Genomic DNA, 112,076 nt, shown 5'->3' with positions numbered 1-112,076 from the left:
CTCGAGCTTGGGGAAGACGCCGCCGAGCTCGGCATATTGCGTCGGCGTCAGCTTCAACCCGGCCCTCGCAACGAGGGTGCGGAAGGCCTCCTGGGAAACGGCTTCGTCACTCATGTCATGACTCCTTCGAAGCGTCGGACGCTCCCTGCGCCCGAAACCCACTATGCAAGCATCGCGCCAAATTGTATCCATTTCAGATATAGACGCCCGTTAATACGCAGCCATACCGGGCTCAAATTACGACAACTGCATAAATTGTATCCATTGGCACGCTCCTTGTAGGGAATGCATGCGGCTGGTCCGCTTGGCCCAGTGCTAACCGACGGGGACAATGACGATGCGCAGATCAACGGCAATTGCCGCCGCATTCATCGCGGCGTTGGCACTCGGAACGACCAGCGCCCAGGCGCAGGGCACGCTCAGGATCGGCATGACCTCGGTCGACGTGCCGACCACGGGCGGCATCCCGAATAATGGCGGCGAGGGTTACCGCTTCCTCGGCTTCCCCGCCTATGACGCGCTGGTGAACTGGGAGCTGAAGGAGAAGCAGGACGACATCGCCAATGTCCGGCCCGGCCTCGCCGAGAGCTGGTCCTCGGACCCGAAGGACCGCACCAAATGGGTGTTCAAACTGCGCTCGGGCGTAAAATTCCATGACGGCTCGGCCTTCACCGCCGACGCGGTGATGTTCAACATGCGCCGCGTCTTCGACGAGAAGGCGCCGGAATACGACGCTCCCGCCGCGCCGATCGTGAAGTCGCAGCTCTCGATGGTCGACCGCTGGGAGAAGATCGACGACATGACCATCGCGATCTACACCAAGACGCCCTTCGCCTATTTCCCCTACATGATCACGCGGCTGCTGATGGTCAGCCCGACGCAATACGAGAAGGTCGGCAAGAACTGGGTCGAGTTCGGCAAGGCGCCGAGCGGCACCGGGCCGTTCAAGATCACCAAGGTGACGCCGCGGGTCAGCGCCGAACTGGCCAAGAACGCCGATTACTGGGACAAGGACCGCATCCCCAAGCTCGACAGGATGATCCTCTACCCGATGCCGGAGCCGACGACGCGGCTCGCGGCGCTGCGTTCAGGCCAGGTCGACTGGATCGAGGTGCCGCCGCCGGACGCGATCCAGAGCCTGAAGCAGGCCGGGTTCGAGATCAACCTCAAGCCCTATCCGCATACCTGGCCCTATGTCTTCAACACGGTGAGCCCGAAATCGCCCTTCACTGACAAGCGCGTGCGCCAGGCGATGAACTACGCGGTCGACCGGCAGGCGCTGGTCCAGCTCTTGAACGGCACGGCCAAGCCGGCGGCCGGGCTCTACCCGCCGGAGAGCACCTATTTCGGCAAGCCGGAAAACCGCTACAGCTACGATCCCGAGAAGGCCAAGGCGCTGCTGAAGGAAGCCGGCTATGGACCCGGCAAGCCGGTCAAGGCCAAGATCATGGTCTCGACCGCCGGCTCCGGCCAGATGCTACCGCTGCCGATGAACGAGCTGATCCAGCAGATGCTGAAGCCGATCGGCATCGAGCTCGATTTCGAGGTGGTGGAATGGGGCACGATGCTGGTCGCGGTACGCAGCGCGCCGGATTCAGCCCCCTCGATGGGCGTCGACGCGATCAATATCAGCCTCGGCTTCGCCGATCCCTCGACCATGTACCGCTACTACCACTCGGATTCGAAATCGCCGACCAACTGGAACTGGGCGCATTTCAGCAATCCGAAGGCCGACGCGCTGCTGATGGCGGCACAGACCGAGTTCGACGAGGAGAAGCAGCTCGACCTGCTCGCCAAGGCGCATGCGATCATCGTCGACGAGGCGCCCTGGCTCTTCATCGTCCACGACCTCAACCCGCGGGCGCTGTCGAAGAAGGTCGTGGGCTTCAGCCCGGCGCAGAGCTGGTCGCAGGATTTCACGACGATCTCGATGGCGAAGTAATTGCAACGCGACAGCTGAAAATCGGGCGCGGGGAACCCTCTCCTGTAAGGAGAGGGCAGGGTGAGGTGTAGGCCCGAAGACCAGCGAAGCTGAGCGAAGGCCTCAGGTCACAGCAACAGTGTCAAAGGGCCGACACCTCACCCCTGCCCTCTCCTTACAGGAGAGGGGTTCGCCGCGCCTCACCTGCCAGCTGGAGCTCACGTGGCTTTCGATTGAACGGAGGACCCCATGTCGATGGATATCAAGGCACTGGTGAGGGAGCAGGCCGAGGCCTGGTCCGGCGTGATACCGCCCAACGCGGTGAGCGAGGAATTGGCCGCCGGCTTCTCCAGCCTGATGGCGGGCTTGAGCGCGCTGCGCGGCCAACTCGCGTTCGAGGACGAGCCCTCGAGCTTCGAGGCGGCGCTGCAGGCGACGAAGGAGCCGAACCCATGAACATCGCAGTCAAGCATGCGAGCGCGCTGACCGCGCTCAGCCTCACCGAGGCAGCCGAAGCCGTCGCCAAGGGCGAGACGACGGCCGTCGAGCTGGCCAAGGCCGCGCTCGACGCGATCGTGGCCGGCGACGAGCGGGTCAACGCCTTCATCTGGCTCGACGCCGAGACGGCGTTGGAGACGGCGGCGGCGCTCGACAAGGTGCCGATGGCCGAGCGCGGCAAGCTGCATGGCGTGCCGCTGGCGCACAAGGACATGTACTACAAGGCCGGCAAGCTCTCGACCTGCGGCTCAAAAATCCGTGCCGAGTTCCGGCCGGGCTATACCGCGACGGTGATCGAGCGGTTGGAGGCTCAGGGCTCGTTCGCGCTCGGCGGGCTCAACATGGCCGAGTTCGCGCAAAACGCCACCGGCCATAACCAGCATTACGGCCATTGCCATAATCCCTGGGGCCTCGACTATTGCCCGGGCGGCTCCTCCTCCGGCTCGGGCGCGGCGGTCGCGGCGCGCTTCGTCTATGCGGCGCTCGGCTCCGATACCGGCGGCTCGATCCGCCTGCCGGCCTCGCTCTGCGGCGTCACCGGCATCAAGGGCACGCAGACCCGCGTCTCGCGCCATGGCGTGATGCCGCTCTCCTTCTCCGCCGACAATGTCGGCCCGCTGGCGCGGACGGCGAAGGATTGCGCGCGGATCATGGCGGTGATCGCCGGGCACGATCCGAAGGACCCGACCTCGGCCAAGGAGCCTGTGCCGGACTACGAGGCGTCGCTCGACGGCGACCTCAAGGGCCTCAAGGTCGGCGTGCCCAAGAACTACTTCCTCGACGATGTCGACCCGGAGGTGATGGCCGCCTTCGAGGCGATGCTGGAGGTGCTGAAGGGGCGCGGCGCCACGCTGGTTCCGGTCACGATCCCGCATATCGAGGCGGTCGCGACCTATGGCGGCGTCGTCTCGCGCGTCGAGGGCGCAACGATCCATGCCGAATGGATGCGCCAGCGGCCGCAGGACTACGCGGTCCATCTCAACTCGCGGCTCTATGCCAGCATGGGCATCCCGGCCGTGGTCTATGCCGAGGCGCTGGCGCGGCGCGGGCCGATCCTGAAGGAGATCGCGGCGGTGGTGTTCAGCCAAGTCGACGTCTTCGTGGCGCCGACGATCCGCTGCAAGGCGCCGACGCTGCTTTCGACCGACGTCGATGCCGGCACGCCGGGCGCGCTCGACGCCTTCAACAGGCTCTCGCTGAACACGCGGCCGATCAACTACATGGGCCTGCCCTCGGTGAGCGCGCCGTGCGGATTGGATTCAAACGGCATGCCGATCGGCTTCCAGGTCCAGGCCCGGCCCTTCGGCGAGGGCAAGGCGCTGAAAGTGGCCGATGCCTTCCAGCGGGACACCAGCTACCACCGCGAACGGCCGCCCGGGTTTGCAGTTTAGGCTACCACTCATCGGTAACGGATAGAGCGCGGGATCCCCTCTCCCACACGGGAGAGGGGATCCCGCGCTTGATGCGCCGACGGTCGTGCTTACGCCGCGTTGCGCGGGCGCTCGCCGCGTTCCGGCCGCTTGGTCTCGTGCTTGCGCCAATGCGTCACGATGCGCCGGCCGGCACGGTAGGAATGCTCGTAGGCCAGCGATTGCGCCCGGTTGCCCTGGCCGTTGACCAGCGCATCGAAGATCTCGGTATGGTCCTGCTGCGATTGCAGCAGATCCTCGCCGTCGAACCAGCGGAAGCGGAGCTGGGCGATCAGCGGGATGTCGCGCGCCTTGCGGATCAGGCCGCCGAGATAGTCGTTATTGGCGGCTTCGGCGATCGTGGCATGGAAGCGCTGGTTGAGTTCCATCCAGCGCTCCCGCACCTCGTCCGACCAGCTCGCAGTCGCGACGAGGTCATCGCCATCGGCAACGATCTTGTGGATGATGCCGCGATGGGCGTCCGAGAGGCCCTGCTCGGCCGCGAGCCGGGCGGCGAGGCCGTCCATGGTGGCGCGGACCTCGTAAATGCCGGCAATGTCCTTGGAGGTGTAGGTGCGCACGACATAGCCGCTGTTCGGCGTGTAATCGAGCAGGCCCTCGGCGCCCAGCGTCGAGAGCGCATTGCGGATCGGCGTGCGCGAGACGCCAAGCGCCGCGGCAAGGTCCGCCTCGTTCATGCGCATGCCGCCGGTATACTCGCCCGTCAGCACGCCTTCGCGCAGCCGTGACAGGATCTGCAAACCCCGTGTCGCCATACCTGCTCTCCCTCCTCGTCGCGCCGCGGGTTCGGTCCCTGAAACGGGATTCCGTCCAGCGGTCTGCGCGTGGAGGCGATGCATGGTGCGCATGACGGAAAAAGTCAATTGCATCCAGACCACAGAAATGGGGATTTATGGATACTAAGTCGGCGCTTTATTGTCGCGCCTTTGCGGTTGCAGGCTTCAACTCAGTGCGCGCGCTGCGCGCTGCATGAAGCAGCACGCCCGTCGCAGCGATGACGACGGCCGAGCCAGCCAGAACCTGCAGCGTCGGCACGTCGCCGAACCAGAGATAGCCGATGATGATGGCCCAGAGCATGTTGGTGTAGTTGATCGGCGCGATCGCGGCGGCGCTGGCATGATAGAGCGCCTGCATCGTCAGCCACTGGCAGAGACCCGAGGCGATGCCCATGGCGACGAGCCCGGCAAGGCCGAGCGCTGACGGCGCGGCCCAGGAGAAGGCGAGCGTCGGCGCCAGCGCGAGCGAGGACAGGCCCATATACCAGGTGGTGACCACCAGTGGGTCCTCACGCGAAGCGAGGCTGCGCTGGAGCAGCATCGAGGTGGCGCTGCACAGCGTGCCAAAGACCGCGGCGACCGCGCCGATGTTGAAGCCGGCACCGCTGGGCTGGACCATCAGCTGCACGCCGGCAAGTCCGCCGAAGACCGCGACCCAGCCGGCCGGCGGAATGCGCTCCTTCAGCAGCAGCGCCGATGCCACCGTGACCAGGATCGGCTGGGTGAAGCCGATCGCCATGACGTCGGCGAGCGGCATGAGATGGAAGGCGGTGAAGCTGAAGAAGATGCCGCCGGTCATCGAGGTCGCCAGCAGGACATGGCGCAGCGGATGGCGCGTGCGGAGTTCGCGCAGGCGCCCGCTCCAGAGCACGATCAGCAGCAGCGGCAGCACGCCGCCGGCATTGCGGAAGAAGACGATCTGGTTGATCGGGAAATGTTGCGCCTGCGCCTTGACCACGCCGTTCAGAATGGAGAACAGCGCCATCCCGACAAGCATGATGAGCGCGCCGCGCAGCGGATCGCGCCGGGGGCCTGCGGTGATGCTGGCCGCGCCGGCCGAAAGCTGGTCGCCGGCCGGCTCGGTACGCATCGTCGTCGACCCTTTTGCTGCGTCGGCTACTCGGCCGCCTGCTTCAGCACCTGATTGCGCTCCAGGCAGCCGATCAGGAAGTCGGTGTCCATCACGTCGCCGAAGATCAGGTACATCGCGATCAGCGAGGCATTGTGCTCTTCGTCGGTCGCGGTGGCGTTGCCGTCGCTGACCATGATCGTCTTGAAGTTCAGCATCATGGCGTCGCGCGCGGTCGATTCGCAGCAGACATTGGTCATGGTGCCGGTGATCAGCACGGTGTCGTAGCCGCCGGCGCGCAGGCGCGCCTCGAGGTCGGACGAACCCTGGATCAGGGCGCTGTAGCGCGTCTTCTGGACGGTCTCGTCGCCGGGCTGGACGTCAAGATCGGCCCAGAGCTGGTGGCCGAGCGTGCCCTCCGACATCGCTTCGACCCGCTTCTGCTGCTGCGCCGGCGAGGACATCGCGTGCATATGCGACCAAGAGGTCAGGCATTCCGCGTCATGGGTGTTCTTGATCCAGAAGACCTTGCCGCCGGTACGGCGCACGGCATCGGCCAGCTTGTTGACGTTGGGCACGATGTCGATGGCCTCCTCGCAGAGCGCATGGGCGACGCCCTTCATCATGAAGCCGTTCTGCAGGTCGACCACGATCAGCGCGGTGCGCTCGGGATCGAGATTGGCATGGGGGTGGGCACTGCCGCGCCGCGCCACGACGCGATCGACGACGGATTGCGGAATCTCGACCTTGTGCATGCGATCCTCCCGGCATGGCTGGAAAACGCCGGGGCAATGCAGCCTTCGTGCCATGGGCCTTGAATTGTACGCAATTCCGTAAGCCGGCCGAGAAAACGAGCAAATTGAGCCTTGGCACGATATTTCTGGGAAAATCCACTTGAAATTGATGGCGCCCGCGATCTCTTGGGGCCGAGTCGACTCGCTCCGCATCAAGGTGATCACGGCTTTGACGTCCCGCTGAGCCCACTGCAAAAAAGTTACACAATCGCTGGCCGACCCTGCTTCAATCGTATGCAAAGTCATTATCTCATTGAAATATCTGGACTATGATCATCACGACACGCGCTACGCGGCGATTGTTGCCTCAATCCCCAAACGGCATTGCACAGAATTTCACAGTGCGCATTGATTGTGCGACGGGCTTCATTGGATACAATTCAGCCGTTCCGACCTATTCGAGGAGTAGAGGCCATGGCGACAATGCCTGACGACACCGCGCTGATGCAGGAATTCGAGGTCTTCGCCGCACGCGCCGGCCTCGACATCCCCGGCGAGCGCAAGGCGACCCTGTTCCTGGGCTTCAAGGACCTGCGCAAGATGCTCGCCTTGCTGCGCCAGCCGCGCACCGCCGCGGCCGAGCCGGCCGGCACCTATTCGATCGCCACCATCACCCGGAGCGTCTGACATGACCGGCAAGCCGCTGCACGACTATTCCATCTCCGAAGCCGGCAAGCTGCTGCGCGAGGGCAAGGTCACCTCGATGGAGCTGACCACGCATGCGCTCGACCGCATCGCGGCGCTCGACGGCGCGATCAACAGCTTCATCCTGGTGACGACCGAGCGGGCGCTGAGCGACGCCGAGACGGCCGATGCCGACTTCGCCAAGGGCATCGACAAGGGCCCGATGCAGGGCATCCCCTACGGGCTCAAGGACATCTACGACACTGCCGGCATTCCCTCGACCTGCCATTCCAAGCTGCGCGTCGACGTGGTGCCGGAGGAGGATTGCGTCGTCGAGCAAGCCTTCAAGGCGCAGGGCGGCGTGATGCTAGGCAAGCTCGCGACCCACGAATTCGCCCTGGGCGGGCCGAGCTTCGACCTGCCCTTCCCGCCGGCGCGCAATCCCTGGAACCCCGAGCATATCCCGGGCGGTTCGTCCTCGGGTTCGGGTGCCGCCGTGGCGGCGGGCTTCATGCGCATGGCGATGGGCTCCGACACCGGCGGCTCGATCCGCGGCCCGGCCGCCTATTGCGGCACGGTCGGCCTGAAGCCGACCTATGGCCTGCTCTCGCGCCGCGGCATCTTCCCGCTCTCCTATACGCTCGACCATGCCGGGCCATTGGCCTGGACGGTCGAGGACTGCGCCATCGCGATGGATACGATCACCTCCTACGACCCGCTCGACCCCGGCAGCGCCGACGTGCCGAAGCCGGATTATCTGGGCGGGCTCGGCAAGGGCGTCGAGGGGATGAAGATCGGCATCCCGCGGCATTGGTACGAGCAGGCCGAGGGCGTCTCGGCGGAGACGGTCGGCGCGATCGACGACGCGGTGCAGGTGCTGGCCAAGCTCGGCGCCGAGGTCGAGACGATCGAGCTGCCGGAATACGACCTGTTCAACGCCTGCGGGCGGGTGATCATGTTCTCGGAGGCCTTCGCCATCCACGAGCAGGACTACCAGACGCAGCCGCTCGACTTCGGCTTCCTGACCTATATGCGCATGACGCTCGGCGCCTTCGTCACCGCCGCCGACCTGACCCAGGCGATGCGGCTGCGGCGCGAGCTGGCGCAGGCGGTCAACGCCAAGCTCAAGACCTATGACGCGATCATCACCGCGTCCTCGCTCGCGCCGGCGCCGCGCTTCGCCGACATGCCGGTCGGCATGCCCGTGAACTGGCCGATCCACACGATGCCATTCAACGTCACCGGCAATCCGGCCATGTCGATCCCGACCGGCTTCTCGGCCTCCGGGCTGCCGCTTTCGATGCAGATCGCCGGCAGGGCCTTCGACGAGCCGACCATCCTGCGCATCGGCGCGGCCTTCGAGGCGGCGGCGCAGATCCAGACCAGGCGGCCCGCGCTCGAAATGGCGCAGGCGGCCTGAGGAGAACGCGATTGCATACGCGGATCGCAGGCGCGATCCGCCTTCACCTCCCTGCCGGGCGCGCTCGCGCTCGGCTAGTTTTTCTCATCCCTTCTCCCGACGCGGCTCGCCGGCATGGCAAGCGTCGCGCCCCCTCCTCCTGAGCCCAGCGGATCGACCATGGCCCATCACTATCTGAAGTCGAGCCCCGAGACCTGCCACTGGGGCTATTTCGACGCGAAGCTGAAGCCCGCGCTGGTGATCAAGAGCGGCGACGAGGTCACGGTGGAGACGCTGAGCGGCGCGCCCGAGGCGATCCCGACCGACCCGCGCTTCGAGATTCCGCCGGAGCTGCACGAGGTCCATGCCAAATGCGAGCGCACCATCCCCGGCCATATCCTGACCGGGCCGATCGCGATCGAGGGCGCGGTGCCGGGCGATGTGCTGGAGGTCAAGATCCTCGACATCGCGCTGCGCCAGAACTGGGGCTATAACCTCATCCGCCCGCTCTCCGGCGCTCTGCCGACCGATTTCGACGAGATGCGGCTGCTGCACATCCCGCTCGACCGTGAAAAGATGGTCGGCACCATGCCCTGGGGCGTCGACCTGCCGCTGAAGCCCTTCTTCGGCGTGATGGGCGTGGCGCCGATACCCGGCTGGGGCCGCATCACCTCGATCGTGCCGCGCAGCATGGGCGGCAATCTCGACAACAAGGAGCTGGTGCCCGGCGCCTCGCTGTTCCTGCCGGTGTTCACCGAGGGCGCGCTGTTCTCCTGCGGCGACGGCCACGGCGTGCAGGGCGATGGCGAGGTCTGCGTCACCGCGATCGAGACCGCTCTCAAAGGGCGCTTTGCCTTCTCGCTGCACAAGGGGCTCGGCCTGACCTATCCGCGGGCGGAGACGCCGACGCACTACATCACCATGGGCATGGACCCCTCGCTCGACCAATGCGCGGTGATGGCTCTGCGCGACATGATCGTGCTGCTCGGCGAGAAGCGCGGCCTGTCGCGCGAGGACGCCTACACGCTGTGTTCGCTGGCGGCCGACCTGCGGGTGACGCAGGCGGTGAACGTCTCGAAGGGCATCCATTGCATGATCGCCAAGTCGGCGGTCCATGGCGCCTGAGATGCTGTTTCACGGAACCACAACGCCGTCATCCCGGACGCAGCGAAGCGGAGCTCCGGGATCCATCATAGGGCTCCGGCGCTTTACGATGGATCCCGGAGCGGCGCCGCTTCGCGGCTTGTCCGGGATGACGGCGAGGGTGGGTTCAAGGCGGAGGGTTTGACTTGGAACTCGGACTGAAGGGCAAGGTCGCGATCGTGACCGGCGGCAGCCGCGGCATCGGCCTCGCCTGCGCCAAGGCGCTGGCGGCTGAGGGCTGCGAGCTGCTGCTGGCCGCGCGCGGCGAGGAGGGCTTGCAGCGCGCCGCCGCCGATCTGGTCGCGGTGGGCGCCAAGGTCGCGACGCTCGCCATTGACGTCACCGAACCGAGCGCGGGCGCAGCCATCGTCGAGGCCGCGCTAAAGGCGTTCGGTCGGCTCGACGTCGTCATCGCCAATGCCGGCGGCGTGGTCGGGGCGCGGAGCTTCGCCGAGGCCGACGACGCCGCCTGGCTCGGCACGTTCCAGCTCAATGTCGGCCATTCCGTCGCGCTCTTGCGCGCCGCCGTGCCGTATCTGGAGAAGAGCGAACAGGGCTCGGCCGTGTTCATCGCCTCGATCTCCGGCCGCAACCCGATGACCGCCGGTGCGCCCTACGCTGCGGCAAAAGCGGGACTCATCCATGCAGCGCGCAGTCTTGCCTGGGAGCTCGGACCGAAGCATATCCGGGTCAACGCGCTCTCCCCCGGCTCGATCCTGTTCGAAGGCGGCGGCTGGGCCAGGCGCAAGGCCGAGATGCCGGATGTGATGGCAGCTTTCGAAACCGCGGAATTTCCCTGGGGCCGGCTCGGTTCGCCGGAGGAGATCGCCAACGTGGCTGTTTTCCTCGCATCGCCGCGCTCGACCTGGATCAACGCCGCGGATATCCCGGTCGATGGTGGCCAGCGCAAGCCCTCGCTTTAGGACACGATTTAAAGCCGGCAGGTGAAAGAAGAAGAACAATGAGCGTCGGTTCGATCGATCTCGCTGAGCGCGAAGAGGCAAGGGCCCCGGCCGGCATCACTTTCCGGGCGCTGTTCTCCTCGATCGCGCTGCCGATGTTCCTGGCCATCGTCGACCAAACGATCGTCGCAGCCGCCCTGCCCTCGATGGCGGCGACGCTCGGCGATGTCGAGAACGTCTCCTGGGTCGTGGTCGGCTATCTCGTGGCGGCGACGATCGCGGCGCCGATCTACGGCCGGCTCGGCGACGCCTTCGGGCGGCGGCGGATGATGTTCATCGCGCTCGCCGTCTTCGCTACCGCCTCGGTGCTCTGCGCCCTCGCCAACAGCATGCTGATGCTGGTCCTCTGCCGCATGCTGCAGGGGCTCGGCGGCGGCGGGCTGATGACGACCTCGCAGGCCTTCATCGGCGAGATCGTGCCCCCACGCGAGCGGCCGCGCTACCAAGGCTACATGGCGACGATCGTGGTGTCGTCGAACATGTTCGGCCCGGTCGCCGGCGGCCTCCTGACCCACGCCTTCGGCTGGCGCTCCGTCTTCCTGATCAACCTGCCGCTGGCCCTGCTTGCCACGCTGCTGGTGCGGCGCCTGCCGTCGCGCAAGATCACGCGCGAGACCAAGTTCCGCTTCGACTTCGCCGGGCTTGCGCTGTTCGTGACGCTGGTCGTCTCGCTGCTGCTGGCGCTGTCGCAGCTGCAGCATATGGGCTTTGCGGTGCCGCTCTGGCTGGTCGGCCTTGGCGGCACGGCCTGGTTTGCGCTGCTGGCGCTGCTGATCCGGCATGAGAGCCGCACGGAGCAGCCGCTGATCCCGGTCAAGCTGCTGCGCCATCCCGCGATCTGGCGGGCGAACACGCTGGCGATCTTCCACGGCGCGGCCCTGGTCTCGCTGGTGACCTACCTGCCGATCTATTTCGTCGTGGCGCGGGGCACGACCCCGGCCGAGACGGGGCTTTTGCTGCTGCCGCTGACCGCCTGCGTCGGCCTCGGCTCGATGCTGACCGGCAAGCTGGTCTCGGCGACCGGGCGCGTCGCCATCTTCCCGACCATCGGCCTGATCCTGACGACGTCGTCGCTGATCGCCCTGACGATCACGGCGCGCTGGCTCAGCCTGGTCGAGCTCAGCCTGCTGCTCGGGCTGATCACGCTGTTCATGGGAACGGTGATGGCGATCGTGCAGCTCACCGTGCAATCCTCGGTGCAGCCTGACTCGATCGGCGCCGCCGCGGCCTCGGTCCAGCTCTTCCGGACGATGGGCTCGGCGCTCGGCACCGCGATCGTCGGCGCGGTGCTCTTCGCCGTGCTGGCGGCGACCGACGTCAAGACCGCCGAGCACTTCACCCGGATCGTCGAGCACGGCCCGGCCGCGTTCGAGACGCTGCTCGAGTTCGAGCGCGTCGTGCTGCGCAATGCCATCGCCAACGCCTTCCAGGTCGCCTTCGGCACGATCGCGGCCTTCACCGCGATCGGCATCCTGCTCGCCGCGAGCAATCCGCTGCGGCGGCTTCAATAGCGTCATTGCGAGGAGCGCAGCGACGAAGCAACCCAGGGGGATTGCGCTCTACGTCCCCCTGGGTTGCTTCGCTGTGATCGCAATGACGGAGTGGTTCAAGCCGCCTCGCCCGCGGTCTGGCCGGCTTCCCAGCCCAGAATGGCGCGCTTGCGCGTCAGGCCCCAATGGTAGCCGGTCAAGGCGCCGGACTTGCCGATGACGCGATGGCAGGGGACCACGAAGGAGATCGGGTTCTTGCCCACGGCGGCGCCGACCGCGCGCGCCGCCGTCGGCTTGCCGATATGGCTGGCGACCTCGCCATAGGTGGTGGCGCAGCCGACCGGGATTCGGAGCAGCGTCTCCCAGACCCGCACCTCGAAATCGGTGCCGATCAGCACGACCCGCAGCGGCGTCTCCGAGGCCCAGGCGTTGGGATCGAAGATGCGGCCGGCGTAAGCGCGGGTCGAGGCCGGGTCGAAGCGGTAATCGGCATGCGGCCAGCGCCGCATCATGTCGGCCAGCGCCTCGGCCCGGCCGCCGACGACCTTGCCGCCGTCGACGCTGGTCGAGACCCAGCCCAAGCCGGCGAGGCCGCGGTCGGTGACCACGATCAGCGCCTCGCCGAAGGGCGATTCATGGAAGCCGTAGGAGAGCCTCAAGCCCTCGCCGCCGGTCTTCCACTCGCCCGGCGACATCGCCTCATGCGTGACGAAGAGATCGTGCAGCCGGCCGGGGCCGGAGAGGCCGACCTCGTAGCTGGTGTCCAAAATGCTGGCCGAGGAGGCGAGCAGGCCCTTGGCATTGTCGAGCGTGATCGCCTGCAGGAAGGCCTTTGGGGTCAGGCCGCACCAGCGCCGGAACAGGTGGTGCACGTCGGTCGGCGTCGCGCCGGCGGCATCGGCGATGGCCTCGATCGTCGGCTGCTCCCGCCAGTTATGGGTGATGTAGGCCAGGATGCGCCTGACAGTGTCGTAGTCGGAGCCGGGCGCCGCGACCGGGAAATCCGCCTCGGCCGGCATGGATTGCGCGGCGCGCGCCAGCACGGCGTTGGAGAAGCGGGTCGGGGTCATGGCCGTTTTCATGGACGCTTGAGCCATCATGGTGGTGAACCTCGTGTCATCAGTCATGACACGAATCTAGAAGTCGCAAGGTGCCGTCACCACCCGAAAGCTGGCAAGGTCGCGGCTAGCGATTCCCGGTGAGGATCTTTGAGGCAGACAATGTCGGACCATGCCGGGCGTATCGTCGGGATCTACCAGCGGCATGCGCTGGCCTTCGACGGCGCGCGCGGGAAATCGCTGTTCGAGCGGCCCTGGCTTGAGCGCTTCAAATCACTCCTGCCGACTGATTCCGCGATCCTCGACATCGGCTGCGGCTCGGGCGAGCCGATCGCGCGCCACTTCATCGAGGCGGGCCGTGCGGTCACCGGCATCGATGCCTCGCCACCGCTGATCGGCCTGTGCACGCAGCGCTTTCCGGAGCAGGACTGGCTCGTCGCCGACATGCGCAGCCTGGCGCTTGGCCGCCGCTTCGGCGGGCTGCTCGCCTGGGACAGCTTCTTCCACCTGACGCCGGAGGATCAGCGCGGCATGTTTGCCGTCTTCGCGGCGCATGCCGCGCCGGGCGCCGCTCTGATGTTCACCAGCGGCCCCTCACATGGCGAGGCGATCGGCTCGTTCGAAGGCGAGCCGCTCTACCATGGCAGCCTCGATCCGCAGGAATATCGCGAGCTGCTCGATCGGAGCGGCTTCGCGGTCGTATCGCATGTCGTGGAAGACCCAGGCTGCGGCGGGCGTACGATCTGGCTGGCGAGAACGCGCTGAGACTGGCCCTTGCGCCACGATCCATGTGAGACTATTTATCGCCTCACGTGGATTGGAGACTTATCGATGCTCACCTTTGCCGCCATCGCTGACGTGCTCGGCCTGCCGGTTAAAGGGCCTGCCGCAGCAACGCCCTTCGGGCTGATCTCGCGTATCGAGGATGGATTGCCGACCGGCGCCCTCGACCGGCTGGCCCGCCTGCTGGCTCCAGACGATGCCCAGTTCAAATACCGGTTCGTGCCCAAGGCGACCTATGAGCGGCGCAAGACTGCGCATCGGCTGTCGGCAGACGAGGGTATCCGGCTGGCGCGCGTCGCGCGGGCCTGGAGCCTCGCGCGGGATGTCTGGCAAACGGATGAGGACGCCCGCGATTTCTTGTTCCGACCGCATGCGATGCTGGAGGACAAGCGGCCGATCGATATCGTCATCCAGAACGAGATCGGCGCCGAGTTGGTGCTCGATATTCTCGGACGCCTGAAGTACGGCACAGCCGCGTGACGGCGCAGTTCCTCGACCGCACCCTGACGGGCTATCGGATCGGGGATCCGAACGGCACTTATCCGATCTTCGACGCCACCGGCTCGACCATCGCTCCGGGCCGGTGGAATACGCCCGGCAGCCCCTTGATCTACACGAGCGAGCACTACTCGACGGCGTTGCTCGAGAAGCTCGTGCATGGCAGCGGCCGGCTGCCTCCGAACCAGCACTTTGTCGAGATCGTCATCCCGCGGGGCGTCAGCTACGAGGTCTTCGTCCCACCGGCGCTGCCCGGCTGGGATTTGATGCCTGCCACGGTCAGCAAGGACCACGGTGAAATCTGGTGGCGAGAGAAGCGCAGCGCGATCCTGATCGTCCCGAGCGTCGTTGCGCGCCTTGACCGAAACATCCTGATCAACCCGGTGCATCCCGAATTCCGCCTCATCCAGGCCAGCCTGCACGAACCAGTGTTTTGGGATCGCCGACTGTTTGGAGCGTAAATCAACGCGATGCCCGTGACGACATAGCGCAAACGCTAGACCGCGCCGTAATCCGGGCCACGCCTCGCGCTCGCCAGCGCCGAGCCGAGTGCATCGGCGAAGCCCGCGCGCTCCTGCGGCGAGAGTTCGGAGGCGACCGGGACGCTGCGACCGCGCGAGACCAGGGTCAGCCGCAGCAGGCCGTAATCCTCGTCATGCTCGCGCTCGAGCTTGGTCCAGGCCGGGTTGGAGCGCCAGATCGCCTCCTTGCCGTGATGCGAGACCTTGCGCAGCAGCACTTCGAGCGGCGTCACGATGATGCGCTCGAAGGCGCGGGCCGAACGGAAATTCAGCTTGAAGGCGATGAAGAGCGCGAGAACGTCGAGCCCGAAGAAGCCGGCGACCGGCCAGGCGCCGAGCACGACGAAGGGTATCGACGAGACCACGCTGGCGAGGCAGACCAGCGTCATCACGATGCGGAAGCCGTTGGCGCCGAGCGAGCGGTGCGGCGTGATCGTCGCGTCGAAGACGGGTCGCTCCGCGTGCGCCGTGCGCTCCGCGTCAGCCTCGCCGGAATCGGGCTTGCCCAGGGACATGCGGCGATTATAACGCCGCTATGAGCGAGAGGAACAGGCCCATGGGCCGCAAGCCCGGGCCGGTGAAGATCACGACGCCGCGACCGCGCAGCGCGGCCGAGGTGCGCGAGATCTTCGAGCGCTTCCAGGCCGCCAATCCCGAGCCCAAGGGCGAGCTCGAACACACCAATTCGTTCACCTTGCTCGTCGCCGTCGTGCTCTCGGCGCAAGCGACCGATGCCGGCGTCAACAAGGCGACGCGCAAGCTCTTCGAACTCGCCGACACGCCTGAGAAGATGCTGCTGCTCGGCGAGGACAGGGTGCGCGAGCTGGTCAAGACGATCGGGCTCTATCGCACCAAGGCCAGGAACGTCGTCCTGCTCAGCGAGAAGCTGATCGCCAAGTTCGGCGGCGAGGTCCCGGCCAGCCGCGAGGCGCTGGAGAGCCTGCCCGGCGTCGGCCGCAAGACCGCGAACGTCGTGCTCAACATCGCCTTCGGCGAGATCACGCATGCGGTCGACACCCATGTCTTCCGCATCGCCAACCGGCTGCGCATCGCGCCGGGCAAGACCGTGCTCGCCGTGGAGCTGGGGCTGGAGAAGGCGGTTCCGCCGGAATTCGGCCGGCACGCGCATCACTGGCTGATCCTGCACGGGCGCTATACCTGCAAGGCGCTGAGGCCCGAATGCGGCCGCTGCCTGCAGAACGACCTTTGCGACTCCCCCGACAAAAGGGCGGCTTGACGCTACTTCCGCGATAGGCTCACCTCTCCCCGCATAGGCGCTCCGGACGCTGAGCAGGCGGTCCCCGAAGAGAGCGCAAGGCCAGAGGAAACGCGGGAGATTGCCATGATCAAACGTATGATTCTTGCTGCCGGCATCGCGCTGGCGGCCGCGGGCGCGTCGTCTGCGGCGCTTGCCCAGGCCAAGGGCCCGGTCGTCGGGGTGAGCTGGTCGAATTTCCAGGAAGAGCGCTGGAAGACCGACGAAGCCGCGATCAAGGCGGCGATCGAGAAGGTTGGCGGCACCTATCTCTCGGCGGACGCGCAGTCATCGCCGGCCAAGCAGCTCACCGACGTCGAGAGCCTGATCGCGCGCGGCGCCAAAGCGATCATCGTGCTGGCGCAGGATGCGCAGGCGATCCGTCCCGCCGTGCAGAAGGCGGTCAACGAGGGCATCGCGGTGGTCGGCTACGACCGGTTGATCGAGATCCCGCAGGCCTTCTACCTGACCTTCGACAATGTCGAGGTCGGCCGGATGATGGCGCGCGAGATCCAGAAGGCGAAGCCGGAGGGCAACTACGTCTTCATCAAGGGCTCCAGCGCCGATCCCAACGCCAACTTCCTCTACCAGGGCTCGGTCGAGGTGCTGAAGCCCGCGATCGACGGCGGCAAGATCAAGAATGTCGGCGAAGCCTTCACCGATGGCTGGCTGCCGGCCAATGCCCAGCGCAACATGGAGCAGATCCTGACGCGCAACGCGAACAAGGTCGATGCGGTGATCGCCGCCAATGACGGCACCGGCGGCGGCGCGATCGCGGCGCTGGCGGCGCAGGGTCTCGCCGGCTCGGTGCCGGTCTCCGGGCAGGACGCCGACCGGGCGGCGCTGAACCGCGTCGCGCTGGGCACGCAGACCGTGACGATCTGGAAGGACGCGCGCGAGCTCGGGCGCAACGCCGCGGAGATCGCGCTCAAGCTCGCCGGCGGCGCCAAGCTGACGGAGGTTCCCGGCGCGATGGCCTGGAACCAGGGCCCGAGCAAGCAGGCGATGACGGCGCTCTTCCTCAAGCCCGTGCCGGTGACGAAAGACAACCTCGGCGTCGTGATCGAGGCCGGCTGGGCGCCGAAGGCCGCGGTCTGCCAGGGCGTCGCGCCCGGCAAGGTCAAGGCCTGTGACTGAGGTCGCCCCCGCGCAGGCTCCGGGACAAAGCACCCGGAGCCTCGCCGACCGGCTGCGCGAGATCGAGTTCGATCCGCGCATGATCGGCATGGTGCTGGCGCTGGCGGTGATCTGGCTCAGCTTCGACTGGCTCTCCGGCGGCGCCTTCCTGACGCCGCGCAACCTCTGGAACCTCTCGGTCCAGACGGCTTCGGTCGCGGTGATGGCCTGCGGCATGGTGCTGGTCATCGTGACCCGCAACATCGACCTCTCGGTCGGCTCCATGCTCGGCTTCGTCGGCATGGTCGTGGGGCTGGTGCAGGCCCGGCTGCTGCCGGAGCTGATCGGCTTCGAGCATCCCGCGACCTGGCTGATCAGCGTCGCCGTTGCGGTCGCGCTCGGCGGCGCAGTCGGCCTGTTCCAGGGCGCGCTGATCGCCTATCTCGCCATCCCCTCCTTCATCGTCACGCTGGGCGGCCTGCTGATCTGGCGCGGCTGCGCTTGGTGGGTCACGCAGGGCCAGACCATCGCGCCGATGGATTCGCGCTTCAAGCCGCTCGGCGGCGGCATCGAGGGCGCGATCGGCACCAGCGCCTCCTGGGCGATCGGGCTGGTCATCTGCGCCCTGATCCTCATCGGCATCGCCTTCGCGCGGCGGCAGCGCCGGCGCTTCGGCTTCAGCCTGCGGCCGCTCTGGGCGGAATGCGCCATCGCCGTCATCAGTTGCGGCGCAGTGCTCGGCGCGGTGCTGATCGCCAACTCCTTTGCGCTTCCGGCCGCGATCGCGCGCCGGCTCGTCGAGGCGAAGGGGCAGGCCTGGCCGGAGGGCGGGCTCACCATCGGCCATGGCCTGGCTGTGCCTGTGCTGCTGGCGCTGACGGTCGGCGTCGCCATGAGCTTCCTGACCAAAAGGCTGCGCTTCGGGCGCTATGTCTTCGCCATCGGCGGCAACCCCGAGGCGGCGCAGCTCTCCGGCGTGAATACGCGCAAGGTGCTGATGCTGGTCTTCGGGCTGATGGGGGCGCTCGTCGGCATCTCCGCCTGCATCTCGACCGCGCGCCTGGACGCCGCGACCAACTCGGCGGGAACGCTCGACGAACTCTACGTGATCGCCGCCGCAGTGATCGGCGGCACCTCGCTTGCCGGCGGCATCGGCTCGGTGACCGGCGCCATGCTGGGCGCGCTGGTGATGCAGTCGCTGCAATCGGGCATGGTGCTGATCGGCCTGGACACGCCCTTGCAGAACATCGTCGTCGGCCTCGTCCTCGTCGTCGCCGTCTGGCTCGACGGGATTTATCGGCGGCGACTGGGGTGAGCGATGCGGAAACATCTCAACACAGCGAAGCCAAGCGCGGGGAACCCTCTCCCGGAGGGAGAGGGCAGGGTGAGGGGTAGGCCGCTTGGCCCGTTCCGCGAGCGCTCAACGCGCGCCTCGGTTCAAGCAAATGATTTCTGGCCGACACCTCACCCTGCCCTCTCCTTACAGGAGAGGGTTCCCCGCGCCCGCCATGCCGGCCGGAGCGAAGCATGATCCAGACCGAACCGGGCCGCTTGCCTGTCCCACTCATAGAGATGCGCGACATCTCGATCGCTTTCGGCGGCATCAAGGCGGTCGACAGCGTCAGCGTCGACCTGCATCCCGGCGAGGTCGTCGGGCTGCTCGGCCATAACGGCGCCGGCAAGTCGACCCTGATCAAGATCCTGTCGGGCGCCTATCGCGCCGATTCCGGCGAGATCCTCATCAGTGGCGAGCCGGTCGCGATCGCCTCGCCGCGCGACGCCAAGCGCCACGGCATCGAGACGATCTACCAGACGCTGGCGCTGGCGGATAACGTCGACGCCGCCGCCAACATCTTCCTCGGCCGGGAATTGCTGACGCCCTGGCGCACGCTCGACGATTCCGCCATGGAGGCCGAGACGCGCAAGGTGATGGGCCGGCTCAACCCGCATTTCCGCCGCTTCAAGGAGCCGGTGAAGGCGCTCTCCGGCGGCCAGCGCCAATCGGTCGCGATTGCCCGCGCCATCTACTTCAACGCCCGCGTGCTGATCATGGACGAGCCGACGGCGGCGCTCGGCCCGGCCGAGACCAAGCAGGTCGCCGACCTGATCCTTGAGCTGAAGAAGCAGGGCATCGGCATCTTCCTGATCAGCCACGACCTGCACGATGTCTTCGACCTCGCCGACCGGGTCAGCGTGATGAAGAACGGCCGCGTCGTCGGCACCGCGCGCACCAGCGACGTGACGCAGGACGAGGTGCTGGGGATGATCATCTCGGGCAAGTGCCCGGCGGGGGCGGTGCCCGGGCCGGGTGCGTTGCGGGGGTAGTCGACGCGCTCGCCGTCATTGCGAGCGTAGCGAAGCAATCCAGGGGCCACCGGGCGCCCCGTCCCCCTGGATTGCTTCGCTACGCTCGCAATGACGGGAGAGGCTCAGGAGAAGCGCGCCTCCGGGTCCGGGATCGTGCCCGGCCTGGCCAGGAAGTCGAGGTCGCAGCCCTCGTCGGCTTGCAGCACGTGCTCGATATGGAGCGAGCCGAAGCCGCGCTCGTAATGCGGCGGCGGGGCGACCCAGGCCTTGCGGCGCTCTTCCAGCTCGGCCTCGTCCACCAGCAGGTCGAGCACGCGGCCCTCGACGTCGAGCGAGATCAGGTCTCCGTCGCGGACGAAGGCGAGCGGGCCGCCGACGCGGCTCTCCGGGCAGACATGCAGGATGCAGGTGCCGTAGCTGGTGCCCGACATGCGGGCGTCGGAGATGCGGACCATGTCGCGCACCCCCTGTTCCAGTAGCTTCTTCGGGATCGGCAGCATGCCCCATTCCGGCATGCCGGGCGCGCCGACCGGGCCGGCATCCTGCAGCACCAGCACGCTGTCCGCGGTCACCGGGAGATCGGGATCGTCGACGCGGGCGAGCATGTCCTTGAAGTTGCGGAAGACCACGGCCGGGCCGGTATGCTTCTGCAGCTTCGGATCGGCGGCGGCGCGCTTGATCACGGCGCCGCGCGGGGCGAGGTTGCCGCGGATGACGACGAGGCCGCCGGCGCCGTAGACCGGGTTCTCCGCGGTGCGTATGACGTCATCATTATAGACTGCGGCGTCGGCGATGTTCTCGCCGAGCGTCTTGCCCGTGACTGTCATGCAGGAGAGGTCGAGATGGCCCTCCAGCCGCTTGAGCAGGGCGAGCAGCCCGCCAGCGTAGAAGAAATCCTCCATCAGGTAGGAGCCGCTCGGCTGCACGTTGCAGATCACCGGCACGGATTCGCTGGCGGCGGCGAAATCGTCGAGCGTCAGTTCCAGGCCGAGCCTTCGCGCCATCGCGATCAGGTGGATCAGCGAATTGGTCGAGCCCGACAGCGCCATGTCGGCGATGACGGCGTTGAGGAAGCTGGCGCGGCTGACGACGTCCTTCGGGCGCAAATCCTCCCAGACCATCTCGACGATGCGGCGGCCGCACAGCGAGGCCATCTGCGAATGGCGCGCGTCGACCGCCGGGATCGAGCTCGCGCCGGGCAGCGTCAGGCCGAGCACGTCGGCGAGGCTCGTCATGGTCGAGGCGGTGCCCATGGTGTTGCAGGTGCCGGGCGAGCGGGCCGTGCCCTCGCCGAAGGCCCGCCAGGTCTTCTCGTCGATCTTGCCGGCGCGGAAATCGGCCAGCGCGCCCCAGGTGCTGGAGCCGGTGCCGAGCATCCACTTCTCGCGGAAATGGCCGCGCAGCATCGCGCCGGCCGGCACGAAGATGGCGGGGATGTTCATCGAGGCCGCGCCCATGATCAGGCCGGGCGTGGTCTTGTCGCAGCCGCCGAGCAGCACGACGCCGTCGATCGGGTGCGAGCGCAGGATCTCCTCGGCGTCCATGGCGAGCAGGTTGCGGTAGATCAGCGTGCTCGGGCGCACATAGGTCTCGCCGACGCTGAGCGTCGGCATCACCACCGGGAAGCCGCCCTCCTGCCAGATGCCGCGCTTGATCTCCTCGATGCGCTGCGGAAAATGCGTGTGGCAGCTATTGAGGTCGGACCAGGTCGAGAGGATGCCAATGACCGGCTTGCCCTGAAAGTCCTCGCTGGTGAAGCCCATCTGCTTGGTGCGGTAGGACTTGTGGTTGCCGGGTTGGCCGGAGGCGCCGAACCATGTCTGGCTCCTGAGGTCCTTGAGCTCGATTTTCCTGGTCATTCCGTGCCGTCGCGAGTGAGGGAGAGCCGATGCGGCAGCGGGTCTTCGTCCCGGCGCGCCTGTTTCCCGCGGCACCGCAATCGCGCTGGCGCAGCCGGACAGCACCACTAAGGGCTCGGCCCCAGACATTGTCAACAAAATAGTTGACTAAGATGGTGCCATCAACGAAGCTGCCGCCAACATAACAGGAGATGGCGCATTGCAACGACCATCGGCTCGGGCGGAACAGGCGGGAGTGGCAGGAGCCGGCGTGGCAGCCGGCACCGCTGCACATGCGCGCGCCGTTCCGCTCCCCTTCGCCAACGTCTGAGGCCGGGCGATGGACGGAAGCTTCGATTTCAACTCGGTCTTTGCCGCGTCCGACCAGCTGCTGCTCGGCGCCGGGCTGACGCTGCAACTGACCGTCGAGGCGGTCGTGCTCGGCATGATCGTCGCGGTGGTCGGCGCCTGGGCCAAGACCAGCGGCCCGAACTGGGCCAAGAGCGTGGTCAACGTCTATGTCGAGGTGATCCGCAACACGCCCTTCCTGCTGCAGCTCTACTTCTTCTTCTTCGGCCTGCCGGCGCTCGGCTTCCGGCTGACGCCGAACCAGGCGGCACTGCTGACCATGGTGATCAATCTCGGCGCCTATGCGACCGAGATCGTGCGGGCCGGCATCGAGGCGATCCCGCATGGCCAGACCGAAGCCGGCAAAGCGCTCGGCTTCCGCCCCCTGCAGATCTTCCGGCTGATCATCCTGCCGCCGGCGCTGCGCATCATCTACCAGCCGCTCGCCGGGCAGTTCACCATGGTGCTGCTGGGCTCCAGCGTGGTCTCCGCGATCTCGGCGAACGAGCTGACCTCGGTCGCGAACTCGATTCAGGCCGCGAACTTCAAGACCTTCGAGACCTACCTCGTGGTCAGCTTCATGTACCTGCTGATGGTGCTCGCCTTCCGGGCTCTGTTCAACGCGATCTACACCCGCAGCTTCGGCAGCGACGGGCAGGTCCAGCGGGTTCCCGGCCTATGATCCGCGACCTCAACGTCAACGACTTCCTCTACATCCTGTCGGCGGCGCGCTGGACGCTGCTGCTCTCGATCCTGGCGATCGCCGGGGGCGGCGTCGTCGGCGCCGCCATCCTGGCCGGCCGGCTGTCGCGGCTGAAGTTCGTCCGCGTCATCGCCTTCGGCTACATCCAGTTCCTGCAGGCCACGCCGCTGCTGATGCAGCTCTTCCTGGTGTTCTTCGGCGGCACCATGATCGGCATCCGCTTCGACCCCTGGACGGCGGCGCTGATCGCCTTCAGCCTGCATGCCTCGGCCTTCCTCGGCGACATCTGGTACGGCAGCGTCGAGGCCGTGCCGCGCAGCCAGTGGGAAGGCGCCTATTCGGTGGCGCTGTCCCGGCCGAAGACCTTTCGGCTGGTGATCGCGCCGCAGGCCCTGCGCATCGCGGTGGCGCCGACCGTCGGCTTCCTGGTGCAGCTGATCAAGGGCACCTCGCTCGCCTCGATCATCGGCTTCGTCGAGCTGGTCCGAGCCGGGCAGTTCATCAACAACTCCACGCTGAAGCCGCTCTTCGTCTACGGTTTCGTCGCCTGCATCTTCTTCGCGATCTGCTGGCCGCTGTCGAAGTGGAGTCAGGGCCTCGAGGCCAGGTTGGCCAGGGGTTACGGCCGATAGGCGAGACACAAGAAACCGCGCCTTGGGAAACGAAAACTACGGGAGGACCACAATGTTCAGAAAAGCATTCATCGCAATCTCGATGGCCGCCACCGCCCTGTTGGCAACCGCGCCGGCCAAGGCGCAGACGGTCGACGAGATCGTCAAGCGCGGCGAGATCGTCATCGGCATCGACCTGACCAACCCGCCCTGGGGCTTCCTCGACGAGAAGCAGGAGCCGACCGGGTTCGACCCGGCCTATGCCAAGCTCGTCGCCGACAAGCTCGGCGTGAAGCTCAAGATCGAGCGGGTGAACAGCCCGGGCCGCATCCCGTTCCTGCAGAGCGGGCGCATCGACCTCGTGCTCTCGACGCTCTCGATCACCGCCGACCGCGCCAAGCAGGTCTGGTTCACCTCGCCCTACGCGCCGAACCCGCTGATCCTGATCGGCGCCAAGGCCACGCCCTTCAAGTCGATGGGCGACCTCAAGGGCCAGCGCATCGCCGTGCCGCGCGGCAGCCCGCAGGACATCACCGTGACCCGCGACGCGGTCGGCGCCACCGTGCTGCGCTTCGAGGACGATGCCAGCGTGCAGCAGGCGCTGCTCACCGGCCAGGCCGACTTCATCGGCGGCGGCCTTTTGACCCCCGCCGCGCTCAACAAGATGGCGCCGGGCAAGGACTACGAGGGCAAGTTCACGCTGAACGCGCTCTACATGGGCATGGCCGTGAAGAAGGGAAATTCCGACCTGCTGCAATACCTGAACACCTTCGTGTTCCTGACCAAGCAGAGCGGCGAGATCGACACGCTGACCCGCAAGTACCTGAACGTGCCGGTCGGCGAACTGCCGGTGTTCTAAGCGGCGGCGCCTGATTTCCACGACGATCGCCCGGCGCGCGCTTCGGCCTGCGCCGGGCTTCCCATGAAAGATCCCATCATGCGCACCATCAAGGGGCCGGGCCTGTTCATCGCCCAGTTCATCGATGCCAACGAGCAGCTCTCGACGCTCGACGGGATGTGCGCCTGGGCGGCCTCGCTCGGCTTCAAGGGATTGCAGGTCCCGACCTGGCAGAGCCATATGCTCGACCTCGCGAAGGCGGCCGAGAGCCAGGCCTATTGCGACGAATTTCTGGGCACGCTGGCCAGGCATGGGCTGGAGCTCACCGAGCTGACCTGCCAGCGCCACGGCCATCTGCTCGCGGTCCATCCGGCCTATGACGCAACGGTGGACGGGTTCGCGCCTGCGGCCGTGCGGGGGAATCCCGAGGCGAGGGCGGAGTGGGCCAAGGGCCAGCTCCTGCTTGCCGCCAAGGCGGCGCGGCAGCTCGGCGTCGACAAGATCGTCAGCTTCAGCGGCTCGCTGCTCTGGCCCTATTTCTATCCCTATCCGCCGGCGCCGGAAGGGCTGGTCGATGCCGGGTTTCGCGAGCTGGCGCGGCGCTGGCGGCCGATCCTCGACGCCTACGACGAAGCGGGCATCGACCTGTGCTTCGAGCTGCACCCGTCAGAGGACCTGCACGATGGCGCGACGTTCGAGCGCTTCCTGGCGCTGGTCGACGGGCACAAGCGCTGCAACCTGCTCTACGACCCCAGCCATTTCCTGCTGCAGCACATGGATTATCTCGGCTTCATCGAAATCTACCATGAGCGGATCAAGGCCTTCCATGTGAAGGATGCCGAGTTCAGGCCTTCGGCCCGCAGCGGCGTCTATGGCGGCTACCAGGACTGGGCCGGCCGGCCCGGCCGCTTCCGCAGCCCCGGCGACGGGCAGATCGACTTCCGCACGATCTTCTCGCTGCTCACCGCCCATGGCTACGATGGCTGGGCCTGCCTGGAATGGGAATGCTACCTGAAGGACCGCTATCGCGGCGCCGCCGAAGGCGCGGCCTTCATCGCCGGCCATATCATCCCGGTGACCGAAGCGGCCTTCGACGCGACGATGCGGCCGGCGATCGACGAGGCGCAGATCGGCGCCGTGCTCGGCCTGGGAAAGCCGGCGCGATGAGCAAGCCGGTCATCCTGCTCGATCCGCATCCGCGCCTGCGCGAGCGCATCTTCGACGCGGGGCAATGGCAGCGCCTGAACGAACTTGCGGATGTCATCGAGGACGCGGCCGCGCCGATACCCGACGCAGTCGTCGAGCGCTGGCTGCCGGAGGCGGTGGCGATCATCGGGCAGACGCCGCTGCCGGCCGAGCGGATCGCGCGGGCGCCCAAGCTTCGGGCGCTGATCAATGTCGAGGGCAATTTCTACCAGAACGTCGACTACCTCGCCTGCTTCGCGCGCGGCATCTCGGTGCTCTCGATCGCGCCGGCCTTCGCCGTTCCGGTGGCTGAGATGTCGCTAGCGCTGGCGCTCGATCTCGCGCGTGGCGTCACGACCGCCGACGCATCGGTGCGGGCCGGCGGCGAGCTCTACGGCTCGGCCGGCAATGCCGGGGCGGTGCTGCTGAGCGGGGCGCGGGTCGGCATCATCGGCTACGGCAATATCGGCCGTGCCTTGCACAAGCTGCTCGCCGGGTTCTCGGCTCAGGTGCAGATCCATGATCCCTGGCTGCCGGACAACGTGCTGCGCGAGGAGCAGGCCGAGCCGGTCTCGCTGGAGACGCTGCTCTTAAGCTCGCAGGTCATCTTCATCCTGGCCGGCGTGACCTCGGAGAACCAGGGCTTCCTCGGCCAGCGCGAGCTGGAGCTGATCGCGCCCGACAGCATCGTCGTGCTGGCCAGCCGGGCCGGCGTGATCGATTTCGACGCCTTTGCGGATCTCGCGGAAGCCGGGCGCTTCAGGGCGGCCACCGACGTGTTTCCGACTGAGCCGCTGCCGGCCGACAGCCCGATCCGCCGGAGTCGGCTGCTGCTCTCGCCGCACCGCGCCGGCGGCATGCCAGCGGCGATGCGGGCGATCGGCGAGATGGTGCTCGACGATCTCGGCCTGATCCTGCGCGGCCTGCCGCCGGTGCGGCTCCAGCCGGCGCGGCGCGAGACCATCCTGAAGCTGCGCAGCCCGCCGGCGCAGAGCTACGCCAAGCCCGTCATCGCCAAGACGGCCTGACGACCAGGCCAGCCCTCTCCCTCCCCAACCAGAGACCATCGCCATGACCAAGACCACGCTTTCCGCCCTGATTGGCAAGGCCGCCCCGCTGATCCCGGTGCTGCATGTCGAGAACGCCGACCATGCCGAGCCGCTGGCCGAGGCGCTGGTCAGCGCCGGCATCGTCACGCTGGAGGTAACCTTGCGCACCGCCGCCGGGCTCGAGGTGATCTCGCGGATGCGCAAGGCGTTCCCGCAGGCGATCGTTGGCGCCGGCACCGTGACCAAGCCGGAACAGCTGGCGCAGGTGCGCGATGCCGGCGCGCTCTTCGCGGTGAGCCCGGCGCTGACCGAGCGCATGGCCGAGGCGGCCGCCAAGATCGCCATCCCCTTCCTGCCCGGCGCGGTGACGCCGACCGAGATCCTGACGGCGCGCGAGCTCGGCCTGCACGAGCTGAAATTCTTCCCGGCCGACATCATGGGCGGCATCGGCGCGCTGAAGCACTACCTGCCGCTCTTCCCGGATGTGAGCTTCTGCCCGACAGGCGGCATCAGCGACGCCAACGTCATGACCTATCTCGACCTCGACAACGTCTTCACCGCCGGCGGCGCCTGGCTGGCGCCGCGCGACCTGATCGAAGCCGCCGACTGGACGCAGCTCCACGCGCGCGCCAAGGCGTCGGTCGCGGTGGTCGCGAAGGGCTGATCGCCTCACCGCTTCTCCCGGACGACCGGCTGCACTTACCGTCATGCTCGCCCTTGTGGCGAGCATCCACGTCTTGACCACGGTCCTCGACCAGCGAAGACGTGGATGGTCGGGACAAGCCCGACCATGACGGGGAGAGCAACCCGTCGACAGGAGGCGAAAAGTCGTCACCTTTATTATCAACGAAATTCTTGACAATCTATTCGACGACCTCTAAGGACTCGGCTCAGAAGATGAGTGCCACCCTGCCGGCCCCCTGGGAGCCGCAGGCCATGCGCCGCAAGCGCCGGCACCGCCCCCGAGGATCGCAGGAGGACATCATGAAAGCATCGCTGTTTCGCACGACCGGCCTGGCGCTCCTCGCCGCCTGTCTCGCGCAGGCTCCCGCCACCGCAGAGCCGCGCCTCACCGTCATCTCGCAATGGAGCGCAGGCTCCGAGGGCGCGGCGATGGACGCCTTCGGCAAGATGGTGACCGAGAAGGGCGTGAAATGGGAGCATAGCCCCGTTTCCGGCTTCACCACCGACATGATGAACAAGCTGCGCGCCGACATCATCGCCGGCAGGCCGCCCGCCGCCTCGCAGCTCAAGGGCCCGGAGATCAAGGCCTGGTCGGCGATCGGCGCGACGATCAACCTGAACGACGTCGTCAAGGCCACGGACTACGAGAAGAACATCTCGGCCGACCTCGCCAAGATCCATAAGCCCAAGGGCGACTGGATCGCGCTGCCGCTGCAGATCTACCGCGTCAACACCCTCTTCGCCTCGAAGAAGGCGATGGACAAGATCGGCGCGACCGAGCTGCCCAAGACCTGGGACGAGTTCAACGCGCTCTCCGCCAAGATGGCGGCCGCCGGCATCACGCCCGTCGCCCATGGCGGCATCGGCTGGGCCGACACGATGTATTTCGAGCTGGCGCTGGCCGGCATCTCCGCCGACGCCTACCGCAAGGCGATCATGGAGCTCGACGACAAGAGCCTGCGCGGGCCGGAAGTCCTCGCCGCCTTCAAGCAGCTGCGCCAGCTCACCAAATGGATGAACCCGGCCAATGCCGGGCAGCACTGGAGCGTCTTCCTGCCGGCGCTGATGAAGGGCGAGTACGGTTTCCTGATGATGGGCGGCTGGGCATCCGGCGTGCTCAAGAAGGGCAACTTCGAAGAGGGCAAGGACTTCCTCTGCGGCGCCACGCCGAACAATACCGGCAAGCCGGTCTTCGACATGAACGCCGACGGCATGATCTTCTGGGACACGAAGAACGCCGATCTCCTCGCCGGCCAGAAGGCGACGGCGCAGGTGGCGATGAGCAAGGAATTCGCCAAGGCCTTCACCCAGATCAACGGCTCGATCCCGGTCCGCACCGATATCGACCTGTCGGATGCCGGCTTCCAGGACTGCCAGCGCGACGCCGCCAAGAACCTGTCTGGCGCCATCGCCGCCAACCAGGCGATCATGAGCCTCGGCCACAACATGGCCCAGACCAGCCCGGTGACGGCCGCCCTGCGCGACGTGCTGACCGAGTACGTCCACAACGACAAGATCACGCCGGAAGAGGCGCAGAAGCGCCTCGCCGACGCCGCCGACACGGTTCGCTGAGCCAACGCTTCCAACCCCGGAGGCCGCGATGAGCGAGACCGCCATCACGATGCCCGGGCAGGCGCGCCCTGCCCGGCCGGTGCCGCGCCGCTCCTGGCTCAGCGAGATCCCGGATCTGCTGACCCGGATCGTCGCGGGCGTGATCGCGACTGCGGCCGTCGGCTACGTCGTCGGCTTCACGCTCTGGACCGTGCTGATCTCGTTCACCGACTCGACGCTGCTGCCCGAATACAACTTCGTCGGCTTCAAGCACTACTGGCAGCTGCTCAACAGCCGGATCTGGCAGGTCGCCTATCTCAACCTGACGATCTACGGGCTCGGCTTCATCCTCGGCGCGACCGGCGTGGGCCTGCTGCTGGCGATCCTGATCGACCAGAAGATCCGCGGCGAAAACGTGCTGCGCACGATCTACCTCTACCCGATGGCGCTCTCCTTCGTGGTGACGGGAACGGTCTGGGCCTGGCTGCTCAACCCGACCATCGGCGTCGAGCAGTTTGTGCGCGGGCTCGGCTGGACGCAGTTCAAGTTCGGCTGGCTGGTCGACCGCGACCTCGCGATCTACTGCGTGGTGATCGCGGCGATCTGGCAGGCCTCGGGCTTCGCCATGGCGCTGTTCCTGGCCGGATTGCGCTCGCTCGACGGCGATCTCTACAAGGCGGCCGCGATCGACGGCGCCAGCCCGGCGCGGATGTACCTGCGCATCATGGTTCCCGCGATCTGGCCGATCGTGGTCTCGGTGCTGGTGATCCTGCTGCAGACCGCGATCAAGACCTATGACCTCGTCAGGGCGCTGACCGCCGGCGGCCCGGGCATCGCGACGACGCTGCCGACCAATGTCGTCTACGACTACATGTTCCAGCGCGGGCTGATGGGCGCCGGCTCGGCCGCGGCGGTGATGCTGCTGCTCTCGCTGCTGATCGTGCTGCTGCCCTACGCGATCTTCCAGCGCCTGCGGCGCGGCAAGGGAGGCGGACATGGTTGAGGCCCGCTCGCTCTCGGCGCTGGGCAGCCGCGCGCTGCTCTACGCCATCCTGATCGCGTTTGCGGCCTTCTACCTGACGCCGCTGATCGTGGTGATCCTGAACTCGTTCCGGAGCTTCCAGGAGATCACGCAGACTTCGGTGCTCGGCTTCCCGCAGCAGTTCCGGTTCGACAACTGGGCCCAGGCCTGGGGCTCCTACTGCATCGCCGGCATCTGCTCGGGCATCAAGCCCTACATGTGGAACTCGCTGATGATCGCGATTCCGGCGACGCTGATCTCGACGCTGCTCGGGGCGATGAACGGCTACCTGCTCTCGCTCTGGCGCTTCAAGGGCGCCAACCTGATCTTCGGCATCATCACCTTCGGCGTCTTCCTGCCGGCGCAGATGAAGCTCGTTCCCTGGGCGATCACGCTGCGCAATCTCGACCTGTCGAACACGGTGACCGGGCTGATCCTGATCCATGTCGTGCAGGGCATGAGCTTCACCACCCTGTTCTGCCGCAACTACTACGTGAACGTGCCGCAGGACCTGATCAAGGCGGCGAAGGTCGACGGCGCCGGCTTCCTGCAGATCTTCCGGCGCATCATCCTGCCGCTCTCGCCGCCGATCCTGATCGTCACCGTGATCTGGCAGTTCACCGGCATCTGGAACGAGTTCCTCTATGGCATCACCTTCTCGGAGGGCTCGGCCCGGCCGGTGACGGCGGCGCTGATGGCGCTGAGCGCCAACATCGCCCAGGCCCGCGAATACGGCATCGAGAGCGCCTCCGTGCTGATCGCCGCCCTGCCGACGCTGCTGGTCTACCTGTTCGGCGGCAAATACTTCGTGCGCGGCCTGACGGCCGGCGCGGTCAAATAAGGCAAAAAGCCATGTCAGCTCTCTCCGTCGAAGGCCTGCGCGTCCGCTTCGGCTCGGTCGAAGTTCTCAAGAGCGTCGACCTCGCCATCGAGAGCGGCGAGTTCATCGTGCTCGTCGGCCCGTCCGGCTGCGGCAAGTCCACGCTGCTCAACGTCATCGCCGGGCTCGAGCAGGCGACCGAGGGCAGGATCGAGATCGGCGGCCGCGAGGTCACCGGCGTTCCACCGAAGGACCGCGACATCGCCATGGTCTTCCAGACCTACGCGCTCTATCCGGCGATGACGGTGCGCGGCAACATCACCTTCGGCATGGAGTGCCGCGGCGTGGCCAAGGCCGAGCAGCAGGCGGCCGTCGCCCGCGTCGCCAAGCTGCTCCAGATCGAGCACCTGCTCGACCGGCGGCCGGCGCAGCTCTCCGGCGGCCAGCGCCAGCGCGTCGCCATGGGCCGGGCGCTGGTGCGCGACCCCGTGCTCTTCCTGTTCGACGAGCCGCTCTCCAACCTCGACGCCAAGCTGCGCGTCGAGATGCGCATGGAGATCAAGCGCCTGCACCAGCGCATCGGCACCACGATGGTCTACGTCACGCACGACCAGGTCGAGGCGATGACGCTGGCGACGCGCATCGCCGTGATGAATGGCGGCCATATCCAGCAATTCGCCGATCCGCAGACGATCTACGACGAGCCGGCCAACCTCTTCGTCGCCCGCTTCATGGGCTCGCCGCCGATGAACGCGCTGCCGGCCAAGCTCGTCGCCTCCGGCAGCGAGATCGCCGCGATGGTCGGGCCCGATGCGGCCACGGCCGTGCCGCTGCCCAACGCCACCGCGGCGATGAAGGGCTGGGTCGGCCGCGAGGTCGTGCTCGGCATCCGGCCGGAATGCATCACGCTGCCCGACGGCAAGCAGGACACCAGGCCGGGCCCGAGCCTTCCCGCCACTGTCGAGATGATCGAGCCCACCGGCGCCGAGACCATGGCGCTGATCCGCGTCGGCCAGAGCGAGGTGATGGCGCGGATGCGGCCCGATGCCCGCCCGGCCGTGGGCTCGACCGCGAGCTTCGCCATCGATACCGCCAAAGCCTGCCTGTTCGACCCCAAGACCGAAAGCCGGATCGCATGACACCCCGCGGACACTATCCCGACCTCGCCGGCCGCGTCGTCCTGATTACGGGCGGCGCCTCCGGCATCGGCGAGACGCATGTCCGCGCCTTCGCGGCGAGCGGGGCCAAAGTCGCCTTCATCGACAAGCAGGACGAGGCCGGCAAGGCGCTGGAAAGAGAATTGCAGGCCGGGGGCGCGACCGTCTCGTTCGTCCAGTGCGACCTGCTCGACATCGACGCGCTCGGCGCGGCCATCGACCGCGTCGGCGAGACGCTCGGGCCGGTGCACGGGCTGATCAACAACGCCGCCGTCGACCAGCGCCACGAGATCGGGACGATCAAGCCTGACGATTTCGACTGGATGATGAACGTCAACCTGCGCCACGCGATCTTCGCGGCGCAGCGCGTGCTGCCGCAGATGCGCACGCTGGGCGGCGGCTCGATCGTCAACACCAGCTCGGTCGCCTGGATGCGCGGCATCGCCAATGTGCCGCTCTACAGCGCCGCCAAGGCGGCGATCATCGGCTTCACCAACTCGCTGGCGCGCGCCGCCGGGCCCGACCGGGTCCGCGTCAACGCGATCGCGCCGGGCTATGTCGCGACGCCCCGGCAGCGCGCGCTCTGGCATGACGCGGAAGCGGAGAAGCGCACCATCGCGCTGCAATGCCTGCCCGACGCGATCGAGCCGCAGGACATCGCCGAGACAGCCCTGTTCCTGTGCTCGGACGCGGCGCGGATGATCACCAAGCAGTGCATCACGATCAACGGCGGCTCGCTCTAGGCATGTCCAAGGCGCAACCGCCCAAGGCCTAAATCTGTTCGCCAATATTGTTGACAAAAAAGTTGATGATGACAGGATCGCCGGAGGTTGAGCGGCTTCATGCCGGACACGCCATCCGCGCCTCCGCCAAAAACGAAGGAAGCCAGCGATGACCAAGATCCGCGCCGTGCGCGCCCGCAGCATCAGCATCCCCCTGGACAAAGTGACCTCGCTCTCCAGCCGCCGTGTCTCCGAGCGGCACTACGGCGTCGTCGAGGTCGAGGGCGATGACGGCCATACGGGTATCGGCTTCTGCTATGTCGGCAGCGCCGGCGGCGGGCTGTTCACCGAGGCCGTGCGCGCGCTGCTGGCGCCGGTGCTGATCGGCGAGGACCCCTATCGCGTCGAGGGCCTCTGGTCGGCGATGTACCAGGAGGCGCTGCTGCAGGGCCGCGCCGGCATCGTGGTGCGCGCGATCAGCGCGCTCGACACCGCGATCTGGGACCGCAACGCGCGTGCCGCCGGCCTGCCGCTCTACAAGTTCCTCGGCGCGGTCAAGGACAGCGTCCCGGCCTATGCCAGCGGCGGCTACTATGTCGACGGCAAGACGCCCGAGCATCTCGCCGACGAGATGGGCGGCTATGTCGACGAGGGCTACAGCGCCGTGAAGATGAAGGTCGGCCGCTTCGGCCTGGCCGAGGAGGAGGAACGCATCGCCGCGGTGCGCGAGCGCATCGGCCCCGACGCGATCCTGATGCTCGACGCCAACAACGCCTGGTCGGACCTGCCGACGGCTTTGCGCTTCGCCCGGATGTACGAGCAGTACGACCCCTATTTCCTCGAAGAGCCGTTCAGCCCGGACGATATCGACAACCACGTCCGGCTGGCGCAGCAGGTCTCGATGCCGATCGCGACCGGCGAGATCGAGGTCGGGCGCTGGCGCTTCATGGAGCTGATGAGCAAGGGCGGCGCCGCGATCCTGCAGACCGACGCCTGCGTCTGCGGCGGCATCAGCGAGTTCCGGCGCATCGCCGCGACCGCCGCGAGTTTCGGCATCACGCTGTGCCCGCACTGGTTCCACGACCTGCACGCCCACCTCGTCGCCTCGACGCCGAACGCACGCTATGTCGAGTTCTTCGCCGACGACCAGGTGCTCAACTTCCGCCGCCTCGTCGACACCCAGCTCACCGTGCGCAAGGGCATGATCGACCTGCCGCAGCGGCCGGGCCTCGGCTTCGACTTCGACGCCAAGGCGCTCGACACATACGCGATGGGCCCCTGGGCCGAGTTGCGCTTCGCCGCCGGCAAGGCCGCCTGACCTCCCCGAACTGACTGGAAGACAGCCCATGTCGAACGCGACCTTGCAGCCGAACCTCTTCAAGCGCGGCCTCGCCGAAGGCAAGCGCCAGCCCGGCCTCTGGCTGACGCTGGAGAGCCCGAACGCAACCGAGATCCTCGCCGGCTCCGGCTATTCCTGGATGCTGCTCGACATGGAGCACACGCCGGTCGACGCCTCGCAGGTCGCCCACCATCTGCGTGCCGCTCGCGGCGGCACGGCCGAACTCGTGGTGCGCATCCCCTGGAACGAGCCGATCATGATGAAGCGCCTGCTCGATGCCGGCGTGCGCTCCTTCATGGTGCCCTTCGTGCAATCGGCCGAGGAGGCCCGCGCCGCCGTCGCCGCGACGCGCTATCCGCCGCATGGCATCCGCGGCGTCAGCGGCAACATGCGCGGCAACAACTACGCGCGCATCAAGGACTATGGCGAGCGCTACCATGAGGAGCAGTGCATCATCGTCCAGATCGAGACGCCGGCGGCGGGCGCCGCGATTCCCGAGATCGGCGCGATCGAGGGCGTCGACGGCATCTTCGTCGGCCCCAACGACCTCGCCGCCAATATGGGCCTGTTCGGCAAGCCGGGCGCGCCCGAGGTCCGGGCCGAGATCGACAAAATGGTCGGCGTCATCAAGAAGACCGGCAAGGCTCCCGGCATCCTGAATTTCAACGTCGCCGAGGCGCGCGAGCTCTTCACGCAGGGCTATAGCTACATCGCCGTCGGTTCTGACACCGCAATCCTGGCCCGCCGCAGCGAAGCTCTGCTCGCCGAGATCAACGCGGCCTGAGCCGCCTTCCCCATCGAGGACCGCACCATGTACGCCGCCAGCCTGTTCATCGACGGGGCCTATATCGAGAAAACCGGCGCCGACCGGATCGAGGTCCTCAACCCCGCGACCGAGGAGACCCTCGGCTCGGTGCCCTCAGCCGGCCCGGCCGAGGTCGAGGCGGCGCTGGCTGCGGCGCAGCGCGGGTTTGAGGTCTGGCGCAAGACCGTGCCGTGGGAGCGCTGCAACGTGCTGCGCAAGGTCGCCTCCCTGCTGCGCGAGCGGCAGGAGCTGATCGCCCGCCTGCTGACCATGGAGATCGGCAAGCCACTGCCGGAGGCGCGCACCGAGGTCGCCGTCTCCGCCGAGTATTTCGACTATTGCGCCGACGAGGCGCGCCGCCTGCACGGCTATACGCTCGATGGGCGCACGCCCGGCGCGCGCTTCGAGATCTCGCATGAGCCCGTCGGCGTCGTGCTGGCGCTGGCGGCCTGGAATTTTCCGATCAGCCTGGCCTCGCGCAAGCTCGCCATGGCGCTCGCCGCCGGCTGCACGGTGATCCTGCGCCCGGCCGAGGAGGCGCCGGCCTGCGTCGCCGAGCTGGTGCGCTGCTGCCATGATGCCGGCCTGCCCAACGGTGCCGTCAACCTGCTCTTCGGCTCGCCGGAGCAGGTCGTAGTGCCGCTGATGGCGGCGCCGGCCGTGCGCAAGCTCAGCTTCACCGGCTCGACCCGCGTCGGCCAGCTGCTGATGCGGCAGGCGGCGGATACGGTGAAGCGCATCACCATGGAGCTCGGCGGCCACGCCCCCTTCATCGTGCTGGGCGATGCCGATGTCGAGAAGGCGGCGACTGCCGCCGTCGGCGGCAAGTACCGCAATGCCGGCCAGGTCTGCACCTCGCCGAGCCGCTTCTTCGTGCACGAGACGATCGCCGACGCCTTCACCGAAAAGATGGCGGCGAAGGCGCAGGCGCTGCGCCTCGGCAACGGGCTCGACGACGGCGTGGTGATGGGGCCGCTCGCGACCGCCCGCCAGCGCGACCGGGCCGAGCGCCTGGTCGAGGACGCCGTGGGCAAGGGCGCGACGGTGGCCAGTGGCGGCAAGCGCCCGGCCAGCCTCAACCGCGGCTTCTTCTTCGAGCCGACCGTGCTGACCGACCTCCCTCCCGATGCTTCGATCCTCTCCGACGAGCCCTTCGCGCCGGTGGCGGCCGTGGTGCGCTGCGCCAGCGCCGACGAGGCGATCACGCGAGCCAACGCAGTCGAGTTCGGCCTTGCCGGCTATCTCTTCGCCAGCTCGAAGAGCGCGATCGACCATGTCACGCGCGAGTTGCAGGTCGGCGTGCTCGGCGTCAACACGACCGTCGTCGCTGTGCCTGAGGCGCCGTTCGGCGGCATCAAGCAGAGCGGCTTCGGCCGCGAGGGCGGCGCTGAGGGCGTGCGCGAATACCTCAACACGAAATTCGTCCATAACGCTCCGGCCTGAGCTATCAGGCCGGACGATAAATGGCTCTAGGGATGGTGCTGCGGCATGAGCGATAACGAACCGAAGCGGCGCGGCATTGCCGGGGGCCTGACCAATTACGGCGATCCCGAATTCGCCGCCTATCTGCGCCGCTCCTTCGCGCGCTCGATGGGCTATTCGAACGAGGCGCTGGCGCGGCCGATCGTCGGCATCGCCAACACCTATAGCGGCTTCAACAATTGCCACCGGCACTTCCCGGAGCTGCTCGAGGCGATAAAGCGCGGCGTGCTGATGGCCGGCGGCCTGCCGGTCGAGTTCCCGACGATCTCGCTCGGCGAGGTCTTCCTCAACCCGACCAGCCTGAAATTCCGCAACCTGATGGCGATGGGCACCGAGGAGATGATCCGGGCTCAGCCGATCGACGCGGTCGTGCTGATGGGCGGCTGCGACAAGACCGTGCCGGCGCAGCTGATGGCGGCGCTCTCGGCCAATGTGCCGACCGTGCAGCTCGTCGCCGGGCCGATGTCGACCGGGCGCTACAAGGGCGAGCGGCTCGGCGCCTGCACCGATTGCCGGCGCTTCTGGGCGCGCTTCCGGGCTGGAGACATCGACCGGGAGGAGATCGAGATGGTCGAGGGCCGGCTGGCCACGACCGCCGGCACCTGCGCCGTGATGGGCACCGCCAGCACCATGGCCTGCATCGCCGAGACGCTCGGCCTGTCGCTGCCGCGCTCGGCGGCGATCCCGGCCGTGCATGCCGACCGGCTGCGCTGCGCCGAGGAGAGCGGCAAACGCGCGGTGGAACTCATCGGCACGACGACGCTGCTGCCGAAGCAGATCGTCACCGAGAAGTCGCTCGAGAACGCCTGGCGCATGCTGCTGGCGATCTCCGGCTCGACCAATGCCGTGGTGCACCTGACCGCGATCGCGCGCCGGGCCGGCGTCAAGGTCGACCTCAACCGGCTGAACCAGCTCTCGGACGAGACGCCGGTTCTGGTGAACCTGAAGCCGGTCGGCGACAACTACATGGAGGATTTCTTCGCCGGCGGCGGCGTGCCCGCCGTGCTGAAGGAGCTCCGCGACCTGATGCACCTGGACTGCATGACCGTCACAGGCAAGACGCTGGGCGAGCTGATCGACGAGCCGCTGGTCGACCAGGTCGACCGCAGCATCGTGCGCCCGCGCGCCGAGCCGGTCGATCCCGATGGCGGGCTCGTCGCCGTGTTCGGCACGCTGGCGCCGCGCGGCGCGATCGTGAAGCGGGCCGCGGCCGAGAAGCGCTTGCTCGAGCATGAGGGCCGGGCCGTGGTGTTCTCCTCGCTGGAGGACCTCGCGGCGCGGATCGACAGCCCCGAGCTCGACGTCACCGCCGACGATATCCTGGTGCTGCAAAATGCCGGCCCGCGCAGCAGCGCGGCGATGCCGGAGGCCGGCTACCTACCGATCCCGCGCAAGCTCGCCTCGAAGGGCGTCAAGGACATGGTCCGCATCTCCGACGCGCGCATGTCCGGCACCGCCTATGGCGCGATCGTGCTGCACGTCGCACCGGAAGCCGCGGTCGGGGGGCCGCTGGCGCTGGTGCGCAACGGCGACCGGATCAGGCTCAGCGTCGCCGAGCGGCGGCTCGACCTGCTGGTCGACGAGACCGAGCTGGAGGTTCGGCGCAAGGCGCTGCCGGCGCCGCCGGTCGTGACGCGCCGCGGCTACGACCGGCTCTACGACGAGCATGTGCTCCAGGCCGACGAGGGTGTCGATTTCGATTTCTGCTAGCTCCTTTCCTTCTCCCCTTGCGGGAGAAGGTGGCGCGCAGCGCCGGATGAGGGGTCGCGCCACCCTTTCCGAATGTCGATGATGCCACCCGCCGACGCTGCCATCGTCGCGCAACCCCTCATCCGTCAGCGCTTCGCGCTGCCACCTTCTCCCGCAGGGGGAGAAGGGGAAGCCGCTTGCCGGCCAACTCTCAATTTCGCATTCGTTCGCAGCGTGGTTTCATGGCAAACCGAAAGCGCAGCGAATGTGAAAGCGAAACTCCATGGACCAGTTCAGCACGCCCCGGCAGGCCGAGATCCTCGACACGGCCCGGGCGCTGGGGCGGGTCAGCGTCGACGATCTCGCGGCGCGCTTCGAGGTCAGCCCGCAGACGATCCGCAAGGATCTCAATGAGTTGTGCGACCGCAAGCTGATGACGCGCGTCCATGGCGGCGCGGTGATCGCCTCAGGCGTCGAGAATGTCGCCTATGAAGCCAGGCGCTTCATCTCGCAGCCGGAAAAGCGCGCGATCGGCGAGGCGGCGGCAAAGCTGATTCCCAACAACGCCTCGCTCTTCATCAATATCGGCACCACGACCGAGGAGGTGGCCCGCGCCCTGATGCAGCATGAAGGGCTGCTCGTCATCACCAACAACCTCAATGTCGCGACGCTGCTCTATCGCCAGCCGAAGATCGAGGTCGTGGTCGCCGGCGGTCCGGTCAGGCGAGCCGATGGCGCGCTGATCGGCTCGGCTACGGTCGATTTCATCACGCAGTTCAAAGTCGATTATGCCGTGATCGGGGCCTCCGCCATCGACGACGACGGGGCGCTGCTCGATTTCGACATCCGCGAAGTGCGCGTCTCGCGCGCGATCATCGACAATGCGCGCCAGGTCATGCTGGTCGCCGACCGGATGAAGCTGGAGCGCGCCGCGCCGATCCGCATCGGGCATCTCGGCGAGGTGGATGTCTTCGTCACCGACGAGTTGCCCTCACAGACCCTGCGTGCGCTCTGCAAGACGGAAGCCGTCCAGCTTGTCGAAGTCGGGCGGCAGGAGTGACGCTTAGAGCATGGCGCGAAAAGGGGGGAACCGGCTTTTCGCGTAAGCCATGCTCTCACTTTTGGTGAAGATCACGTTTTTCTAGCGCGCTTGGACGTTCGCATTGGTTCGCTTGAGTTTCGTTATTTTCGGATTGCTTTCGTTTAATAGTTCACATATGATCGAAGCATCGCCAAAGTGAAAGTCAACCGAACCTGAAAGGTTGGCTCAAGGAGACGTCGTGAACGCCGTTCATCCCAATCCTGGAGCCCCCTTCGATCTCGCCGTCATCGGCGGCGGCGTGAATGGCTGTGGCATTGCCCGCGACGCCGCCGGGCGCGGCGCTTCCGTCGTGCTGTTCGAGCAGAACGACCTCGCCAGCGCGACCTCCTCGGCCTCGACCAAGCTGATCCATGGCGGGCTGCGCTATCTCGAGCATTACGAGTTCCGGCTGGTGCGCGAGGCGCTGATGGAGCGCGAGGTGCTGTGGCGCATGGCGCCGCACATCATCCGTCCCTTGCGCTTCGTGCTGCCGCACCATGAGGGCCTGCGCCCGGCCTGGTTGCTCAGGCTCGGCCTCTTCCTCTACGACCATCTCGGCGGGCGCAAATTGCTGCCGCCGACGCGCACGCTCGACCTCGGCCGCGAGGCCGCCGGCCAGCCGCTGAAGAACGGCCACGCCAAGGCCTTCGAATATTCCGATTGCTGGGTCGAGGATTCGCGCCTCGTCGTGCTGAACGCGGCTGACGCGGCCGCGCGCGGCGCCGATATCCGCACCGGCACCAAGGTGGTCTCGGCCGAGCGCAAGGACGGGCTGTGGCAGATCGTGACCGACCGCGACGGCCGGCGCGAGACCACCCTGGCCAAGGCGCTGGTCAATGCCGCCGGCCCCTGGGTCGGCGAGGTGCTGAACGGCATCGTGCGCTCCGAGACCAAGGCCGCCGTGCGCATGGTCCAGGGCAGCCATATCGTGGTGCGCAAGCTGTTCGACCATGACCGCTGCTACATCTTCCAGAACGGCGACGGGCGCATCGTCTTCGCCATTCCCTATGAGCGCGACTTCACGCTGATCGGCACCACCGACCGCGACTATCGCGGCGATCCGAGCCAGGTCGCGATCACCGCCGAGGAGATCGACTATCTCTGCACCGCCGCGAGCGAGTATTTCCGCGAGCCGGTGACCCGCGACAAGGTGGTCTGGACCTATTCCGGCGTGCGCCCGCTCTACGACGACGGCGCATCAAAAGCCCAGGAGGCGACGCGCGACTACGTGCTGACCCTCGACGCGCCGGAGGAGCAGGCGCCCCTGCTCTCGGTGTTCGGCGGCAAGATCACGACCTACCGCCGCCTGGCGGAAGCGGCCATCGAGAAGTTCGGCCCCCATGCCGATTGGGCGCAGCGGCCGGCCTGGACGAAGCTGGCGAGCCTGCCGGGCGGCGATTTCCCGGTGACCGGCTTCGACGCGCTGGTCGAGACGATCGGCGCCAACCATCCCTGGCTGAAGCGCAGCACGATCGCGCGGCTGGCGCGCGCCTATGGCACCAAGGTCCACGAGCTCCTGGCCGGCGCGCAGGCCTGCTCCGATCTCGGCCGGCATTTCGGCGCCGATCTCTACGAGCTCGAAATCCGCTACCTGATGCGCGCCGAGTTCGCGCGCCGGGCAGCGGATGTGCTCTGGCGCCGCTCTAAGCTGGGCCTGCGCCTCTCCGATACGCAGCGCCAGGCGCTGGACGACTTCATGCGCGTTGCGGCGGCATCGCCGACAGGGATTGCCGCGCAGCCGGTCAAGATGAAGAAGATCGCCTGAGCCAGTGGGGTCAGGCGAGCGGGTCTCTTTCCTTCTTCCGGATGGGAGAAGGTGCCCCGGCAGGGGCGGATGAGGGCCCGGGGGTAAACCAGCTACCACACCGTCATGCTCGGCCTTGTGCCGAGCATCCACGCCTTGCGGCGTCTCAGCCAGCTACAGCGTGGCAAAGACGTGGATGGTCGGCACAAGGCCGACCATGACGGGGAGGTCACAGCCAAAGCGTCTGGCGGCGGGCCCTTACCCCTGCCCCTCTCCCATTCGGGAGAGGGGTTCCCCGCGCTCGACCTTCTTCTGTTCGGCAGCAGCCGGCCCGGCCGCCGGCCCTTGCGTGATCAACCGCGCGCTGCGCTGGTTGCGGGCGTGGATCCAGAGCCAGCTCAGCGCCACGCTGAGCCGGTTGCGCAGGCCGATCAGGAAGTAGATGTGGGCCAGGCCCCAGATCCACCAGGCGACGGCGCCGCGCAGCTTGATCCAGCCGAAATCGATCACCGCCAGCCGCTTGCCGATCGTCGCCAGGCTGCCGGCGTGCTTGTAGCGGAAGGGACGGGACGCTCTGTCGCCGGCGAGCCGCGCCTTGATCGTGGCCGCGACGTGCCAGCCCTGCTGCTTGGCGGCGGGCGCGATGCCGGGCACCGGCTTGCCCTCAGGATCGGCGATCATCACGGTGTCGCCGACCGCAAAAATCTCGGGCCGGCCGGGCACGGTGAGGTCGGGTGCGACCAGGAGCCGCCCGGCGCGATCGGCCTCGACGCCAAGCCATTCGGCGGCGGGCGAGGCGCGCACGCCGGCCGCCCAGATGATGGTCGCGGCCGCCAGCGTGCGATCGCCATAGATCACGCCGGCAGCGCTGCACTCGGAGACCGCCCGTCCAAGCTCGACCTCGACGCCGAGACCTTCGAGCGAGCGCTGGGCGTAGGCCGAGAGGTCCTCGTCATAGCCCGCCAGCACGCGCGGCCCGGCCTCGATCAGGACGACGCGGGCCTTGTCGGTGTCGATGTTGCGGAAGTCGGGCGGCAACGTGTCATGCGCCAGCTCGGCGATGGTGCCGGCGAGCTCGACCCCGGTCGGCCCGGCGCCGACGATGACGAAGGTCAGGAGCGCGGCACGGCTGTCGGGATCGGCCTCGCGCTCGGCCCGCTCGAAGGCGAGCAGGATGCGGCGGCGTACGGTGGTCGCGTCTTCCAGCGTCTTGAGGCCGGGCGCGAAGGGCTCCCACTCGTCATGGCCGAAATAGGCGTGGCGGCAGCCGGTGGCAAGGATGAGCGTGTCGTAGGGCACGGCGCCGCCATCATCGAGCAGGACGGTTCGCGCGGCAGCATCGACGCCGGTCACCGTGGCGAGCAGCGTGGTGACCTCGAGCCGGCCGCGCAGGAGGTAGCGGATCGGCCAGGCGATCTCCGAGGTCGCCAGCGAGGCGGTCGCGACCTGATAGAGCAGCGGCTGGAACAGGTGGTGGTTGCGCCGGTCGATGATGGTGATGTCGGCATCGACGCCGGCGAGCCGGTGCACTGCCTCCAGCCCGCCGAAGCCGGCGCCGACGATGACGATGCGGTGGCGGGCGGGTTTCGCCGAAGGGGAGTCGGGGACTGCGTCGGCGGCCGGCATCGTCATGGCTACAAGCTCTCCGGATCAGCCCGGACGACCGCACGGCGCCGGCGGGCAACTCCCCTCAAGGTGGGCCGTTCATGCGCGGATGTCGACTGCCTCATCTTCCGAGACGGGAGGCTGCAGGCGCCCACCGTCATTGCGAGCGCAGCGAAGCAATCCAGGGGGTCTCGCTCGCCCAGTCCCCCTGGATTGCTTCGCTGCGCTCGCAATGACGGCTCGGAAACGCTCACGTCTCCCTGAACGCCCTCGCCATGCTGTCCTTGATCGGCTGCATCAGGTATTCGAAGAAGGTGCGCTCGGCGGTCTGGATATAGACCTCGGCCGGCATGCCGGGTGTCGGCTCGAAGTCGTGGACCGCGGCGATGCTGCCGCCCTCGAGCCGGACGCGCACCACGTAGAGATCGCTCCCGTTCGGCGTGCGCTGCTTCTCGTCCGGCAGGGCGTCGGCGGAGATGTAGATCACCCGGCCGTTGATCATCGGCGTCGTGCGCTGGTTGAGCGCGGTCAGCCTGACGGTGGCGGTCTGGCTGTGCTTGATCTTGTCGATGTCCTGCGGGCGCACGCGGGCCTCGATGATCAGCTCGTCCTGCAGCGAGACGATCTCCATGATGGCCTTGCCGGCCTCGATGACGCCGCCGGAGGTGTGGTAGCGCAGCTTGACCACCGTGCCCTTGACCGGCGCGACGACGCGGGCGCGGTCGAGGATGCCCTTGGCGGTGTGGATGCGCTCGCGCACGTCGTTCAAATCGGCGCCGATATCCTGCAATTGCTCGGAGGCGAGCTTGATCGCGCTCTTGCGCACGCCGTCGATCTGCTCGACCGAGCGGGCGATGCGCTCGCGGGCGTCGCCGATATCGCCGGTGATGCGCCCGGCCTCGCCCTGGAGGTTGGCGGCGTTGCGCTGGAGCGCGAGCACCTCCGGCTTCCTGATATAGCCGCGCTCGAGCAGGGCCTGCTTGCCGGCGAGCTCCTCCTTGATGAGCTGGCTCTGCTGCTGCATCGCCGCGAGCTGGATCCTGCTGCCGGCGATCTTCTCCTCCAGCGCCTCGATGCTCTTCTGGTAGGTCGCGATCTCGCTGGCATTGTTGTTCTGGCGCGCGGTGAAGGTGGATTTCTGCGTCTGCATCAGGGCGCGGATGTCGGGATCGGACTGGTGGGTGAGCAATTGGGCGGGGAACTCGAACTGCGGCTGCCCGGCTGCCTCGGCGCTGAGCCTGGTCTCGATCGCCTCCAGCCGCAATTGCTTGAGGAGGTGGCGGCGAAGCTCCGCGCGCGAGGAGGTGTCGTCGAGCTGGATCAGCAATTGCCCGGGCGCGACGACATCGCCTTCGCGCACCATGATCTCGCGAATGACGCCGCCTTCGAGATGCTGGATCGTTTTGTTCTGGCCGGTGGTGACGAAGACGCCGGTGGCGATGACCGCGCCCGAGATCGGCGCGGTGTTGCCCCAGACGCCGAAGCCCATGACGGTGACGGCGACGATGACGACGCCGCTGATCGTCGCGGCGCGCGCGCTGCGCGGCACGTCGGAATACCAGGGCTGGGCTTCGGTCATGATCTCTTCCCCCGTTCCAATTTCGCCGCGAACTCTCGTCGTTTTGCCGATTCCGGCCGAGCGGAAAGCGCGCTCAAGCCGGCCGCGGCGTGTTGTCGATGCTGCGCTGGCCGACGATCAGCGGCAGGATCTCGTCGCGGCTGCCGATCGCCTGCACGGCGCCGTCCTTGATCATCATGATCTTGTCGACGCTGCGCAGCAGGGCCGGGCGCTGCGTCACGGCGACCACCGTCATGCCCCGCGCCTTGGCGCGCTCGAAGGCCCGCGCCAGCGCCACCTCGCCGACCGTGTCGAGGTTCGAGTTGGGCTCGTCGAGCACGACGAGGCGGGGATTGCCGAAGAAGGCGCGGGCGAGGCCGAGCCGCTGCTTCTGCCCGCCGGAAAGCGGCGAGCCGTCGATGGCGATCTGCGTCTCGTAGCCATGCGCGAACTGCGCGACCATCTCGTGGATGTCGGCGATCTCGGCGGCCTCGAACACCGCCTCGTCGGTGGCGTCGTCGCGCATGCGGGCGATGTTGGCCTTGATCGAGGCCGGGAAGAGCTGCATGTCCTGCGGCAGATAGCCGACATTCTCGCCGAACTGGCGCGGGTCCCAGTTGCGCTGCTCCATCCTGTCGAGCCTGACCGTGCCGGCGGTCGGGCTGATCGAGCCCACCAACATGCGCGCGAGCGTCGACTTGCCGCTGCCCGATGCGCCGACGATGGCGAGCGACTCGCCGGGATCGAGGCTGAAGCTGATGCCGTTGAGGATGACCTTCTTGTTCGGCGGCGGCACGTAGAGGATGCGCTCGACATCGAGCCGCCCCTTCGGGCTCGGCAGGCGCAGGCGGTCAAGGTTGAGCGGCGAGCTCTGCAGCAGCGCCTGGATGCGCGAATAGGAGGCCCGGGCGTGGATGAAGCTGCGCCAGCCCTCGATCGTGCCCTCCATCGGCGCCAGCGCCCGGCCGGCGACCACGGAGGAGGCGATGACCATGCCGCCGGTCAGCGAGCCCTCGAGCGAAAGCCAGGCGCCCCAGCCGAGCATCGCGATCTGCGTGCCCAGGCGGAAGAACTTCGAGAGCGCGGTCATCATGATGTTGCGGTCCTGGGCGCTGACCTGCGCCTTCAGGGACTCAGCCGTCTCGCGGCCCCAGATCAGCACGCCCTCGGGGATCATGCCCATGGCGTTGATGACCTGCGAATTGCGCGACATCGCCTCCGATTGCAGGTTGGCGCGGGTCGAGAAGGCGCTGGCGCGGGCGAAGGGCACCGCCGTCAGCTGCTGGTTGAGATAGGCGATCGCGACCAGGACCAGCGCGGCGACGGTGACGATGTAGCCGAGATGCGGATGGATCAGGTAGACCGCCAGCAGGTAGATCGGCGCGGTCGGCGCATCCAGCATGGTCAGGATGACCGGCCCGGTCAGGAAGCTGCGGATCTGCTGGAGGTCGGCCAGCGTCTGGAACTCGCGGTTGGAGCCGGTCTGCGCCGCCTTGGCCGCGGCCGAGAGCACCGGGCCGCCGAGCCGGCTTTCGACGTCGACCGCGATCCGCATCAGGATGAAGCGGCGCATCATGTCGAGTAGGACATGGGCGAGGATCGCCAGCATGACGATGAGCGAGAGCATGACCAGCGTGTCGAGGCTGCGGCTGGTCAGCACCCGGTCCGACATCTGGAACAGGTAGATCGGCACCGCCAGCACCAAGGTGTTCACGACGATCGAGAAGATCGCCACGATCAGCATGTTGCGGCGGGCGTCTCCGAGGCCCCTGCCGAGGACCTGCTTGAAGTCGCGGTCGCCGAGGCGCTGCTCGATCGGCGAGCGGCCGGAACCGCCGCCACCGCCGCCGCCCTTGCTGCCCCCACCGCCTCCGCCGCCACCGGGAAGCGGCCGTGCCTCCGACTCGGCGTGCCGGGCCTGCGGGCGCAGCGTGGTGACCTCCTCCGCAGGCGGGGCCGGCTGCTTCGCCTCCGCCCGCGCGGCACCGCCGGGAACGGCGCTCGGCTTGTCGTTCGAATTGGCGACGCCGAGCGCGGCGAGGCCAACGGCGCGCGGCAGCACGGCATTCCCCAGCAAGGGGCCCGCCGACGGCTGGCGCGGTGACGGTGCGGGATTGATCTGGTCGCTCATGCCGGCCCCTCGCTCCGAAAGCTGCTTCAGCACAGCATGTTGGACATCAGGTGATCGTGCTGCGCCGGATCGACCGGCTGCGGCGCGGCGCCCTGCAGCGTGCCGTCCTGCCCGTCATCATGGGCGAAGGCGACGAGTTCGGAGAGCAGGGTCTGCGTGTCGTGGATCGTCACCGTGTCGCTGTCGGTGATCATGTTGGTCTGGATCAGCACGCTCTCCTCGTAGGCCATGCCGCCGAGATAGGTCGCGGCCGAGAGCGTGCCGGGATCGATGATATGCGCTTCGTTGAGGGCGCTGTTGCCGCCGGCCGCGAGGCCCTGCTGCGTGCCGGCCTGGGCGCTGGCCTGCAGGCTCTGGTCGGCATCGGTCAGCAGGTTGACCTGGGTGACGCTGTTGATGTCGAAATAGTCGCCGGAGACGTAGAGCACGTGCAGCGTCTCGCCGGCGCCGTAGAGGTTCCAGTCCGAATTCGGGATCAGGATCGTGACACCGGTGCCCAGCGCGCGCATCAGCTCGTGCTGGGCGTCGTTCATGTCCCGGAAGGCGGGGCTATCATAGGTCTCGATCGTCGCCAGGTTCGTCAGCCGGTTGAAGCCGGTGGTGACCGCCGTGTCGTCCTCGGCGCCGCCCGTCGCGAACAGCCGGGCATGGTCTGAGTCCAGCACGATGTTGTACTGATAGATCCAGTCGGCACGATAGTAGTCGCCTCGGACGATGATGATGTCGTAGCTGTCGATGCCGCGGATCTCGGCGAGATTGATCTGCTGGTTACCGCCGGTACTCAAATCGACATAGGTGCCGGATTCGGCCTGCACGATGCGGTCGCTGTCGTCGAGGTCGTTGATCTGGAAGAGCGAGCGCACGTCGTAGAAGTCGCCCGGCATCACGTCGACGGACCAGAGCGGCGTCGCCGCCGCGCCATGCACCGACGCGCTCATCACATGGGTGACGAACTCCGCGATGTTGTGGACCTCGTTGCCGCCGGTGACCACCAATGGCCTGAGAGCACCGGCGACCGCAATGTCGACATGGTCGTTGTCGGTGAGCACGTTGACCTGGACGATGCCGCGGCTGAAGTAGTGGTTGCCGCCCACCATCAGCGAGCCGGTCGCCTCGTTCGCATCGACGATGGCGGCCGCGTTGATCTGAACGTTCAGGCCGGTCTCGGCCAAGGTTGCGACGCCGCCGGTGGGCTCGGCCCTAGTGATCTGCTTCTCGACCACATCGGCCGGCGCGGCTTCATCGGGCCGCCAGGGCGCGATCTGCAGCACACTCGGCGCGGGAGGCTCGGCAGCGCCCGCCTCACCATCGACGATGCGGCCCACGGGCGCGCTCTGGGTCGGGCTGCCGTCGGGATTGGGACTGCCGGTCTCGGCCCAGCTCGCACCACGGGCCGTGAAGACGTCGATCAGCGTCTCGGTGTCAGCCCCCGACGCTGCTGGCAGATTGTCGGGCACCGCATCGACGGCGCGAGCGATCATCGCATCGCGCACGGCCTCGAGATGCAACTCCGGCTGGATCACCGGCATTCCGTCCGGGCCGATCACGGCATCGGACGTGACGAGGTCGCGGTCGCTGGCATGGTTGACCTGGCGGATGTCTATCAGGTTCTCGGTGCCGCCGGGCTGGTACTCGACATGGATGACGCGTTCGCCGCTGCGGAGCGAGGGACCGCGATCGAGATCCGGCTCAGCCGGCAGCTCCTGCGGCTTCAGCGGCGGCGCATAGAGGTAAAGCTTCGTCCCTACCGGAATCGGGGGCGGCATGACGACTTTGGGAATGGCGGAATGGGGGTCGAACGGCGCCGGATCGCGGATGAGGACCGGCTGCGAGGGCATCTCGTCGAAGCTCGGAGCCCGCTCGGGCTCGCGGCGCAAGGCCGGGTCGTCCACGGGAAGCGGAGCTTGCGGATCGCCGGAATAGAGCGTCGCGGAGCGCGCAACCTCCTCGGCGATGTGCAGATAGCCGGCAAAGTGCCAGATTGCCTCGGTGATGCCGCCGCTGTTCATGGCACGTCCCTCTCCGTCGTCCGGCTCGTCGCCGGTCGTTGAAGGGTTCCGGGCTCTTCGGTGATGGGGGCCAGGAGCCGGAAGCGGTGCGGGGGCTCGCCCCCGCACGCTCGTCGCTATGCTCTGGTGTCAGAGGGCGTCGCTGAGGTCGCCGCCCACGACCTGCAGGTCGATGGAGTTGAACTGGATGTTCGCGCCCATCGCGATGTGCTGGGTGAAGGCTTCCTGGGTGATCGCAGCGTTGGCCGCAGCCGAGCCGAGACCGCTGAAGTCGCCATCGTCGCCGGTGACGCTGCCGATTTCCGAATGCGCCTCGCCGCCCCACGCCTTCGCGGTCATGCTGAAGTCGCTGGAACCCTGCGGATCGGAATGGCCGTAGCCGCGGGCATCGCTGCCCCAGTCGCCGCCGGAGCCGCCACCGCCGTTGCTGTAGCTCACCGTCGGGTCGTAGAGCTTGTCGTTGTCGGTCAGGTTGCTGACTTGGTCGATGTTGAAGTTGTTGCCGTTGGTCGTGGCCTGGTTGACCACGTCCGGCATGATGATCGCCTGCTCGATGTCGTGGATCGAGTCGATGTCGATGACGTCGTTATCGGCCGGCGGCAGCAGAGCGCCGCTGAGGTCCAGATCGACATTCACCTTCACGTTGACGCAATTGTCGACCGTGTTCTCGATGTTGTTGACGTTCTCGTTGAAGTTCAGGTTGCCGTTGGCGTTCAGGTTGCCATTGCCGTTGAGATTGCCGTTGGCGTTCTCATTGACGGCGGTGTTCCACACCGAGGTGTCGACGGCCTGGGCGGCGTATTGCGACTGGCCCTGACCTTGTCCCTGGCCTTGCCCTTGTCCCTGACCCTGCAACTGACCTTGAGCTTCGGCCTGGCCCTGCAGCTGGCCTTGCAATTCGCCTTGGCCCTGGAGCTGGCCCTGCGTCGGATCATCATGCTTCTTGTGATCGTTTCCGGACATGATGCTCTCCCAATGATGATAAAGGAGGCATCCTTCCGCTCATGACTGGCGCATCTCTTCTGTGCTGCGACAATGCATTTGCTTCGGATGCCGAGTGGGTAAGTTTGCGGTGAAAGATGATTGGCGAAGCTTCCCGCTTGTCTACGCAAGGAACTTCTCCGGTGAATTCACGCTAGAAGGCACGCGAAATCACCCGCAGATCTACGTCATGACATCACCTCCGATCTGGTTGCGAATTTCGGGGAAGCTACAATCTCTTGCCCCGACCAACGCGCTGGGTAGAAATTTTAGAACCACTTAAATCGCATTATCACTACCGCATGATAATATAACTTAATAAATCTCAGATTGTATAAGCCTGTATGACATCTATTATCGTACTATTTTGGAGTAATACTTCATATACAACCTTACGTTGTCGAAATACTAAATATTGTTTCGAATATTATGTGACAATACCACTGCCTGATGTATCATTTCGCCAGTAGCAACCATCTCGCGACGCTTGGCTCGCGTCAACGTGTCGAATTATTACCCACGATTAAGGCTCCATTGACTTTCATCGACCCAACTGGAACTACTAATTCGATCGGGGGGTTGGCGATGCCGAACACGATCCGATTGCACAACGAACATGCAGCGCACCTGTCGCTGGAACGGCTGGTCTGGCCGTCCGGGCCGGTCTGCCCACATTGCGGGGAGCTCACGCGGCTCGGCCGGCTCAACGGCCTCAGCACGCCCGTCGGCGCCTGGAAATGCTATGCCTGCCGCAAGCCTTTCACCATCCGCCACGGCACGATCTTCCATAACAGCCATGTACCGCTGCATGTCTGGCTGCAGGCGCTCTACCTGCTGACCGAGACCAGGCTGAAGATGGGGTCGCAGCGGCTGGCGCATGTCCTCGGCGTCTCCGTGCGCACCGCCTGGCACCTGAAGCAGAAGATCATGCATGGGCTCGACGTCGGCGTGCCGGTCGTCCTCCGCTCCTCGCCCTGGCTGGAGGAGGTGGGCGTGATGCGCTGCGCCTCGCTCGCCTGCCAGACGGAGCACGGCCCGGGCAGCGCCATGAGCGAAGCGCGCTACGAGCGCTTCCTGACGGCCGTGGAGGGCGGCGCGAATGCCGAGACCGACAGGCGCTTCATCGAGGCGCTGCAGCGGCTCCTCTCCGTCCGGCACGAGCCGCGGGAGGCTGGGGACGAAGCCCTCATCAGCGAGGTGCAGCTCGAACTCGGCCTGCTCGCAGAGAGCGAGTCCCGGCAGCACGCGGCTGCCATGGCCGCCCCGCAGGCCGGACGGGCATCGTCTCAGATGAAGGGCTGATCTCCCTTGATGTGCCGCTCGACATGCTCGCTCCACAGCTCCTCCAGCACGGCCACATCGCCGCTCGGCGGCGTGCGGACGACGTCCATCGCTTCCAAGAAGGCGACGGCCCCGAACGAGCCGGCCATGAAGGCCGCATCCCGGCGGCTGCTCAGCAGGCAGATCTCCTCGCCGATCAGCTCCGGCCCGATCCCGGTCAGCGCGGTGAGGACGGAGGCCTGGACCGAGGCGAGCGCGTGCGTGCGCAGCTCGCCGCAGGTGCGCTCGGCGATCAGCGTGACCACGGTCGCCAGGAAGCCGATGATCTGGGGCTGCAGCCAGGCGCCGGCCTCCAGCCCGGCCCGTCCGTCGGCGCTCCGGTGAACGAACGGCTCCAGGGCGGAATAGGCCGCCCGGCGCGCCGGCCGCACTTTGAGAAGGTCGAACATGGCGCCTCTGCCGTGTCGGAGCTCTCGGAAGCAGGGGGTGAGATGCGTAGACGCAACCGAGCCGGACAATCCGCGCTGCCGCCCCGGCCTGATTTCGACGCGCTGGAGGCGGCGGCACAGCGTTCGGGCGAGCAGAGACTAGCCTTTCTGGCCCAGATAGGCGATCTCAATTTCGCCTGGTCGAACAACGAGAGCATGTTCATCTACGTGCTGATGCTGCTGCTCGACACCAGCGAGGCCGCCGCCGCGATCGTGTTCTCGACGCTCAACACGACGCGGTCCCGGCTCGACCTGGTGCAGCGGCTCGCCAAGATCACCCTGCGCGACGAGGCGGTGAAAGCCGAGCTGGACGAGATCGTCGCGGCCTTCAGCGCCAGCACGCGGCTGCGCAACGACCTCAGCCACGCCACCTTCGTCATCGGCGCGGCCGGCGATATCACCCATACGCAAAGCATGAAGCTGGAGGAGAGCAAGGGGCAGCTCCGCTTCGGCAGCCGGCGCGCTATCGACCAGCAAAGGCTCGACCAGATCGCGGCGGCGGTGAGCGGGCTCTACGCGCTCAACCGCCGGATCTGGGATGTGCTGCCGAAGCTGGAGCGCAGCATGAGAGCTGATTGGGACCCCGAGCCCTCATCCTGAGGAGCGCCGCAGGTGCGTCTCCTCAGGATGAGGGCTGAGGGTTCCGAGCCTCGGTCAGCGCTCCAGCAGCGCCCGGATCTCGTCGAGATTTCTGATCGTGTGCTGGAGATGGGCGCGCAGCAGCGTCGCCGCATCCTCCTGCCGTCCGGCCTCCAGGCAATCGAGGATCATCAGGTGCTCCTCGCATTGGCGGCGATAGCGGGTGCGGTCGAGCATCGAGCGGTAGGAGAGCAGCCGGCGGATGCGGTTGATCCGCCTGACCGTGTAGAGGAAGAACGGGTTGCCGGAGGCGCCGACGATGGCCTCGTGGAAGCGGACGCCACGCTCGTGCAGGGCGTCGGCGCTGTCGGTCTCGATCGCGCCGGCGAGCAGGCGCTGCTCGGCCGCCCGGCACTGCGCCGCGATCTCGGGCGCCAGCCTGTAGCCGGGTTCGAGCAAGGCGGCGGGCTCGACCGCGAGGCGGAGCCGGTAGGTCTGCGCCAGGCTTTCCGAAGTGGTCAGAACCGGGGTGAAGCTCCAGCCGTAGCCGACCCGGCGCTCGGCCCAGCCTTCCTGCGCTATCCGGTTCAGCACGGAGCCGAGTTCGGCCCGGGTCAGGCCGTAGGTCTCGCGCAAATAGGTCTCCGAAACCTGACCCGGCAGGCGGCCGCGCAAGTGGTCGTCGGCGATGCGGAAATAGCTCTCGGAGGTCTCGTCGCGACCGGAGAGGCCGAGCGCCTCGGCATCCGGCAGCTCGCCCTCGGCGACGAAATAGCCGCGATTGCGCTCGTGCCGGAGCACGCCCTTGTTGGCGAGGAGCCGGAGCGCCTGTCCGATCGGGAAGCGCGAGACGCCGAAGCGGCTGGCGAGCTCCTGCGAGCGGATATGCGCGCCGGCCTGCAAAGCACTGGCATGGACATGGCCGAGGATGCGCACGGCCAGCGGCTCAATGATGTCGCGCCTCTCGCTGCCGGCCATGACCCTTCTACCTCCGAAGACCCAGCGGGCCTGCTGCGGTGTAGGAGAGGTACTCCGTAATGGTCAAACGGCCACCCTGCCCGTTCTCCCGCGCGTCGTTTCGGCGAGGTGGCGCGCCAGGATCAGCGGGATAATGCCGCCTTTGGCCAGCGTCTCGCATTCGAGCGCAGTCTCGACGGCGGCATGCGCTTCGATGCGCTGACGTTCGCCGGAACGGCGCAGGATCGCGACGGGGATGGCGCAGCGCGGCTGTAGTTGCGCCGGCTCAGCGTCGATCTCGATCCGGTCGCCGGATTGAAGCTGCAGGGACACCCAGTCGATACCCCTGCCCAATTGCAGCGGCAGGATGCCCATGCCGACCAAATTGGAGCGGTGGATGCGCTCGAAGCTCACGGCCAGCACGGCGCGCACGCCGAGCAGGCCGAGCCCCTTGGCCGCCCAGTCGCGCGAGGAGCCTGTGCCATAGCGCTCGCCGGCGACGACGACGGTTGATTGGCCGTCTTGTCGGTAACGCTCGGCCGCCTGCCAGAGCGGCAAGACTTGGCCACTCGGCGCATGGATGGTGCGGCCGGGCGGGATGTCCTTGCCCAGTGCATTCACCACGGTGCGATTGGTGAACAGGCCGCGCAGCATCACCTCCCAATTGCCGCGGCGGGAGGCGTAGACGTTGAGGTCGGCGGGGTCCTCGCCATGAGCGACGAGCCATTCGCCGGCCTCGCTGCGCAGGGGCGTCTGGCCGGCGGGCGAAATGTGGTCGGTGGTGATGTCGTCACCCAGCACCAGCAAGGGGTGGGCAAGGTAGCGGCCGAGCCGCGTCTCCTGCCCGGCAGCGGCGAAGGGCGGGCGGCGCAAATAGGTCGAGGCCGGATTCCAGGGGAATTGCGCTGTGGCGGGTGCGTCGAGCTTGGCCCAGATCGCGCTGGCGGCAGCCTCGCCATAGGCCGCGTCATAGTCGGCGGCATCAGCACTCAACGCCAGCGCGGCATCGATCTCGGCGCCATCGGGCCAGAGATCGGCGAGCCGGACCTCGCGCCCATCCGCCAAGGTCGCAAGCGGATCAGTCGCGATGTCGCGGTCGGCATCGCCGGCCAGCGCATAGGCGACGACCAGCGGCGGCGAGGCCAGGAAGCCGGCATCGACCTGCTGGTGCACGCGGCCGGGAAAGTTGCGATTGCCCGAGAGCACGGCGACGGGCAGCACGGACTTGCCCGCAGCCTCGGCCATCTCGGGCACAAGCGGCCCGGCATTGCCGATGCAGGTGGTGCAGCCATAGCCGACGATGCCGAAGCCGAGCGCTTCGAGATCGTCGAGCAGGCCGGCGCGGCCGAGATAGCGCTCGGCCGCCGGCGAGCCGGGCGCGAGCGAGGTCTTGACCCAGGCCGGCGGCTTCAGCCCGAGCGCGCGCGCCTTCCGCGCCAGCAGTCCGGCCGCGATGGTCAGGCGCGGATCGGAGGTGTTGGTGCAACTCGTGATCGCGGCGATGGCGACGGGATAGCGCGGCAGCGTCGCGGAGGGCTGCCCGGGCTGTGGGAACGCAGCGAGCGTGGCCGGGATCTCGGCTGGCGAGACGCGATCCTGCGGGCGGCGCGGGCCGGCGAGGCTGAGTTCGATCTTCGCCAGATCGATCTCGATCACCTCGGTGTAGCGCGGCTCGGTCTCAGGCTCGAACCAGAGTTGCTGCGCCTTGGCGTAGGCTTCGATCAGGGCGATGTGTTCAGGCGTCCGGCCGGTCGCCGCGAGATAGGCGAGGACCTGCCTGTCGACCGGGAAATAGCCGGAGGAGGCGCCGTATTCCGGCGCCATGTTGGCGACGACCGCGCGCTCGCCAGCCGAAAGCGTCGAAACGCCCGGGCCGAAGAACTCGACGAACTCGCCGGCGATGCCGCGCTGGCGCAGGCGCTGGGTGACATTGAGCGCGAGGTCGGTCGCCAGCACGCCGTCGCGCAGGGCATTGCTCAGGCGCACGCCGATGACGTCGGGAATGCGCATCATCACCGGCATGCCGAACATGACGCTCTCGGCCTCCAACCCGCCGACGCCCCAGGCGAGCACGCCGATGCCGTTGATCATCGGCGTATGGCTGTCGGTGCCGATCAGCGTGTCCGGCACGGCCCAGGTCTCGCCATCGTGCTCGACCGTGCCGACCACCGTCGCCAGCCGTTCGAGGTTGATCGTGTGCATGATGCCGCTGCCGGGCGGGTGGACGCGCACGCCCTTCAGGGCGCGGGTCGCCCATTTCAGGAAGCGGTAGCGCTCGCCGTTGCGCTGGTATTCGCGGGCGATGTTGTGGCCGAGCGCGCCGGGCTCGCCGAACCGGTCGACGGCGACGGAATGATCGACGGAGACATCGACGGTTAAGACCGGGCTCAGCGAGGCGGGATCGCCGCCGGCCTCGGCGATGGCGTCGCGCATGCCGGCGACATCGACCAGAGCCGGCGTGCAGGTCGTATCGTGCATCAGCACGCGGCCGGGACGGAAGGCGATCTCGGCCGTGCTGGTTCCGATGGAGAGCCAGGCGCGGAAGGCGGCAAGCGCTTCCTCTAGCTCGCCCTCATTGTCGCAGAGGCGGACCTGGTTCTCGACGAGGATGCGCAGCAGGTAAGGCAGCCGCGTGAAGTCCTCGCCAAAGGCGCGCGCGACCGGAGCGATGCGCAGGCCGTCGCGGAGATAGGTCGGCGGGCGGATCGTGTCGCTGGGTTTTGGCATTGCGGGCTCGTTGAACGTGCGCGTTTATTGCATATTGAAGATGAAAAATGCAATATATGTCCTACACGCCCTCATTTGGCGCGACGCGGCAAAACTCTCGCGTCATCCCGGACAAGCGGCGAAGCCGCGCCGCTCCGGGATCCATCGTAGGGCTCGACGCTTTACGATGGATCCCAGCGCTCCGCTGCGCTGCGGCCGGGATGACGTGGCGGGAATCAGATCCTCAGGCTCCCTCAAAAACTCTCCTTGAACGGCCGCAGGTCGAGTTCCTGGGTCCAGGCCGAGCGGCGCTGCTTGTGGAGGTGCCAATAGCTCTCGGCGATCGCCTCGATGCCGAGCAGGCCATCCTCGCCGCGCGCGGCCTTGGCCTCCGGACGGTTCTTCAGCAGCCGCTCGCCATCGATGCCGCCATCGACCACGACATGGGCAACGTGGAGGCCGAGCGGGCCGTATTCGCGCGCCATGCTCTGGCTGATCATGCGCAGGCCCGCCTTGGCGGCGGCGAATTGGGCGTAGCCCGGTTTGCCGCGCAGGCTGGCCGAGGCGCCGGTGAAGATCAGCGTGCCACGGCCGAGCGGCACCAGCCGACGCGCCGCCTCGCGCCCGACCAAAAAGCCGGCGAAGCAACCGACCCGCCAGAAATCCTCGAACTGCTCGGCCGAGAGCTCGCGGAAATCGAGCTGCCGGTTGTTGCCGGCGTTGAAGACGACGAGATCGGAGGGATCGCGGCCGAAGCCGGGCGACATGGCCTCATCGAACAGCCTGACGACATCGGCCTCGACCGTGGCGTCGGTCAACACGGCCTTGGCGCTGAGGCCGAGATCCTTCAGGCCGCGCGCGACGGCCTCGATCTTCTCGGCGGTGCGGCCGGCGACGAGGACGTGATAGCCCTCGCGGGCGAAATGCCGGCAAAGCGCCGCGCCAAGGCCGCGCTCGGCCCCGACGCCGACGACGACTGCGGTGGGGGTAGCCATGGGGAAATCTCCAAATGGGTCGCCGCGCCAGCCTAGATCGCCGTGCGTCCTTTCGGACGCAAAGTGGCGATCTAGGCCTTTGTTATTGCATCGGATCTTTCCGAAAACCGGATTCCACTTTTCGGTCCGATGCTCTAGCGCCGGAACCACGTCCCGGATTTGACGGCGCCGACCATCATCAGGCCGTAGGCGACGAGGCCGAGCGCGAGCGCGGCGAAGAACCAGTTCAGCGAGCCGGTGAGGCGCAGCGCCACCCAGCCGAGGCCGATGGCAATGAACAACCGGGCGAAGCCGCTGGCAATCGGCCAGAACAGGCGCCCTGCCCCCTGCGAGGCGAAATAGAGCGAGAGGCCCAGACCGAAGAAGCCGTAGACCGGGCCGACGATGCGCAAATAGGCGCTGCCGGTCGCGATCGTCGCCGGCTCGGCGCTGAACAAGGCGAGCCAGGCCTCGGGCCAGAACGCGGCGACGAGGCCGACCGTCTCGGTCAAGGCGAAGGAGATGCCGCCGCCGATCAGCGCGATGCGCAGCGCCCGATCCTGGTGTCCGGCGCCGATATTGGTGCCGACCAACGCGACCAGCGGCGCGCCGAGGCCGAAGACCAGCGGGATCAGCAGATACTCGAGCCGCGCGCCGGTGCCGAAGCCGGCGACCGCGTCGATGCCGGCCGCGCCCGAGACGAGCGCGGTCGCGAGGCCGATCGTGACATTGGTCAGGAGTGAGGTGATGGCGCCGACGGCACCGATGCGCAGGATGTCGCGGAAGATCGGCCAGCGCAGGCTAACCCAGCGAAAGCGCGCGAGATTGCGGCCGGACAGGATGTACCAGCCGAGCACGATGGTGCCGCCGGTATAATACAGCACCAGGGCCGTGCCCCCGCCGGCGACGCCGAGCGCCGGGATCGGCCCGAAGCCGAAGATCAGCAGCGGCGAGAGCGGGACCAAGAAGACGATGCCGGCGCAAATGACCAGCGCGGGCACGAGCATGTTGCCGGTGCCGCGAATGACGCTGGCGAGCCCGTTCATCAGCCAGAGCAGGATATTGCCGGCGAAGACGACGTTGGAATAGGCGAGCGCGGCCTCGAGCGCAGCGCCCTCGCCGCCCATGGCGCGGTAGAGCGGCCGGCCGAAGCTCAGGACCAGCAGGGCGAAGGCAAGGCCGAGCACGATGTTGATGACGACCGCGTGCAGCACCAGCGCGTCGGCATCGTCGCGACGGCCGGCGCCGAGCGCGCGGGCTATCGCCGAGGAGATACCTCCGCCCATCGCGCCAGCCGAGATCATCTGCATCAGCATGACCGGCGGGAAGACCAGCGCCATGCCGGCGAGCGCGTCATTGCCGAGATGCGAGACCCACCAGGTCTCGATCAGCCCGGTCGAGGCCTGGGCCAGCATGATCAGGATATTCGGCCAGGCCATGCGCAGCAGCATCGGCACGACGGGATCGTGCAGGAGCCGGCGGGTATGCGGGCTGAGTTCCGTGGCGACGGGCGGTGGCGGCGCGGCGGTCTCGGCTGCAAGGCCGGTTTCAGCGGCAAGGCTAGTCTCAGTGGCAAGACTCATGGCTGGTCTCCGGCCGCGACGGCGCGATTGTGCTTGGCCCGGGTGCGCTCATTGGCGGCCGGGCCGGCGATCGTGCGGAAGACTGGATCGCTGAGTGGGCGACCGCTGATCTTGTCGACGAGAATGGGTTCGGCCGACTCGCCAGTCTCGGTGTTGACGATCAGGACGCTCGGACCCTCCGGCGCGAAATGGCGGTTACCCCAGGCGAGCAGCGCCTGGTTCACGTCGCGGAAATCGCGGCCGCGCTCGGTGAGCAGGTATTCGTGACGCAGCGGCCGCTCGCTATAGGGGCGCCGTTCCAGCAGCCCGGCCTCGACCAGGGCGTTGAGCCGCCGCGCCAGCATGTTGGTGGCGATGCCCAGGCTGTGCTGGAACTCATCGAAGCGCCTGAGACCGTTGAAGGCGTCGCGCAGGATCAGGATGCTCCACCATTCGCCGACTCGCTCGAGGCTGCGGGCGATGGGGCATTGCGAGGCACTGAGGCTGGTTCGCTTCATCGCAGTCTGGGGCCTTCTGCCGGAAGCATGATGACCGTCATTAATCTAGTGACTTTCATGATGCAAGTCATAGCACGATGGCAGTTGCCAGTAGGACGCGGAATCCCCTCTCCAGTGTGGGAGAGGGGTTCCCCGCGCTCGCCTTCAAGCGGCAGTCGGCAGCAAGGTCGAGAGATAGGCCTGAACCGCCTTGGGATCGGCCGCAAAATCCTTGGCGCTCTTCTTCGTCTGCTCGCCCGGGAAAACCTCGTCGCGGCCCTGCTCGACCGCCTCGAAGGTCTCGTCGACCACCTCCTGCGTCGTCACGCGCGGCGGCGGGAAGAGCTGGCCCATCTCGGTCTCGACCTGGACGGGCATGATGCTGACGACCTTGGTGCCCTGCCCGGCCAATTCGGCGCGCAGGCTGTCGGTGACGGCGAGCGCCGCCGCCTTCGAGGCCGAATAGGTCGCGACGAGCGGAATCGTGACGTGAGACAGGAAGGACAGCAGGTTGACCAGCACGCCGCCGCCATTGGCTTTCAGGATCGGCGCGAAGGCGTTGGACATGGCGAGAAGGCCGAAATAGTTGACCTCCATCTCCTGGCGGGCATTGGCGAGGCTGAAGGTCGCGTGGGCGCTGCTCTCGCCGGCAAAGCCGGCATTGTTGATCAGCAACGTCACATCCTTCGCCACCTTGGCAGCCTCAGCCACCTGCGCCGCGTCGGTGATGTCGAGCTTCAGCGGGACGAGCCTGCTGTCGCCGCCTTTCAGCAGGTCCGCCAGCGAGGCGGGATCGCGCACGCCGAGATAGATCTTGGCGGCGCCGCGCTGCAGCAGCCCGTCGACATAGGCGCGGCCGATGCCGCGATTGGCGCCCGTGACGAGGACGATCGAGCCTTTGATGTTCATGGTCATGTTCCTTCAGGTTTCTGGTCGAATTAAATGTGCATATGCACATTTTGGAACAAGCAAGAGGGCGAGCCGGTGATGGCCGGCCTTCCGGCTCAGGTTGGGGAACTGGTCAATTCGTGGAAGTCGCGGCGCAGGCCAGCGGCGCGCTCAGCCCCGACCAGCGTCTCGTATTCCTGCTGCGCCGCCTGCCAGAGCGGCAAGGTCCGCTCGATCTTGCTCAGGCCCGCAGGCGAAACGGAGAAGGCGAACTGGCGGCTGTCGCCGGGCTTGCGGGCGCTGGCGACCAAGCCATCGCGCTCCAGAGGCTTGATCGCCCGCAGCAGCGTCGTGCGGTCCATCACCATGATGTGGGACAGCTCGCTCATCGCCAGCCCGGGCGTCTGGTGGAGGAAGCTCAGGATCGAGAGCTGCGTGCCGGTGAGGCCGGACGGGGCGAGGTGCCGCTCATAGAGCTTGGTCACGTGCCGCGCCAATTGGCGCGTCGCGAAGCAGTGGCAGGCCAGGGGTCCGGTCATCTCGCTCATGCAGCGCAATTATATGTGCATATGCACAACGTCAAGCACCGCGCTACGATTTTTCTCGAAGCTCAGCTTGCGGGCTGACGCGCCAGGGCCAGCGCGGCGCGGCGGCCAGCTTGGAGCATGGCGTCGGAGGCTGCCGCATCGGGCATGGCGCGGGCGAGCTGCAAGGCACCGACCATCAGGGCGAGGACCATTGAGGCGCTGGCGCGGGCTTCCTCGGCAGAGGCAGCAGGGATCTCGGCGGCGATCACCTGAATGAGCTGGTCGGCATCCTGCGCGAACGTGCCGCGCGTCTCCGCGGAGGAGCGCGCCAGCTCGGCGGCGAGCGTGGCGATGGCGCAGCCGGTCTCGGGATGGTCGCGATGGGTGCGGCTCAGATAGCGCCGGACGATGATCTCCAGCCCGTCGCCCCCCTCCGCCCGCGCAACTGCGGCAGCGGCGGCGTGTTCGGCCGTCGCACTCGTCAACGCCACATCGACCGCTTGGCGCACCAGATCCTCCTTCGAGGGGAAATGCGCGTAGAAGCCGCCATGGGTCAGGCCGGCATCGGCCATCAGCCCGGCGATGCCGGTGGCCGCGATGCCGTCCTTGCGGAAGCGGCGCGCCGCAGTCTCGACGATGCGGCGGCGCGTCTCGTCCTTGTGCCCCTTCTCGTAGCGCATCTGCGACCTCTCCGACTCCGTGGCTTGCAGCGATTATTATACTCATCATATTATATGTCATTCGACATATGAAACGGAGAGCCCCATGTCCACCGCCGATCCCGTCGTCATCGTCTCCGCCGTCCGCACCCCGCTCGGGCGCTTCCAGGGCGAGCTCTCCAGCATCGAGGCGCCGGCGCTCGGCGCGCATGTCATCCGCTCCGCGCTCGAACGGGCCGGGCTCGCGCCCGAGCGCGTCGACGAGGCGCTGTTCGGCTGCGTGCTGCCGGCGGGCCAGGGCCAGGCCCCGGCGCGGCAGGCAGCGCGCGGCGCCGGCCTGCCGGATGCGACCGGCGCGACCACGATCAACAAGGTCTGCGGCTCCGGCATGAAGGCGACCATGCTGGCGCATGACCTGATCCGCGCCGGCTCGGCCGATGTCGTCGTCTCCGGCGGCATGGAGTCGATGTCGAACGCACCCTACCTGCTGGCCAAGGCGCGCGGTGGCTACCGCGTCGGCCATGACCGCATCTTCGACCACATGATGCTGGACGGGCTGGAGGACGCCTATGAGCGCGGCCGCTCGATGGGCGATTTCGGCGAGGCGGCGGCGCAGGCCTATCAGTTCACGCGCGACGACCAGGACGCCTATGCCGTGGAGACGCTGACGCGGGCGCGCAAGGCGGTCGAGAGCGGCGCCTTCAAGGCCGAGATCGCGCCTGTCACGGTCAAGGTGAAGGGCGGCGAGGCGCTGGTCGAAAATGACGAGCACTCGCTGAAAGTCTCGCCGGAGAAGATCCCATCGCTCAAGCCGGCCTTCCGCCCGGACGGCACGATCACCGCGGCGAGCGCCTCGGCCAATGCCGATGGCGCGGCGGCGCTGATCCTGACGCGGCGCTCGCTGGCCGAGCGCGACGGCCTGCCGATCCTGGCCGAGATCAAGGCCCATGCCGGCCATAGCCAGGAGCCAGCCTGGTATACGACCGCGCCGATCCCGGCGATCCGCAAGCTGCTCGACAAGGCCGGCTGGAGCGTTGGCGATGTCGACCTGTTCGAGATCAACGAGGCCTTCGCCGTCGTCGCCATGGCGGCGCAGCGCGACCTCGCCATTCCCCGCGAAAAACTCAACGTCAATGGCGGCGCCTGCGCGCTCGGCCACCCCATTGGCGCGACGGGGGCACGGCTGATCGTGACCTTGCTGCACGCGCTCCAGAATCGCGGGCTGAAGCGCGGCGTCGCCTCGCTCTGCATCGGTGGCGGCGAGGCGACGGCGATCGCGATCGAGCGGGTGCAGTGAGGCGCTGAGCGCTGGCGCGCGGCTTCCCTTTCCGCTATTGCATGCCTACATTATGGTAGATTGCATGGATAGCTGAGAGGGTGCGCCGCAATGGCTGGCGATACGACACCGCAATGGCTCCGGCCGCTCGAAGCGGCTGCCGGGCCGCGCTATCTCCAGATCGTCAACCTGATCGAAGGCGCTGTCGAGGATGGCAGCCTGCGGCCTGGCGACCGGCTACCGCCGCAGCGCAGCCTCGCCGAGCTGCTCGACGTCGACCTCACTACCGTGACCCGGGCCTACGCCGAGGCGCGCCACCGCAACCTGCTCGACGCGGTGACCGGGCGCGGCTCCTTCGTCTCGGCGCGCAAGGAGCAGTTCGGCCCGCCGATCGACCTCAGCATGAACATCCCGCCGGCGCCGAAGGGCGTGCGGCTGGCCGAGCTGATGCAGCGCGGCATCGCCGAGGTGCTGGCGCGCTCCAGCGCCGACCTGCTGATGACCTATCATGTCGGGCCGGGCGCGCTCGCCGACCGGGCGGCCGGCTGCGCCTGGCTGGAGCCGATCCTGGGCAGGATCGAGCCGCAACGGCTGGTGATCTCCCCCGGAGCACAGCCCGCGCTGGTCGCGCTGCTGACCAACCTCGCCGCTCCCGGCGCGACGATCCTGACGGAACCACTGACCTATCCCGGCCTGCTGGCAGCGGCCAGGCAGCGCGGCCTGCATGTCGTGCCGGTCGCGGCCGATGGCGAGGGCATCCTGCCCGAGGCGCTGGAGCGGGCGGCGCGCGAGCATGGCGCAAGGCTGCTCTGCCTGACGCCGACCATCCAGAATCCGACCACGATCACCATGCCGGAGCAGCGGCGGCGCGAGATCGCCCGCATCGCACGGGCGCATGACCTGACGATCATCGAGGATGATCCCTACAGCCTGCTGGCCGGGGATGCGCCGCCGCCCTTCGCGGTACTGGCGCCGGAGCGGACCTACCATGTCTCGACCCTGTCGAAGGGGCTGACGCCCGGGCTGCGCACGGCCTTCGTGGTCATTCCCGCTGGTGCGGAGCCGGATGCTCTCACCTCGGCGCTGCGGGCGCTCACCCTAATGCCGGCGCCGCTGATGACGGCGCTGGCGACGCATTGGATCAGGGTCGGCGCGGCCGGGGACCTGCTCAAGGGCGTGCGCGAGGAGGCGGCGGCGCGGCAGGTGCTGGCGCGCGCGATCCTGCCCGCCTCGGCGCAGGCGCATCCGAACGGGTTGCATGTCTGGCAGCCCTTGCCGGCGCATTGGGACCGCTACCGGCTGATCGAGGCCGTCAGGCAGCAGGGCCTCGGCGTGACACCCTCGGATGCGTTCAGCGTCGAGGGTCGGGCGCCGGATGCGGTGCGGATATCACTGGGCGGCGTGCCGGAGCGGGCGCGGCTGGTCGAGGCTTTGAAGACGCTGGCGGCGACGCTGGGAGACCAGCGCAGCCGGACTCACGTGGTGGTCTGAGGCCGCGCAAAGGCGAATTGCCCGACGAGCACGAGGCTTCGCAGCGCGATCCGGCCGATGATCAGGTTGGCGGCGATGAACAGCGCCAGGGCAAGCTGGACGACCGGCGCACCCGCGCCCTGCTCGACCAGCCGCAGGGCGGCGAGCGGCAGGGCGGAGACGCCGAAGGTGTAGCTCCAGGCACCCGGCCCAAAGCTCTGCTCGCGCAGCCAGGGCAGGAGCCGCAGCACGACCAGCGCCAGGAAGAGGCCGTAGCCGAGCAGCAGCAAGGCGACGTGGTTCGTGGCCCCGGTGACCGGGCTGATCGCGGAATAGGCGACGGAGCCGACCGCGGCCGGGGCGAGATGGATGCCCAGCGTGGCGCGCAGCTCGACCGGCAGCTTCAGCGTGAACAGGCGGGCCAGGACGACCGATTCCAGGCCGAGCCAGGAGAGAAGCCCCATGCCGAAGAACATCCAGCCGGCATCGCCCTGGCCGAAATAGGCCGAGGCGAACGCCGCGACGAAGCCGCCGCCGACGATCGGCAGATAGAGGATCGGCGTGGTGGCGGCGTGCTCGCGCCCGCCCTGCCAGAGGCCGCCAATGCTCCAGACCGCGAAGCCGAGCATGCCGAGCGCACCAGTGAGATAGATCCACCAGCCCAGCACCGGTGCATGCGGCGCGATGGCGAGGCTTGCGATCATGGTCGTGACCGGGATCAGCGCGGCGACCGGCGCCTGCACCGGATGCCGCAACTCCTCCCGTGCGACAGCCGTGTGCCGCAGCCATTTCAGCGCGTAGAGGGCTGTGAGCATGGCCCAGACCGCGAAGGCGAGATAGGCGAGCGTCTCGCCGATCTGCGCCGGGACGCCCCAGAGGCGCGAGGCGACGCGCCAGCCATTGGCAAGGCCGCCAATGCCGAGCACGGCGCCGAACATCACAGGTTTCAGAGTCAGCATGGTCGTGATCAGGCGGACTTGTCCGCCTCCTTCGGCCGGGCGAGGCGCCCTTCCTCAGCCTTGTAGAAGAATTGCGAGGCGACGAGCCAGCCCTTCAGCGGCTGCAGGGGCGGGATGCAGGTCAGCAGGACGAGCGGCAGCGTCGTGACCAGATGGATCCAGAAGGGCGGCTGATAGGCGATCTCGAGCCAGAGCGCGAAGGCGACGGCCGGGATGCAGACGAACATCATCACGAAGAAGGCCGGGCCATCGGCCGGATCAGCGAAGGAATAGTCGAGCCCGCAAACCTCGCATTTCGGCCGCAGCTTGAGGAAGCCGTCGAAGAGATGCCCCTGGCCGCAGCGTGGGCAGCGGCCGCGCAGGCCGGTCTGCATCGGGGAGAGCGGGGGCCATTGGTCGGAGGGCATGATGAACTCCTGCGAAACCGCCGAACCATCGGCGTGCGCTTCACATGATCCCTGATGCAGACAATGTCAATATTGTATGCATACACGACGACAAAACGTCGCATGCCCTTCCGCATATTCCTGCCGGTCAGGCGCCTCCCACCCGCCGCGCGCTCTCGCGGAACAGGCGCTCGCCGTCCGGCGTGAAACGCATCGCGGTGAGGAAATCCTCGATGCCGTATTGCGGCAGGCTGCGGTGGATCGCGGCGAGGTAATCGCGGGCCTCATTGAGCCTTCCGGCAAGCGCCAGGCAATAGGCGGCGATCGCCATGATCTGCGCATGGGCGTTCGGGCGGGCCGCGGCCCTCAGGCTCCATTCTGCGGCCTCGGCGAAGCGGCCGAGCCGCGCCAGCGCCATGGCGCGCGCGCCGAACATGGCGAAGAGCATCGGGTCGAACGGGCTGAGCTGGCGGGAATGGTCGGCGGAGGAAACGGCGATCGAGGCGTCGCCGCCCTGCGAATGGACGAAGGCGAGCGCATAATGGCCCTGGGCGAAGTTGGGGCTGAGCCCGATCGCCTGCTCCAGCTCGGCGATGGACTGGTCGTGCTGGTTGCGCAGCCAGAGCGCCCTGCCCATCGCCCAATGCGCGGCGGGATCGCGGTCATCGACCAGCAGGCTCTGGCCGGCGGCCTCGAAGGCGCGGTCGGCCTGCTGCTCGCGCGGCTCCCAGCCCTGGAAGGCGCTCTGGAAATGGGTGAAGGACAGGCCGGCATGGGCGCGGGCGAAGGTCGGGTCGAGCCGCACCGCCCGCTCGAAGAAATGCCGGGCCTGGGCGTTGTCGGCCGGGGTGAAGCGGTACATGTGCCAGAGGCCGCGATGATGCGCCTCCCAGGCGTCGAGCGAGTTGGGCGGCTTCAGGATGGCGCGGTTGCGCTCGCTGGTCTCGATCTCGCTGGCGGCGGAGGCGACGATGCGGTTGCCGATCTCGTCGAGCACGAGGAAGGCGTCGTCGAGCGTGTGATCGAGGGTGTCGGCCCAGAGGATGCGGGCGTTGCGCGTCTCGGAGAGCTCGACCGCGACCGTGAGGCGCTTGCCGGAGCGCCGGACCGAGCCGCCGACGACATAGTCGACATTGAGCAGCCGCCCGGCCTGCTCCGCGCCGATGCGCCGGTCATGCAAGGTGAAGACCGTGCCCTGGGCGATGATGAACAGGCTGCGCAGCTTGGCGAGCCGCGTGATCACGTCATGGGCGAGCATGTCGCCGAGGCCGCCGCCATCGCCCGCCGCGCCCTGTTCGAGGAAGGGCATCACCGCGATCGAGGCACGCCGGGACGCTGAGGGGGCATCGGGCTGGCCGGGCCTTGCTTCTGGCCCGACGGAGATAGTGCATCGCTCGCATGGCGCTTCGCGCTCGGCTCTCGCCCGGCTCCAGGCGGCGCGGAGCGGCGCGCAATCGAGCTCCTCGGACTGGAACAGCCGGGCGGCGGCAGCGAGGTGCTGATCGCCCTCGCGGATCTGGCCGCGCCTGGCGAATTCGCGCAGCAGCAGGTCGTGAGCGCCGAGGTCGAACGGAGCGAGCTCCAGCCATTGCTCCAGATAGCCGGACCCATCGGATTCGGTGCGCCTGGCGAGATGTTCCAGCAAGGCGACATGGCAGCCGCGGAAGCGCCGGCGCTGCGCGGTCAGCCATCCGGCGAAGACCGGGCAGCGCTCGAGCTCCAGGCCTTCGAGGAACTCGCTGGCGAACAGAGCGGCCAGGGCCTCCAGCCGCTCGGGCGCCAGCGCCACGAAGCCCTCCCGGCCGGCCTTCGCGACGGCGATGGCATCGACCCCGCAATCGGAGAGATCGAGCCCGATCGCGTCGCCCCGCGTCAGCACGCGTTGCCGGCCGGGCTCGTCGAGCAGGATCCGGAGCTTGCTCAGGCACCAGCGCAGCTCGCCGCGCGGATCGTCAGGGACATCCCAGAACAGGTCGCAGAGCTGGCTGCGCGGCACCGGCTGCGAGGCAAGCGCGAGATAGGCGAGCAGCGCCCGGACCTTGCGCGAGGCCGGCAGCGCGACGGGAGTCCCGCCCCGGCTCAGCACCAGCGGGCCGAGCAGGCGCAATTCGAGCGCAGGTGCGCGGCCAGCCGGGCATGGCCGCTGCAATTCCACGGGCGTTTCCACGCCAGCTCCCACGCTCGCTCCCACGAATGATCGCCAAAGTCGAAGTCGAGGTCACCCTAAGTGACCTGAGGCCAGGCCGCTGCCGCAAGGCATGCGGCTGGCCGCCTGGTTAGCAGAACTGACGCAAAGGGAATGAGATCATGGTCACATCCGCTGCCGCCTCCATCAAGCCTGCCGCCCAGCCAGTCGACCTCGGCGCACTCAAGGCCCGCCAGCAGGGCGCCTGGTCGTCGGGCGACTACGCGGTCGTCGGCACCACCTTGCAGATCGTCGGCGAGAGCCTGTGCGAGGCGCTCGACATCCGTGCCGGGCAGACGGTGCTCGATGTCGCCGCCGGCAACGGCAATGCCAGTCTTGCCGCCGCGCGGCGCTGGTGCGACGTCACTGCGACCGATTATGTCGGCGCGCTGCTCGACCGCGCCCGCGTGCGGGCTGGGGCGGAGCGGCTGGCGATGAGCTTCCGCGAGGCCGATGCCGAGAACCTGCCCTTCGACGATAGCAGCTTCGACGTCGTGCTCTCAACCTTCGGCGTGATGTTCACGCCCGACCATGAGCAGGCCGCGGCCGAGCTGATGAGGGTGTGCCGGAGCGGCGGCAAGATCGGACTGGCGAACTGGACGCCGGAGAGCTTCATCGGCCAGCTGTTCAAGACCATCGGCAAGCACGTGCCGCCGCCGGCCGGCGCGCGCTCGCCGGCGCTCTGGGGCACGCAGGCGCATCTTGCCGGGCTGTTGGGGCCGGAGGCGAGCATCGAGGCGCACGAGCGCCACTTCACCTTCCGCTACCGCTCGGCCGAGCATTGGCTGGAGGTCTTCAGGACCTTCTACGGGCCGGTCCTGAAGGCCTTCGCCGCCTTGGCGCCACAGGGCCAAGCGGAACTCGAAAGCGACCTGAAGGCGCTGATCGCCCGGTTCAACCGCTCCGGCGACGGCACGATGGTGGTGCCGAGCGCGTATCTCGAAGTGGTCGTCAGCAAGCACTGAGGCCGCCGCATGGCGGGGCGGCTCGGGCTTACGCCCGGGCCGCTTAGCGGCAGAGCTCGGCGCAGCCGGCCTGCCAGAACGGCTCACCCTCACTGAGCTTCGGCACGATCGGGCGCTCCTTGCGGCCGGGCAGATCGGCGGGAACCGGCGCGACAGCCCCCCACCAGCCATGGGCGCATTGCGAGCGCCAGGACATCTGGTCGGAGATCGTCGTGCCCTCGCGAGCGAGCACGGCGTCGAGCGCGGCGCAGGCCGCGCGCAGCGCCGCATCGTTCGCGTCGGAGGCGTCGTTGGCATAGTCGTGGAAGGCGGCGGTGAAGGCCTCCATTTCGCGGGCGATATGCGGCCACTCGGCCCGGTCAAGATACCAGGCCGCCATCCATTCGCGGACGACGGTCTCGATCGCCTCCGGCTTCGGCTTGTCCCTGACCTTGCGAGCCGTGGTCAGCATGTGCCGCATCAGTTCGGCCCTTGCATGGGCATGGCGGGCGGCGAGCGCCGCCTCCTGCATGCGCGCAATAGCGGCTTCTGCCTCGCCCGCGAGTTCAGCGACGAAATGGGTCATGGCCTATCCTCTCGCGCCGCCTCAGGGCAGCGTCGCAATCACCTTGGTCATTCGCTCGAACAGTTCGTGCGCCTCGACCTTGTCGATGACGAGCGCGTTGGCCGGGCGCTTGAGCCGGCCGTTCCAGTCGATGGTGCTGCGGCCGCGTAGCGAGCCGGGGCCGGTCTCGATCTCGACGAAGCAGTCCTTGCCGGAGAACAGCTCCGGCCAGAGCAGGAAGGCGACGACGCAGGGATCATGCATCGGGTGGCCGGCCGTGCCCAGCCCGCCCGGCCGAGGCCGGGTCAGCATGCCGTGGATGGCGCGGCCGCTCGCGTTGCCGAGCGCGGCGAAGCCGGCGATCTGCTCGTGGGTCGCGATGGCCTGAAGCGTGGCGCCGAGGCCGAACATCACGATCGGCCGGCCGCACTCGAAGACGATCGCGGCGGCGTGCGGATCGACATAGAGGTTGAACTCCGCCGCCGGCGTCATGTTGCCGAGGCCAAGCGCGCCGCCCATCAGCACGATGCGCTCGATCTTCGGCAGGATGTCGGGCGCGACGCGGATCGCCAGCGCGAGATTGGTCAGCGGGCCGAGCGGGCACAGCGTGACCGGCTCGGGTGCGGCGCGCAGCCGAGCGATGAGCGCCTCGACGGCATGGCCTTCAGCCGGCCCACGCGAAGGCGGCGGCAGGTCGGCGCCAGCGAGACCATCCGGCCCCGAGACGAACTCGGCGGTCTCCAGCGGAAACAGCAGCGGAACCTCTGCGCCGGCATGGACCGGAACATCCGGGCGGCCGGCGAGGTCGCAGATGCGCAGCGCGTTCGCGGTCGTCAGCGCGACCGGGACGTTGCCGGCGACGGTCGTGATGCAGGCGAGGTCGAGCCTGTCACTGGCGCCGAGCGCGAGCAGGATGGCGACGGCGTCGTCCTGGCCGGGATCGGTATCGATGATAACAGGTGTCGGCATGGCGTCTCTAGGCTGCGCGGGCGTTGCCGCTCATGATCATGTGGCTGAGATCGTCGGCGGTCAGACCGTCGATCGGCCGGTCGACGAATTTGCGGCCGGCGCCCATGATCACGACGCGGTCGGCGAGCGCCACGACATCGCGCATGTTGTGGCTGATCAGCAGCACGGTGTGGCCGTCGGCCTTCAACTTGCGGATGAGGTCGAGCACCAGCGCCGTCTCCTTGACGCCGAGCGCGGCCGTGGGCTCGTCCATGATGATGATCTCGGCGTTCCAGCGCAGCGCGCGCGAGATCGCGACGGCCTGGCGCTGACCACCGGAGAGCCGCTCGACCGGACGGGTCATGTCGGTGATCGCGACCGAGAGCTGCGCGAGGAAGCGCTGCGATTCCGCGATCATCTTCGCCTTGTCGAGCACGCGCAGGAAGGGCAGCAGCACCGGCCGTGTCAGCTCCGAGCCCATGAAGACGTTCTGGTAGATCGAGAGGCGCGGCGCCAGCGCCAGGTCCTGGTAGATCGTCGCCACGCCATGGCTCAGCGCGTCATGCGGCGAGGCGAAGGCGACCGGCTTGCCGCGCATGCTGATCGTGCCCGAGCTCGGCTCCTCGGCGCCCGAGATCACCTTGATCAGGCTCGACTTGCCCGCGCCGTTATCGCCGCAGATCGCGACGACCTCGCCGGCATGGATGTCGAGATCGACCTCCCTGACGGCAACGACAGGGCCGTAGCTCTTGCCGATGCCGCGCAGGGAGAGGATGGGGGTGGCAGGTTCGGTCATGGTTTGGACCTGTTCGCGACAGCGCGGCGCACTCCGTCATGCTCGCCCTTGTGGCGAGCATCCACGTCTTGAACGCCACCCAGGAGAAGCGAAGACGTGGATGGTCGGCACAAGGCCGACCATGACGGTGAGTGGTTCGCCCCGACGCTCACTTCTTCAGGAACTGCTGGACGTTGTTCTTGTCGACCAGCACCGCGTCGGTGAAGAGGTAGGGGCCGCTGGTGATGGTCTCCTTCGGCTTCTTGTCGACGACGATCGTCTGGATCGCGTCGACTGCCTGCTTGCCCATCTCCTCGAAGGGGACCGAAACTGTGGCGGTGAAGGTCGAGTTCGGATCGGCGATGCGCTCGTAGCTCTCCTTGCCGCCATCGACCGAGACCAGCGGGATCTGGCCCTTCTTCACGCCCTGAGCCTGCAGCAGGTCGTCGATGATGTAGGCCTGGCCGTCGAACGAGGCCCAAATGCCGTTGATCTTGCCCTGGTTCTGCAGGAGCAGCGCCTGCATGCCGGCGCGGACGTCGTCGCGCCAGCTCTGGGTGCGGCCCATCGAGAACTTGCCGAGCTCCTTCACCGCCTGGTTCTCGGAGAGCACCGCGTCGAGGATCTTGCCGCGGATGCGCGAGGCGGCGTTGAGGTCGAAGCGGGCGGTGACGATGTTGCCCTGGTAGCCGAGCTGGCCGAGCAAATAGAGCGCGGCCTCGGCGCCGACCTTGTACTCGTTGGTCTGGATGTCGAAGAGCGCGTGCGGGCTCGAACCCGACTGCACGGTGATGACCGGGATCTTGGCGTCCTTCGCCGCCTTGAACTGGGCGTCGGCCTCGACCGGCTTGCCCATGGCGATGATGATGGCGTCGACCTTCTTGGCGATCAGCGCGTCGAACTGCTCGGCATGCTTGGGCAGCGAGCCCTCCGAGTTGAGCAGCGTCACGCCCCAGCCCTTGGCCTTGGCGGCGGCGGCCGCGGCGTTGGCGACGCGGGCATGCGTCTCCGAGGAGAACTGGAAGCCGATGACGCCGAGCTCGAACGCCTGCGCCGCCTGGCCGAGCGCCAGCAGCGCCGCTGCCGAGATCAGCAATTTCCTCAATCCGAACATGGTCTTCTCCCCTCGTCTCTTATGGAACTCAAACCTTGAACGCCGCCGTCTTCATCGCGCTGGCCGAGAAGGCCACGGAGCCGATGATGATGGCACCAAGAACGATGTCCTGCACGTAGTAGGGCGCGCCCATCATCACCAAGCCGTTGCCCAGAACCTTCAGCACCAGCGCCGCAAAGACCGTGCCGGGAATGTTGGGCTTGCCGGGTTCGAACATGGTCATGCCGAGCAGCACGGCGGCGATGGCGTAGAGCAGGTAGTCGCCGGCCATGTTGGGCGCGGCCGAGGACAGGCTGGCGGCGAGCAGCACGGCGGTGATGCCGGCGCAGAGCCCGGTCAGCAGCATGCCGATGCGCTTCATCCGCCCTGTGGCGATGCCGGCGAGCCGCGCCGCCTCGTCGGCCTCGCCCGTCGCGACCATGTGGGCGCCGGTGCGGGTCCATTTGACCAGGCCGTAAGCGAAGAGCGTGACGGCGGCCATCCAGAGGATGAGGTTGGGAATGCCGAAGACGGTGCCGCGGGCCAGCCCGGTGAAGCCGACCGGCCAGCGCCCCATGAAGGCGACGCCCTGGGTGAGCATGAAGGCGAGGCCCTTGGCGATCGCCGCCGTGCCCAGCGTCATGATCAGCGAGGGGATGCGCAGCACTGTTACGCCATAGCCATTGGCCGCGCCGAACGCTGCGCCAACCGCAAGCCCGCCGGCGACGGCGAGGCCGGGATGCATCTGCGACTGGATCAGCCAGCCCGCGACCACAGCAGCAAGGCTCGCGACCTCGGCAATCGAGAGGTCGAGCTCGGCCACGGTGAAGGCGAGGGTGAACCCGAGCGCCAGGATGGCGAGGAAGCTCGTCTCCTTCAGCACGTTGAGCATATTGTTCGGCAGCGCGAAATTCGGCGCGAAGAGCACGAAGAAGACGATGATCGCCAGCCCCGCGATGGCCGTGCCGTAGCGCCCGATGACCTCGCGCATCGGCCTCAGCCCTCCCTGGCGATGGTCGAGATCGGCGACAGGATCTCGATGCCGCCGGTGATCGGGATCAGCGCGCCGGTGACGAAGGCCGCGCCGGGCGAGAGCAGGAAGGCGATCACGGCGGCGACATCCTCGGGCCGGCCCAGCCGGCCGAGCGGCGTGCGGATTGCCGCGCCGGCGACGAGGGCGTTGAACTGCTGGGCGAAGCCGCCGCGCACCATCGGGGTGTCGATGATGCCCGGCGCCACGGCGTTGACCCGGATCCCGTGCGGGCCGAGCTGCTGAGCCATGCCATAGGTCAGCGTGGCGACGCCACCTTTGGCCGAGCCATAGGCGAGATTTGCACCGCCATTGGCGTGGGCGATCGAGGAGATATGGACGATGGCGCCGCCCTCGCCCTGTGCGATCAGCCGGCGCGACACGGCCTTCGAGATGCGGAACACAGCGGAGAGGTTGAGATCGACGAGCCGGTCCCACTCCTCGTCCTCCATCTCGACGAGCTTGACCGGCCGCGAGGCGCCGGCGCCGCTGACCAGGTTGTCCAGCCGGCCGAAGCGCTCGACCGCAAGGTCGACGCAGGCCTGGCCGAGCCCATGCTCGCGCACGTCGCCTGCGAGGGTCGCGACCTCGCCGCCCGCGGCCGCGATGTCATCGGCGAGAGCCTCAAGCGGCTCGGCTTCGAGCCCGGTCAGGACGAGGCGATGGCCGGAGGCGGCGAGCAGGCGCGAGAGCGCGCCGCCAATGCCGCCCGAGGCGCCGGTGATCAGGGTGACGGGAGCGTCGGACATGGGTTCAGGTCTCTCGGGAGAGCGCGACGAGCGCGTGCGAGATCGGTGCCAGCGCCGCTTCCGATTGACGATAAAGGGTCAGCAGCTTGTCGTAGAATGCGGCGCGAGCCGGATCGGGCTCGTGGCGGGCGGCGACGTCGACCAGTTGCTCCTGCGCCTCAGCCAGCGAGGCGAAGCGGCCGAGCCCGGTCCAGGCGACGATGGCCGCGCCGAGCGCGCCGGGCTCCCTGGCGGCGCCGGTCACGACGGGCCTGCCGCTAATGTCAGCCTTGACCTGGCGCCAGATCGCATTCGCCGCTGCGCCGCCGCCGAAGCGGATTTCGGTGACGCGCCGGCCGGTCGCCGCCTCGGCCCGCCCCAGCACGATGCGGTTGAGGAAGGCGACGCCCTCCAGCACGGCCCAGGCGAGATCGGTCGGGCCATGCTGGCGACCGAGGCCGATGAAGGCGCCGCGCAGGTTCGGGTCCCAATAGGGCACGCGCTCACCCTGCAGGTAAGGCAGGAACAGGATCGGTTGCGGGTGCCGGGGGGCGGCGAGCAGCTCGTCCATGCTCTTGCCGACGGAATCCTCGCCAGAGCGGCCGAGCAGGGAGAGCAGCCAGGACACCGTGTCGGCACCGTTCTGGCTGGGGCCGCCGAGCTGGTGGAGCCCGCGCCAGTCGACGGTCATCAGGCCTTCGGCCTGCTCGGGCTTCTCGCTGAGTGCGCCCAGCACCTCGGTCGTGCCGGAGATGTTATAGGCATAGCCGGCGCGCAGCGCGCCAAGGCCGACCACGGCGGTCCAAGTGTCGTTCGAGCAGCAGAAGACGGGGATACCGGCGAGCTTGTCGAACGGGGCTGGCAGACCGGCAGTGACGGCGCCGACCCGGTCGCAGGGCTCGCGCAAGGGCGGGAGAATTCCGGGTGAGGCGCCAACCGCGCTCAGGAGATCGAGCCCCTCGACGGGCGCGGCAGCGGCAAGCAGCCGGGCGATCGAGACCGGGTCGCTGGCGCGCTGCCCGGTCAGGCGGAAGTTGAGGTAGTCCTTCGGCTCCAGCACGCAGGCGAGAGCGCGGAAGCTGGCCTCCTCATGCTCGCGCAGCCAGGCAAGGCGGGCCAGCGGGTGGAAGGCGTTGACGTTGGCGAGTTCGGGATGGCCGGCGGGAAGCTCCTGCTTCAACCGAGCGGCCACGGCCTCTGAGCGCGTGTCCTTCCAGGTCATCGCTGGCCGCAGGGACTTGCCGGCCGCGTCGAGGAAGACCTGCGTGCGGGTCACGCCGCAGATCGCGATGCCCTGCACCGTGGCGAAGAGCTCAGGCTCGGCCTGAGCGAGCGCTGCCGCCGCCGCGTGGAGATTGTCCCACCACGCCTCGGGATCGATCTCGGACACGCCGTTCCTGTCCTGCGAGACAGGGCCGGGGATCATCCGCTCGGCACGCGTGTCGCCGGCCTCGTCGATGAGCGCGGCGCGAAAGCTCGTACCGCCGAGATCGCAGGCGAGGACGGTCTTCATGCGCCGGCCCGAGATCCGACGCTGGAACCGATCAGGCCCGGATGACATGCGCTCTTCTGAAACCGGACCAAGTCGTTCCTCTCCCCAGCACCGGCATCAGCGATGCAACCCTGAGACAAATCAAGCGACTGGAGCGAGTACCCGGGCCCGCATCAACGCATGCCGATACGAAAAGGGCCGCGGCAGCGCCGCGGCCCGGAAGAATGGCGATGTTTCCCGTCATGCTCGGGCTTGTCGCGAGCATCCACGTCTTGAACGCCGCCCGCGATGGGCGAAGACGTGGATGGTCGGCACAAGGCCGACCATGACGAGGAGGGACCTTGAACTCACTCGCCCTTGTTGAGCGAGACCGGCTTCAGCACGTTGCTCGGCTGGACGTATTTCGCGACGATCGCGTCATAGGTGCCGTTGGCCTGGAGCCGGTCGAGCGCGCCCTTGACCGCGTCACGCAGCTGCGTGCCCTCGGCCGTCTTCGGGAACGGGATGCCGGTGAGCGAGCGGGTGAAGGGCTCGCCGAGCGGGATGTAGGTGTTGGGCTCGAGCTTCTGGAAATGGGTCATGGTCTCGCTGCCCTGGACGCCGCCCTGGAGGCGCTGCGTCTTGAGCTGGGTGCGGGCATCGACCGAGCCTTCCGTGCCGACGACGGTGATCGCGGGCTTGCCCTTGGCGACGCAGTTGGCGTCGCTCCACTCGCCGATCTGCTTCGGCCAGTTGGTCGAGCGGCTGGCGCCGACGCTCTTGCCGCAGAGGTCGTCGGGCGTCTTGATCGAGCCGGCAAAGGCGGTGACCGTGTAGAACTGCGCGCCCGAGACCATGTAGTCGACGAAATCGACGGTCTCGCGCCGGGCCGGCAGGTCGCTCATCCCCGCCATGACCATGTCGACGCGGCCGGTCTGGAGCGAGGGCAGCATCTGGGCGAAGGCGGTCTCCTGCCACTCGACCTTGACGCCGAGCTCCTTGGCGATGGCCTCGCCAAGCTCGACGTCGAATCCGGCCATGACGTTGGTGGCCGGGTCCTTGAAGACGATCGGCGGATAGTTCGGCTGGGTCGCGATGACGATCTTGCCGGCTGTCTTGATGCGCTCCGGCACGGCTTGCGCCTGTGCGGCAAGGGCGGTGGTCGCGAGCAGCGCAGCTGCGAGGGACAGGCGAAGCATGGTGGTTTCCTCCAGATGAAACGCGGAACTACTTCAAAACGGCGGCGATGAAGTCGCGGGTGCGGGCGTGCTGCGGCGCGACCAGGACGGCATCCGGCGCGCCCCGCTCGACGATCTCGCCCTTGTCCATGAAGACGACGTCGCTCGCGACCTCGCGGGCGAAGCCGAGCTCGTGGGTGACGACGATCATGGTCATGCCGCTCGCGGCAAGGTCGCGCATCACCGCCAGCACCTCGCCCACGAGTTCGGGATCGAGCGCCGAGGTCGGCTCGTCGAACAGCATCAGCTTCGGCTTCATGGCGAGCGCGCGGGCGATGGCGATGCGCTGCTGCTGGCCGCCGGAGAGCTCGATCGGGTAGGAATCGCGCTTCTCGGCCAGGCCGACGCGCTCCAGCAGCGCCATGCCCTCGGCGACGATCTCGCGGCGCGGCCGCTTCATCACGGTGAGCGGGCCCTCGATGATGTTCTGCAGCACGGTCATGTGGTTGAACAGGTTGAAGCGCTGGAAGACCATGCCTGTGGTCAGGCGCTGGCGCGCGATCTCGGCATCGCTGAGCTCATGCAGCTCATCGCCGACGCGACGATAGCCGATCAGCTCGCCATCGACCCAGATCGCGCCGCCATCGATCTTCTCGAGCTGGTTGATGCAGCGCAGCAGCGTGCTCTTGCCGGAGCCGGACGGGCCGATGATGCATTGCACGGCGCCGAACGGGATCGCCAGCGAGACGTCGTTCAGTGCCTTCAGGCTGCCGAACTGCTTGGTGACGTTGGCGGCGACGACGATGTCCTTGTCGGAGGCGTTGATCATGCGCCGGTCTCCTCGGCGATCTGCGGCTTGGCCCGGCGCTCACCCCTGCCCTTCGAGAAGAAGCGCTCAAGGAAATACTGGCCGATCTGGAGCAAGGTGACGACGATCAGGTACCAGCCGGCCGAGACGATCAGCAATTCGATGACGCGGGCATTGGCGTAGTAGACCGTCTGCGCGTTGCGCAGGATCTCGGAATACTGGATCACGCTGGCGATCGAGGTCAGCTTGACCATGCTGATCACCTCGTTGCCCACCGGCGGAATGATGACCCGCATCGCCTGCGGCAGCACGATGCGACGGAGCGTCGTCAGCCGGGTCATGCCGATCGACTTGGCCGCCTCGGTCTGGCCGACATCGACCGAGAGGATGCCGGAGCGCACCACCTCGGCGGTATAGGCGCCCTGGTTCATGCCGAGCCCGAGCAGGGTCGCCATGAACGGGCCGATGATGTCGATCGTGCGCCACTCCATGACGCCGGGAATGCCGATGGTCGGGAAGACCAGCGCGAGGTTGAACCAGAGCAGCAATTGCAGCAGCAGCGGCGTGCCGCGGAAGAACCAGATGTAGAACAGCGCGCTGCCGCGCAGCACCGGGTTCGGCGACATGTACATGATGGCGAAGACGACGCCGAGGACGATGCCGAGCGCCATGGCGCAGACCGTCATGATCACCGTGTTGACGAGGCCGCCGAGGATGGCGGGCGCCGTGAAGAACTGCGCCACGACCGGCCAGGCGATCTGGCCCTGAGCGAAGGCCTTCACCACCCAGGCCAGCGCGAGCAGGATCAGCGCTGCCGCGACCCAGCGCCCGTAAAAGCGCTTGGGCACGATGCGCAGGCCGGCGACGCCGGCAAGGTCGCGGCCGATCCCGGCTTGAGTGACCGCGCTCATCGCCCACCCTCCCCGGTCCAGGCCTTGAAACCATCGAGCCAGGCATTGAAGCGCTCGATCTGCTCGACGACGCGGGCCGGCGCGGTGCCGCCGAAGCCGCTGCGGGCGGCAACCGCGGCATCGAGCGTCAGGCAGGCCTTGACGCCTTCGTCGAGGCGCGGATCGACCGCGCGCAATTCGATGGGATCGATGGTTTCCAAGTCGCGCCCCATTTCCTCGCAATAGCGGACAAGGGCGCCGGTGATCTCATGCGCCTCGGCGAAGGGCACGCCCTTGCGGGCGAGATAGTCGGCGACTTCGGTCGCGAGCGCAAAGCCGGTGCCGGCCTGCGCGCGCATCACTGCAGGATGGGGCTCCATGCTGGCGATCAGGCCGGCAAAGGCGGGCAGCACCTCGGAGAGCACGTCGACCGCATCGAAGGCGGCGCGCTTGTCCTCGGCGAGGTCGCGGTTATAGGCGAGCGGCAGGCCCTTGAGCGCGCCCAGCATGGCGACGAGGTCGCCGGTCAGGCGGGCGGCGCGACCGCGGGAGATCTCGGCGATATCCGGGTTCTTCTTCTGCGGCATGATCGAGGAGCCGGTGGCGAAAGCGTCGTCGAGCGTGACCCAGCCGAACTGCCGGGAGGTCCAGAGCGTGACCTCCTCCGCCAACCGCGACAGGTCGGTCAGCAGCATGGCGGCAACGAAGAGGAATTCGGCGACATGGTCGCGGGCGCCGACGGCATCGACCGAGTTCTCGAAAGGTCCGTCATAGCCGAGCGCCTTGGCGCTCAGCTCCGGCGTCAAAGCGATGGCCGAGCCGGCGAGCGCGGCGGCGCCGAGCGGCGATTGGCCCGAGCGCTTCTCCCAGTCCTGCAGGCGGCCGGCATCACGGGCGAGGACCTGGCCATGCGCCATCAGCCAATGGCCGAAGGTGACCGGCTGAGCGCTCTGGAGATGGGTGAAGCCGGGGCAGACGGAAGCCGCATGCACCTCGGATTGCGCGGCGATCGCCTCCAGCAGCTCGGCCAGCATCGCGCCGAGCGGGCGGGCCTGCTGGCGCAAATAGAGCTTGAGGTTGTTGGCGGCCTGGTCGTTGCGCGAGCGGCCGGCACGCAGCTTGGCGCCGGTCGCACCGATGCGGGCGATCAGCACGCGCTCGACGAAGGTGTGGATGTCCTCGTCATCGGCGCTGGGCAGGAGCGTGCCGGCGGCAACCTCGTTGGCGATGGCGTCGAGCGTCGCGACGATGGTCTCGGCCTCGGATTGCGAGAGCAGGCCGGCGCGCTGCAACTCGGCAGCGTGGGCCTTGCCGCCGGCGATGTCCTGCGGCGCGAGACGGGCATGGGCGCTGGCTGCGCTCGACAGCCGCATCATCCGCGGGTCCGGCGGCTTGCGGAAGCGGCCGCCCCAAAGGCGCGTGGTCTGGTTCATAGGCCGCCCCATTATCGTTTGGAGAAACACTGCCCCTTGACCAGGGAGCCAGCAAACGAAACGATCTCCGAGGGGTAGTCGAAAAAGGAATAGCTATTTGGCCGGCAGCCGCCTCCCGCCATCGACCACGGCGCTTCGGGTCTTCCTCGCCGTCGCCGAGCATGGCTCGACCGCACGCGCGGCGACGGCCGTGAACCTGACGCAGAGCGCGGTCTCCAAGCAGATCCAGACCCTTGAAGAGCATCTGGCGACGGCCCTGTTCGAGCGCGGTCCCTCGGGCCTGAAGCTGACCGAGGCCGGGCTGATCTACCGGCCCTATGCCGATGCGGCGATCGAGCAGATGGAGCGCGGCGCGCGCCGCCTGGCCGAGCGGGCGGCACTGGGTCGGCCGATCCGGCTGCACATGCTCGCCATCGTCGGCGAGCGCTGGCTGATGGAGCGGTTTCCAGCCTTCGCGCAGGCGCATCCGGAGATCGACGTGCAGTTCACCAACTTCGTCAGCGAGAACGAGACCGAGGAGCCGGATATCGACATCGTCCACGGCACCGGGCCGTGGCCGGAGCGCGAGGCGCACTACCTGTTCGGCAAGCAGGTCGCGCTGGTGGCGGCTCCATCTTTGCTCGAGCGCATGGGCGGGTTCGCGCGCGCCGCCGACATCCAGAAGATGACCCTGCTGCAGCATTTCCAGATGCCCGCCTTCTGGGCCGAGTTCACCGAGACGCACGGCCTGCGCGGCGCGGTGCCGGCCCATACCGTGCGCTACGGCTATTACTCGGTGATCATCCGGGCGGCGGTCGCGGGGCTCGGCGTCGCGCTGACACCGCGCTGCTTCGTGGCGGAGGAACTGGCCTCGGGCGCGCTGGTCAATCCGCTCGGGCTCGGCTTCGAGAGCGGCGCCGGCTGCTGGCTGACGCTGAGCGTGGCGACGGAGCACCGGCCAGGTTTCGATGCGCTGGTTACCTGGTTGCGCGAGGAGGCGGAGCTGTTCGAAGCGATGCGGGGATAGGACGCGCAAACGTTCGCCGTCATCCCGGATGAAGCGCAGCGGAATTCCAGGATCCATCGCAAGGCACCGCCCTCTCCGTCATGCTCGGGCTTGTGCCGAGCATCCACGTCTTGAACGCCACCCGGAAGGACCGAAGACATGGATGGTCGGCACAAGGCCGACCATGACGGGAATAGGCCGCTTGTCCGGGATGACGCGGAGAAGTTTGGAACGTCCCAGCCGAGCCTATTCAGCCGCGAGTGGCTCGGCCTGCTCTGCCAAAGCACCGAGGCGGAAGCAGCGCGCCATGTGTCCGGTCGTGACCGTGACCTCGGGCGGCACGTCGGCCGCGCAGGTCTCGATGAAGTTGTCGCAGCGCGGGCCGAAGGCGCAGCCGGGCGGTGGGGCGGAAAGGTCGGGCGGCGAGCCGGGAATGGCGTGAAGCCGCTCGTCCTTGCCGAGTGTGCCATGGGCGCGGGAGGCGAGCAGGCCGCGCGTATAGGGGTGCGAGGGGTTGCGGATGACGTCCCGGCAGGCGCCGCTCTCGACGATGCGGCCGGCATACATCACCGCGATCCGGTCGGCGATCTCGACGGCGACGCCGATGTCATGGGTGACGAAGACGATGGCGAGGCCGAACTCGCGCTGCAATTCGCGCAGGAGCAGGAGGACCTGGATCTGCACGGTGGCGTCGAGCGCAGTCGTCGGCTCGTCCGCCAGCAGGACCTTGGGCCGACAGGCGAGCGCGAGCGCGATCATGGCGCGCTGGCGCATGCCGCCGGACATCTCGTGCGGGAAATTGTCGAGCCGGCGCTCCGGCGAGGGGATGCGGACGCGCTCGAACAATTCGAGCCCGCGCTTGCGGCCCTCCGCCCGCGAGACGCCCTCGTGGCGCATCACCGTCTCGGCGATCTGGTCACCGATGCGGTAGACCGGGTCGAAGGCGAGGCCGGGATCCTGGAAGATCATCGAGACGGTCTTGCCGCGATAGGCCCGCAACGCCGAGGGCGAGAGCGCCAGCACGTCCTCGCCGTCAACCTGAATGGTGCCGCCGATCTTCGCGGACTTGGGGTGCAGCCGCATCAGCGCGCGCAGGGTGACGCTCTTGCCGGAGCCGGATTCGCCGAGCAGGGCCAGGGTCTCGCCCGGCTTCAGCGAGAGGTCGACGCCGCAGACGGCGCGGATCATGCCGCGGCCGGCCGCGAAATCGACGGTGAGGTTCCTGGCCTCGACGATGGGAGCCGATGTGCTGTTCATGCCGCAGCTAACCTCGGATGGCCGGATTGCGGATCGACGAGATGGCAGGCCGCAAGGTGAAGCGGGCTGGCCTCCGCCAATTCGGGCTCGGCATGGCTGCACAGGGTCGAGGCCATCTTGCAGCGCGGATGGAAGCGGCAGCCGCTCGGCGGGTTGATCGGGTTCGGCGGGTCGCCGGTCAGCGGCGCTTCCTGCGTGAGGTTGTCCGGGTCCATCGACGGCATCGAGGAGAGCAGCGCCGCAGTATAGGGGTGGCCCGGCTTTTCGAAGATCGGCTCGGACGGCCCGACCTCGGCGACCTTGCCGAGATACATCACCATGATCCGGTCCGACATGAAGCGCACGACGTTGAGGTCGTGGGTGATGAACATGTAGGTTAGGCCGAAATCGCGCTTGAGGTCGAGCAGCAGGTTGAGCACCTGCGCCTCGACCGACTTGTCGAGCGCCGAGACAGCCTCGTCGAGGATGAGCAGGCGCGGCTCGAGCGAGAGCGCGCGGGCGATGTTGACGCGCTGGCGCTGGCCGCCGGAGATCTCGTGCGGATAGCGCCCGGCAAAGCGGCGCGGCTCCAGCCCGACGCGGTGGAGCAGGTCATGCGCCGTGGCGATCGAGGCGGCCGCCGAGGCGCCGTGGATGCGCGGGCCGAAGGCGACGGTGTCCTCGACGGTCAGACGCGGATTGAGCGAGGCGTAGCTGTCCTGGAAGACCATCTGGACCTGGCGGCGGAAGGCTTTCAGGTCGAGCGCGGCCGAGCCGACCGCCTCGCCGTCGAACAGGATGTCGCCGGCGTCGGGCTTGATGATCTGCATGACCAGCCGGGCCGTGGTCGACTTGCCGCAGCCGGATTCGCCGACGATGCCAAGCGTCTCGCCCTTGGCGACGGAGAAGTCGATGCCATCGACGGCGCGGACGACGCTGCCAGTGCGGCCGAACAGCCCGCCTTTGCCGCCGAAATGCTTGACCAGCCCGCGCACATCAAGCAACGGCGTGCCGGCGCCGCCGCGATCGCGCGGGTCGTTCGCGACCGCGCTCATTGCCGCACCTCCATCGCGCCGCGCAAGCCATCCGAGAACAGGTTGAACGAGATCGAGGTGATGAAGATCATCGCGCCCGGCAGGGCCGCGACCAGCGGCTGCGAATAGATCGCGGTGCGCAAGGTGTTGAGCATCAGGCCCCATTCCGGCTCGGGCGGCTTCACGCCGAGGCCGAGGAAGGACAGGCCGGAGGAGAGGATCATCGAGACGCTGATCAGGCTGGTCGAGTAGACGAAGATTGGCCCGAGCACGTTGCCGAGTACATGCACCCGCACGATGGTCAGGGTGCTCGCGCCGGAGATGCGCGCGGCCTCGACGAAGTCGCGGTTGCGGGTCTGGGTCGTGACCGATTCCGCGATGCGCGCGATCTGCGGCACGAAGACCACGGTGAGCGAGACGATCGAGTTGAGGATGCCGGCGCCGAGCGCGCCGGAGAGCGCAATCGCCAGCAGCACCGAGGGGAAGGCGAAGAACACGTCGATGACGCGCATCACCACCGTATTGACCCAGCCGCCGACATAGGCCGCGAAGATGCCGATGCTGGAGCCGACGACGAAGGCGAAGATGACCGGCGTCACGCCCATGAAGAGCGAAAGCCTTCCGCCATAGATCAGGCGGGTAAGGAGGTCGCGGCCGAGCTCGTCGGTGCCGAGAGGGTAGCCCGGCGTGCCGATCGGGCGGAGACGCCGCACCATCGAGCCGCGGAACGGGTCGGCGGGCGCGATATAGGGCGCGAAGATCGCGGCGAGCACGATCAGCAGGATGACGGCGAGCGCGAACATCGCGACGGGATCGCGCACCAGCCGGCGGCGCACGCTCGTCCAGTAGCCCTCGCTCCTGACGGGCGTGACAACGACGATCGCTCCGGCGTCGATAGCGGTCATTCCGTCAGCCTCGCTGGATGCGCGGGTCGAGCGTGGTCTGGAGCACGTCGACGATGAGGTTGAGGCCGACGAAGAACAGCGCCAGCACGAGGATGGTGCCCTGCAAGAGCGGCAGGTCGCGCTGGAAGATCGCGGTGTTGAGCAGGAAGCCGGTGCCGGGCCAGGCGAACACGGTCTCGATCAGGATCGAGCCGCCCAAGAGGTAGCCGAGCTGGAGACCCATCACGGCGAGAGCGGTCGGCGCGGCGTTGCGCACGACGTGCTTGAACACGTCCCACTCGCCCATGCCCTTGGCCCGGAGCGCCTGGACGAATTCCTGCGAGAGGATGTCGGCGACGAGCGCGCGCACCGTGCGCGAGATGATGCCCATCGGGATCGCCGACATCGTGATCGCCGGCAGGATGATGTAGCGCAGATGCTCAAGATCGGGCCGCCATGCGCCCGAGCCGCCCGGCCCCGCCCCGGTCGAGGGCAGCCAGCCGAGCAGCGCCGAGAAGACGATCACCATCACCATGCCGAGCCAGTAATGCGGCACGCTGACGCCGAGGATCGAGACGAGAGAGGCGAGCCGGTCGAGCAGGCTGCCGCGGAAATAGCCGGCGACGAAGCCGAAGAAGGTGCCGAAGCCGAAGCCGATCAGCGTCGCCAGCGAGGCCAGGATCAGCGAGTTGCCGACGGCGCGGCCGACCTCGGAGACGACGGGGCGGCCGGACGCGATCGAGTTGCCGAGATCACCATGGAAGACCTTCCAGAGCCAGAGCCCGTACTGCACCGGCAGCGGCTTGTCGAAGCCGTAGGCGGCGCGCATCTCGGCCTGCTGCGCGGCCGTGGCGTCGATCGGCATGATCGCGGTCAGCGGATCGCCCGGCGCCAGATGCACGAGCATGAAGCAGACGATGCTGACGCCGAACGCGACCGGCAGGACGTAAACGAGGCGCTGCAGAGCGTAGAGAAGCAAGGGTGAGCCTCCGGAGGGAAGGCGCAGCCGCGAAAGCGGCCGCGCTACTGCTCTCTCACTTGTCCATCGAGATCGGCGAGAAGTCCTGGAACCAGTTCTGGGCCTGGACGAAGCCCTTCACCTTGGCGCTCATGGCGCGCGGGTTGACGTCATGCGTCACCATCAGGAAGAGCGCGTCGTCGACGTATTTCTCGTGGATCTTCTCAAGGATGGCGGTCTGCGCCTTCGGATCGAAAGTGTTGCGGACCTCGCCGAAGAGCTTGTCCATCTCCGGATCGCAGTAATAGCCCCAGTTGGTGCCGGCCGGCGGCGCGAGATCGCATTGCAGGTGGCGGATGAAGCCGGTGAACGGGTCCTGGATGAAGTAGGTGTAGTTCATGCCGGTGGCGCCGCGCGCGCTCGGGTCCTTGGCGCCGGCCCGCCAGATGTTGATGAGCTGGTTCCACTCGACCACCTCGAAGTCGATCTTGATGCCGATATCGGCGAGGTTCTGCTGCACCAGCTCGTTCATCGGCAGCGGCTGCATCTGGCCGGAGCCGGAGGGCGAGATCAGGATTTTGGTGACGAGCGGCTTCTCCGGCGTATAGCCGGCTTCCTTCATCAGCTTCTTGGCCTCTTCCGGCTTGTATTCGAGCTTGAACTTGGGCTTGCCGAACCATTGGTGGCCGGGCGGGTAGAAGCCCTCGGCCGGGATCATCATCCCCGCCAGCAGCTCCTTCATGCCGTCGCGGTCGACGGCGAGGTTGGCGGCCTTGCGGATGCGGATGTCGTTCCAGGGCGAGCCCTCGACCCGCGAGAGATGCCAGGTCCAGTTATGCGGGTAGGCATTCATGACGATCTTGAAACCGGCATCGGTCAGCGACTTGGCAGCGTCGGGAGCGGGAGCCTCGATCCAGTCGACCTGGCCGGAGCGCAGGGCGGCGACGCGGGCGTTGGCCTCGGGCAGCGGGATCAGCACGAGCTTGTCGAGCTTGGGCACCCGCGGCTTGTCCCAGTAATCGGGATTGGGGACCATCTCGGCGCGCTCGCGTGGCACGAAGCTGGTCAGTTTCCACGGCCCTGTGCCGGAGGGCGCCTTGGCGACGTTGTCCCAGCTCTTGCCCTGCTTCTCCCAATTGGCCGGCGAGGACATCAGGATCCATGCGAGCTGGTAGGGCAGCGTCGCGTCCGGCGACTTGGTGACGATCTCCAGCGTCATCGGGTCGACGGCGCGATAGGAGGCGACCGCGGGAATGCGCGACTTGCCCTGCGCCGACTGACGCTGGTCGAATTGCGGCGCGTCGTTCTTCAGGAGCTTGTCGAGGTTCCAGACCACGGAGTCGGCCGTGAAGGCCGAGCCGTCATGGAACTTGACGTCGGGGCGGAGCTTGAAGACCCATTTGGTCTTGGCCGCATCAGCCGGGTCGAGCCCCCAGCTCAGGGCCAGGCCGGGCACGAGGTCGGAGGGCTTGGTCGCGCTCGAGAGGTCCCAGTTGATCAGCGCGTCATAGACCGTATAGCCCATGAAGCGCATGCCCTCGCCGCCATTGTCGGTCTGGCCAGTGGTGAGCGGGATGTCGGAGGCCGTCATTCCGATCCGCAGCGTGCCTTGCGCCCAGGCGGCACCGTGCAGGGCGGGCAGGATGGCAAGCACGAAAGCGGTTTTCAGAAACGAGCGACGCATAGGACCCTCCAGATGGCGTGGTCCTTACCTAGCAAGCTTCGTGCCGATGGCGCGGGCAGGGCCTCCCGCCGTGGTTGAGCCGCCCGCGCCCCGGCCTGCCGGCTAACGGATCAGGCTCGGGTCGCCGCCCGCTCGCCGAGCAGGGCGAAATTCGCCAGGCTGATCAGGTGGGCGTAGATCGGCGCGAGGTAGCCCTTGCGCTTGAGCTCGAGCAGCGCCTCGTCGGAGAGCGCGTTGAACCGCTCCTCGCTGACGGCGGCGAAGCCGGAGAAGTTCGAGCTCGCGCCATCCGGCGAGCGGATCTCGATATTGATGGTCTGGAGCAGGTCCAGGGCCTTGAGCTCGGCCGTGAAGGCAGCCGTCACCTTTGCCGCATCGGCATATTCGCCGACGAAGGTGATGATGCGCTGCAGCGCATCCCCCGGCTCGCCCGCTTCGGTGAAGAGGCGCTCGCCCTCCTTGTCCTGCAGCCCGGCATAGCCGCCATCGATGCAGATGACCTGCTGCTGCGCCGAGACCTCGCCGCCGATGAACGGGTAGCGCCGCAAATAGGCCGGCGGATGCTGTCCGCGCCAACGGCCGTCGGCATCGACGAAGCAGCTTTCGGCGGAGCGCATGCCGACCATGAACAGCGGCGAGATGCCGGCCGGCTCCTCCAGGAACAGGATCGGCATGTCGCGGCAGCCGACTGCGAACTCCGCCACCAGCGCCGGCAGGACATGGGTGCTGGCGGCGAAGGCGTAGGGCTTCTCGACCGGGGCGAGCCGGGATTCGCGATGCGTGTTGCGATCGAGCACGATGATGCTGGAATAGAAAAGCGGCAAAGGGGCCATGGTCTTGTCCTGATGAAAGTGGCTCAGATGCTCTTGCGTAAGGTGAGCCGGAAATAAAGCCCGGATTCGTGCCGGTTGGCCGAAACGCGTTCGAACGGGCGCCAGGCCGGACTCGCGCCGATCGAGGTCGCACGCGTGATGCCGTGGTCGAGGAAGACGAAGGCTTCGAGCTGACAATACCCCCGCCAAGCTCGACCGCGGTACCATGGGCACGGCGGCAAGATGCCATTGAAGACCGGGCTTGTTTCAGAAGGCGGGGGCGATGTCTTCTCGTTGCGCGCACGCCGCCGGCGCGATTCACGCTCAACTGTGGACGGCCGTTCGCGATCCGCCGCTACGCCTGGTCAACTGCGTTCTGCCAGGCGTCGCTGCCGCGATTACGTCAATGCGCGGGCGCCGCGCTGCCGCCCTGCCCCTTCCGGGCGAACAGGACCGCGACGGCCGCGATCGCCAGGACGATGCCGATGATCGCGAAGGTGTCGCTGAAGCCCATGACCAATGCCTGGCGCTTCACCGTCTGGCCGAGCGCGATGGCAGCCTGGTGCTGGGCGGTCGCAGGGTCGGAGACGCCATGCGCCATGAAGTAGTTCGTCATCTGCGCGAGGCGGGCGCGCACCTCGTCGCGGAAGGGATTGACCGCCTGGCCGATGATGTTCGAGTGGAACTGCTCGCGCTTGGTGATGATCGTGCCCAGCGCCGCGGTGCCGACCGCGCCGCCGAGATTGCGGAGCATGTTGAACAGGCCCGACGCGTTGGCGGCGTCCTTGGGCTGGATGCTCATCATCGCGATGGCTGTCAGCGGCGTCAGCACCAGGGACTGGCCGACGGCGCGCACGACGTTCGGCCAGAACAGCTGGTCGCCGGAATAGTTCAGCGACATGTGGGTGTTCATGAAGCACGAGGCGGCGAAGAGCGCGATGCCGACGAAGGTGATGTAGCGGATGTCGAAGCGCTTCATCAGCATCGGCACGAGCGGGATCAGCAGGAGCTGCGGCAGGCCGGTCCAGGCCAGCACCATGCCGATCTGCTCGGCGTTGTAGCCCTGCACCTGGCCGAGATATTGCGGCAGCACGTAGACCGAGCCGAACAGGCCGAAGCCGACGAGGACATTCGAGATCGTGCCGACGCTGAAATTGCGGTTCTTCAGCAGCGAGAGGTCGACGAGCGGCTTCTTGACCTTGAGCTCGATCCAGATGAACGCCGTCAGGAACACGACCGCGATCACCGCCAGGCGGACAATGAAGGGCGACTGGAACCAGTCGTCCTTGTTGCCCTCCTCGAGCAGGGTCTGCAGCGCCGAGAGGCCGATCGCCATCGTGGCGATGCCGGCCCAGTCGCCCTCCCTGAGCAGGCCGAGCTGCATCGGCTGCTTCTCCAACGTGAAGTAGAGGGCGATGACCATCGCGATGCTGGGCAGCGTGTTGATGAAGAAGATGGTCTGCCAGCCGTAGTTCTCGGTCAGATAGCCGCCGATGGTCGGGCCGATCGCCGGCGCGAAGGTGACCGCCAGCGCGAACATGGCAAGGCCCGCCGGCTGCTGCGACTTCGGCAGGCGCGTCGCGATCATGGTGAAGGCCATCGGGATGAGCACGCCGCCGGCGAAGCCCTGCAGGCCGCGCATCACGATCATCTCGCCGAGCGAGCTGGCGAAGGCGCAGGCCATGGAGAACAGCGCGAAGGCGACCGTGCTCCAGATGATGTAGCGCTTGAAGGAGAAGACCCGGCTCATATAGCTCGTCAGCGGGATGACGATGATCTCGCCGATCAGGTAGGAGGTCGAGATCCAGGCGCCGTTGTCGACGCCGGTGCCGATGCCGCCCTCGATGTCGAGCAACGAGGCGTTGGTGATCTGGATGTTCAGGATCGCCATGAAGGCGCCGATGGCGCCGGCGACGATCGCGATCCAGGTGGAGAGGCTGGCCTTGTCCGGTGCAGACGGGACCTGCGGGGCGGCGGTAGCTGATTGGTTCGACATGACCGAGCTCCTTGCAGGCCGGCCGCGCGGGTTACCGCACGTCCGCCGCGACCTTCTCGTTCGAGACCTTGGTGTTGATGGTGGGAACCACAGACATGCCCGGGCGCAGGTCGCCTGCCAGCGCGTGGCCGGAGTCGAGCGCGATTTTCACCGGGACGCGCTGGACGACCTTGGTGAAGTTGCCGGTGGCGTTGTCCGGCGGCAGCAGGGCGAATTCCTGGCCGCTGGCCGGGGCGATGCTGTCGACATGGCCGGCGACCGTGACGCCCGGGAACATGTCGACCTCGACCTCGACCTTCTGGCCGGGCTTCACGTCGGTGAGCTGCGTCTCCTTGAAGTTCCCGACGATGTAGGTGCCCGCGAGCGGGACGACCGCCATCAGCTGCGTGCCGGCCTGGACGTACTGGCCGAGGCGTAGCGTGCGGTTGCCGACGGTGCCGTCGACCGGGGCGGTGATCAACGTGTAGGACAGGTTGAGCTCGGCCTGGCGCTGGACGGCCTCGTCATGGGCGACGGTGGCCTGGGCCTGGGCGAGGTCGGCCTTGATCAGGTCGACCTGCTTCTGCGCCGCGGCGAGCGCGGCCGTGTCGCGTGCCGTCGCGGCGCGGGCGGCATCGATCCTGGCCTGCGCCGACTGCTGGTTCTGCACCGAGCCGTAGCCGGTCCTGGCGAGGTTCGTGTAGCGATCGTTGTCCTGCTCGGCGAAGGTCTGGTTGGCCTTGTCGACCTCGATCGTCGCCCTGGCGGTGTCGATCACCGATTGCTGGGCGTCGAGCTGGGCCTGCTTGCTGGTGACGGCGGCGCGGGCGGCGGCGACATCGGCCTTGGCCTGGTCCAGCGCGACGGCGAAGTCGCGGTCGTCGATCCGGGCCAGCACCTGGCCGGCCTTGACGGGCTCGTTGTCGCGAACCAGCACCTCGCCGATATAGCCGGAGATCTTCGGGGCGATCGTGGTGCTGTCGGCCTTCACATAGGCGTCGTCGGTCGAGATCTGGAAGCGCCCGACCGTCCAGTAGTCGTGGCCCCAATAGCCGGCGCCCATGAGCGCGGCGACGGCGACGCCGGCCAGCGCGACGCGGCGCAGGGTGTGCTTCGGCTGGACGGGCTCCGCGGCGGCAATCGCTTCGGCGGCGATCGCTTGGGCCAGCTTCTCGGCGACGATGTCCGGCACGGCCTCTCCCGGAGGAATGGCGCGTTCGGCAGTGATGCGATCCTGATGCTTGCTCATCGGTTCTGCTCCTGCAGGGTGTGGAAACCAGCGTTTCTTACATTTTAGAAACTTGATGTTTTCCAAAATAGTATCTACGTTGATGCTGTCAACGGGAATTTGGAAAACAATCATGCGACAAATTCACGAGCAAATTCACGAGACCGTGAGGCGCTCCCGCGGACGGCCGCAGGCCCGGCCCGACGAAGAGACGCTGCGCCTCATCGTCGACGCGGCGGACCGCGAGTTTCAGTCGAACGGCTATGCCGGCACCAACATCAAGGCGGTGGCAGATCGTGCCGGCGTCTCGACCAAGACCCTCTACAAGCTCGTGCCGACCAAGGCGGAGCTGTTCGAGGCCACGATCCGCCACCGCATCGGCCGCTTCCTGCTCGACCTCGACGACGATGTCAGCGACGAGCTCGACACCCGCGAGGCGCTCGAGCACATCCTGCTCGCCTTCGGCCTGCTGACGCTGAGCGCGGAGACGATCGCCATCAACCGCCTCGTCATCAGCGAATGCGAGCGCTTCCCCGAGGTCGCGGCGGCCTTCTACCAATCGGCCATCGTGCCGGTGAACGGCGTGATCGAGAACTGGCTGACGAAGCAGAAGGACAAGGGCGCCCTTCGCATCGACGACATCCACATCGCGTCCGGCATGCTGCGCGGCATGATGGCCATGGAGCCGCAGCGCACCGCGATGATGGGCCAGCGCTCGGCGCCGCAGCGCGACGAGATCGTCCTCCGGGCCAGGCAGTGCGCCGAGGTTTTCTACAACGGCTGCAAGGCCTGAGGGGTTGCATGCCCCGCGTTGCCCGATTTGGGCAGGCGCGGCCGGAGCCGCGCCTGCTTGCCGATGGGGCGGCCGGCGACAGCTCGCGCCGCCGGTCGTGGTCCCCATCACTTCTTGTACCCGGCCGCCTGCAGGATCAGGTCGGCGACCTCCTTGGGATGCGACACCAGGGAAAGATGCCCGGCGTTCAGCTCCACGGTGGTGGCGTTCATGCGCTTGGCGAGGAAGCGCTCCAGGTCGGGATTGATGGTGTAGTCGAGCTTCGAGACGGCGTACCAGGACGGCTTGCTGTGCCAGGCGGCCTGCGTCGTGCGGCCCGAGAAGATGGAGGCGGCGGTGGAGCCCTGGACGGCGTAGAGCTCCTTGGCCTGCTTCGGGGCGACGCCATTGGCGAAGTACTTCAGGAACGCATCCTCGGAGAGCTGCGTGTAGCCGTCATTGACCTGGATGCCGGCGCGGACGGGGCCGGTCGGGAACTTCGCCGACAGGGCGACGAAATCCTCGTTCGCATCCGGCGCCCGGGCGGCGACATAGACCAGCGCCGAAACCTTCGGATCGGTGCCGACCTCGCTGATCACGGTGCCGCCCCAGGAATGGGCGACGATCACGGTCGGCCCATCCTGCAGGGCGAGCGCCCGGCGCGTGGCCGCCACGGAATCCTCCAGCGAGCTGAGCGGGTTCTGGACCGCGGTGACGTTCAGGCCGGCGGCCTGGAGCCGCGGGATGACCTCGCCCCAGCTGGAGCCGTCGGCCCAGGCGCCGTGGACCAGGATCACGTTCTTGGCCTTGACCGGAGCGGTCGTCTCGGCCTTCGCCGCAGGCGCGGCGACCATGAGGGCCGCAGCCAAAGCCGGGCCAAACACGGTCTTGGAAAACCCGTTGGTCAGCATGTCTCTTCTCCCGATTGGGCCGCCCGCAACGTTGGCGGGACGGCGGTTGAGGTGATGGTCAGGCGTGGGCGTCTCAGGAGGCCGGGCGGCCGGCCTCGAACAGGAACCAGGCGCGGCGCTCGGTCTCGTCGATCCAGACCTCGATGAGGCTGGTGGTGGCGACGTCGTTGTGCTCCTCGGCGACGGCATGGGTCGCGCGCAGGAAGGAGGCGAACTGCCGGTTGTCGCTGGCAAGCTCCGCCAGCATGTCGCTGGGGGTGACGTAATCCGCGTCATTATCGGCGAGCCGCTGCAGGCGGCCGGCGTGGCCGATGGAGCGGAGCGTCGTGCCGCCGATCTTGCGGGCGCGCTCGGCGATCGCATCGGTCATGGCGAAGATCTGCTCGCCCTGCTCGTCCAGCATCAGGTGGTAGTCGCGGAAATGCGGCCCCGACATGTGCCAGTGGAAATTCTTGGTCTTCAGGTAGAGCGCGAAGGTGTCCGCCAGCAGCGTGGTCAGGGCCGGCGCGATGTCCTTGGTCGCATTCGAGCCAAGGTCGGTCGGTGTCTGGAGGGGGGCGGTGCGCAGGTGTTTGGCGGTGTCCATGGCTCGGTCTCGTCTCATCGGGTTGCGATGGAGAGAGCCTAGGCGGCGTGGCCCGGCCGCGTAATCGGACGCTCGTTTGCCCCGATCATACTCGCGTATGAGTGGTCCCTGACGAAAGTCTAGAGATGCCGCAGGCGACGGGAGGCGATACGGCGCGGCCGGAGTTGCGCTATGACGGGCGCCGGCCATCCGGGATGCGCGAGCCCGACCCGGGGCCATTGGGCCTGCAGGGGAAGCGGATGTCCTTGTTCTCACCGATCGCGGCGCTTTCCCTCGCGACGATCATCTTCGCCATCGACACGCTGACGCCGTTCGATATCGCGATCGCGGTGCTCTATGTCGCGGTCGTGCTGCTCGCGCTGAATTTCGCCGACCGGCGCCGCATCCTCCTGATCGGGGCGGGCTGCATGGCGCTGACGCTGCTCAGCTTCATTCTGTCCCATGGCGCCCGGTTCGATTCCGGGCCGGTGGCACGGTGCCTGGTCAGCCTGTCGGCGATCGGCATCACCACGCTGCTGGCCGCCAAGGTCAAGGCCGGCATCGCCGTCCTCGGCGAGAGCGAGCGGCGCTATCGCCACATCTTCCTCGCGACGGGCGTCGCCATCCTCGAAATGGACTTCTCCGAGGTCGGGACGGCGATCGCGGCGCTCAAGACCGCCGGCCGCGGCATCGACGCCGTCAGAGCCGAGGACCCGGGCTTCGCCCGGCGCATGCTCGGCAAGATGCGCCTGATCAACGCCAACGACACCACCCTGACGATGTTCGGCGCAGGCAGCGTCGCGGATTTCCGCGCGGCGCTGCCCCAGCTCGCGCCCAAGGAGATGGAGGGCGCGCTCTGGTCGATGCTATCAGCGCTATGGGATGGCAGCACCGCCTACGAGGCGGAGAGCCTGATGGGCACGCTCGACGGCCGGCGGCTCAACGTCCTCTTCACCGTGGCGGTCCCGTCCGAGCGCCCCGAACTCGGCCAGGTCCTCGTCACGATCATGGACGTCACCGCCCGGCGCGAGGCCGAGGACGCCCTGCATCACGCGCAGGCGGAGCTGGCCCATGTCACGCGCGTCGCGACCCTGGGCGAGCTGACCGCGTCGATCGCCCATGAGGTCAACCAGCCGCTCGCCGCGATCGTCACCAACGGCGAGGCCGGGCTGCGCTGGCTCAACCGGCCCGAGCCCGAACTCCAGGAGGGCCGGACCTCGCTGCAGAGCATGGTCGACGACGCCAAGCGCGCCAGCGCGGTGATCAAGCGGCTGCGCGCGCTCTCCAGCAAATCGACGCCGCAGCAGGCGGCCTTCGCCCTCGACGAGCTGATCACGGAGACCGTGACGCTGGTTCGCCGGGAGCTGGACGGGCACCGGGCCCATCTCAGCCTGAAGCTGGACGAGGACCTGCCGCCCGCCTTCGGCGACCGCGTGCAGATCCAGCAGGTGCTGATCAACCTCATCGTCAATGCCTGCCAGGCCATGGGCACGGTCGAGGGGCGGCCGAGAGATCTCGGCATCAGTTGCAGTGTCGCTGATGGTGCGCTTGAAATGACCGTGGCCGATTCAGGTCCGGGCTTCGATCCGGACACGGCGTCGAGCCTGTTCAACGCCTTCTACACGACCAAGGCCAACGGCATGGGGATGGGATTGTCGATCTGCCGCTCTATCCTCGAGGCCCATGGCGGCCGCATCCGCGCCAGCGCGGCGCATAATGCTGGGGCAACCTTCACCGTCTCGCTGCCTGCCCATAAAGAAGCGCTTTGATGGCCGACCCGCAGTCCCCCACCGTCTTCGTGGTCGATGACGACCCGTCCATGCGCGAGGCCCTGAGCAACCTGTTCAGGTCCGTCGGCATGCGCGTCGAGCTGTTCGCGTCCTCGGCCGAGTTCCTGGCGCGGCCGGCGGCCAATGTCGATAGCTGCCTCGTGCTCGACGTCAGGCTGCCCGGCGTCAGCGGGCTCGACTTCCAGGGCCAGCTGGCCAGGGCGGGCAACAACATCCCGATCGTCTTCATGACCGGCCATGGCGACGTGCCGATGTCCGTGCGGGCGATGAAGGCGGGCGCGCTCGACTTCCTGATCAAGCCGTTCCGCGACCAGGACATGCTCGACGCGGTCTCGCAGGCGCTGGAGCGGGACCGGGCACGGCGAACAGCCGACGGTCAGCTCGCCAAGCTGAAGACCTGCTACGACGCGCTGACGGCGCGCGAGCGCGAGGTCCTGGCGCTGGTGACGACGGGCCTGATGAACAAGCAGGTCGCCGGCAAGCTCGGCGTCAGCGAGATCACCGTCAAGATCCATCGCGGCCACGTCATGGAGAAGATGGGTGCGCGCTCCCTCGCCGAACTGGTCAAGATGTTCCAGGCGATTCAGCCGACGCTCGGCTGAGGAAACACCGACCTAAACCTGTGTATGATTCCCGTTCCTGGCTTTGGAGCGCATGTAGGAGGGGACAAGGGCGAGCGCACTCAGCCAGCCCATCGGAAAAAGCAGATCCATGACCAAGACCGTTGCCATCGTCGACGACGACGCCTCCGTCCGCGTCGCGACGCAGAACCTGGTGCGGTCATTGGGCCTGGCCGCCCGGAGCTTCGCCTCGGCGGAGGATTTCCTGGCGAGCGTGCGGGCCTCGCCGATCGACTGCGTCATCACCGACGTCCAGATGGACGGGCTCGGCGGCGTCGAGCTGGCGACGGCCCTGCGCAGCCGCGGCTACGACATCCCCGTGATCTTCATCACCGCCTTCCCCGACGAGCGCGTCCGCGCCCGGGCGATGGGCGCCGGAGGGATCGGCTTTTTGGCCAAGCCCTTCGACAGCCAGCAACTGATCGGCTTCATCGAGCTGGCCCTGCAGTCCTGACGCCGTCAGGCGTTGTCCGGAACATAGCGCCGCGACAGCTCGGCGCGGTCATCGTAGGACGCCTCGAAGATCGCGGCTGCAAGCGTCGCACGCACGTGCAGGATTCCGGTTCCGACATTCTTGAAGCCATGGCGCGCGCCGGCCGGGATGAGCACGGACTGGTTCGCCGTGACGATCATGCTCTCGTCGCGCAGGGTGACCTCGGCCTCGCCCGCGACGACCTCGAGCACCTCCTCCACCGCATGAAGATGCATCGGCGCGCCCAGGCCCGGATCGCAGAACTGCTCGAAGATGCAGAGCTGCCGGCTCTGGATCGTCGCCGAAACGCGCATCAGCGTCATCACGCCGTCGCGCCAGGTCTCGAGCGGCTGGGTCGCGTGGTCCAGGACATGCATGGGAAAGTCTTTCGCATCTGGCGGGGAAGGCGGATTGGGGGCGCTTCGGGCCGCGCGACCCAAGCAGAAGACCGAGCATGGCATAGCCCGGCGTTGCCCGGCGAGAGCGCTGGCGCAGGTCAGGACGGCGTTGACACGCATCGGGCAACGTCCATGCTGGCCCGCAGGTCAGTCAACATCACCCGGCGCTGAATCGCCCGCTCGGGGGACGCCGCGCCAGGCTGACGGCTTGCGAGATGTGAGTTCGAGATGATCTACGAAGAGCGCGACTACCGCGTGAAGGCGGGCAAGCTCTACGGCGAGCACGAGCTGCTCGATATCCAAAGCTCGCGCATCCTCACCCCCGTAGCCTATTCTCCGCTGCAATGAGTGCCGCCACGCCCCGCGTCGCCTCCGAGAACTTCGTGGTCCGCACGGCGGATGGCGCGGAGCTGAAGGCGAGTGTCGAAGGCTCCGGGCCGGCGCTGCTGCTGGTCAGCGGGCTAGGCGGCACCGCAGGGTTCTGGAACGACAGCGCAGCGACCCTGGCACGCTCCTTCCGGGTGATCCGCTTCGACCAGCGCGGCATCGGTGCGAGTTCGCGCGGCGAGGCTCCCTGCACCATCGACCTGCTGGCACGGGATTGCCTGGCGGTGCTCGATGCAGTCGGCGTCAAGCGGGCGGTGCTGCTCGGCCATTCCACCGGCGGCTGCATCGGCCAGTCGCTGGCGCGGCAGGCGCCGGAACGGCTCGACGGGCTCATCCTCAGCGCGACCTGGCTGAAGCCGAGCCGCTACATGACCGCCCTGTTCGGCACGCGCCGCGCCATCCTCGACGAGAACCCGCAGGCCTATGCGGCGACGGCGAGCCTGCTGGCCTATCCGCCGGCCTGGCTGGAGGCCAACTGGGCCGTCCATGAGGCGGCGCTGGCCAAGGCGCCGAGCTCGGCCCAGGCGCGGCAGGTGGTGCGCGAGCGCATCGACGCCCTGCTCGCCTTCGACGGCTCCAAGCACATCGGCTCGCTCACGCTGCCGGCGCTGATCCTGGGCACGCGCGACGACATGATCGTCCCTGCCTTCCTGCAGGAGGAGCTGGCGGCGGCCCTGCACGGCGCGCGCAAGACCATGCTGGATACCGGCGGGCATTTCTTCCCGGTCTCGCGGCCGGACGCCTTCACCGCGACGGTGGCGGAGTGGATCGGGGCGCTCGGGTGAGTCGGCGCCGCATTGCCCTGATCGGCTTCGGATCGATCGCAGGCGACCTGGCGCCGGCGCTGCTGGCGCGGACGGCGCCGGGTTATGAGCTCGGCGTGTTGCTGCCGCCGGAATCCGAGTCGCGGGTGCGGGTGCCGGAGGGTTGCGCGCTGCTCGCCGATTGCGAGGAATTGCGGGCCTTCGGGCCGGAGATCGTCGTCGAGGCGGCCGGGCACGAAGCCGTACGCAAGAGCGTGCCGCAATGCCTCGCGCTCGGGCTGCCGGTGCTGATCTCCTCGATCGGCGCGCTGCATGACGAAGCGCTCTTCGCCGGGCTGGTCAAGACGGCGAAGGCGTCTGGCGGGCGCATCCTGCTGCCCTCCGGCGCACTCGGCGGCGTCGACTATGTCCGCGCAGTCCGCGATGCGACATCGCTCGCTCTGCGCTATGAATCGCACAAGCCGCCGGCGGCCTGGCGCGAGGAGCTGGTGAAGCGCGGCCATGATCCCGCCACGCTGGCCGAGCCGGTGACGCTGTTTCGCGGCAATGCCCGCGAGGCGGCGGCGACCTATCCGCTCAACCTCAACGTCGCGGCGGCGCTGGCGCTGGCCGGGCCGGGCTTCGAGAAGGTCGAGGTCGCGGTGATCTGCGATCCCGCCGCGCGCGGCAACAGCCATGCGATCACGGTCGATTGCGAATACGGCACGATGCGCACCGAGATCACCAATGCGCCGTCGCCCAGCAATCCCAAGACCTCCTGGATCGTCAGCCGCTCGCTGCTGGCGGCGATCGAGCAGTATTTTTCACCGGTCATGATGCTGTGAGAGACCGCTTGAGAATTCTACCATCGCGGCCGCCTGACGCAGCTGTCTGCGCTTCCGGTGCTCACGGACAAAAGTCCGCTCCGGTTCTCGACAACCACGCCAGCCAACTCGCGCTGGCGAATTCTCAAACGATCTCTCGGCGCGGCGAAAAGGGACGGAAGCGAATGAGACTGGCAGGCAGGATCGCGATCATCACCGGGGCCGGCTCCGGCATCGGACACGAGGCGGCAAAACTATTCGCCAGCGAGGGTGCGGTCGTCATGGTCGCGGATCGCAATCTTTCCGCTGCCGAGAGCGTCGCCGCGGAGATCGTCGCACAGGGCGGCAAGGCGGCGGCGCATAAGGTCGATGTCAGCAAGGAGGCCGAGGTCGAGGCGATGATCGGCAAGGCGGTCGCCGCTCACGGCCGGCTCGACATCCTCGTCAACAATGCCGGCTTCGGCTTCGCCGGCACGGTGGTCAACACCTCTGAGGCCGATTGGGACGCGCTGATGGCGGTAAACGTCAAGGGCGTGTTCTTCGGCTGCAAATACGCGATTCCGGTGATGGAGCGGCAGGGCGGCGGCGCCATCGTCAACACGGCGTCGGCCGTCGCCAATATCGGCATCACCGACCGCGCGGCCTATGTCGCCTCGAAAGGCGCGGTCGCGGCGCTGACGCGGGCCATGGCGATCGACCATGTCGCGGCCAAGATCAGGATCAACTGCGTCGCGCCCGGAACGATCGAATCGCCCTATTTCGCCGAGATCTTCGCCAGGTCGCCGGATGCGGCCGGGCTGCGCCGCGGGCTGGAGCAGCGCCAGGCGATGGAGCGGCTCGGCCAACCTATCGAGATCGCCCGCGCCATGCTCTTCCTGGCGAGCGACGAATCCTCCTTCTGCACCGGCACGACGCTCACCGCCGATGGCGGCTGGACGGCGCGCTGAGGGAGAACAGCGGCGTCAGCGGAGGGTCATGGGCCAAGGGGGTATGGTGCCCAGAGGCAAGATGACCGGCCGTCCCTCGGTGACGACGATGCGCTCCTTCCTGCCATCGGGCAGGACACGCAGGACACCGTCGAACTCATCGAGGAAATAGGCGGGGATGCCGACCGCGCGAGCCTTCTCGACGGACTGGCAACGGAACTGCTTCAGTCTCTCGTGGTGCATGATCATGCCTCCGCGATTGACCCCTTCGTAACGGGAGATAGTCAGGGGACCTGCATTCGCAAGCCCCGGCCTTGGAACGTGATGCCGAAAAATAGGAAGCGGCGCCCGGGCACCCTTCCCGCCGCTGCCCTGACGAGCGGCGCTTACCGGAAAGGCGGGCTGTATTGCAGGCCGCCCTTGGTCCAGAGCTCGTTCGGGCCGCGTTGCAGGTGCATGCGCGACTTCATGCCGAGATGGCTGTCGAAGCTCTCGCCGTAATTGCCGACGGCGGAGATCACCCGCACGACCCAATCATTGCTGACGCCGAGCGCCTCGCCGAACTTGCCGTCCTGGCCGAGGAAGCGCTTCACTTCCGGGTTGGCCGATTTCGCCATCTCCCCGATATTGGCCTTGGTGATCCCGAGTTCCTCGGCGTTGATCAGCGCGAAGAGCGTCCAGCGCACCAGATTGAACCAGGTCTCGTCCCCGGTTCGGACCCAGGGGCCAAGCGGCTCCTTCGAGATCACCTCTGGCAGGACCATGTGCTCTTCCGGCGCGCGGAACTTGAGCAGGTTGGCCGAGAGTGCCGAGACGTCGGTCGTGTAGGCGTCGCAGCGCCCGGCCTCGTAGGCCTTCAGCGCCTCCTCCGAGGTGCCGAAGGCGGCCGGCTCGTATTTCAGGTTCAGCTTGCGGAAATAATCGGCCAGGTTGAGCTCGCTCGTCGTGCCCTGCGCCACGCAGATCGAAGCGCCGCCGAGCTGCCACGCCGCGGTGACGTTCAGCTTCTTCGGCACCATGAAGCCCTGGCCGTCATAGTAGTTCACCGCGGTGAAGGTGACGCCCTGGCCGGCATTGCGCGCCAGAGTCCAGGTCGTGGTGCGCGGCAGCACGTCGATCTCGCCGGCCTGGAGCGCGATGAGGCGATCCTTCGACGTCAGCGGGACGAAGGCGGCCTTCTCGGAATCGTTGAAGACCACCGCTGCGAGCGCCCGGCAGATGTCGATATCGAAGCCCTGCCAGCGGCCGTTCGCATCCTGCGTGGAGAAGCCGGCAACGCCGGGGCTGGTGCCGCAGATGACCTTGCCGCGATCGCGGATCGTCTTGAGCGTATCGGCGGCGAAGGCCGGGCTTGCAAGCGCGCCGCAGAACAGCGCACCGGCGGCCAAGCGAAGCGGATTGCGTTTCATCGTCATTCCCCTGTTTTTGATTTAGGCACACGTCTCCCGCGCGCGGCGGCCCGAGCCGCCACGCCGACCGAATCCTCTCCTGTTGCGACTAGGCGACCTTGGCGGTCGGCTTGCTTTCAAGCGCGAAGAGCAGCGCGTCGAGATCGGCCCAGAGATCGTCGGGGTCTTCCAGGCCGATGCTGATGCGCAGGACCGTGCCCTCATGGGTCCAGGGCTTGACCGTGCGATCGGCCTTCACCGCCATCGGCGCGATCAGGCTGCGGGTGCCGCCCCAGGAGGCGCCGATGGCGAAGATTTTCAGCGCCGTCAGCGCGGCGTCGAGATTGGCCTCGGCGCCCGGTTTCAGCACGATGCTGAACACGCCGGACGAGCGCTTGATGTCGCGCGCCCAGAACTCGTGACCGGGGCAGGAGGGCAGCGCCGGGTGCAGAACGTGATCAATCGCCGGCGAGCGGGCCAGCCGCCTGGCGAAATCCTCGGAGACGCGGCCCATATGGGCGACGCGGATGCCCATGGTCTCGATGCCGCGCAGCGCCAGAGCGCATTCGTCCGGCGAGACGCCGACGCCGAGCCCGCGCAGCGTCTCCTTCATCGTCTGGCGCAGCGCGATGTCGGCGACCGTGATCGAGCCGAGCAGCAGGTCGGAATGGCCGCCGACATATTTGGTCAGCGCCTCGCAGGCGAAATCGGCGCCGTGCGCCAGCGGCTTGAACAGTAGCGGCGTCGCCCAGGTGTTGTCGCAGCCGACCAGCGCGCCCTTGGCCTTGGCGGCCCCTGCGATGGCCGGCACGTCCTGGACCTCCATCGTGCCCGAGCCGGGCGACTCGATCCAGACCAGCCTGGTGCGCTCGTCGATGAGCTCGGCGATGCCGGCGCCGATCAGCGGGTCGTAGACGCCGTAATCGATGCCGCGCGGCTTGAGGTACTCCTCGCAAAAGCTGCGCACCGGCGGGTAGACATGGTCGGGGATCAGGACCTTGTCGCCGGGCAGCAGGAAGGACAGCATCACCACGGTGACGGCAGCCTGGCCCGACGGCACCAGCACGGTGCGGACGCCGCCATGCAGCTCGCTGAGCTGGGCTTCGAGCGTGCGCGTCGTCGGGGTGCCGTGCAGCCCGTAGGTATAGCCGTCGAAACCGCGATGCTTGCGCTGCGAGAAGCTCTCGGCATCGGGATAGACGATGGTCGAGGCGCGATGGGTCGCGACCGCGAGGCTGGCATAGCCCTCGGTGTCGACGGCCGGGTGGTGGACGCAGCGGGTCAGGTCGTGCATGGCGGGTCCCTTTGATGGGACAGGCGTAAGCCATTCCGAAACCCGGACAATCAGGCGCAAGGCATAAGACGATGCCGCAGCCTTATGGCTGGGCGGCTGCTCGCTGACGTTACCTTCAGCGCGAGGCGAGCAGGCAATCGATGAAATCGCGCACGAGCTGGGATTTCGGCCGGTCGAGCGGCAGGATCAGCAGGCTCTTGCTGTGCACGGCCGGCTCGAACGGCTTGAGCACGATGCGGGTCGGATCGGCGCCGGCAACCGCGTAGGGGCTGACGAGGCCGACGCCGACGCCCTCGGCCACCAGGGCGCAGACCGTCGCGGCATAGATCGTCTCGACCACGATGCGCGGCGCGACGTCGGCCTCCGCGAAGATGAGGTCGAGCCGCTGGCGGGCGCGGTCCTCCGGGACATAGGCGATGAAGGGCAGCTCATGCAGGTCGTAGGGGGTGATGACCGCGTTATCGGCCAGCGGATGGCCGAGCGGCAGGGCGCAGAGCACGCGCGGCGAGACGAAGGGCTGGTGCAGCACGCCGCTGACGTCGATCTCGTCGGCGGCGAGCCCGACATCGAACTCACCGGAGGCGACGCCGTCGCGCACGTCGCGCGAGGGCAGCACCATCAGCGTGACGCCGATATCGGGATGGCCCTCGCGGAAGCGCCTGACGGCCTTGGGCACGAGCGAGGAGCCGAGCGCCGAGAGCGAGCCGACGCGCAGCTGGCCCGAGCCGTGGTCGCGGATGCGCGCGGCAGCGGCCCGCAGCGTGTCCATGCCGCGGAAGGAGGCCTCGACCTGCGCGTAGAACAGCCTGGCCTCGGGCGTCGGGATGATGCGGTTGCGCACCCGGTCGAAGAGCAGGAAGCCGATCGAGCGCTCCAGCTCCGCGACGGTGCGACTCACCGCCGGCTGGGTGATGCCGAGCAGCTCGGCGGCGCGCGACACCGTCCCCGACTTCATCACCGCGGCAAAGGTCTCGAGCTGGCGGTGGTTCAAGTCACGGCACCTTCCATGCGGGAGCGATGGCCGCAGCATATACCAGTCGGGCTTTTCGCGGCTGGTTCGGTGGCGAGAGCGGCCGTTCTACCTTGAGAAGACGCCCGGTGTCCTCAAGCGGCTTCGCACCAATGCTCCCTGACATGAGGGGCGAAGCTCTCGGCGTTCAGGTCGATGCCGATGCCGGGCTTGTCCGGCAGCGGGACACAGCCATCAGCGTCGAGCTTCAGCGGGCCGCCGAGGTTCAGCAGCGGGTTATGGGTCGAGTCATACTCGACATAGGGGAAGGGCAGCGGCCCGCCGCCGCGATGCGCCGGCAAGGTCGCGGCGAGCTGGAGCGACGCGTGGAAGTTCACGGTGGTGCCGAAGGTGTGCGGCGTCAGCGGGATGTTGAAGGCCTCGGCCAGCGCCGCGACCCGGCGCATCCCGGTGAAGCCGCCGCAGATCGTCAGGTCCGGCTGGACCAGCGAGAACGCGCCGGCCGAGAAGAAGCTGCGGAAGTCGGCGAGGTTGGTCAGGGACTCGCCGCCGGAGATCGGCGTGGTCACGGCCTGCGAGATCGCCTGGTAGCCGGCGGCATCGTCGGGCGCGATCGGCTCCTCGAGCCAGAGCAGTTCAGCCTCCTCCATGCGCTTGGCCGATTCGATCGCGGCCGAGCGGGCGTAGCCCTGGTTGAAGTCGACCGCGAGTGCGATCTCCGGGCCGATCTGCCTGCGCACCGCCGCCGTCATCGCGCCATCCGCCCGCGGGCTGTAGCCGGCGCGCGGCTTGATCGCCCGAAAGCCGCGGCGCAGCAGCGCGTCGATCTCGACCTGGAAATCGCGGTGGGGGTCGCCGTTCGGCTTCAGGAAGGGGCCGCTGGCATAGGCCGGCACGCGATCGCGCAAGGCGCCGCCGAGGAAGGCCGCGAGCGAAATCCCCTGCGCGCGGGCGACGGCGTCGTGCAGCGCCATGTCGAGCGCGGCGAGCGCCATCATGCCGGTGCCCTGGCGGTCGTAGCCGAGGGTCTGGACCATCCTGCGCCAGTGCACGCCGATCGCCTCGGCCGGCTGGCCAAGCAGGAGCGGGGCGAACTGCGACCTGATGAAAGCGGCGGCCGGCTTCTGCGGCGCCGAGGTCTCGCCCCAGCCGGAATGGCCTGTGTCGGTCACGACCTGGACCACGAGCGCACTGCGCCGGTCGAAATAGCCCAGGCTGTTGCCGATCGGCTCCGGCAGGGTGAAGGACAGCTCGTAGCCGTGGATTTCCTTGATCTTCATGGTCGCGTTTCCCCCGGTCGCGGCTTATGCTGCGTCAGCCTTGAGGCGACGCATGCACTCTGGTATGGAAAGACGCATGCAGCTATGCGCGTCAAGCCCCAGGCTGCGGCGGCGCCGAACCGATCCCGCGTAGCATGCATGCGAGCGACGACCATGCCTCATTCGAATTCCTCCCTGCCCCGGCCGCGCCCAGGCGTGATCAGGCCGGAGGAATGGACCGAGACCGACGCCGCGCCGAAGGAGTCGCTGGTCGAGGAGGCCTATCGCGCGCTGAAGGCGAGCATCCTCGAAGGCGTGCTGCCGCCTGGCTACCAGGCGGTCGAGCAGCGCATCGCAGAGCAGCTCAACATGAGCCGGACACCGGTGCACGAGGCGATCATCCGGCTGCAGCAAGAAGGCTTACTGCGAGTGCTGCCGCGCCGCGGCGTGCAGGTGCTGCCGCTCTCCGCCGCCGACATGCTGGAGACCTACCAGCTCCTGATCGCGTTGGAGGGGATGGCGGCGCTGCTGCTGGCCGACCGGACGGATGATCCGCGCGCTACGGAGGCGGTGATCGACTCGATGGCGGCGGCCACCGACCAGATGGAGCGCTGCTTCGTCACGGGCGACCTGCGCGGCTGGGCCAAGGCGGACGACCAGTTCCACCGCCTGCTCGTCGGCGAATGCGGCAATGCCCGGCTGGCCAAGATGGCGTCGACCATGACCGACCAGGCCCAGCGCGCCCGCGAGGCGACGCTGCGCTACCGGCCGTCGCTGCCGGATTCCGTGATCGAGCATCGCCGCATTCTCGCGGCGCTGCGGGCCGGCGCCGGCGCGGAAGCGCGCAGCGCCGCCGAGACGCACCGGACGCGCGCCAGCGCCGAGATCGTCGCCGCGCTGAAGTAAGCGCGCCACGCTGCATCTCACCGCAGCCCTCATCCTGAGGAGCCGCGAAGCGGCGTCTCGAAGGATGATCCAGCTCGCGGTGACAGCGCCCTCTGGAGCATCCTTCGAGACGCAGGCTTCGCCTGCTCCTCAGGATGAGGGCTGATCTGTGCTTCGCGCGCCACTTCCCACCCCTTGACAGCCTCAAATCTCGCGTGCGAACTTCCATACCAGAATGCATTTCACAAAAATGACTTCGAAGGGCGCCGCGAGAGCGCCCTCACGCCAGGGGAGGATTTGAGATGGCCAGTTTCCGCATGCGCCGGCGCGAGTTCCTGATCGGGTCGGCGGCGGCTGTCGCCGCTGCATCCGGTGCCGCCAAGGCCGCGCCGCAGCCGCGCATCACCGTCAGCTCGCAATGGGCCGCCGGCAATGACGGCAAGGCCATGGACGCGCTCGGCAAGCTCTTCACCGATGCCGGCGGCGCCTGGAAGCACAACCCGGTACCGGGCGGCACCAGCGGCCTGATGAACAAGATCCGGGCGGAGATGATCGCCAAGGCGGCGCCGGCCGCCTCGCAGCTCAAGGGGCCGGAGATCGCGGCCTGGTCGAAGACCTATCCGACGGTCGACCTCAACGGCATCGTCGCCGGGGCGGGCTTCGAGGCGCTCATGCCGAAGGAGATCGTCGACCTGCACAAGCCGTTCGGCAACTGGATCGCCATCCCGGCGCAGGTCTTCCGCACCAACACGCTCTTCCTGTCGAAGAAGGCGATGGAGAAGGTCGGCGAGAACACGATCCCCAAGACCTGGGACGACTTCAACTCCCTCGCGTCGAAGATGCAGGCCAAGGGCATCGCCACGCCGCTCGCCGCCGGCGGCCTGGCCTGGGACCATGGCCAGAAGTTCGAGTTCGCGCTCTCCGGCATCAGCATCGAATCCTACCGCGCCGCGATCATGCGTCTGGAGGACGACGCGCTGAAGGGCTGCGACGTGCTCGACGCCTTCAAGCAGCTGCGCCGGCTGGCGAATTTCTGGGATCCGGGCGCCGCCGGCCAGCACTACTCAGTGCTGATGCCGCGCTTCATGTCCGGCGACATGGGCATCATCATGCATGGCGGCATGGCCGAGGGCGTTGCGAAGTTCAGCGGCTTCTCGCCGGACGACTACCTCGTCGGCAACACCCCGCAGAATAGCGGCCCGCCGGCCTTCGACCTCAACGCCGATTCCTTCATCTTCTGGCAGCAGAAGGACGAGGACCTGCAGGAGGGCCAGAAACTCCTGGCCAAGACCGTGATGAGCCCCGCGTTCGGCCCAGCCTTCTCGGGCATCACCGGCTCGATCCCGGTCCGCTCCGACGTCGACATGAAATCGGCCGCCTTCACCGACAACCAGCGCGAGGCCGCACGCGCCTTCAGCGAGGCGATCAAGAACAAGACCGTGATCCTCAGCCTCGGCCAGAACATGGCGCAGACGGCGCAGATCACCTCCGCCATGCTCGACGTGCTCGCCGAATTCGTCAGCGACAAGGGCATGACCGCCGAGGCCGGGCAGAAGAAGCTGGTCAGCGCCGTCGCCGACAACCGCTGAGCCCTGCGTCGCAACCCATGTGGTTCAAGCGTGTGCTTCCGCATCTGGTGATCTGGCCGCCTTTGGCGGTCAGCGTGTTCTACGTCGTGTCCTACACGCTGTGGACGACATGGCTGTCCTTCACCGATTCCCAGCAATTCGCCAGCAACAACTGGGTCGGATGGCGGAACTACGCCTCGATCATAGGGCAGAGCAAGGTCCACACCGCCTATACCAACCTGCTGATCTACGGCTTCGGCTTCGTCGTCCTGACCTCGCTCATCGGCCTCCTGCTCGCGGTGCTGGTCGACCAGCGCATCAAGGCCGAGAACCTGTTCCGGAGCATCTTCCTCTATCCGATGGCGCTCTCGTTCATCGTGACCGGGACGGTCTGGTCCTGGATCCTCAATCCCGGCCTCGGCATCCAGAAGCTGGTGCGGAACCTCGGCTGGACCGACTTCCAGTTCAACTGGATCGTCGACCGCGACATGGCGATCTACACGATCATCATCGTCGCGGCCTGGCAGGCCTCGGGCTTCGCCATGGCGCTGTTCCTGGCCGGCCTGCGCTCGGTCGACGCCGACATCGTCAAGGCGGCCGAGATCGACGGGGCCAGCGCGGCCCGCACCTATGTCTCGGTCATATTCCCGTGCATGGCGCCGATGTTCGTCACCGTCTTCGTGCTGCTGCTGCAATTCGCCATCAAGACCTTCGACCTCGTCTGGGTGCTGACCGCGGGCGGCCCGGGCATCGCGACCGCGCTGCCGACGCTGGTGGTCTACGACTACATGTTCGAGCGTGGGCAACTCGGGCGCGGCTCCGCCGCCGCGGTGCTGATGCTCTCGACGCTTCTGCTCGTGGTCGTGCCCTACTGGCTCTGGCGCCGGCGGAGGGCCACGGCATGAACCGGACCGCCACGCTCTCCTGGAACCGCGTCGCGATCTATGCCGCGCTCATCTTCTTCTCGCTGATCTACCTCGCGCCCTTCGCCGTCGTGCTGCTCAACTCGGTGCGCGACGTGCGCGAGATCGTCGGCAGCTCCGCGATCGGCTTCCCGAAGGAGCTGCGCCTCAGCAACTGGTCGGCCGCCTGGAACAGCTACTGCATCAACGGCCATTGCGCCGGCATCGCGCCGTTCATATGGAACTCGCTCGCGATCACCGTGCCGGCGACGCTGATCTCGACGATGCTCGGCGCGCTGAACGGCTACTCGCTGGCGCTCTGGCGCTTCAAGGGCGACAATTTCGTCTTCGCGCTGGTGGTGATGGGCATCTTCCTGCCCGAGCAGATGAAGCTGATCCCCTGGGCGACGGTGCTGGCCGAGCTCGGCCTGAGCAACACCGCCATGGGGCTGGTCTTCATCCACAGCATTCAGGGCATGAGCTTCGCCACCCTGTTCTGCCGCAACTACTACCTCGCCATCCCGCCCGAGCTGCTCAAGGCCGCCCATATCGACGGGGCCGGCTTCTTCCGGATCTTCTGGCACATCGTGCTGCCGCTCTCGCCGCCGATCCTGATCGTCACGGTGATCTGGCAGTTCACCTCGATCTGGAACGAGTTCCTCTATGGCGTGACCTTCACCTCGGGCGAGCAGCAGCCGGTGACGGCGGCGCTGGTGGCGCTGACCTCGCAGATCGCGCAGGCGCCGGAATTCGGCATCCAGAGCGCGGCGGTGGTGCTCGCCGCCCTGCCGACCCTGCTCGTCTACATCTTCGGCGGGCGCTTCTTCGTCCGCGGGCTCACGGCCGGCGCCGTCAAGTAAAGGCAGATCGAACCATGTCGGCTCTTCAGATCGCCAATGTGAGCAAGCGCTTCGGCAATGTCGATGTGCTGAAGGAGATCAACCTCGACATCCAGAGCGGCGAGTTCGTCGTCCTCGTCGGACCCTCCGGCTGCGGGAAGTCGACGCTGCTCTCGATCATCGCCGGGCTGGAGAAGGCGACGGGCGGCGACATCGAGATCGCCGGGCGCGCGGTCAACGACATCCCGGCCAAGGACCGCGACATCGCCATGGTGTTCCAGTCCTACGCGCTCTACCCGACCATGACCGTGCGCCAGAACATCACCTTCGGCATGCGCTGCCGCGGCGTCGCCCAGGCCGACCAGCAGAAGGCGCTCGACGACACGGCGAAGCTGCTGCAGATCGACCATCTGCTCGACCGCAAGCCCTCGCAGCTCTCCGGCGGGCAGCGCCAGCGCGTCGCGATGGGCCGGGCGCTGGTGCGCAAGCCGCTGCTCTTCCTGTTCGACGAGCCGCTCTCCAACCTCGACGCGAAGCTGCGGGTGGACATGCGCATGGAGATCAAGCGCCTGCACAACCGGCTCGGCGCGACCATCGTCTACGTCACGCACGACCAGATCGAGGCGATGACGCTGGCCTCGCGGGTGGCGGTGATGCATCGCGGCGAGGTCCAGCAATTCGCCGATCCCGACACGATCTACGACAAGCCGGCCAACCTCTTCGTCGCCCGCTTCATGGGCTCGCCGCCGATGAACACGGTGCCGGCCGAGCTCGAAGCGGGGCCGGCGGGGCTGGTCGCGGTCATCGGGCGCGGCAGTCCCGACGAGTTGAAGCTGCCGCTGCCGCCGATCGAGGGCGCGCGGGCCTATCTCGGCAAGGAGATCATCCTCGGCATCAGGCCGGAATGCATCGCCGAGTCCGGCCGCAGCTTCGGCGGGGACCGCAGCAGCGTGACGGAAGTCAGCCTGCCGGTCGAGATGATCGAGCCGACCGGGGCGGAGACCATGACCGTCCTCAAGCTCGGCGAGCACGTGATCCTCGGCCGGCTGGCGCCCGACGTGCGGCCCACGCCCGGCCGCCGCCACGGCTTCGCGCTCGACCTGCGCAAGGCCTGCCTGTTCGACCCCAAGACGGAGTGGCGCATCCAATGAGCGACGGCGCAATCTATCCCAGCCTGCGCGGCCGGACGGTCCTCGTCACCGGCGGCGCCAGCGGCATCGGCGAGGCGATCGTGCGCGCCTTCGCTGCGGCGGGCGCCCAGGTCGGTTTCGTCGACATCCAGGACGAGCGCGGCACCGCGCTGGCCGAAGAGCTTGGCAAAGGCGGCGCCACCGCCGTCTTCGAGCGTTGCGACCTGCTCGACATCGCGGCGGTACGCGCCACCTTCGCGCTTTTTCGCGAGCGGCTCGGGCCGGCGGCGGCGCTGATCAGCAACGCGGCCAACGACCAGCGCCAGAGCTTCGAGGAGATCACGCCCGAGTCGTTCGACACGATGCTGGGCCTCAACCTGAAGCACGTCGTCTTCACCGCCCAGGCGGTGACGCCGCAGATGCGCGAGCTCGGCTATGGCTCGATCGTCAACATGACCTCGGGCGCCTGGGTACGCGGCGGCGTCGACATGCAGGCCTATTGCGCCGCCAAGGCCGCCATCGTCGGCTTCACCAACTCGCTGGCGCGGCAATTGGGGCCGGAGCGCATCCGCGTCAACGCGCTGGCGCCGGGCATGGTCGTGACCGAGCGGCAGCGCCAGCTCTGGTATCAGGACGAGAGCAAGATCACCCAGTTCCGCACGCAGCAATGCCTGCCCGACCCGGTCGAGGGCGAGGACGTCGCCAACATGGCGCTCTTCCTCGCCGCGGATGAGAGCAAGATGATCACCAAGCAGATGCTGCTGGTGAATGCGGGCGTGATCTGACGCCGTCGGCTGGGAAACGTGACGCCATGAACATCATCGAGAAGACAGTCCCGGCGGGCCAGGCGGCGGCGAGGAACGTGCGCGAATACCACATCGCCTCGATCCCCGGCGACGGGATCGGGCCTGAGGTGATCTCGGCCGGTCTCGAAGTGCTGGATGCGGTGATGGCGCGCAGCGGCGAGTTCAAGCTCGCGATCGAGCATTACGATTGGGGCTCGGCGCGCTACCGCAAGACCGGCGAGTTCATCCCGGCAGGCGGGCTCGAGCAGCTGAAGCAGAGCGACGCGATCTATTTCGGCGCGGTCGGCGCTGCCGATATCCCCGACCATATCAGCCTCTGGGGGCTGCGCCTGCCGATCTGCCAGGGCTTCGACCAATACGCCAACATCCGGCCGGCGCGCATCCTGCCCGGCGTCACCAGCCCGCTGCGGAACGTCGAGGCAGGCCAGCTCGACTGGCTGATCGTGCGCGAGAATTCCGAGGGCGAGTATGCCGGGCATGGCGGCCGCGCCCATCGCGGCATGCTGGAGGAGGTCGCGACGGAGACGGCGATCTTCACCCGCCGCGGCGTCGAGCGGATCATGCGCTTCGCCTTCGAGCAGGCGCGCTCGCGGCCGCGCAAGCACTTGACCGTAGTTACCAAGTCGAACGCCCAGCGCTACGGCCTGGTGCTGTGGGACGAGGTCGCGGCGCTGGTCGCGCGCGACTTCCCCGATGTCACCTGGGACAAGGAGCTGGTCGACGCGATGACGACGCGCATGGTGCGCTCGCCTGCTAGCATCGACACGGTGGTGGCGACGAACCTGCACGCCGACATCCTGTCCGACCTCGCGGCGGCGCTGGCCGGCTCGCTCGGCATCGCTCCCACCGGCAATGTCGATCCCGAGCGGCGCTTCCCCTCGATGTTCGAGCCGATCCACGGCTCGGCCTTCGACCTGATCGGCAAGGGCATCGCCAACCCGGTCGCCAGCTTTTGGACGGCCTCGCTGATGCTGGAGCATCTCGGCGAGCCGCATGCCGCCGCGCTGCTGATGCGGGCGATCGAGCAGGTCTGCGGTGAAGGCGTCGTGACGCCCGACCTCGGCGGCAAGGCCACGACGAAAGAGGTGGTGCGCGCCGTCTGCGAGGCGATCGGCAACGCCTAGATCGCCGTGCGTCCTATCGGACGCAAAGTGGCGATCTAGGCATTTGTTATTGCATCGGATTTTTCCGAAAACTGGATTCCACTTTTCGGTCCGATGCTCTAGGCCTCAAAGGCCTCGGCGCAGCGATGGCGTCAGGGCTAGGCTTGGCGCTCAGCGGATTTCGACAGAAGGCGCCGCACGTAGTCGCGCGATCGGCCGACACCGATCCGGGTCGGCGGCAATTGCTCGGGCACCCAGCGCATCTCGTATTCGAACGTCAGGTCGCCGTCATAGCCCCGCGCCAGGAGCGCCGTGACGATATCCTCCCAAGGCACGTCGCCCTCTCCCGCAGGCACGGAGCGGCGGCTGTCTTCGTTGGTGCCACGGCGCTCGGTGCCCGGCACGAAGCTGTAGTCCTTGACGTGGACGAGGCGCACCGCATCGGCCTGGAGCTCGAGGCTTTCGGGAAAGCCCTCCTTGCCGTCGCGGATCAGATTGGCGGGGTCGTAGACGATCCCGACATTCTTTTCGCCGACCCGCCGCCAGATCTCGCAGGTCCGCCAGGCCGTATCGGCCATGGTGCCGTCATGGTTCTCGATGTTCAGCCCGATCCCGCGTTCGGCGGCATAGGATGCGGCGCGCCTGATGCTGCCAGCCAAAAGCTCGACCGCGACGGGCCATTCGCCGTCAGCGACCTCCGCGCCGCCAAAAACCCGCACGCTGCCAGCGCCGAGCGCATCGGCCAGATCGATGGCATGGCGCAGGCTGGCTACCGCCGCGTCGCGCTCGCTCTCTACAGGGCTGTTGAAGCGCTTCTCGTAGGGCGTCAGTGCGCCGATGACGAGCCCGCGCCTATCGGCCTCGCCGCGGAGCGCCCTGGCGGCCTCGATCGGCGCATCGGGAGCGATGGCGCAGCGATAGCCAGCCTGGCAGATCAGGTCGAGGCCATCGAGCCCGAGCTCCAGCGCCAGATCGAGCGCCCCGACAGGGTCGAGCTCCGGCGTCGCCATGGTGTGCAGCAGCAGGCGCATGGGCTAAGCGACCCGCGCGAGCATCGCGGCCGTCACCTCATGTTGAAGTGGTTTACCGGCAACGAAGCGTTCGATCTCCTCGACCAGCAGTTCTGCCATGCGCCGTGTTTCGTAGCCGGCCGCGCCCGCGATATGCGGGGTGAGGACGACGTTGGGCAGATCGAACAAGCGCGAGTCGGGCGGCAGGGGCTCCGGCTCGGTGACGTCGAGCACCGCGTTGAGCCGGCCCGAGATCAGCTCCTCGGCAAGCGCGGCATGGTCGACCAGCGCGCCCCGCGCCGTGTTGATCAGCGTCGTGCCGTCGCGCATCGCGGCGAGCTCGGCCCGGCCGATCATGCCGGTGGTCTCAGGCAGCGAGGGCGCATGCAGGCTGACGACGTCGGCTCGCGCCATCAACTCGTGGAGTCCGCTCTTCTCTACGCCGAGCGTGAGCGCCTCCTCCTCCGACAGGAAGGGATCGCAAACCAGGACCTCGAGGTCGAACGGCTTCAGCAGGGCGAGCAGGCGCCGGCCGATCCGGGAGGCGCCGACGATGCCGATGACGGCGCCGTAATTGCCGGGCTCGCCGGGCGCGAGCCATTGCGGCTGCCAGAGCTTGCGTTCCCGGCGGAAGCGCTCGCGCACGCCGAAGGCGCGCTTGTTGGCGAGCAGGATCGCGGCAAGGGCATATTCCGCGACCGGCACGGCATTCGCCGCCGCGGCGGAGGTCACGGCGATTCCCGCCTGCCAGATTTCGGGCGCGGCGATCGGCTTCACCGCGCTGCCGGCATGGGCAACGAGACGCAGCCCCGGCGCAAGGGCAAGCGCGGCGGCATCGAGCTTCGGCGCGCCCCAGCCGGTAAAGAGGATCGCGGCCTCGGCGAGCAGGGCCCGCGCCGCAGCCGAACCATAATCGCGCAGCGGCGCCTCGCTGAGAATGGTGCAGCTTTCGGCCAGCCGCGCGAGCAATGGAGGCGTGATCAGGTCCGACGTGACGTCCGGATTCATTGCGAAAACGAGGTTGGGCTTGGCGAAAACGAGGTTGGGCTTGGGCATCGGCTCAGCTCTTGACGGCGCCGGCGGTCAATCCGCCGACCAGACGGCGCTGGATGAACAGGAACAGGATCAGGGTCGGCAGCATGGTCAGGCTGGTCGCCGCCATCATCTCACCCCATTGCGCGAACTCGCCACCGACGAAATTATAGAGCCCGACCGGCAGCGTGCGCTTCTCGCCGCCACCGAGGATGACGAGCCCGTAGAGGAACTCGTTCCAGGCGTTGATGAAGGAGAAGATCGCCACGGTGACGATGCCGGGCGCCGCCAGCGGCAGGACGAGCTTGCGGAAGATCGTCAGGTTGCTGGCCCCGTCCATGCGCCCGGCCTCCTCGATCTCGATCGGCACCTTGGCGAAATAGGCGGTGAGCATCCAGGTCGAAAACGGGAAGGTGAAGGTGACATAGGCCAGGATCAGCCCGAGATAGCTGTTCGCCAGCCCGAGCTTGGCGATCGCGGTGAAGAGCGGCAGCACGATCAGCGCCTGCGGGAAGAGATAGGCCAGCAGCACCGCGTTCAGGATCAGCCATTGCCCGCGGAAGCGGGCGCGGGCCAGCGACCAGCCAGCCATGGCGGCGAAGAGCACGCTGACCAGGGTCGAGACGACGGAGACGATCAGGCTGTTGGCCAGGAACTGCGGGAACGGCGAGGAGAACAGCACCTTCTCGTAGTAGTGCGGGCCGAGCGTCGACAGGTTGAAGGATGGCGGGAAGCTGTAGAGCTCCTCATAGGGCTTGAGCGACGAGAAGATCATCCAGAGCAGCGGCGCCAGCGCGAAGGCGGCGAAAAGCGCGCAGCAGCTATAGGCGGCGA

Annotated in this window: 106 protein-coding genes (1 of these 106 running past the window's edge); 52 read left to right on the top strand and 54 right to left on the bottom strand. The window is 67.6% G+C overall.

The window, feature by feature from the left end; translation table 11 throughout:
* A protein-coding gene (locus DWF00_RS23625; RefSeq protein WP_114831045.1) for a hypothetical protein crosses the window boundary here: on the bottom strand, positions 1 to 114 show its 5' portion. It extends 75 nt beyond the left edge of the window; 114 of the gene's 189 nt are visible here — the first part of the coding sequence; it begins with the start codon at positions 112 to 114; the stop codon falls past the left edge of the window.
* Positions 115 to 337: 223 nt separating this feature from the next.
* Between DWF00_RS23625 and DWF00_RS23620 the strand changes: the two genes are divergently transcribed.
* The 3 genes from DWF00_RS23620 to DWF00_RS23610 all read left to right on the top strand — a co-directional run bounded on the left by DWF00_RS23620 (position 338) and on the right by DWF00_RS23610 (position 3,810).
* A complete protein-coding gene (locus DWF00_RS23620) occupies positions 338 to 1,942 on the top strand; it encodes an ABC transporter substrate-binding protein (RefSeq protein WP_181832787.1) in 1,605 nt (534 codons plus the stop codon).
* A 228-nt stretch (positions 1,943 to 2,170) separates the two neighbouring features.
* Positions 2,171 to 2,377: a hypothetical protein gene (locus DWF00_RS23615; protein WP_114831047.1), complete on the top strand. Its 207-nt coding sequence runs from the start codon at positions 2,171 to 2,173 to the stop codon at positions 2,375 to 2,377.
* Positions 2,374 to 3,810, top strand: coding sequence for an amidase (locus DWF00_RS23610; RefSeq protein ID WP_114831048.1), 1,437 nt, complete (start codon positions 2,374 to 2,376; stop codon positions 3,808 to 3,810). The genes DWF00_RS23615 and DWF00_RS23610 overlap by 4 nt, the downstream gene beginning before the upstream one ends.
* An 89-nt stretch (positions 3,811 to 3,899) precedes the next feature.
* Here DWF00_RS23610 and DWF00_RS23605 read toward each other — a convergent pair whose 3' ends face one another.
* The 3 genes from DWF00_RS23605 to DWF00_RS23595 form a co-directional block, all read right to left on the bottom strand.
* Positions 3,900 to 4,604 (bottom strand): GntR family transcriptional regulator, encoded by a 705-nt coding sequence (locus DWF00_RS23605; RefSeq protein ID WP_181832788.1) that lies wholly within the window; start codon positions 4,602 to 4,604, stop codon positions 3,900 to 3,902.
* Positions 4,605 to 4,761: 157 nt separating this feature from the next.
* On the bottom strand, positions 4,762 to 5,715 hold the full coding sequence (locus DWF00_RS23600) for a DMT family transporter (RefSeq protein ID WP_114831050.1): 954 nt from the start codon (positions 5,713 to 5,715) through the stop codon (positions 4,762 to 4,764).
* Positions 5,716 to 5,741: 26 nt separating this feature from the next.
* Entirely contained in the window at positions 5,742 to 6,449 is a 708-nt protein-coding gene (locus tag DWF00_RS23595) for an isochorismatase family protein (RefSeq protein WP_181832789.1), read from the bottom strand.
* Between the two features lie 453 nt (positions 6,450 to 6,902).
* Here DWF00_RS23595 and DWF00_RS23590 point away from each other — a divergent pair, with 453 nt between their 5' ends.
* The 5 genes from DWF00_RS23590 (at position 6,903) to DWF00_RS23570 (ending at position 12,127) form a co-directional block, all read left to right on the top strand.
* Positions 6,903 to 7,115 carry a hypothetical protein gene (locus tag DWF00_RS23590; RefSeq protein WP_114831052.1) on the top strand — a complete coding sequence of 71 codons (213 nt, stop codon included), beginning with the start codon at positions 6,903 to 6,905 and terminating at the stop codon, positions 7,113 to 7,115.
* A 1-nt stretch (position 7,116) separates the two neighbouring features.
* Positions 7,117 to 8,532, top strand: a complete 1,416-nt coding sequence (locus tag DWF00_RS23585; RefSeq protein ID WP_114831053.1) for an amidase — start codon at positions 7,117 to 7,119, stop codon at positions 8,530 to 8,532.
* 159 nt (positions 8,533 to 8,691) lie between these two features.
* Positions 8,692 to 9,636 carry an acetamidase/formamidase family protein gene (locus tag DWF00_RS23580; protein WP_114831054.1) on the top strand — a complete coding sequence of 315 codons (945 nt, stop codon included), beginning with the start codon at positions 8,692 to 8,694 and terminating at the stop codon, positions 9,634 to 9,636.
* A 164-nt stretch (positions 9,637 to 9,800) separates the two neighbouring features.
* Entirely contained in the window at positions 9,801 to 10,577 is a 777-nt protein-coding gene (locus DWF00_RS23575; protein WP_114831055.1) for an SDR family NAD(P)-dependent oxidoreductase, read from the top strand.
* A gap of 38 nt (positions 10,578 to 10,615) precedes the next feature.
* On the top strand, positions 10,616 to 12,127 hold the full coding sequence (locus DWF00_RS23570; RefSeq protein ID WP_114831056.1) for an MFS transporter: 1,512 nt from the start codon (positions 10,616 to 10,618) through the stop codon (positions 12,125 to 12,127).
* A 95-nt stretch (positions 12,128 to 12,222) separates the two neighbouring features.
* Here the strand turns inward: DWF00_RS23570 and DWF00_RS23565 are convergent, their stop codons facing one another.
* On the bottom strand, positions 12,223 to 13,125 hold the full coding sequence (locus tag DWF00_RS23565; protein WP_245974256.1) for a methylated-DNA--[protein]-cysteine S-methyltransferase: 903 nt from the start codon (positions 13,123 to 13,125) through the stop codon (positions 12,223 to 12,225).
* Between the two features lie 201 nt (positions 13,126 to 13,326).
* On the opposite strand from DWF00_RS23565, the gene DWF00_RS23560 reads away from it, so the two are divergent.
* The 3 genes from DWF00_RS23560 to DWF00_RS23550 all read left to right on the top strand — a co-directional run bounded on the left by DWF00_RS23560 (position 13,327) and on the right by DWF00_RS23550 (position 14,906).
* Positions 13,327 to 13,929 (top strand): class I SAM-dependent methyltransferase, encoded by a 603-nt coding sequence (locus DWF00_RS23560; RefSeq protein WP_114831058.1) that lies wholly within the window; start codon positions 13,327 to 13,329, stop codon positions 13,927 to 13,929.
* A 66-nt stretch (positions 13,930 to 13,995) separates the two neighbouring features.
* Positions 13,996 to 14,427 carry an antitoxin Xre-like helix-turn-helix domain-containing protein gene (locus DWF00_RS23555; RefSeq protein ID WP_114831059.1) on the top strand — a complete coding sequence of 144 codons (432 nt, stop codon included), beginning with the start codon at positions 13,996 to 13,998 and terminating at the stop codon, positions 14,425 to 14,427.
* Complete coding sequence (locus DWF00_RS23550) at positions 14,424 to 14,906, top strand: RES family NAD+ phosphorylase (protein WP_114831060.1); 483 nt, start codon at positions 14,424 to 14,426, stop codon at positions 14,904 to 14,906. The genes DWF00_RS23555 and DWF00_RS23550 overlap by 4 nt, the downstream gene beginning before the upstream one ends.
* A gap of 35 nt (positions 14,907 to 14,941) precedes the next feature.
* Here DWF00_RS23550 and DWF00_RS23545 read toward each other — a convergent pair whose 3' ends face one another.
* Positions 14,942 to 15,481 carry a DUF2244 domain-containing protein gene (locus DWF00_RS23545; RefSeq protein WP_114831061.1) on the bottom strand — a complete coding sequence of 180 codons (540 nt, stop codon included), beginning with the start codon at positions 15,479 to 15,481 and terminating at the stop codon, positions 14,942 to 14,944.
* Between the two features lie 41 nt (positions 15,482 to 15,522).
* Between DWF00_RS23545 and nth the strand changes: the two genes are divergently transcribed.
* From nth to DWF00_RS23525, 4 genes are all read left to right on the top strand, one after another.
* On the top strand, positions 15,523 to 16,203 hold the full coding sequence (nth, locus tag DWF00_RS23540; protein ID WP_245974244.1) for an endonuclease III: 681 nt from the start codon (positions 15,523 to 15,525) through the stop codon (positions 16,201 to 16,203).
* 105 nt (positions 16,204 to 16,308) lie between these two features.
* Positions 16,309 to 17,358, top strand: coding sequence for a D-xylose ABC transporter substrate-binding protein (gene xylF / locus DWF00_RS23535; RefSeq protein WP_114831063.1), 1,050 nt, complete (start codon positions 16,309 to 16,311; stop codon positions 17,356 to 17,358).
* Positions 17,351 to 18,652: a sugar ABC transporter permease gene (locus tag DWF00_RS23530; protein WP_425453174.1), complete on the top strand. Its 1,302-nt coding sequence runs from the start codon at positions 17,351 to 17,353 to the stop codon at positions 18,650 to 18,652. Before xylF ends, DWF00_RS23530 begins: the two co-directional genes overlap by 8 nt.
* Before the next feature lie 212 nt (positions 18,653 to 18,864).
* Positions 18,865 to 19,662, top strand: a complete 798-nt coding sequence (locus DWF00_RS23525) for an ATP-binding cassette domain-containing protein (protein WP_114831064.1) — start codon at positions 18,865 to 18,867, stop codon at positions 19,660 to 19,662.
* Positions 19,663 to 19,766: 104 nt separating this feature from the next.
* Here the strand turns inward: DWF00_RS23525 and araD are convergent, their stop codons facing one another.
* Positions 19,767 to 21,503, bottom strand: a complete 1,737-nt coding sequence (araD, locus tag DWF00_RS23520; protein WP_114831065.1) for an L-arabinonate dehydratase — start codon at positions 21,501 to 21,503, stop codon at positions 19,767 to 19,769.
* A gap of 319 nt (positions 21,504 to 21,822) precedes the next feature.
* On the opposite strand from araD, the gene DWF00_RS23515 reads away from it, so the two are divergent.
* The 17 genes from DWF00_RS23515 to glpD all read left to right on the top strand — a co-directional run bounded on the left by DWF00_RS23515 (position 21,823) and on the right by glpD (position 40,332).
* The gene (locus tag DWF00_RS23515; RefSeq protein WP_114831066.1) at positions 21,823 to 22,512 is read left to right on the top strand and encodes an amino acid ABC transporter permease; all 690 of its coding nucleotides are present in this window, start codon (positions 21,823 to 21,825) and stop codon (positions 22,510 to 22,512) included.
* Positions 22,509 to 23,165 carry an amino acid ABC transporter permease gene (locus DWF00_RS23510; protein WP_114831067.1) on the top strand — a complete coding sequence of 219 codons (657 nt, stop codon included), beginning with the start codon at positions 22,509 to 22,511 and terminating at the stop codon, positions 23,163 to 23,165. Before DWF00_RS23515 ends, DWF00_RS23510 begins: the two co-directional genes overlap by 4 nt.
* A 52-nt stretch (positions 23,166 to 23,217) precedes the next feature.
* Positions 23,218 to 24,003 carry a transporter substrate-binding domain-containing protein gene (locus DWF00_RS23505; RefSeq protein WP_114831068.1) on the top strand — a complete coding sequence of 262 codons (786 nt, stop codon included), beginning with the start codon at positions 23,218 to 23,220 and terminating at the stop codon, positions 24,001 to 24,003.
* Between the two features lie 78 nt (positions 24,004 to 24,081).
* The gene (locus DWF00_RS23500) at positions 24,082 to 25,149 is read left to right on the top strand and encodes a sugar phosphate isomerase/epimerase family protein (RefSeq protein ID WP_114831069.1); all 1,068 of its coding nucleotides are present in this window, start codon (positions 24,082 to 24,084) and stop codon (positions 25,147 to 25,149) included.
* Positions 25,146 to 26,195, top strand: coding sequence for a hydroxyacid dehydrogenase (locus DWF00_RS23495; RefSeq protein WP_114831070.1), 1,050 nt, complete (start codon positions 25,146 to 25,148; stop codon positions 26,193 to 26,195). The genes DWF00_RS23500 and DWF00_RS23495 overlap by 4 nt, the downstream gene beginning before the upstream one ends.
* Positions 26,196 to 26,238: 43 nt before the next feature.
* On the top strand, positions 26,239 to 26,880 hold the full coding sequence (eda, locus tag DWF00_RS23490; RefSeq protein ID WP_114831071.1) for a bifunctional 4-hydroxy-2-oxoglutarate aldolase/2-dehydro-3-deoxy-phosphogluconate aldolase: 642 nt from the start codon (positions 26,239 to 26,241) through the stop codon (positions 26,878 to 26,880).
* Positions 26,881 to 27,200: 320 nt separating this feature from the next.
* Complete coding sequence (locus tag DWF00_RS23485; protein ID WP_181832790.1) at positions 27,201 to 28,472, top strand: ABC transporter substrate-binding protein; 1,272 nt, start codon at positions 27,201 to 27,203, stop codon at positions 28,470 to 28,472.
* 28 nt (positions 28,473 to 28,500) lie between these two features.
* On the top strand, positions 28,501 to 29,454 hold the full coding sequence (locus DWF00_RS23480) for a carbohydrate ABC transporter permease (protein ID WP_425453173.1): 954 nt from the start codon (positions 28,501 to 28,503) through the stop codon (positions 29,452 to 29,454).
* Entirely contained in the window at positions 29,447 to 30,313 is an 867-nt protein-coding gene (locus DWF00_RS23475; RefSeq protein ID WP_114831073.1) for a carbohydrate ABC transporter permease, read from the top strand. The genes DWF00_RS23480 and DWF00_RS23475 overlap by 8 nt, the downstream gene beginning before the upstream one ends.
* Before the next feature lie 11 nt (positions 30,314 to 30,324).
* The gene (locus tag DWF00_RS23470) at positions 30,325 to 31,431 is read left to right on the top strand and encodes an ABC transporter ATP-binding protein (RefSeq protein ID WP_114831074.1); all 1,107 of its coding nucleotides are present in this window, start codon (positions 30,325 to 30,327) and stop codon (positions 31,429 to 31,431) included.
* Positions 31,428 to 32,192 (top strand): SDR family NAD(P)-dependent oxidoreductase, encoded by a 765-nt coding sequence (locus tag DWF00_RS23465; RefSeq protein ID WP_114831075.1) that lies wholly within the window; start codon positions 31,428 to 31,430, stop codon positions 32,190 to 32,192. Before DWF00_RS23470 ends, DWF00_RS23465 begins: the two co-directional genes overlap by 4 nt.
* 148 nt (positions 32,193 to 32,340) lie before the next feature.
* A complete protein-coding gene (locus DWF00_RS23460; RefSeq protein WP_114831076.1) occupies positions 32,341 to 33,489 on the top strand; it encodes a mandelate racemase/muconate lactonizing enzyme family protein in 1,149 nt (382 codons plus the stop codon).
* A gap of 28 nt (positions 33,490 to 33,517) precedes the next feature.
* Complete coding sequence (locus DWF00_RS23455) at positions 33,518 to 34,294, top strand: HpcH/HpaI aldolase family protein (RefSeq protein ID WP_114831077.1); 777 nt, start codon at positions 33,518 to 33,520, stop codon at positions 34,292 to 34,294.
* Between the two features lie 27 nt (positions 34,295 to 34,321).
* A complete protein-coding gene (locus DWF00_RS23450; RefSeq protein ID WP_114831078.1) occupies positions 34,322 to 35,758 on the top strand; it encodes an NAD-dependent succinate-semialdehyde dehydrogenase in 1,437 nt (478 codons plus the stop codon).
* Positions 35,759 to 35,803: 45 nt separating this feature from the next.
* Positions 35,804 to 37,507: an IlvD/Edd family dehydratase gene (locus tag DWF00_RS23445; RefSeq protein WP_114831079.1), complete on the top strand. Its 1,704-nt coding sequence runs from the start codon at positions 35,804 to 35,806 to the stop codon at positions 37,505 to 37,507.
* Positions 37,508 to 37,769: 262 nt separating this feature from the next.
* A complete protein-coding gene (locus DWF00_RS23440; RefSeq protein ID WP_114831080.1) occupies positions 37,770 to 38,546 on the top strand; it encodes a DeoR/GlpR family DNA-binding transcription regulator in 777 nt (258 codons plus the stop codon).
* A 220-nt stretch (positions 38,547 to 38,766) separates the two neighbouring features.
* A complete protein-coding gene (glpD, locus tag DWF00_RS23435; RefSeq protein ID WP_114831081.1) occupies positions 38,767 to 40,332 on the top strand; it encodes a glycerol-3-phosphate dehydrogenase in 1,566 nt (521 codons plus the stop codon).
* Between the two features lie 237 nt (positions 40,333 to 40,569).
* Here the strand turns inward: glpD and DWF00_RS23430 are convergent, their stop codons facing one another.
* From DWF00_RS23430 to DWF00_RS23410, 5 genes are all read right to left on the bottom strand, one after another.
* A complete protein-coding gene (locus tag DWF00_RS23430; RefSeq protein WP_114831151.1) occupies positions 40,570 to 41,937 on the bottom strand; it encodes an NAD(P)/FAD-dependent oxidoreductase in 1,368 nt (455 codons plus the stop codon).
* 229 nt (positions 41,938 to 42,166) lie between these two features.
* Positions 42,167 to 43,495, bottom strand: coding sequence for an HlyD family type I secretion periplasmic adaptor subunit (locus tag DWF00_RS23425; RefSeq protein ID WP_114831082.1), 1,329 nt, complete (start codon positions 43,493 to 43,495; stop codon positions 42,167 to 42,169).
* A gap of 73 nt (positions 43,496 to 43,568) precedes the next feature.
* On the bottom strand, positions 43,569 to 45,605 hold the full coding sequence (locus tag DWF00_RS23420) for a type I secretion system permease/ATPase (protein ID WP_114831083.1): 2,037 nt from the start codon (positions 45,603 to 45,605) through the stop codon (positions 43,569 to 43,571).
* A gap of 26 nt (positions 45,606 to 45,631) precedes the next feature.
* Positions 45,632 to 47,614, bottom strand: coding sequence for a hypothetical protein (locus DWF00_RS23415; protein ID WP_114831084.1), 1,983 nt, complete (start codon positions 47,612 to 47,614; stop codon positions 45,632 to 45,634).
* Positions 47,615 to 47,743: 129 nt separating this feature from the next.
* On the bottom strand, positions 47,744 to 48,577 hold the full coding sequence (locus DWF00_RS23410; RefSeq protein WP_114831085.1) for a hypothetical protein: 834 nt from the start codon (positions 48,575 to 48,577) through the stop codon (positions 47,744 to 47,746).
* 603 nt (positions 48,578 to 49,180) lie between these two features.
* Between DWF00_RS23410 and DWF00_RS23405 the strand changes: the two genes are divergently transcribed.
* On the top strand, positions 49,181 to 49,897 hold the full coding sequence (locus DWF00_RS23405; RefSeq protein ID WP_181832791.1) for a transposase: 717 nt from the start codon (positions 49,181 to 49,183) through the stop codon (positions 49,895 to 49,897).
* Here DWF00_RS23405 and DWF00_RS23400 read toward each other — a convergent pair.
* On the bottom strand, positions 49,882 to 50,325 hold the full coding sequence (locus DWF00_RS23400) for a hypothetical protein (protein WP_114831087.1): 444 nt from the start codon (positions 50,323 to 50,325) through the stop codon (positions 49,882 to 49,884). The two genes, DWF00_RS23405 and DWF00_RS23400, sit on opposite strands and share 16 nt — an antisense overlap.
* Before the next feature lie 42 nt (positions 50,326 to 50,367).
* Between DWF00_RS23400 and DWF00_RS23395 the strand changes: the two genes are divergently transcribed.
* Complete coding sequence (locus DWF00_RS23395; RefSeq protein WP_114831088.1) at positions 50,368 to 50,964, top strand: hypothetical protein; 597 nt, start codon at positions 50,368 to 50,370, stop codon at positions 50,962 to 50,964.
* A 54-nt stretch (positions 50,965 to 51,018) separates the two neighbouring features.
* On the opposite strand, the gene DWF00_RS23390 is transcribed toward DWF00_RS23395, so the two are convergent.
* From DWF00_RS23390 to DWF00_RS23355, 8 genes are all read right to left on the bottom strand, one after another.
* Positions 51,019 to 51,921 carry a GntR family transcriptional regulator gene (locus DWF00_RS23390; protein WP_114831089.1) on the bottom strand — a complete coding sequence of 301 codons (903 nt, stop codon included), beginning with the start codon at positions 51,919 to 51,921 and terminating at the stop codon, positions 51,019 to 51,021.
* 63 nt (positions 51,922 to 51,984) lie between these two features.
* Positions 51,985 to 54,627, bottom strand: a complete 2,643-nt coding sequence (gene acnA, locus DWF00_RS23385) for an aconitate hydratase AcnA (protein ID WP_114831090.1) — start codon at positions 54,625 to 54,627, stop codon at positions 51,985 to 51,987.
* Between the two features lie 233 nt (positions 54,628 to 54,860).
* Positions 54,861 to 55,601 carry an SDR family NAD(P)-dependent oxidoreductase gene (locus DWF00_RS23380; RefSeq protein ID WP_114831091.1) on the bottom strand — a complete coding sequence of 247 codons (741 nt, stop codon included), beginning with the start codon at positions 55,599 to 55,601 and terminating at the stop codon, positions 54,861 to 54,863.
* Between the two features lie 134 nt (positions 55,602 to 55,735).
* Positions 55,736 to 57,163, bottom strand: coding sequence for an MATE family efflux transporter (locus DWF00_RS23375; protein WP_114831092.1), 1,428 nt, complete (start codon positions 57,161 to 57,163; stop codon positions 55,736 to 55,738).
* Positions 57,160 to 57,660: a winged helix-turn-helix transcriptional regulator gene (locus tag DWF00_RS23370; protein WP_114831093.1), complete on the bottom strand. Its 501-nt coding sequence runs from the start codon at positions 57,658 to 57,660 to the stop codon at positions 57,160 to 57,162. Before DWF00_RS23370 ends, DWF00_RS23375 begins: the two co-directional genes overlap by 4 nt.
* Before the next feature lie 144 nt (positions 57,661 to 57,804).
* On the bottom strand, positions 57,805 to 58,548 hold the full coding sequence (locus tag DWF00_RS23365) for an SDR family oxidoreductase (RefSeq protein WP_114831094.1): 744 nt from the start codon (positions 58,546 to 58,548) through the stop codon (positions 57,805 to 57,807).
* Between the two features lie 95 nt (positions 58,549 to 58,643).
* Positions 58,644 to 59,066 (bottom strand): MarR family winged helix-turn-helix transcriptional regulator, encoded by a 423-nt coding sequence (locus DWF00_RS23360; RefSeq protein ID WP_114831152.1) that lies wholly within the window; start codon positions 59,064 to 59,066, stop codon positions 58,644 to 58,646.
* Positions 59,067 to 59,137: 71 nt separating this feature from the next.
* Positions 59,138 to 59,734, bottom strand: a complete 597-nt coding sequence (locus DWF00_RS23355; protein WP_114831095.1) for a TetR/AcrR family transcriptional regulator — start codon at positions 59,732 to 59,734, stop codon at positions 59,138 to 59,140.
* 85 nt (positions 59,735 to 59,819) lie between these two features.
* Here DWF00_RS23355 and DWF00_RS23350 point away from each other — a divergent pair, with 85 nt between their 5' ends.
* Both DWF00_RS23350 and DWF00_RS23345 read left to right on the top strand, forming a co-directional pair.
* Positions 59,820 to 61,010, top strand: a complete 1,191-nt coding sequence (locus DWF00_RS23350; RefSeq protein ID WP_114831096.1) for an acetyl-CoA C-acyltransferase — start codon at positions 59,820 to 59,822, stop codon at positions 61,008 to 61,010.
* A gap of 90 nt (positions 61,011 to 61,100) precedes the next feature.
* Entirely contained in the window at positions 61,101 to 62,480 is a 1,380-nt protein-coding gene (locus DWF00_RS23345; protein ID WP_114831097.1) for an aminotransferase-like domain-containing protein, read from the top strand.
* Here DWF00_RS23345 and DWF00_RS23340 read toward each other — a convergent pair.
* The 3 genes from DWF00_RS23340 to DWF00_RS23330 form a co-directional block, all read right to left on the bottom strand.
* Positions 62,465 to 63,418: an SLAC1 family transporter gene (locus tag DWF00_RS23340; RefSeq protein WP_114831098.1), complete on the bottom strand. Its 954-nt coding sequence runs from the start codon at positions 63,416 to 63,418 to the stop codon at positions 62,465 to 62,467. The two genes, DWF00_RS23345 and DWF00_RS23340, sit on opposite strands and share 16 nt — an antisense overlap.
* 8 nt (positions 63,419 to 63,426) lie before the next feature.
* A complete protein-coding gene (locus DWF00_RS23335) occupies positions 63,427 to 63,825 on the bottom strand; it encodes a DUF983 domain-containing protein (RefSeq protein WP_114831099.1) in 399 nt (132 codons plus the stop codon).
* Between the two features lie 127 nt (positions 63,826 to 63,952).
* Entirely contained in the window at positions 63,953 to 65,971 is a 2,019-nt protein-coding gene (locus DWF00_RS23330) for a tetratricopeptide repeat protein (protein WP_245974242.1), read from the bottom strand.
* A gap of 140 nt (positions 65,972 to 66,111) precedes the next feature.
* Here DWF00_RS23330 and DWF00_RS23325 point away from each other — a divergent pair, with 140 nt between their 5' ends.
* Entirely contained in the window at positions 66,112 to 66,954 is an 843-nt protein-coding gene (locus DWF00_RS23325) for a class I SAM-dependent methyltransferase (RefSeq protein ID WP_114831101.1), read from the top strand.
* 43 nt (positions 66,955 to 66,997) lie between these two features.
* Here DWF00_RS23325 and DWF00_RS23320 read toward each other — a convergent pair whose 3' ends face one another.
* The 11 genes from DWF00_RS23320 to argH all read right to left on the bottom strand — a co-directional run bounded on the left by DWF00_RS23320 (position 66,998) and on the right by argH (position 77,852).
* Complete coding sequence (locus tag DWF00_RS23320; RefSeq protein WP_114831102.1) at positions 66,998 to 67,519, bottom strand: hypothetical protein; 522 nt, start codon at positions 67,517 to 67,519, stop codon at positions 66,998 to 67,000.
* A gap of 21 nt (positions 67,520 to 67,540) precedes the next feature.
* Positions 67,541 to 68,467 (bottom strand): nucleoside hydrolase, encoded by a 927-nt coding sequence (locus DWF00_RS23315; protein ID WP_114831103.1) that lies wholly within the window; start codon positions 68,465 to 68,467, stop codon positions 67,541 to 67,543.
* A gap of 7 nt (positions 68,468 to 68,474) precedes the next feature.
* Positions 68,475 to 69,242, bottom strand: a complete 768-nt coding sequence (locus DWF00_RS23310; RefSeq protein ID WP_114831104.1) for an ATP-binding cassette domain-containing protein — start codon at positions 69,240 to 69,242, stop codon at positions 68,475 to 68,477.
* A 148-nt stretch (positions 69,243 to 69,390) separates the two neighbouring features.
* A complete protein-coding gene (locus tag DWF00_RS23305; protein WP_114831105.1) occupies positions 69,391 to 70,335 on the bottom strand; it encodes a sugar ABC transporter substrate-binding protein in 945 nt (314 codons plus the stop codon).
* A 28-nt stretch (positions 70,336 to 70,363) separates the two neighbouring features.
* Positions 70,364 to 71,305: an ABC transporter permease gene (locus tag DWF00_RS23300; RefSeq protein ID WP_114831106.1), complete on the bottom strand. Its 942-nt coding sequence runs from the start codon at positions 71,303 to 71,305 to the stop codon at positions 70,364 to 70,366.
* A 5-nt stretch (positions 71,306 to 71,310) separates the two neighbouring features.
* The gene (locus DWF00_RS23295; protein ID WP_114831107.1) at positions 71,311 to 72,093 is read right to left on the bottom strand and encodes an SDR family NAD(P)-dependent oxidoreductase; all 783 of its coding nucleotides are present in this window, start codon (positions 72,091 to 72,093) and stop codon (positions 71,311 to 71,313) included.
* A gap of 4 nt (positions 72,094 to 72,097) precedes the next feature.
* Entirely contained in the window at positions 72,098 to 73,585 is a 1,488-nt protein-coding gene (locus DWF00_RS23290; protein ID WP_114831108.1) for a xylulokinase, read from the bottom strand.
* 326 nt (positions 73,586 to 73,911) lie between these two features.
* Complete coding sequence (locus DWF00_RS23285; RefSeq protein ID WP_114831109.1) at positions 73,912 to 74,742, bottom strand: ABC transporter substrate-binding protein; 831 nt, start codon at positions 74,740 to 74,742, stop codon at positions 73,912 to 73,914.
* A gap of 28 nt (positions 74,743 to 74,770) precedes the next feature.
* Positions 74,771 to 75,550, bottom strand: coding sequence for an amino acid ABC transporter ATP-binding protein (locus DWF00_RS23280; protein WP_114831110.1), 780 nt, complete (start codon positions 75,548 to 75,550; stop codon positions 74,771 to 74,773).
* The gene (locus DWF00_RS23275) at positions 75,547 to 76,440 is read right to left on the bottom strand and encodes an amino acid ABC transporter permease (protein ID WP_114831111.1); all 894 of its coding nucleotides are present in this window, start codon (positions 76,438 to 76,440) and stop codon (positions 75,547 to 75,549) included. The genes DWF00_RS23280 and DWF00_RS23275 overlap by 4 nt, the downstream gene beginning before the upstream one ends.
* Positions 76,437 to 77,852 (bottom strand): argininosuccinate lyase, encoded by a 1,416-nt coding sequence (gene argH, locus DWF00_RS23270; RefSeq protein WP_114831112.1) that lies wholly within the window; start codon positions 77,850 to 77,852, stop codon positions 76,437 to 76,439. Before argH ends, DWF00_RS23275 begins: the two co-directional genes overlap by 4 nt.
* 97 nt (positions 77,853 to 77,949) lie before the next feature.
* On the opposite strand from argH, the gene DWF00_RS23265 reads away from it, so the two are divergent.
* Positions 77,950 to 78,858 carry a LysR family transcriptional regulator gene (locus tag DWF00_RS23265; RefSeq protein WP_114831113.1) on the top strand — a complete coding sequence of 303 codons (909 nt, stop codon included), beginning with the start codon at positions 77,950 to 77,952 and terminating at the stop codon, positions 78,856 to 78,858.
* Between the two features lie 225 nt (positions 78,859 to 79,083).
* Here the strand turns inward: DWF00_RS23265 and DWF00_RS23260 are convergent, their stop codons facing one another.
* The 8 genes from DWF00_RS23260 to DWF00_RS23225 form a co-directional block, all read right to left on the bottom strand.
* A complete protein-coding gene (locus DWF00_RS23260; protein ID WP_114831114.1) occupies positions 79,084 to 80,094 on the bottom strand; it encodes an ABC transporter ATP-binding protein in 1,011 nt (336 codons plus the stop codon).
* Positions 80,091 to 81,128 carry an ABC transporter ATP-binding protein gene (locus tag DWF00_RS23255; RefSeq protein WP_114831115.1) on the bottom strand — a complete coding sequence of 346 codons (1,038 nt, stop codon included), beginning with the start codon at positions 81,126 to 81,128 and terminating at the stop codon, positions 80,091 to 80,093. Before DWF00_RS23255 ends, DWF00_RS23260 begins: the two co-directional genes overlap by 4 nt.
* Complete coding sequence (locus DWF00_RS23250; protein ID WP_114831116.1) at positions 81,125 to 82,012, bottom strand: ABC transporter permease; 888 nt, start codon at positions 82,010 to 82,012, stop codon at positions 81,125 to 81,127. The genes DWF00_RS23255 and DWF00_RS23250 overlap by 4 nt, the downstream gene beginning before the upstream one ends.
* A gap of 4 nt (positions 82,013 to 82,016) precedes the next feature.
* On the bottom strand, positions 82,017 to 82,970 hold the full coding sequence (locus DWF00_RS23245; RefSeq protein ID WP_114831117.1) for an ABC transporter permease: 954 nt from the start codon (positions 82,968 to 82,970) through the stop codon (positions 82,017 to 82,019).
* Positions 82,971 to 83,025: 55 nt separating this feature from the next.
* Positions 83,026 to 84,633 carry an ABC transporter substrate-binding protein gene (locus tag DWF00_RS23240; protein WP_114831118.1) on the bottom strand — a complete coding sequence of 536 codons (1,608 nt, stop codon included), beginning with the start codon at positions 84,631 to 84,633 and terminating at the stop codon, positions 83,026 to 83,028.
* 110 nt (positions 84,634 to 84,743) lie between these two features.
* Positions 84,744 to 85,466 carry a SapC family protein gene (locus tag DWF00_RS23235; RefSeq protein ID WP_181832793.1) on the bottom strand — a complete coding sequence of 241 codons (723 nt, stop codon included), beginning with the start codon at positions 85,464 to 85,466 and terminating at the stop codon, positions 84,744 to 84,746.
* Between the two features lie 382 nt (positions 85,467 to 85,848).
* Positions 85,849 to 87,441 (bottom strand): MDR family MFS transporter, encoded by a 1,593-nt coding sequence (locus DWF00_RS23230; protein ID WP_114831120.1) that lies wholly within the window; start codon positions 87,439 to 87,441, stop codon positions 85,849 to 85,851.
* A gap of 31 nt (positions 87,442 to 87,472) precedes the next feature.
* Positions 87,473 to 88,669 carry an HlyD family secretion protein gene (locus DWF00_RS23225; RefSeq protein WP_114831121.1) on the bottom strand — a complete coding sequence of 399 codons (1,197 nt, stop codon included), beginning with the start codon at positions 88,667 to 88,669 and terminating at the stop codon, positions 87,473 to 87,475.
* A 112-nt stretch (positions 88,670 to 88,781) separates the two neighbouring features.
* Here DWF00_RS23225 and DWF00_RS23220 point away from each other — a divergent pair, with 112 nt between their 5' ends.
* Complete coding sequence (locus tag DWF00_RS23220) at positions 88,782 to 89,441, top strand: TetR/AcrR family transcriptional regulator (protein WP_245974240.1); 660 nt, start codon at positions 88,782 to 88,784, stop codon at positions 89,439 to 89,441.
* Between the two features lie 107 nt (positions 89,442 to 89,548).
* Here DWF00_RS23220 and DWF00_RS23215 read toward each other — a convergent pair whose 3' ends face one another.
* Both DWF00_RS23215 and DWF00_RS23210 read right to left on the bottom strand, forming a co-directional pair.
* Complete coding sequence (locus tag DWF00_RS23215) at positions 89,549 to 90,331, bottom strand: alpha/beta fold hydrolase (RefSeq protein WP_114831123.1); 783 nt, start codon at positions 90,329 to 90,331, stop codon at positions 89,549 to 89,551.
* Positions 90,332 to 90,404: 73 nt separating this feature from the next.
* Complete coding sequence (locus DWF00_RS23210) at positions 90,405 to 90,917, bottom strand: Dps family protein (RefSeq protein ID WP_114831124.1); 513 nt, start codon at positions 90,915 to 90,917, stop codon at positions 90,405 to 90,407.
* Between the two features lie 239 nt (positions 90,918 to 91,156).
* On the opposite strand from DWF00_RS23210, the gene DWF00_RS23205 reads away from it, so the two are divergent.
* The 3 genes from DWF00_RS23205 (at position 91,157) to DWF00_RS23195 (ending at position 93,760) form a co-directional block, all read left to right on the top strand.
* Positions 91,157 to 92,665, top strand: a complete 1,509-nt coding sequence (locus DWF00_RS23205) for a sensor histidine kinase (RefSeq protein WP_181832794.1) — start codon at positions 91,157 to 91,159, stop codon at positions 92,663 to 92,665.
* Complete coding sequence (locus DWF00_RS23200; RefSeq protein WP_114831126.1) at positions 92,665 to 93,288, top strand: response regulator transcription factor; 624 nt, start codon at positions 92,665 to 92,667, stop codon at positions 93,286 to 93,288. The genes DWF00_RS23205 and DWF00_RS23200 overlap by 1 nt, the downstream gene beginning before the upstream one ends.
* Before the next feature lie 109 nt (positions 93,289 to 93,397).
* Positions 93,398 to 93,760 (top strand): response regulator transcription factor, encoded by a 363-nt coding sequence (locus tag DWF00_RS23195; protein WP_114831127.1) that lies wholly within the window; start codon positions 93,398 to 93,400, stop codon positions 93,758 to 93,760.
* 5 nt (positions 93,761 to 93,765) lie between these two features.
* Here DWF00_RS23195 and DWF00_RS23190 read toward each other — a convergent pair whose 3' ends face one another.
* Positions 93,766 to 94,155, bottom strand: coding sequence for a cupin domain-containing protein (locus DWF00_RS23190; protein ID WP_114831128.1), 390 nt, complete (start codon positions 94,153 to 94,155; stop codon positions 93,766 to 93,768).
* Between the two features lie 404 nt (positions 94,156 to 94,559).
* Here DWF00_RS23190 and DWF00_RS23185 point away from each other — a divergent pair, with 404 nt between their 5' ends.
* The 3 genes from DWF00_RS23185 to DWF00_RS23175 all read left to right on the top strand — a co-directional run bounded on the left by DWF00_RS23185 (position 94,560) and on the right by DWF00_RS23175 (position 97,077).
* Positions 94,560 to 95,348: an alpha/beta fold hydrolase gene (locus tag DWF00_RS23185; RefSeq protein WP_245974238.1), complete on the top strand. Its 789-nt coding sequence runs from the start codon at positions 94,560 to 94,562 to the stop codon at positions 95,346 to 95,348.
* Positions 95,345 to 96,151, top strand: coding sequence for an aspartate dehydrogenase (locus tag DWF00_RS23180; RefSeq protein WP_114831130.1), 807 nt, complete (start codon positions 95,345 to 95,347; stop codon positions 96,149 to 96,151). The genes DWF00_RS23185 and DWF00_RS23180 overlap by 4 nt, the downstream gene beginning before the upstream one ends.
* 164 nt (positions 96,152 to 96,315) lie before the next feature.
* The gene (locus DWF00_RS23175; protein WP_114831131.1) at positions 96,316 to 97,077 is read left to right on the top strand and encodes an SDR family oxidoreductase; all 762 of its coding nucleotides are present in this window, start codon (positions 96,316 to 96,318) and stop codon (positions 97,075 to 97,077) included.
* A gap of 15 nt (positions 97,078 to 97,092) precedes the next feature.
* Here the strand turns inward: DWF00_RS23175 and DWF00_RS23170 are convergent, their stop codons facing one another.
* The 5 genes from DWF00_RS23170 to DWF00_RS23150 all read right to left on the bottom strand — a co-directional run bounded on the left by DWF00_RS23170 (position 97,093) and on the right by DWF00_RS23150 (position 101,988).
* Positions 97,093 to 97,299 carry a hypothetical protein gene (locus tag DWF00_RS23170; protein ID WP_147283760.1) on the bottom strand — a complete coding sequence of 69 codons (207 nt, stop codon included), beginning with the start codon at positions 97,297 to 97,299 and terminating at the stop codon, positions 97,093 to 97,095.
* 143 nt (positions 97,300 to 97,442) lie between these two features.
* Positions 97,443 to 98,465 (bottom strand): amino acid ABC transporter substrate-binding protein, encoded by a 1,023-nt coding sequence (locus DWF00_RS23165; protein WP_114831153.1) that lies wholly within the window; start codon positions 98,463 to 98,465, stop codon positions 97,443 to 97,445.
* Between the two features lie 88 nt (positions 98,466 to 98,553).
* On the bottom strand, positions 98,554 to 99,738 hold the full coding sequence (metC, locus tag DWF00_RS23160) for a cystathionine beta-lyase (RefSeq protein WP_114831133.1): 1,185 nt from the start codon (positions 99,736 to 99,738) through the stop codon (positions 98,554 to 98,556).
* Between the two features lie 115 nt (positions 99,739 to 99,853).
* A complete protein-coding gene (locus DWF00_RS23155; protein WP_114831134.1) occupies positions 99,854 to 100,729 on the bottom strand; it encodes a LysR substrate-binding domain-containing protein in 876 nt (291 codons plus the stop codon).
* A 113-nt stretch (positions 100,730 to 100,842) separates the two neighbouring features.
* The gene (locus DWF00_RS23150) at positions 100,843 to 101,988 is read right to left on the bottom strand and encodes a mandelate racemase/muconate lactonizing enzyme family protein (RefSeq protein WP_114831135.1); all 1,146 of its coding nucleotides are present in this window, start codon (positions 101,986 to 101,988) and stop codon (positions 100,843 to 100,845) included.
* Positions 101,989 to 102,141: 153 nt separating this feature from the next.
* Between DWF00_RS23150 and DWF00_RS23145 the strand changes: the two genes are divergently transcribed.
* The 7 genes from DWF00_RS23145 (at position 102,142) to DWF00_RS23115 (ending at position 109,221) form a co-directional block, all read left to right on the top strand.
* Positions 102,142 to 102,873 (top strand): GntR family transcriptional regulator, encoded by a 732-nt coding sequence (locus DWF00_RS23145; protein ID WP_114831136.1) that lies wholly within the window; start codon positions 102,142 to 102,144, stop codon positions 102,871 to 102,873.
* A gap of 281 nt (positions 102,874 to 103,154) precedes the next feature.
* Positions 103,155 to 104,441 carry an ABC transporter substrate-binding protein gene (locus DWF00_RS23140; RefSeq protein WP_245974236.1) on the top strand — a complete coding sequence of 429 codons (1,287 nt, stop codon included), beginning with the start codon at positions 103,155 to 103,157 and terminating at the stop codon, positions 104,439 to 104,441.
* A 17-nt stretch (positions 104,442 to 104,458) separates the two neighbouring features.
* Positions 104,459 to 105,325 (top strand): carbohydrate ABC transporter permease, encoded by an 867-nt coding sequence (locus tag DWF00_RS23135; RefSeq protein ID WP_114831137.1) that lies wholly within the window; start codon positions 104,459 to 104,461, stop codon positions 105,323 to 105,325.
* A complete protein-coding gene (locus tag DWF00_RS23130; RefSeq protein WP_114831138.1) occupies positions 105,322 to 106,182 on the top strand; it encodes a carbohydrate ABC transporter permease in 861 nt (286 codons plus the stop codon). The genes DWF00_RS23135 and DWF00_RS23130 overlap by 4 nt, the downstream gene beginning before the upstream one ends.
* A 14-nt stretch (positions 106,183 to 106,196) precedes the next feature.
* On the top strand, positions 106,197 to 107,312 hold the full coding sequence (locus tag DWF00_RS23125) for an ABC transporter ATP-binding protein (protein ID WP_114831139.1): 1,116 nt from the start codon (positions 106,197 to 106,199) through the stop codon (positions 107,310 to 107,312).
* Positions 107,309 to 108,076 (top strand): SDR family NAD(P)-dependent oxidoreductase, encoded by a 768-nt coding sequence (locus DWF00_RS23120; protein ID WP_114831140.1) that lies wholly within the window; start codon positions 107,309 to 107,311, stop codon positions 108,074 to 108,076. Before DWF00_RS23125 ends, DWF00_RS23120 begins: the two co-directional genes overlap by 4 nt.
* A gap of 77 nt (positions 108,077 to 108,153) precedes the next feature.
* Positions 108,154 to 109,221 (top strand): tartrate dehydrogenase, encoded by a 1,068-nt coding sequence (locus DWF00_RS23115; protein ID WP_114831155.1) that lies wholly within the window; start codon positions 108,154 to 108,156, stop codon positions 109,219 to 109,221.
* 137 nt (positions 109,222 to 109,358) lie between these two features.
* On the opposite strand, the gene DWF00_RS23110 is transcribed toward DWF00_RS23115, so the two are convergent.
* The 3 genes from DWF00_RS23110 to DWF00_RS23100 all read right to left on the bottom strand — a co-directional run.
* Positions 109,359 to 110,231, bottom strand: coding sequence for a sugar phosphate isomerase/epimerase family protein (locus DWF00_RS23110; protein WP_114831141.1), 873 nt, complete (start codon positions 110,229 to 110,231; stop codon positions 109,359 to 109,361).
* Positions 110,232 to 110,234: 3 nt separating this feature from the next.
* Complete coding sequence (locus DWF00_RS23105; RefSeq protein WP_114831142.1) at positions 110,235 to 111,266, bottom strand: hydroxyacid dehydrogenase; 1,032 nt, start codon at positions 111,264 to 111,266, stop codon at positions 110,235 to 110,237.
* A 4-nt stretch (positions 111,267 to 111,270) separates the two neighbouring features.
* On the bottom strand, positions 111,271 to 112,076 hold an 806-nt coding region (locus tag DWF00_RS23100), incomplete at its 5' end, for a carbohydrate ABC transporter permease (RefSeq protein ID WP_147283761.1).

Source organism: Allobosea caraganae (genome assembly GCF_003351345.1).
Classification (GTDB): domain Bacteria; phylum Pseudomonadota; class Alphaproteobacteria; order Rhizobiales; family Beijerinckiaceae; genus Allobosea; species Allobosea caraganae.
The sequence above is the reverse complement of the archived record's forward strand: the minus strand, read 5'-3'. Positions and strand labels throughout refer to the sequence as shown.

Bases quoted from the DNA above. Each gene is read 5' to 3' on its own strand.
- DWF00_RS23620 (WP_181832787.1), top strand. From the start codon at position 338: ATGCGCAGATCAACGGCAATTGCCGCCGCATTCATCGCGGCGTTGGCA.
- DWF00_RS23615 (WP_114831047.1), top strand. From the start codon at position 2,171: ATGTCGATGGATATCAAGGCACTGGTGAGGGAGCAGGCCGAGGCCTGG.
- DWF00_RS23610 (WP_114831048.1), top strand. From the start codon at position 2,374: ATGAACATCGCAGTCAAGCATGCGAGCGCGCTGACCGCGCTCAGCCTC.
- DWF00_RS23605 (WP_181832788.1), bottom strand. From the start codon at position 4,604: ATGGCGACACGGGGTTTGCAGATCCTGTCACGGCTGCGCGAAGGCGTG.
- DWF00_RS23600 (WP_114831050.1), bottom strand. From the start codon at position 5,715: ATGCGTACCGAGCCGGCCGGCGACCAGCTTTCGGCCGGCGCGGCCAGC.
- DWF00_RS23595 (WP_181832789.1), bottom strand. From the start codon at position 6,449: ATGCACAAGGTCGAGATTCCGCAATCCGTCGTCGATCGCGTCGTGGCG.
- DWF00_RS23590 (WP_114831052.1), top strand. From the start codon at position 6,903: ATGGCGACAATGCCTGACGACACCGCGCTGATGCAGGAATTCGAGGTC.
- DWF00_RS23585 (WP_114831053.1), top strand. From the start codon at position 7,117: ATGACCGGCAAGCCGCTGCACGACTATTCCATCTCCGAAGCCGGCAAG.
- DWF00_RS23580 (WP_114831054.1), top strand. From the start codon at position 8,692: ATGGCCCATCACTATCTGAAGTCGAGCCCCGAGACCTGCCACTGGGGC.
- DWF00_RS23570 (WP_114831056.1), top strand. From the start codon at position 10,616: ATGAGCGTCGGTTCGATCGATCTCGCTGAGCGCGAAGAGGCAAGGGCC.
- DWF00_RS23565 (WP_245974256.1), bottom strand. From the start codon at position 13,125: ATGCCGGCCGAGGCGGATTTCCCGGTCGCGGCGCCCGGCTCCGACTAC.
- DWF00_RS23560 (WP_114831058.1), top strand. From the start codon at position 13,327: ATGTCGGACCATGCCGGGCGTATCGTCGGGATCTACCAGCGGCATGCG.
- DWF00_RS23555 (WP_114831059.1), top strand. From the start codon at position 13,996: ATGCTCACCTTTGCCGCCATCGCTGACGTGCTCGGCCTGCCGGTTAAA.
- DWF00_RS23545 (WP_114831061.1), bottom strand. From the start codon at position 15,481: ATGTCCCTGGGCAAGCCCGATTCCGGCGAGGCTGACGCGGAGCGCACG.
- nth (WP_245974244.1), top strand. From the start codon at position 15,523: ATGGGCCGCAAGCCCGGGCCGGTGAAGATCACGACGCCGCGACCGCGC.
- xylF (WP_114831063.1), top strand. From the start codon at position 16,309: ATGATCAAACGTATGATTCTTGCTGCCGGCATCGCGCTGGCGGCCGCG.
- DWF00_RS23525 (WP_114831064.1), top strand. From the start codon at position 18,865: ATGATCCAGACCGAACCGGGCCGCTTGCCTGTCCCACTCATAGAGATG.
- araD (WP_114831065.1), bottom strand. From the start codon at position 21,503: ATGACCAGGAAAATCGAGCTCAAGGACCTCAGGAGCCAGACATGGTTC.
- DWF00_RS23515 (WP_114831066.1), top strand. From the start codon at position 21,823: ATGGACGGAAGCTTCGATTTCAACTCGGTCTTTGCCGCGTCCGACCAG.
- DWF00_RS23510 (WP_114831067.1), top strand. From the start codon at position 22,509: ATGATCCGCGACCTCAACGTCAACGACTTCCTCTACATCCTGTCGGCG.
- DWF00_RS23505 (WP_114831068.1), top strand. From the start codon at position 23,218: ATGTTCAGAAAAGCATTCATCGCAATCTCGATGGCCGCCACCGCCCTG.
- DWF00_RS23500 (WP_114831069.1), top strand. From the start codon at position 24,082: ATGCGCACCATCAAGGGGCCGGGCCTGTTCATCGCCCAGTTCATCGAT.
- DWF00_RS23495 (WP_114831070.1), top strand. From the start codon at position 25,146: ATGAGCAAGCCGGTCATCCTGCTCGATCCGCATCCGCGCCTGCGCGAG.
- eda (WP_114831071.1), top strand. From the start codon at position 26,239: ATGACCAAGACCACGCTTTCCGCCCTGATTGGCAAGGCCGCCCCGCTG.
- DWF00_RS23485 (WP_181832790.1), top strand. From the start codon at position 27,201: ATGAAAGCATCGCTGTTTCGCACGACCGGCCTGGCGCTCCTCGCCGCC.
- DWF00_RS23480 (WP_425453173.1), top strand. From the start codon at position 28,501: ATGAGCGAGACCGCCATCACGATGCCCGGGCAGGCGCGCCCTGCCCGG.
- DWF00_RS23475 (WP_114831073.1), top strand. From the start codon at position 29,447: ATGGTTGAGGCCCGCTCGCTCTCGGCGCTGGGCAGCCGCGCGCTGCTC.
- DWF00_RS23470 (WP_114831074.1), top strand. From the start codon at position 30,325: ATGTCAGCTCTCTCCGTCGAAGGCCTGCGCGTCCGCTTCGGCTCGGTC.
- DWF00_RS23465 (WP_114831075.1), top strand. From the start codon at position 31,428: ATGACACCCCGCGGACACTATCCCGACCTCGCCGGCCGCGTCGTCCTG.
- DWF00_RS23460 (WP_114831076.1), top strand. From the start codon at position 32,341: ATGACCAAGATCCGCGCCGTGCGCGCCCGCAGCATCAGCATCCCCCTG.
- DWF00_RS23455 (WP_114831077.1), top strand. From the start codon at position 33,518: ATGTCGAACGCGACCTTGCAGCCGAACCTCTTCAAGCGCGGCCTCGCC.
- DWF00_RS23450 (WP_114831078.1), top strand. From the start codon at position 34,322: ATGTACGCCGCCAGCCTGTTCATCGACGGGGCCTATATCGAGAAAACC.
- DWF00_RS23445 (WP_114831079.1), top strand. From the start codon at position 35,804: ATGAGCGATAACGAACCGAAGCGGCGCGGCATTGCCGGGGGCCTGACC.
- DWF00_RS23440 (WP_114831080.1), top strand. From the start codon at position 37,770: ATGGACCAGTTCAGCACGCCCCGGCAGGCCGAGATCCTCGACACGGCC.
- DWF00_RS23430 (WP_114831151.1), bottom strand. From the start codon at position 41,937: ATGCCGGCCGCCGACGCAGTCCCCGACTCCCCTTCGGCGAAACCCGCC.
- DWF00_RS23425 (WP_114831082.1), bottom strand. From the start codon at position 43,495: ATGACCGAAGCCCAGCCCTGGTATTCCGACGTGCCGCGCAGCGCGCGC.
- DWF00_RS23420 (WP_114831083.1), bottom strand. From the start codon at position 45,605: ATGAGCGACCAGATCAATCCCGCACCGTCACCGCGCCAGCCGTCGGCG.
- DWF00_RS23415 (WP_114831084.1), bottom strand. From the start codon at position 47,614: ATGAACAGCGGCGGCATCACCGAGGCAATCTGGCACTTTGCCGGCTAT.
- DWF00_RS23410 (WP_114831085.1), bottom strand. From the start codon at position 48,577: ATGTCCGGAAACGATCACAAGAAGCATGATGATCCGACGCAGGGCCAG.
- DWF00_RS23405 (WP_181832791.1), top strand. From the start codon at position 49,181: ATGCCGAACACGATCCGATTGCACAACGAACATGCAGCGCACCTGTCG.
- DWF00_RS23400 (WP_114831087.1), bottom strand. From the start codon at position 50,325: ATGTTCGACCTTCTCAAAGTGCGGCCGGCGCGCCGGGCGGCCTATTCC.
- DWF00_RS23395 (WP_114831088.1), top strand. From the start codon at position 50,368: ATGCGTAGACGCAACCGAGCCGGACAATCCGCGCTGCCGCCCCGGCCT.
- DWF00_RS23390 (WP_114831089.1), bottom strand. From the start codon at position 51,921: ATGGCCGGCAGCGAGAGGCGCGACATCATTGAGCCGCTGGCCGTGCGC.
- acnA (WP_114831090.1), bottom strand. From the start codon at position 54,627: ATGCCAAAACCCAGCGACACGATCCGCCCGCCGACCTATCTCCGCGAC.
- DWF00_RS23380 (WP_114831091.1), bottom strand. From the start codon at position 55,601: ATGGCTACCCCCACCGCAGTCGTCGTCGGCGTCGGGGCCGAGCGCGGC.
- DWF00_RS23375 (WP_114831092.1), bottom strand. From the start codon at position 57,163: ATGAGTCTTGCCACTGAGACTAGCCTTGCCGCTGAAACCGGCCTTGCA.
- DWF00_RS23370 (WP_114831093.1), bottom strand. From the start codon at position 57,660: ATGAAGCGAACCAGCCTCAGTGCCTCGCAATGCCCCATCGCCCGCAGC.
- DWF00_RS23365 (WP_114831094.1), bottom strand. From the start codon at position 58,548: ATGAACATCAAAGGCTCGATCGTCCTCGTCACGGGCGCCAATCGCGGC.
- DWF00_RS23360 (WP_114831152.1), bottom strand. From the start codon at position 59,066: ATGACCGGACCCCTGGCCTGCCACTGCTTCGCGACGCGCCAATTGGCG.
- DWF00_RS23355 (WP_114831095.1), bottom strand. From the start codon at position 59,734: ATGCGCTACGAGAAGGGGCACAAGGACGAGACGCGCCGCCGCATCGTC.
- DWF00_RS23350 (WP_114831096.1), top strand. From the start codon at position 59,820: ATGTCCACCGCCGATCCCGTCGTCATCGTCTCCGCCGTCCGCACCCCG.
- DWF00_RS23345 (WP_114831097.1), top strand. From the start codon at position 61,101: ATGGCTGGCGATACGACACCGCAATGGCTCCGGCCGCTCGAAGCGGCT.
- DWF00_RS23340 (WP_114831098.1), bottom strand. From the start codon at position 63,418: ATGCTGACTCTGAAACCTGTGATGTTCGGCGCCGTGCTCGGCATTGGC.
- DWF00_RS23335 (WP_114831099.1), bottom strand. From the start codon at position 63,825: ATGCCCTCCGACCAATGGCCCCCGCTCTCCCCGATGCAGACCGGCCTG.
- DWF00_RS23325 (WP_114831101.1), top strand. From the start codon at position 66,112: ATGGTCACATCCGCTGCCGCCTCCATCAAGCCTGCCGCCCAGCCAGTC.
- DWF00_RS23320 (WP_114831102.1), bottom strand. From the start codon at position 67,519: ATGACCCATTTCGTCGCTGAACTCGCGGGCGAGGCAGAAGCCGCTATT.
- DWF00_RS23315 (WP_114831103.1), bottom strand. From the start codon at position 68,467: ATGCCGACACCTGTTATCATCGATACCGATCCCGGCCAGGACGACGCC.
- DWF00_RS23310 (WP_114831104.1), bottom strand. From the start codon at position 69,242: ATGACCGAACCTGCCACCCCCATCCTCTCCCTGCGCGGCATCGGCAAG.
- DWF00_RS23305 (WP_114831105.1), bottom strand. From the start codon at position 70,335: ATGTTCGGATTGAGGAAATTGCTGATCTCGGCAGCGGCGCTGCTGGCG.
- DWF00_RS23300 (WP_114831106.1), bottom strand. From the start codon at position 71,305: ATGCGCGAGGTCATCGGGCGCTACGGCACGGCCATCGCGGGGCTGGCG.
- DWF00_RS23295 (WP_114831107.1), bottom strand. From the start codon at position 72,093: ATGTCCGACGCTCCCGTCACCCTGATCACCGGCGCCTCGGGCGGCATT.
- DWF00_RS23290 (WP_114831108.1), bottom strand. From the start codon at position 73,585: ATGAAGACCGTCCTCGCCTGCGATCTCGGCGGTACGAGCTTTCGCGCC.
- DWF00_RS23285 (WP_114831109.1), bottom strand. From the start codon at position 74,742: ATGCTTCGCCTGTCCCTCGCAGCTGCGCTGCTCGCGACCACCGCCCTT.
- DWF00_RS23280 (WP_114831110.1), bottom strand. From the start codon at position 75,550: ATGATCAACGCCTCCGACAAGGACATCGTCGTCGCCGCCAACGTCACC.
- DWF00_RS23275 (WP_114831111.1), bottom strand. From the start codon at position 76,440: ATGAGCGCGGTCACTCAAGCCGGGATCGGCCGCGACCTTGCCGGCGTC.
- argH (WP_114831112.1), bottom strand. From the start codon at position 77,852: ATGAACCAGACCACGCGCCTTTGGGGCGGCCGCTTCCGCAAGCCGCCG.
- DWF00_RS23260 (WP_114831114.1), bottom strand. From the start codon at position 80,094: ATGAACAGCACATCGGCTCCCATCGTCGAGGCCAGGAACCTCACCGTC.
- DWF00_RS23255 (WP_114831115.1), bottom strand. From the start codon at position 81,128: ATGAGCGCGGTCGCGAACGACCCGCGCGATCGCGGCGGCGCCGGCACG.
- DWF00_RS23250 (WP_114831116.1), bottom strand. From the start codon at position 82,012: ATGACCGCTATCGACGCCGGAGCGATCGTCGTTGTCACGCCCGTCAGG.
- DWF00_RS23240 (WP_114831118.1), bottom strand. From the start codon at position 84,633: ATGCGTCGCTCGTTTCTGAAAACCGCTTTCGTGCTTGCCATCCTGCCC.
- DWF00_RS23235 (WP_181832793.1), bottom strand. From the start codon at position 85,466: ATGGCCCCTTTGCCGCTTTTCTATTCCAGCATCATCGTGCTCGATCGC.
- DWF00_RS23230 (WP_114831120.1), bottom strand. From the start codon at position 87,441: ATGTCGAACCAATCAGCTACCGCCGCCCCGCAGGTCCCGTCTGCACCG.
- DWF00_RS23225 (WP_114831121.1), bottom strand. From the start codon at position 88,669: ATGAGCAAGCATCAGGATCGCATCACTGCCGAACGCGCCATTCCTCCG.
- DWF00_RS23220 (WP_245974240.1), top strand. From the start codon at position 88,782: ATGCGACAAATTCACGAGCAAATTCACGAGACCGTGAGGCGCTCCCGC.
- DWF00_RS23215 (WP_114831123.1), bottom strand. From the start codon at position 90,331: ATGCTGACCAACGGGTTTTCCAAGACCGTGTTTGGCCCGGCTTTGGCT.
- DWF00_RS23210 (WP_114831124.1), bottom strand. From the start codon at position 90,917: ATGGACACCGCCAAACACCTGCGCACCGCCCCCCTCCAGACACCGACC.
- DWF00_RS23205 (WP_181832794.1), top strand. From the start codon at position 91,157: ATGTCCTTGTTCTCACCGATCGCGGCGCTTTCCCTCGCGACGATCATC.
- DWF00_RS23200 (WP_114831126.1), top strand. From the start codon at position 92,665: ATGGCCGACCCGCAGTCCCCCACCGTCTTCGTGGTCGATGACGACCCG.
- DWF00_RS23195 (WP_114831127.1), top strand. From the start codon at position 93,398: ATGACCAAGACCGTTGCCATCGTCGACGACGACGCCTCCGTCCGCGTC.
- DWF00_RS23190 (WP_114831128.1), bottom strand. From the start codon at position 94,155: ATGCATGTCCTGGACCACGCGACCCAGCCGCTCGAGACCTGGCGCGAC.
- DWF00_RS23175 (WP_114831131.1), top strand. From the start codon at position 96,316: ATGAGACTGGCAGGCAGGATCGCGATCATCACCGGGGCCGGCTCCGGC.
- DWF00_RS23170 (WP_147283760.1), bottom strand. From the start codon at position 97,299: ATGCACCACGAGAGACTGAAGCAGTTCCGTTGCCAGTCCGTCGAGAAG.
- DWF00_RS23165 (WP_114831153.1), bottom strand. From the start codon at position 98,465: ATGAAACGCAATCCGCTTCGCTTGGCCGCCGGTGCGCTGTTCTGCGGC.
- metC (WP_114831133.1), bottom strand. From the start codon at position 99,738: ATGCACGACCTGACCCGCTGCGTCCACCACCCGGCCGTCGACACCGAG.
- DWF00_RS23150 (WP_114831135.1), bottom strand. From the start codon at position 101,988: ATGAAGATCAAGGAAATCCACGGCTACGAGCTGTCCTTCACCCTGCCG.
- DWF00_RS23145 (WP_114831136.1), top strand. From the start codon at position 102,142: ATGCCTCATTCGAATTCCTCCCTGCCCCGGCCGCGCCCAGGCGTGATC.
- DWF00_RS23140 (WP_245974236.1), top strand. From the start codon at position 103,155: ATGGCCAGTTTCCGCATGCGCCGGCGCGAGTTCCTGATCGGGTCGGCG.
- DWF00_RS23135 (WP_114831137.1), top strand. From the start codon at position 104,459: ATGTGGTTCAAGCGTGTGCTTCCGCATCTGGTGATCTGGCCGCCTTTG.
- DWF00_RS23130 (WP_114831138.1), top strand. From the start codon at position 105,322: ATGAACCGGACCGCCACGCTCTCCTGGAACCGCGTCGCGATCTATGCC.
- DWF00_RS23125 (WP_114831139.1), top strand. From the start codon at position 106,197: ATGTCGGCTCTTCAGATCGCCAATGTGAGCAAGCGCTTCGGCAATGTC.
- DWF00_RS23120 (WP_114831140.1), top strand. From the start codon at position 107,309: ATGAGCGACGGCGCAATCTATCCCAGCCTGCGCGGCCGGACGGTCCTC.
- DWF00_RS23110 (WP_114831141.1), bottom strand. From the start codon at position 110,231: ATGCGCCTGCTGCTGCACACCATGGCGACGCCGGAGCTCGACCCTGTC.
- DWF00_RS23105 (WP_114831142.1), bottom strand. From the start codon at position 111,266: ATGCCCAAGCCCAACCTCGTTTTCGCCAAGCCCAACCTCGTTTTCGCA.